The organism is Rodentibacter genomosp. 1 (assembly GCF_001999285.1).
GTDB lineage: Bacteria > Pseudomonadota > Gammaproteobacteria > Enterobacterales > Pasteurellaceae > Rodentibacter.
In genome coordinates this window covers 1-115,343 of sequence record NZ_MLHN01000007.1, presented here as the reverse complement: position 1 = coordinate 115,343, position 115,343 = coordinate 1, and the positions used below count along the sequence as shown (strand labels likewise).

Below are 115,343 nucleotides of genomic sequence, written 5' to 3'. Positions count from 1 at the left end.
CCGAAGGTACGCGTTTCTTTGCCGGTCGTTTTGATACCATGATGTTTGGTTTACCGGCTGCTTGTTTAGCAATGTATCATTGCGTGCCGAAAGCCCGAAGAGCCAAAGTTGGCGGATTATTTTTAGGTGCGGCGTTAACCTCATTTATCACCGGTATTACCGAACCTATCGAATTTATGTTCTTATTCGTTGCACCTTGGCTTTATGTCTTCCATGCATTTTTAGATGGTGTTTCTTTTTATATTGCCGATTTACTTAATATTTCTATTGGAAATACGTTCTCCGGTGGATTTATTGATTTCTTGCTCTTTGGTATTTTACAAGGCGATGGGAATACGCATTGGATTCGTGTGGTTTTAGTGGGAATTCCTTGGGCGTTACTCTATTATTTCTCGTTCCGTCTCTTGATTAGCCGATTCAATGTGATGACGCCGGGAAGAGCGGAAGACACGGAAGAAAGTGCGGAATTACAAACGACATCTCTCACCGAAAATGCCCACTATATTATTACGGGTCTTGGTGGGTCGGAAAATATTGAAAATGTGGACGCCTGCATTACCCGTTTACGGGTATCGGTTAAAGATGTGAAATTAGTGGATAAAGCACGATTAAAATCCCTTGGCGCGATTGATGTGTTGGAAGTCGGCGGCGGGATTCAAGCCGTTTTCGGGGCGAAAGCGGTATTATATAAAAGCGAGGTCAATCAGATTTTAGGAAAAGAAGATTAGATAATCGCTATCCTCCCCATATTTTTGGGGAGGCTGTTTTTCGTTAAAAATCGACTTTTGCACAAAAAGTCATGGGTTCACCGGTGATGGGGTGAGTGATGCTTAGACTTTCTGCATGAAGGCAGAGGCGTGACGACATACTCTTGGCTTGTGGATGGGCGTAGAATTTATCCCCTAAAATCGGGTGGCCTAATGCCAGCATATGCAGGCGTAATTGGTGGGATCGCCCGGTAATCGGCGTCAGTTTTACCCGAGTGCTGTTATTGGGTAAACGTGCCAAAACCTCAAATTTTGTGACCGCTCTTTTGCCAAGGACAAAATCTAAACGTTGGCGTGGACGATTTTCCCAATCACAAATCATTGGCAAATTAACCTCGCCATTGTCTTGTGCAAGATGCCCCCACACTAAGGCCTGATAATGTTTTTTCGGTTCTCGCTCGCGGAATTGGCGTTTGAGTTCTTTATCCGCCGCTTTGCTTAAAGCAAACAAAATAATGCCGCTGGTTGCCATATCAAGACGGTGTGCCGGTTCGCAGAAACCAAATTTTTCTTTCACCCGACTCATCGCACTATCGTAATATTGCGGTTGATTGCCCGGTACGGAAAGCAGCCCGCTCGGTTTATTCACCACGCAAATATAGTTATCTTGATAAACAATGTCTAAATAAGGCTCCATTGGGGGATGATATTCAATCAGTGCCATCATTATTCCTTATTGGTGACGATAACCCGAAGGCTATCCAATCGCCAGGTTGCTTTTGCCAATGTTTCTAAAGCTTCATCACGTTGTGCCACTAAAATCTCAATTTCACTTTGGCGGATATTTTTATTCACCTTTTGTAAGGCTTGTAATCGGTTGATTTCTTCACTCAACCTTTGATTTGCTAATTGTTGTGCTTGGGTAACATAAGATTGAGCAAGGGGCTGGATTTGCTTTTCGCCCTGAACAAGTAACTGTTCTAAAGTCGGGCGTGCCATTTTGATCATTTTGTTAGCCACTACTTTACCAAGAGGTTTCAATTTGGTGTGAAGGTTCTCAAATTCAACCTGTTCTGCAATATTATTGCCCTTGTTATCAATTAGCAAGCGGATCGGCGTAGGTGGTAGGAAACGATTGAGCTGCAATCCTTTCGGCGATTGTGATTCTACTACATAAATTAATTCTAATAATAATGTGCCGGCAGGTAATTGCTTGTTAATCAGCAATGCCATTGCCGCTTTCCCAATATCGCCGGAGGCGATGAGATCAATTCCTTGGCGAATCATTGGGTGATCCCAGGTTAAAAATTCCAATTCTTCACGGGCAAGGGCAAGATTGCGATCAAAGGTGACTGTCACGCCTTCTTCTTTTAAGCCCGGAAAATCCGGTACAAGCATTGTGCCGGTAGGGGTAAGTACAATGCTGTTTTCACCAAGATCCTCTTGTTCTACCCCAATAATATCAAACAAGTTTAGGGCAAAATTGACGAGTTCTACCTCATTATCTTGTGCAGCGATAGCATGGGCTAACTGTTTTGCCTGTTCGCCACCATTGGAGTTTAATTCTAATAGGCGATCACGTCCTTGTTCCAAGGCGATTTTGAGTTTTTCGCGTGCTTGTTTGGTATCTGCAATGAGGTTATCTAGCTCTGAAAGTGCGGTTGAATTTGACCGCACTTTTTGTAGCGATTCTGCAAACTGTTCAAATAATGCCATTCCCATCGGTGTGGTTTGTTCAAAGGCATTCAATCCTTCGTGATACCAGCGAGCCAATACATCATCGGCGGATTTTTCCACACAAGGCACATAAATTTGCACATCATTTTGCTGACCGATGCGATCTAGACGCCCGATACATTGTTCAAGTAAATCAGGATTTTGTGGCAAATCAAATAAGACTAACGTATCCGCAAACTGGAAATTGCGCCCCTCTGAGCCAATGCTGGAACTGAGTAACACCTGTGCGCCGTGTTCTACATCAGAAAAATAAGCAGCAGCACGGTCACGTTCAATAATTGACATGTTTTCGTGGAAAACCGTGGCTCGAATCCCTTCTTTCTCCCGTAAATGCTGTTCAAGGTGAATGGCTGTTTGCGCATATTGGCAAATCACAAAGATTTTTTTATCACGTTGTGTTTTTACAAAATCCAACAACCATTGTGTTTTCACCTCTTCCACTTGAGCGATATTTTCAACGGTTAACGTGATCGGGTGATAAATACGCCGAGGAAAACCTTTCACCCCTTGGCGTGTATTGCGGAATAACACTCGGCTTGTGCCATGGCGATCAATCAAATTTTGGATTAAGGTTTGGCGTGCTGATTGTGCTTCTTCATTAGAATTATTAATGTCTTGAAAAAGTTGAGCGGTATTTTGTTCTCCCAGCAATTGAGAAATCTGATTTTTTTCGACCGCACTTAGTGGTTTATCTTCCAGTAAAGATTGCACTGCTTGCGCCACCGGTTGGTAATTTTGTTGCTCTTTTTGAAAAGTCGCATAATCAAAAAAGCGTTCGGGATCGAGTAATCGTAATCGGGCAAAATGGCTTGCTTGCCCTAATTGTTCCGGTGTGGCGGTGAGTAATAATACAGAAGGAATGACCTTCGTAAGTTGTTCTACATATAAATATGCACGGCTAGGGGAATCCTCTGACCAAGCTAAATGATGGGCTTCATCCACAATAAGGCAATCAAAACCTGCATCAAGGGCTTGTTCGGCACGTTTTGGTGAATTCACTAACCAATCTAAGGCACAAATAATCAGCGATTCCGAGCTAAAAGGATTTTCACCACTGATAGTAAAATCCTCACAGCGTTCTTCATCAAACAGTGAAAAATGCAAATTAAATCGGCGCAACATCTCAACCAGCCATTGATGTTGTAACGTTTCCGGCACAAGCACTAATACACGTTGAACTTTTTCGGCAAACAGTTGATTTTGTAAAATCATACCGGCTTCAATAGTTTTACCTAATCCTACTTCATCGGCAAGCAATACTCGGGGATTCACTCGGTTGCCCACTTCAGCGGCAATATGCAATTGATGGGGAATTAAACCGGCACGAATACCGCGTAAACCACGTAATGGCGATTGAAATTGGGCTTGTTGGTGCTTGAGGGTACGATAACGCAACGCAAAATGATGGCTACGATCTAACTGTGCGGAAAAGAGGCGATCTTTCGCCGAACTAAAGGAAATAAGCGGTGAAATATCACTTTCTTGAACGATCACTTGTTCACCTTGCGGATTTTCTACCAAATAAAAATTCAAGCCGTTCATGCTTTGAATATCCACAATCTTGCCTTGCCAACCGTCTTTATGATTTAAGGTTTCACCTTTGTTAAATTGAATGCGGGTGAGAGGGGCTTGAGCGATAGAATAAATACGCGTTTCGTCAGAGGCAGGAAAATGCAACGTCACAGTACGCATATCAAAAGCAGTAACAGTGCCTAATCCAAGGTTATTTTCACTTCCGCTTAACCAACGCTGACCAAGGGCAAAAGGTGTCATACAATTCTCTATTTTTCATTCATTAAAATTCGGGCGGCTATTGTAGCCCGATTCAAAGGGAAAGCAATGAAAACTGTGATCTCTATCACAATCGTGGCGATTGTTCTGATTCTATGCTTTACTTTGCCAAAGTGCGGTGCAAAAATGGCGCGGTTTTTTTCATTATTATGGAGTAAAAAATGGATTGGTCTGAACGTCTTAAACGGGAGTTTTTATCCGGTTGGAAGCCTTTTGAAGTGGTCTGGCTGGTGGTATTTATCATGGCGCAAATTTGGGCGTATGTGCAAGCACCCGATTCATGGCTGGCAATGATTTCCGGTATTTCAGGCATTTTATGTGTGGTATTGGTGAGTAAAGGGAAAATCAGTAACTATTTCTTCGGCTTGATTTTTGCTTATACCTATTTCTATGTGGCATGGGGGCAAAATTTCTTAGGGGAAATGAACACCGTACTTTATGTCTATTTGCCGGCACAGTTTATCGGCTATTTCATGTGGAAAAATAATATGCAAAATGACAATGGCGGCGAAAGCGTGGTGGCAAAGGCACTCTCTCCACAAGGTTGGATTGCCCTCGCACTTTTTATTGGTATTGGTACGCTTTTATTTGTTCAAGCCTTGCAGACGGCGGGCGGAAGTTCAACTGGGTTAGACGGCTTAACGACCATTATCGTGGTGGCAGCCCAGTTGCTGATGATTTTGCGTTATCGTGAACAATGGCTGTTGTGGATTGTCCTTAATATTCTTTCTATTATTTTATGGGCGGAAACACCGGCGATGTATTTAATGTACAGTGCGTATTTACTGAACTCCCTTTACGGTTATTACAACTGGACGAAATTGTCAAAATAAGGAAAAAAAACAACCGCACTTTAGAGAGAATAAAGGCAACCTTGGGAATTTAAGGCTGCCTTTATTATTAAAATTTCAAATAAAAATCCTTCGTTAATTCGGTAAATTCCTTGGTATAACGGTTTTTTTCATCGTAAATCACGATTTGCTCATGCACTAATTTTTGTGATTGTTTGGAAAAGGTGATTAACATTCTTTGTGGCGATTTTCCGATTTTTGTGATGACTTCCGTTTGTTTGACACAACAAAGAGCGGTCAGTTTTTCGAGGGTTTTTGCTGCTTCATAGGGTAACACAAAACTGATTTTTCCCTTTTCAGATAAGCGTTTAGCCGCCCAGGTTAGCCAATCTAAATGACTTTGTGTAGTATAACGGGCTAACTCTCGTTCTTCGTTTTTACATTCCACGCCTTGTTCAAAATAGGGAGGATTGGCGACAATGAGATCAAAGGTTTCTTTTGTGTCGGATAAAAAATGTTGCACATCTCCCTGAACCAAATTTATACGTGATTTCCAAGGTGAAAGCGTAATATTTTCTTGTGCTTGTTGTGCGGCGGCAGGATCTAATTCAACGGCATGAATTTGGCAATCTGACGTACTGCGTTGTGCAAGCATTAATGCCAGCAAGCCTGTTCCGCTTCCCATATCCAGTATATTTTTACAATGATTTGTGTCAGCCCACGCCCCCAGTAAAATACCGTCCGTACCTACTTTCATTGCGCAATGTTGCTGATTAATGTGAAATTGTTTAAAGGTGAAACTACTCATAAATATTTCTTAAATTGACCGCACTTTCCTGTTTATTTTTAGTCATTTCGAGGCTTTTCAGGTATAATTTGCGCCAATTTTAACAAATAACCATACAATAATGAATTTTCCCCAATTTGAACAATTCGATCTTTCCCCTGAACTTCTTCAAGCGCTTGAAAAAAAAGGGTATTCACGTCCAACAGCGATTCAATTGAATGCGATTCCGGCAGCAATGGAAGCCCGTGATGTGTTAGGTTCTGCCCCAACGGGAACAGGAAAAACGGCAGCATTTCTCTTACCGGCATTGCAACATCTGCTTGATTATCCACGTCGTAAACCCGGCCCGCCACGTATTCTTGTATTAACCCCAACCCGTGAGCTGGCGATGCAGGTGGCACAACAGGCGGAAGAATTAGCACAATTTACCCATTTAAACATCGCTACCATCACCGGCGGTGTGGCCTATCAAAACCATGGTGAAGTTTTCAATACCAATCAAGATTTGGTGGTGGCGACCCCAGGGCGTTTATTGCAATATATTCAAGAAGAGAATTTTGATTGTCGTTCGGTGGAAATCTTAATTTTTGATGAAGCAGACAGAATGTTGCAAATGGGCTTTGGACAAGATGCGGAAAAAATTGCGGCGGAAACCCGTTGGCGTAAACAAACCTTATTATTTTCAGCAACCTTAGAGGGGGAATTATTGGTGGATTTTGCCGAACGTCTGCTTAATGATCCCGTGCAAGTAGATGCCGAACCAAGCCGCCGTGAACGGAAAAAAATCAATCAGTGGTATTACCACGCCGATAGTTATGAACACAAAGTGAAATTATTGGCTCGTTTTATTGAAACAGAAAAAGTAAGCCGAGGCATTATTTTTGTGCGTCGCCGTGAAAATGCCCGAGAACTTTCCGAAACCTTGCGTAAACGGGGTATTCGTTCCGCTTACTTGGAAGGTGAAATGGCTCAAACCCAACGTAATAATGCCATTGATAAATTAAAATTGGGTGTGGTGACAGTATTAGTGGCAACGGATGTAGCGGCTCGAGGTATTGATATTGATGATGTCAGCCATGTGATGAATTTTGATTTGCCATATAGTGCGGATACTTATCTACACCGTATTGGGCGCACCGCTCGAGCAGGCAAAAAAGGCACTGCGGTATCTTTTGTGGAAGCCCACGATTATAAATTACTCGGCAAAATTAAGCGTTATACGGAAGAAATATTAAAAGCCCGTGTTTTGGAAGGCTTGGAACCCCGCACCAAACCACCGAAAGACGGTGAAATTAAATCGGTGAGTAAAAAACAAAAGGCCCGTATCAAAACAAAACGGGAAGAAAAGAAAAAAGAGGCGGCGAAGAAAAAAGTGAAATTGCGGCACAAGGATACGAAAAATATTGGGAAGCGGAGAAAGGCGAGTAGTAGTGAAAATCCAACAAACTCAGAACTACCATAATCAACATGGCTGCAAAAATAGCGATTTGCTGCCATTTTTATTGGATATAAGATAAGGTAAAATTGTGTGGAAGATTAGCTGTAGAAGAAAAAACCAATCTGACGTTAATTGAACCTTAAGAGTAAACAACTAGATTAGGTTTTATCTTCTAGACTTTAGTCATCAGAATGTATTTCTTGTTACTCTTAAAATTTGAATTACTTCTCCAAGTTTTGTATATAAATTTGTATTGCTTTTATACTTTTTTTGGAAACCTATAAGATTCATTAATAAATAGTCTAATCTATGAACTTCAGAATCAAGTTTTAACTTTCTATAAAATTCCTCTATGTGTATATTTCCTAGAAATTTGGGGGATACTCTTATATAATACTTATCGTCTCTAGTAAATGTATCTTTTATGGAGCTCAAGTCTGGATGTAAATTAACACAATTATTACTTTCAACATCAAAATCAAGTTTATTATGGTTACAGTCATGACAAGCCAGTACAAGGTTATCTATATTTCCAGCGTTTGCCTTTGTCTTAAATTTAGGAGATTTTTTATATAAGAAGTGATCTATTTCAAAGTAACGTTTGGGTAATAGTTCAATTGACACTCCACAATATGAGCATTTGTGATTGTAGGCTTCTAAAAATACATTTTTATAGTTATAACTATTATTACTTATGTAAGTATGCATGTCTTTTGCCCTAGGATGATCATTTAAAATTAAACTCTTTACACTTTGCTTCGATACCAGAATATTATTTAAATTGGGACAATATTCTGTGTTTCTGTAATCAGTCATCTATACTACCTTTAATCTCTTTAAATAAACTTACAATATTATCAATATCCTCTTTTTTAAGTTCATCATATGAGACAATTCCGTTTAATGAATTAGTAAGCTTTTCAACAAAAAAGTAATTATCCCATGAGCGATTGTTCCTAATAATATCCATTATTTTTCGTGACTCATTAATGTTTTTTATCGCTTCTTTTATTTTATAAGGAATAATCGAACTATAATATTCATTAGCGTCTTTTTGATTTTTTGAGTTATATTTCGCAATAGTTTGGTATCCATCTTGGATAGTATTCTGAGTTATTACAATAACTTCTATAAAGGGAAATATTTTCTTAAATATTAGTTTAAATTCTTCTCCAGTAAATTTTCTTTGAGTTGGATCTCTATTCTCAAATAGTCTAGAGTCAATAAAAATTATATTTGCAGATAAGACGTCATTATTTTGTATAAGACTCTCATATCCATTTTTAGGATCAAATTCTATATCTATTGACTCAATCTGATAGCCTTCAATTTTATATTTGTCTAAATAACTTGATAATGCTGCATCTGGAACATCATCAATATAAACAATTTTTATTTTTTCCATTAGCTTTTATCCCCTAAAGTAAACTCAATTTTAAACCCATTACTTCCTTCTATTTTTTTTATTTCCCCTCCTGTCATAGTTATTGTGTTATTGACAATCCACATCCCAAGACCATGCCCATTATTGCGTGTTGTTTCATGTACCTCTAATATCTTAAAAGGATTAACTACATATTTGTGATCTAGTCCAATTCCATTATCTGAATAAATTATAAGAATAAATTCATTATGTTTAATTATTTTAATTGATAATTTTAATTCAAAATTAGTTTCATTTTGCTGTATACTGTTTAAAATTAAGTTATCTAATATAACTCTAACCAGATCCTCTGATATATTGTATATGGTATTTTCCTCGGAGTCTATATTTATTTTAATTGTTCCATAGTCTTTTTCCCAAACATTTTTTATATTTGTAACAACCTCTTTAATATTTAGTAAGGTTGTTTTAAATTGTTTCTTTTCTATTTCAATTAACATTGTATCCATGAAAGATATAATTTTTTTCCCTACGTCATCCATTCTTTTTAATAATGAAGGAATGTTTTTATGATGTTTATTTGTGTTTTCTGGATGGTTAAGTTTCTCCCAAAGTCCGTATTCTTTCAATGCATCAATAATATATGAACAATTGCTATACATCACGTTTCTATCGGTCTTCATTTCATGAGCAATAGATGATGCTTTTAGTCCAATCGTAGCAAGCACATTTAAGATCCTTACATCATATTTATATCTTGCTTCTACATCCGATTTCTCTCTTTCAAATTTCTTACTATCTTGTCTGAATGATTTAAGCTCATCAATGAGTTGTTTTTTATCACGATCGTCTAGCTTATCTAATTTTTTAGGATTATTTACAATTTTATCTGATATTTTATTAGTAGATATTTCTTCTTCTTTTTTATTTTTTATATTTATCGCTCTAACTATATCTTGTCTATATCTTTCAAACTCTTTCAATCCAATTAATATAATTTGGACAAATAACTTATAATATATATTTTCATCCAATCCTTGTCTGTTCATAAGATCTTGTAACATATAATTTATTTTTTTATCAATTAATACATACCCTGATATTTGATTTTCTCTGACTCTCCAGGAACCAGTGGGGTGAGATGCTGCTGCCGGTGATTTTCTCGATCTTTTTCCTAATCCTAACCAATCTTTTTCACCTTCAAATGAAGAGATACTAAAAGCATTTCTATATAAAATTACTCCACTTTCAATATTTTCAATTGTATTTAGATATTTATATAAAAACTTTTCTTTATCATAGTTTGTCGCATTTAGATTAAAAAATAAATTAGCAGAAAATCTGCCAAGTTCATTTAATTTATTAATTAAATCATAGCCTGATAAGTCAATAATATCATTTCCTTCAAGTTCATCAATAATGTTTACTTTAGAAATATGTTTATTTAAATCTATTTTAGGGCAATATTTTTCGGCTTCATTAGTAAATTCATCAGAAAATACTAATATAGATAAAATTCCTTTATCGTATTCTAACTTAATATTTGATCTACAGTTTTTACCAGGTTCTGGTTCTGGAAAATGCAAACCTATAAATTCATCGTATTCATTAGATTTAATTCTAATCTTCATGGCTGTATCATGATATGTTCTTTCAAGGTACTTGTTTAATTTTTTTATCCTATTAGTACTCCATTTTTCTCTAAGATTGTTTATTAAAATACAAGTACCTTTATTTTTTATATTATGGTCTAAATATAATGTTGATTTATTCCAATCTGTTTCCCAAATAACACCATCTTTTTCAATCTTCTTACTGTGTAATCGTACATTCTTACCTAACCTTGATAATGCAAATCTACCTACACCTTTTGAACCCGCTTGGACTCTCACATTTTTATTTATATCAACAAAACTATATCCTTTACTGCTCTTTCCTATATGCATCCAATGTTTCTTTATATCCTCTGAATCCATTCCATCTCCATCGTCAGTTATCTTTAACATTGTACCCATAAATTCCATAGTCAAATTTAAAGCATTCGCATCATATGCATTTTTCACTAATTCTAATATAGCAGCCTCATCGGTAGAAAAGTTTTGTACACCTAAAAGTTCTGCAATTGTACTATCTTCAATAATATATTTAAGGTTTTCCATATTTTCTCCACTAAAAGTTAAATCCTTCAATATCTTTTGATGTAATTCTTAACGAACTTCCACTAATATTTATTCCTATTTTATTTATATAATTCATAAAATTCTCACTTTCAAGAATTTTTTTTGCAAAATCTAAATCATATTTCTGATTTCCTTTCCTTATGGAAATATACATACCTGCATATGGAATATATTCTTCAGTGAGTTTATATACATGGACTTTATCTGTGATAATTGTTGATATAAGCAATTTTTCACATCTAATTTTTGAAAGTGCTTGAGTTCTTCCATATTCAAACCACTTGGAATTTTTATCGGATTTTCTCCTTATTAAATCTTCTTTAAATTGACTTAAATAAGCAAAAGCACCTGGATATAATTTTTTTAATTCATCTTCTTCAAACTTTATTAACTGATTATTAATATATTTATATGGAAAAATAATTTTTTCCATTTTATCGTATCGCCAAGTTCTAGGTGAGGATGTAGACATAACAATTTCTTTTTCAATTTTAATACCTCCTACTTTATAATAGCCTTCTATATCATCATAGATTTCTTTACTAATAACATATGCTTTGTTGAATAAAGTTGCTACTACGTGTGATACCTGAAAATAGTCGCCAAATCTTCTATTTCCACCTATGTTAAATTCATCAGAAAAAATCCACTTTTCTTTCATTCTTGTTTTTGGAATATAAATTTTATAATCGCTATTTATATCTAAATAACAAACTTGTCTAGTATTACAACTTTTATCAATAACTATGATTGCTGATTTCACTAATGCATTATCAAATATTTTTTCCTTTGTATAGTCTTTTATTTGAACAAGATACTGATTCATAAATATTCTAAGTTTTTTACCAAAAACTGTTTTAAATATACTACTAGGTATTAGATATGACATTTTTCCTTCATTTGATAAAAGATTTATACTGCGTTCAATAAATGCATAACAGTAATCAAATTTCCCATTTTTGCATGTTTCATACGTTTCTTTAATAAAAATTCTTTCTTCTGATGGTAAATCTCTATAATTTATATATGGTGGGTTCCCTACTATAAAATCAAATTTTATATTTATTTCACTTTTTAAATAGTCTTCGTTATAAATTTTCCATTCAATCTTTTCTATGTTATTTTTCTTGACAATATGATTTAAATTAAAAATGCATTTTTTAAATTGCTTTTCATCAATTTCAAATCCATAAATATTTTTTTCTAATCCAATTTTTATTTTCTCTTTAGAATATTTTAACTCACACGCTTCATGAATGTACCTTTTAACTATTTCAATAAGAATATTTCCATTTCCACAAGAGTTTTCTAAAATTGTTTTATTTGTTATATTCTTACGGTAACCAATAGAATCTAAAAGCTCTTTTACATAATTTTTAGGAGTAAATATTTGACATTTATTATCTATGCTTTTCTCACTTATTTTTTTCATTATCAAGATACTCTAATTTTTTATAACTTTATTAGTTTATTTATTCATCTGTAAATATTTTATCCGTTTTAAACGAAAATTTCTCTCGAATTTGATGATCATCCAAACCTGCATTACGAATTTCAGGCGTGATAAATTTTGAGCGAATATCCGATTCAGACATTTTTAATTTTTCTTCTTTACTAAATGACATTATCCAAACCTTCCGATAAGTTTTTATTATCGGAATTATGCCTGAAATGGGAGAATAAAGAAAGGCGAAGCATTGGGAGCTGGAGGCTCAAACAGCAAATAAAATGATTTAAGGATAAGGGGAAAGTTAAGAAAGTGTAAAAAATTTTCACCGCACTTTTTTTCTATTTTGAGCAATAAAAAACCGCACCTAAAAGTGCGGTCTTTTTTTATGCTGTTTTCATTACGCTAATTTTTTGATTTGCGCAGCTAATTTAGATTTGTGGTTCGCTGCTTTGTTAGCGTGGATTAAGCCTTTTGAAGCCATACGGTCAACAACTTTTTGCATTTCAACGAATGCTGCTTCAGCTGCTGCTTTCTCACCTGCTGCTACTTGAGCATAAACTTTTTTGATGTAAGTACGCATCATAGAGCGTTGGCTTGCGTTGTGTTGGCGGCGTTTTTCAGATTGTACCGCACGTTTTTTTGCTGACTTGATATTAGCCAAGGTCAAACTCCTAAAATTTCTGTTAATTAGTGTGACAAAATAAAGGGCGTCAATATGACGATTTTTTATACGTTTGTCAATGGAAAATTTGTGTTGATTTCGGTGAGACACAACCGAAAGTAAGCATCGTTATTTTTACAAGCGCTTTCAATAGGGGCTCACACAAACGATGTGGGGCGGATTTTATCAGTTTTTTTGCGTGGAATATAGCGTAAAAACAAAATTTCTATACAATTAGGCAAAATTTTTAGCCAAGAGAACAATGTTTTGAGTAAACGACTTTTAAAATCGGGCGTGATTGTCAGCTGTATGACGCTATTATCGCGCGTATTAGGTTTGGTGCGTGATGTTGTCATCGCCCATTTGATTGGGGCGGGAGCGGCGGCGGATGTTTTTTTATTTGCCAATCGTATTCCGAATTTTCTCCGTCGTTTATTTGCCGAAGGGGCATTTTCCCAAGCCTTCGTTCCTGTGTTGGCAGAATATCGTAAGACAGGCGATATAGATAAAACCCGTGAATTTATCGGTAAAGTATCCGGTACATTAGGCGGTTTGGTGAGTATTGTGACTTTGTTAGCGATGGTGGGTTCGCCTATTGTTGCCGCATTATTTGGTATGGGTTGGTTCACCGATTGGCTTAATGATGGCCCTGATGCGCATAAGTTTGAACAAGCCTCTTTGCTATTGAAAATTACCTTTCCTTATTTGTGGTTTGTCACTTTTGTTGCCCTTTCCGGAGCGGTATTGAATACGCTGGGCAAGTTTGGTGTGATGTCTTTTTCGCCGGTGTTACTAAATATTGCCATGATTGCGACCGCACTTTTCCTCGCGCCACAAATGAATAATCCCGATCTAGCATTAGCCATCGGTATTTTTCTCGGCGGGTTATTCCAATTTTTATTCCAAATTCCTTTTATGAAAAAAGCCGGACTTTTGGTAAAACCGAAGTGGGCATGGCATGATGAAGGCGTGGTAAAAATTCGTAAATTGATGATTCCGGCATTGTTTGGCGTATCCGTCAGTCAGATCAATTTATTACTGGATACCGTCATCGCCAGTTTTTTAATGACCGGCTCGATCAGCTGGCTTTATTATTCCGATCGTTTGTTGGAGTTTCCTCTCGGTTTGTTCGGCATTGCCATTTCTACGGTGATTTTACCTACCCTCGCTCGTCATCATGTTAATCGGGAAGATAATTCCGAACAAAGCGCGGTAGATTTTCGCAGCACTATGGATTGGGGCGTGCGGATGATTTTATTACTTGGCGTACCTGCTGCGGTGGGCATTGCTGTACTGGCGCAACCCATGCTACTCACTCTTTTTATGCGGGGAAGTTTTACCTTTAACGACGTGCATTCTGCCTCCTATTCTTTGTGGGCGTTTAATGCCGGCTTGTTGAGTTTTATGCTGATTAAAATTCTTGCCAATGGCTACTACGCTCGTCAAGACACCAAAACGCCGGTGAAAATCGGCATTATTGCGATGCTGAGTAATATGGGATTTAATGTATTGGCGATTCCCTTTAGTTATGTGGGATTAGCGATGGCTTCTGCCATGTCCGCGACACTGAATGCTTACTTACTTTATCGTGGTTTGGCGAAGTCCGATGTGTACCGTTTTTCACGCCAAAGTGCGGTCTTTTTCGTGAAAGTTTTATTGGCTGCCTGTGTGATGGGGGCATTGGTGTGGTATTACACGCCTGTGATTAATGAATGGGCTGTGATGAGTTTTATGCAACGGGTTCATTGGTTGGCTTGGCTCATTGCACTGGCTGCGATAGTTTATGGTGGAATGTTGGTTTTGTTAGGCATTCGTCCGCACCATTTGCTGACAAAAAACTAACTTACCGCTATAATGCCGAAATTCTGAAATTTTCTTGGGTAAGGTCATGCAATTAATTCGTGGGCTACATCATGCAAGCCGAGTTTTACAAGGTTGTGCGCTCACAATCGGCAACTTTGACGGCGTGCATTTAGGGCATCAGGCGGTATTACGCCACCTTCGCCAAAAAGCGGACGAATTAAATTTACCTATGGCGGTATTACTATTTGAACCGCAGCCCCGAGAATATTTTATGGGGGATAATGCACCGGCACGTTTAATGCGCTTGCGTGATAAGCTTTATTATTTACGGCAAGCCAAAGTAGATGTGGTGATTGTCGCGAAATTTGACCGCACTTTTGCCGAACAATCAGCGCAACAGTTTATCGAACAAACATTAGTGAATCAGCTCCACGTAAAATTTTTAAGCATTGGCGATGATTTCCAATTCGGTGCAAACCGTCAAGGCAATTTTGCGATGTTAAAACAAGCGGGTGAGCGTTTCGGTTTTACCGTGGAAGATAATCATAGTTTCTGTTTGGATGAACAACGCATTAGCAGTACTACCATTCGGGAAGCCTTAGCAAAAGATGAATTATCCCTTGCAGAAAGTTTGTTAGGCAAGCCTTATCGTATTTTTGGTCGTGTCATTCACGGCAATAAATTAGGCAGAACATTGGGATTTCCCACCGCCAATATCCGCTTGCACCGCCAAGTGAATCCGATTAAAGGGGTGTATGCGGTAAAAGTGCGGTTAAAATCCGGCGAGATTTTTAACGGTGTTGCCAATATGGGAAAACGTCCAACAATTAACGGTGTAATGCAATTATTAGAAGTGCATTTATTTGATTTTGCTAAGACAATTTATGGTGAACAGGTTGAAGTTGAGTTCTGCCATAAAATCAGAGAGGAAATGAAATTTCCTTCTTTTGATGTTTTAAAAGCACAGATTGAACGGGATGTTGAAACCGCAAAAGCGTTTTTTAGCAAGAATTTTAAAAAGTAAAAATTGGAAAATAAAATGACAGTCGATTACAAAAACACGCTTAATTTACCGGAAACAGGTTTTCCAATGCGTGGTGATTTAGCCAAGCGCGAGCCTGTGATGTTGAAAAATTGGTACGAGAAAAATCTTTACCAAAAAATTCGTGAAGCCTCAAAAGGTAAAAAGTCCTTTATTCTGCACGATGGCCCTCCTTACGCAAACGGTAACATTCATATCGGTCATGCGGTAAACAAAATTTTAAAAGATATCATTATTAAATCTAAAACCGCATTGGGTTTTGATTCCCCTTATATTCCGGGTTGGGACTGTCACGGTTTACCGATCGAATTAAAAGTAGAAGGTTTGGTGGGTAAACCAAACGAAAAAATCTCAGCGGCGGAATTTCGTGCAAAATGCCGTGAATACGCAGCAGAGCAGGTGGAAGGGCAGAAAAAAGATTTTATCCGTTTAGGTGTATTGGGCGATTGGGATAATCCGTACTTAACCATGAATTTTGAGACGGAAGCCAATATTATTCGTACCCTTGGAAAAGTGATTGCAAACGGGCATTTATACAAAGGTTCAAAACCGGTACATTGGTGTTTGGATTGCGCCTCTTCTTTAGCCGAAGCGGAAGTAGAATACGAAGATAAAGTTTCACCGTCTATCTATGTTCGTTTTCCGGCAGAAAGTGCGGTTGAAATTGAAGCCAAATTTAACGTGCAAGGTAAAGGCAGCGGCAAACTTTCCGCGGTAATTTGGACAACCACACCTTGGACAATTCCGTCTAACCGTGCGATTGCAATTAATCCCGAATTGGAATATCAGCTTGTTCAATTTGGTGACGAACGTGTCATTTTAGCGACAGAACTTGTGGAATCCGTAGCGAAAGCGGTTGGCATTGAAAACGTGGAAATTTTAGGGACGGCGAAAGGTGTGGAACTAGAGTTAAGTCGTTTCCATCATCCGTTCTATGATTTTACCGTGCCGATGATTTTAGGCGATCACGTTACCACCGATGGCGGTACAGGGTTGGTTCATACCGCTCCGGATCACGGTTTAGACGATTTTATGGTGGGGCAAAAATATAATTTGCCAATGGCATGTTTGGTGGCAAATGACGGCAAATTTATTTCTACCACGCCATTTTTTGCTGGCAAAGCTGTATTTGAAGCCAACCCGCTTGTGGTGGAAAAATTGCAAGAAACGGGTAATTTGTTGAAAGTAGAAAAAATTACGCATAGTTATCCGCACTGTTGGCGTCATAAAACTCCGATTATCTTCCGTGCCACACCACAATGGTTTATTGGTATGGAAACCCAAGGGCTGCGTGCTAAAGCTTTGGGCGAAATTAAAGGCGTACGCTGGATTCCTGATTGGGGTCAAGCCCGAATCGAAAAAATGGTGGAAAATCGTCCTGACTGGTGTATTTCCCGTCAGCGTACTTGGGGCGTGCCGATGACCATGTTCGTGCATAAAGAAACGGAAGAATTACACCCTCGTACCCTAGAATTATTGGAAGAAGTGGCAAAACGAGTCGAGAAATCAGGCATTCAAGCATGGTGGGATCTGGACGAAAAAGAAATCCTTGGTGTAGATGCCGAACATTATCGCAAAGTACCGGATACGTTAGACGTGTGGTTTGATTCCGGGTCAACCTATTCTTCCGTGGTGGCGAATCGTCCTGAATTTAGCGGTCAAGGGATTGATATGTATTTGGAAGGCTCTGATCAACACCGTGGCTGGTTTATGTCATCCTTAATGCTTTCCACTGCAACAGATAATAAAGCCCCTTATAAACAGGTACTCACCCACGGATTCACGGTGGATGGTCAAGGCAGAAAAATGTCAAAATCTATCGGCAACACGGTGACACCACAAGAAGTGATGGATAAATTCGGTGGTGATATTTTACGTTTATGGGTGGCATCAACGGATTACACCGGTGAAATAGCCGTATCCGATGAAATTTTAAAACGAGCGGCCGACAGTTATCGCCGTATTCGTAACACGGCACGTTTCTTGTTAGCGAACCTAAATGGTTTTGATCCAAAACGTGATTTAGTGAAAGCGGAAGAGATGATTAGCCTTGACCGCTGGGCGGTGGCTTGTGCGCTTGAAGCACAAAACGAAATTAAAGAGGCTTACGATAATTATCAATTCCATGCCGTGGTGCAACGCTTAATGCGTTTCTGTTCCGTGGAAATGGGATCGTTCTATTTGGATATCATCAAGGATCGCCAATATACCACCAAAGCGGATAGCCTCGCCCGTCGTAGCTGTCAAACTGCATTGTGGCATATTTCAGAAGCCTTGGTTCGTTGGATGGCGCCTATTTTATCTTTCACCGCAGACGAAATTTGGCAATATCTACCAAAAACCGAGGATGAACGTGCGGAATTTGTCTTCACAGAGGAATTTTACACAGGCTTATTCGGATTAGGTGAAAACGAAAAATTAGACGATGCCTATTGGCAAAAACTTATCGCAGTGCGTTCCGAAGTGAATCGTGTGTTGGAAATTGCCCGTAATGAAAAAGTGATTGGCGGTGGATTAGAAGCAGAAGTGACCCTTTATGTCAATGATGAATACCATACTTTACTTGAACAACTTGGCGATGAATTACGTTTTGTGTTAATTACCTCAAAAGCGACAGTCAAACCACTTGCTGATAAACCGGCTGAAGTGGTGGAAGGCGAACTTGAAGGCATTGTAGTGAGAGTGGTGCGTTCAAGTGGGGAAAAATGTCCGCGTTGCTGGCATTATTCCGATAAAATCGGCATAAATCCGGCACACCCTGCATTATGTCCACGCTGTGTGGAAAATGTGGCAGGTAGTGGTGAAATTCGCCATTTTGCATAGTGTAAATTTTCATATTCAAAGTGCGGTTGATTTTGACCGCACTTTGCATTTATTTCGGTATTATGTGGCAAACGCACAAAGCAGGAAATTTCAAATGTAGGGACACACTGAGTGTGTCCGTTATAAAATCAAATTATCTCAATAGATTATTAAGCGGACACAGGTAGTGTGCCCCTACAAATGCACCCCGGTTAGGTTTGTGTAACTGCGACATAATATTGATTTATTTAGGAATTTTTTATGGTTAAAACAAAATCCGGTCTCTCCTTTCTTTGGTTAAGTGCGGTGGCCTTTGTCTTTGATCTATTGACAAAATATTTTGTAGTTCAAAAATTTGCCCTCTACGAGAGCGTGAATATTTTGCCGATATTTAATCTCACTTATGTGCGTAACTACGGTGCAGCGTTTAGCTTTTTAGCGGATCACGGTGGTTGGCAAAAATACTTTTTCATTGTATTGGCTATCGGTATTTCCCTGATGCTGATGTATTTTCTAAAGAAAAATACGGCAACTCAAAAATTACAAAATGCGGCTTATGCGCTGATTATTGGCGGTGCGTTGGCAAATATGGTGGATCGTACCTATCACGGTTTTGTGGTCGATTTCCTCGATTTTTATTGGGATATTTATCATTATCCGGTGTTTAATATTGCGGATGTAGCCATTTGTATTGGTGCAGGCTTGCTTATGTTGGATGCATTTAAGAGCGAAAAGAAAAACCTACAAGATAAACAAACAGAAAAGAGCGGTCAAAAATGAAGATAATTTTAGCTAATCCACGTGGATTTTGTGCCGGTGTTGACCGAGCCATCAGCATTGTCGAACTCGCCCTTGAAATTCACGGTGCGCCGATTTATGTACGTCACGAAGTGGTGCATAACCGTTTTGTGGTGAATGGGTTACGAGAACGTGGCGCTATCTTTGTGGAGGAATTGAGTGAAGTGCCGGACGGTGCCATTGTCATTTTCTCAGCTCACGGTGTTTCTCAAGCCGTCCGTCAAGAAGCCAAAGATCGCCAATTAAAAGTGTTTGACGCCACTTGCCCGTTAGTGACGAAAGTGCATATGCAGGTTGCACGTGCTAGCCGTAAAGGAACAAAAGCCATTCTTATCGGGCATAAAGGGCATCCTGAAGTCGAAGGAACAATGGGGCAATATAGCAATGATAAAGGTGGGATTTATCTCATTGAAAGTGTGGAAGATATTGCCCGTTTACCTGTGCAGGAAAATGATGAATTGACATTTATGACCCAAACAACACTCTCTTTAGATGACACAGCGGAAACGATTTCAGCATTAAAAGAAAAATATCCGTCAATCCAAGGACCGCATAAAAATGATATTTGTTATGCGACCACAAACCGCCAAGAAGCCGTGCGTGAGTTGGCAAAGTTGTCGGATCTTGTTTTAGTGGTGGGGTCGAAAAATTCCTCGAATTCTAATCGCTTGGCAGAATTAGCTTCCCGTATGGGCGTGCAATCTCAGCTCCTTGATGATCCTGCCGATATTCAAGCAGACTGGTTTGATAAAGTAAAGACGATCGGGATTACCGCAGGCGCTTCAGCACCGGAAGAATTAGTGCAATCCATCATTGCCCGCTTAAAAGAATTAGGGGCTAATGAATTAGAAGAGCTCCAAGGGCTAGAAGAAAATATGTTCTTTGAAGTACCGAAAGAATTGCGGATAAAAGAAGTGAATTAAAGAAAAAACGGTATCTCAATTGGGATACCGTTTTTTTATGGCGTGATTCAATATTATGTCGCAGTTACAGAAAGTTATTTTTGGTTCTCTTCTAGGGATACACTGCTTGTGTCCGTTATAAAATCAAATCATTTCAATATGTTACGGACACACGCAGTGTGTCCCTACATTCTGTTAAAATTTCTGTTTTTGTGCATTTGCTACATAATGCTGGAGTGGTTCTAAAGTGCGGTCAAAATTATTCACAAACTCGCTTACTCGTTTGTGTACTCCTTTCGGGGTCGTTGGCAAAGCCAACGTTCAAAAAACGTTGTTTTTTGTGACCGCACTTTTGGTTTAGAACGAACCTTTTAAACCAACGTAGATATTACGACCGTCCTGACTGTATCCAAGAATATTTTCGTATTTTTTGTCGAATACATTGTTTAAGTGTGCATAAATATTTAAGTTCGGAATAACTTGATAATTCACACCTAAATTGACCAATGTGTATGAAGGCATCTTGAAGTCACCGGAATCAAGGCGTTTGCCTACATAAGAGATATTCGCATCAGAACCAAACTTTTTAGTGATTTGGTAGGATAAACCGAGGTTAGCTACATGTTTAGGACGGCGAACATAATTTAAACCATATTGATCGTTTTCTGATTTAATGTAGGTGTAAGTGTAATTTGCATAACTAGAAAGGTTATCAGTAAATTTACTATTGTAAGCAATTTCTATACCGTTAATTTTAGTTTTGCCATCACGGTTTATTGCACGGTTGGGATGGCTATAGTCACCTAAGACTGAATTTTCATCGCTTAAGAAATTATCTACGTTACGAGCAAAATATGTCGTATCCAGACTATGGTGTTTGTCTTCACTTTCTATTAATAAACCTAGTTCACCGCCTAGGCTTTTCTCTGCTTTCAAGTTTGGATTTGCTAGCCAAGTTCCCCCCCAACCATAGTACTCTGACATTGTTGGGTTATGAATTGCTTTACCAAAACTTGCATGTGCTTTAAAGTTTGGTGATAAACGGTATGCCCCAGCAATACGGGCGGTAAATGCGTTTTCAAATAAGCTGTTATCAGTATAACGACTACTTAGAGAAAGACTATGATCCGATTCAGTAAATAAACGATATTCGGTTGCAATACTTTTTTCTGTTAGTTTTTTTTCATTAAAATTGTATGTTGAGGCGATATATTTTGTATTTTGATAGTCAGCTAGTAAGCTAACCGCTTGTTTAATTTCACCATCAGGGTCAAAGTTAATATCTAATTGATAATTTGTATTTAATTTCTCGCTCTCATATTCTGTTTTACCCACAGAAGAACTCCACGAACTGTATTGAGTAGTGTCATTATCTGTTTTCACGTGGCTTATTAATGCTTTATGAACAAATAAGTCATCTGCATTACCTACATAACCACTTAACTTATAACGGGTTTCCCGAATGCGAGTGTTGTCATCAAATACTCTTTCATTTATAGCACTATTATCGAAATGGAGCGTTTGAGAAGAGTGTGATACAAGGAAATCTATCCCTTTCGTACCATTATCAAAACCTAAACGTAAAGAGGTGTTATCACGATGGAAACCATCTTTTTCACTTGTTGGTACATTGCTGGTCGTTTGCCCTGAAATGCTAGTATAATTAAATATATGTTCGCTACGAGCCGAAATACCTCGAGTACGATGGCTATCACCATGAAGGGCATAATAAAAACCATCTTTTTGACCAGAAATCGTCACAGAACCATCACGTGTACGGTGTGAACCTGTACCTACGTCAAAATCAATATTAAATAGTTTGTCTTTATACAGACCACTTTTCGTTGTGATATAAACCACTCCCCCCATTGCATCACTTCCCCAAAGAGCAGATTGCTCACCACGCAACACTTCAATTTGGTCAATATTACTAAGAGATAATCCTCCAAAGTCAAAGTTAGTATCAGCAGGATTTACACGAATACCATCAATAATCACAGCGGTATGTTTAGAATTAGCTCCTCGTAAGAATAAGCTGGTTGAAGCCCCACGCCCACCACTTATCCCCATAGCCACGCCCGGCACGGTTTTTAACACATCACTCACATAAGTGGCATTACGTGATGCAAAATCTTTTTCGGTTAAGACCGTGACGGATGAAGCGGTTTGATCTTGATTGATCGGTGTTGCATAGGCGGAATAAACATTTATGGTAGGAAGTTCTGTGCCGGATTCTGCATAAGAAAATGCAGAAGTGCCGAGCAAAAGCGAGACGGTTATGAGATTCTTTTTCATCAATAGGTTCCTTGGGTTAAATAAAGAGGTATTTTGGCATAACTCCTTTTTCTTTCCTAATCGAGATTTTTCATATCAAGTGTTAATTTCATTCATAAAAACTCATTGGTTTCTCACCGCACTTTTCGCCTTTATCCGCCCTTTGCTTTCAAGTATAATGGCGCCATTTTTTCATCACATTTAATATTCAAGATTATGAGCAGTCAATTCAATGTAAAAACATTCCAAGGTATGATCCTCGCCCTGCAAGATTATTGGGCAAAGCAAGGTTGTACTATTGTTCAGCCCTTTGATATGGAAGTGGGGGCAGGCACGTCCCACCCGATGACAGCATTGCGTGCGTTAGGTCCGGAGCCGATGGCATTTGCTTATGTTCAACCTTCTCGTCGCCCGACTGATGGTCGTTACGGAGAGAACCCAAATCGCTTACAACATTATTATCAATTCCAAGTGGTGATTAAACCTTCACCGGATAATATTCAAGAATTGTATTTAGGCTCGCTAGAAATGCTTGGTTTCGATCCCACCAAAAACGATATTCGCTTCGTGGAAGATAACTGGGAAAACCCGACTCTTGGGGCTTGGGGCTTGGGTTGGGAAGTGTGGTTGAACGGAATGGAAGTGACTCAATTCACTTATTTCCAACAAGTGGGCGGTTTGGAATGTAAACCGGTAACAGGTGAAGTCACCTATGGTTTAGAACGTTTAGCCATGTATATTCAAGGTGTGGATAGCGTGTACGATCTCGTGTGGTCAGACGGCCCGCTTGGCAAAACCACCTATGGCGATGTATTCCACCAAAATGAAGTGGAACAATCGACTTACAATTTTGAATATGCCAACACGGATTTCTTATTCTACTGTTTCGACCAATATGAAAAAGAAGCACAAGAATTATTAGCACTAGAAAAACCATTACCGTTGCCAGCTTATGAACGTATTTTAAAAGCGGCACACAGTTTTAACTTGCTTGATGCCCGCAAAGCGATTTCGGTGACTGAACGCCAACGTTATATTTTACGTATTCGAGCTTTAACCAAAGGGGTGGCGGAAGCCTATTATGCTAGCCGTGAGGCTTTAGGTTTCCCTGGTTGTAAAAAATAACCCGAAAAATGACCGCACTTTAAATATTTATGTAGTAGGAGATAAGAATGACCGATTACCAATATCCAAAAGACATTTACACGGAAGCCGAGCCGGATGTCAACACCTTAGCTAATCTTGGACCTTTAACCGGTATGGCGGGGATTTGGGAAGGCAAACGTGGATTGGATATCAATCCAAAAGCAGAAGGTGCGGAGAAAGATCCCTATATCGAACGTATTGAATTACAACCCATTGATGCCCAAACGAACGGCCCTCAACTTTTTTATGGTTTACGCTATCACACCCGCATTGTTCAGCCCAATGAAGTGGAAACCTTTCATGATCAAGTGGGGTATTGGTTATGGGAACCGGCAACAGGAAATATTCTCTTTACCTTAAGTATTCCACGTGGGCAAACGCTCATGGCAACGGGCAATGCACCGGCGGATGCAAAAGAATTTACCGTGAAAGCAGTGCGGGGTTCGCTCACCAACGGCATTATTTCCAATCCGTTTATCGAGCAAAATTTCACTACTGAAAGCTATACCATTAAGGTGAAAATCAACGATGATGGCACCTGGTCTTATGAGCAAGATACGGTGATGATTATTCCAAACTATGATGAACCTTTCCATCATACGGATCGTAACCGTTTAACCAAAATTGCAGAACCAACGCCAAATCCAACAGCACTGGCAGCACAATCTGAATAATGTTTTAAATAAGGTGTCATGTTGATGATGAAACAATTTCTTACAAAAATTTCTCGAAATTTAACCGCACTTTGTTGCCTTTTGATCTGTATTAATGAGGCGGGGGCGAGTGAACAGAATGATTTATCATTAAATGCTTATACGTTGGATAAAGTGTTGATTTTCAGCCGCCACGGATTACGTTCTCCGGTCGAAAAAGACCCAGAGGAAATGGCAAAATATTCACCTTATTCGTGGGCAAAATGGGATGTCCCTTCAGGTTATCTCACAGCGAAAGGGACGATTCTGGAAACTTATTTTGGTCAATATTTGGGACAATGGCTGAAACAAAATGGCTTGCTTACCGCAGAACGTTGCGCCAGTGGCGAAGGGATTTTTGCTTACGCCAATAGTGTTCAGCGAACAATTGCCACCGGGCAGGCTCTTATTGCAGGAGCTTTTGCCGGTTGCTATGTACCACTGCAACATCAGGGTGAGATTGGTCGGGGCAAAGATCCTGTTTTTCACGCACAGGCACGAAATCCTGATATCACATTGATTGAGTTCGCTAAAAAGAATATTGATTTAGTTGCCTTACAGCAAAAACTTGCACCAAACTATGCCTTATTAAGCGAATTAATTGACTATAAACATTCACCGAACTGTTTGCAAAAAGGCGATTGTGATTTAGGCGGGAAGCAAGGCGAATATAGTATTCAAGAGGGGAAATCTGTACGAATCACAGGTTCTATCAGCACGGCAAAAAAAATCGTGAGTAGTTTATTGCTTGCTCATTATGTAGGTAAGTCGCCAAACGAGATCGCAAATGGCAACATTGATAGTGCGCAAAAATGGCAGGCGATTAATGAAATCAAAAATGAATATTATCGAACCCTATTTAAAAATAATCGGGAACTGGCTCAGAATGTTGCTTACCCACTGTTGCAATTTATTCAGCAACAGTTAAATAGCGAAAATAAAATCAGTCTTTTAGTGGGGCATGATTCCAATATCGTCGCTTTACTTGCAGCTCTTGGTGTGGAGCCTTATGAATTGGAAAACTCTTTGGAAAATATCCCTATCGGCGGAAAATTGATGTTTGAAGTGTGGAGATATCACTCAAGTGGTAAACGTCAGTTCCGCTTAGAATATGTTTACCAAACCACAGAGCAGTTAATTAATCTTACGCCGTTAAGTTTATCTACACCGCCTAATCGTACACGACTTACCTTGGCAGATTGTTCACCTGATGATGAAGGCTTATGCGACTATGAGCGTTTCCAACAGGTCTTGCAGGATAGTTTAAAGGATAAAACAGAGAAATGATGAAGAAAACCCTAAGTGCGGTTGTTTTTGTCTGTGTTTTAAGTGCTTGTAGCCAAACACCTCAAACAACACAAATTGTTGAAAAGCGGGATATGTATGGTTGCTTAGTTTCTTCAGGAGAGTATTTTTCTTATGATAAACAGAAATGTGTATCACGTAGCGAAGAACATTATAAGAAAATGGGTTCACTAAGAAAAAAGAATATGGTACGCCACCAATAGTGTTGGAAGAGAAAATCGGTGATTATGAGCTTGATTATCAAGGAAAAGATACATTACGAGATGCCGAGTTTTACAGTGATGTGATTTTAGTAATGATATGACTAATGCATGAAATTGAGGCGGTAATTGAACAGATTCATTCGTTTTTGGAAATGAGGGCAAATCTCCCTCATTCTTCTTCACGAAAGAGGGAGAGGGGAGATTGGCAGAAGTGAAAACAAAAAATAGTAATTTTAACCCACGGAATTTTTAGATAAGAGATAAAACAATGACAACCCAAAACTTCCTAGTAGAAATCGGCACGGAAGAGCTGCCGCCAAAAGCTCTGAAAACATTAGCCACTGCCTTTGCGGATAACGTACAGGCAGAATTAAATCAAGCTGGCTTAGAATTTGATAAAATCGGATGGTTTGCGGCACCACGCCGCTTGGCGGTGAAAGTGTTGGCGCTTGCCACACAGCAGCCGAGCAAAGAAATTGAAAAACGTGGGCCTGCGGTATCCGCAGCATTTGATGCCGAAGGCAAACCGACCAAAGCAGCTGAAGGCTGGGCGCGTGGTTGTGGGATTACGGTGGATCAAGCGGAACGCCTTGCGACAGATAAAGGTGAATGGCTGGTTCATCGGGCAAAAATTGAGGGGCAGCCGACTAAAAATTTGCTTGGTGAGATTGTGGCGAACGCTTTAGCAAAATTGCCTATTCCAAAACCAATGCGTTGGGCAGATAAAACCGTACAATTTATTCGCCCGGTTCATACTGTTACCATGTTGCTTGGCGATGAACTCATCGAAGGTGAAATTTTAGGTGTGGCAAGCGGTCGTACTATTCGTGGTCATCGTTTTTTAGGAGAGCGTGAGTTTGAAATTCAACATGCCGATCAATATCCACAATTATTGCGTGAAAAAGGTTCGGTGATTGCCGATTTCAACGAGCGGAAAGCGGAAATTTTGGCAAAATCTCAAGAAAAAGCGACCGCACTTGGTGGCGTAGCTGATATTGAAGAAGATTTGCTTGATGAAGTGACGTCATTAGTTGAATACCCGAATGTATTAACGGCAAAATTTGAAGAGCGTTTCCTTGCGGTGCCGGCGGAAGCTTTGGTTTATACCATGAAAGGCGACCAAAAATATTTCCCAATTTATGATAAAGAGGGCAAATTATTACCGCACTTTATTTTTGTATCCAACATCAATCCTGAAGATCCAAGCGCAATCATTGAAGGAAACGAAAAAGTGGTTCGCCCACGTTTAACGGATGCGGAATTCTTCTTTAAAACCGATTTAAAACAAAGATTGGTGGATCGCTTACCACGTTTGGAAACCGTATTGTTTCAACAACAACTCGGTACATTGCGTGATAAAACTGCCCGTATTGAACAGCTTGCAGGCGAAATTGCCAAACAAATCGGGGCAGATGAAACCAAAGCGAAGCGAGCAGGTTTGCTGTCAAAATGTGATTTGATGACCAATATGGTGTTTGAGTTTACCGATACTCAAGGTGTGATGGGAATGCACTATGCCCGCCACGATGGGGAAGATGAAGAAGTGGCAGTAGCGTTAAACGAACAATATATGCCACGTTTTGCTGGCGATGAGTTGCCGAAATCCTTGGTAGCAAGTGCGGTCGCTTTAGCGGATAAATTCGACACCCTCACAGGGATTTTCGGTATCGGACAAGCACCAAAAGGCAGTGCGGACCCTTTTGCTTTACGTCGTGCTGCATTGGGGGCGCTACGTATTATCGTAGAGAGAAATCTCCCTCTTGATTTGGAAGATCTTGTGCAAAAAGCCACCGCACTTTTCGGCGATAAACTCATCAATAAAAATGTGGTTGCTGATGTCGTGGACTTTATGCTTGGGCGTTTCCGTGCATGGTATCAAGATGAGGGCATTGCAGTGGATGTGATTCAAGCTGTATTGGCTCGTCGCCCAACCCGCCCTGCAGATTTTGATGCTCGTGTGCGTGCAGTATCTCATTTCCGCACTTTAGATTCTGCAGAAGCCTTAGCTGCGGCAAATAAACGTGTGGCAAATATTCTTGCCAAAGCGGATATTACTATCGGTGAGATTAATTTAAATGCTTGTGTTGAGCCGGCGGAAAAAAACTTAGCTGAAGCCGTATTGGCATTGAAAACCGAAGTGCAGCCGTTAATCGCTCAAGGTAAATATACGAATGTGTTGGATAAACTTGCCAACTTGCGTACACCAGTGGACAATTTCTTTGACAATGTGATGGTGAACGCAGAAGATCCTGCATTACGCCACAACCGTTTGGCGATCCTGAACACCTTACAAAGCTTATTCTTACAAGTAGCGGATATTTCAGTGCTTCAATAATTGAGTATAAGGGTGGTTGTTTTTTCAGCGACCATCCCTTTCCTTATAGACTTCAACAGATTATTTCTCTATAATCACCGCACTTTCCCCCCTTAGCTCAGTCGGTTAGAGCAGGCGACTCATAATCGCTTGGTCACTGGTTCAAGTCCGGTAGGGGGGACCATTTAACCCCTCAAATAACGTCTTTTTTGTCAAAAAACATAGTAAAAACAGTATATTAAAAATTTTTCTTTTGTTGTTTTCGTCCGTTATTGTTTGTCATTGTTCGCTTTTCTTGTTCCCTTTTCTGTTCCCTCTTGATAAAGGAATGAAAGCGAGGGAACAAAAGCGGTTGTCTTTTGTTCATTAGGGCTTAAACGATGGCTAGAAATTTTCTAAAAAAATTTACGGATTCATACATTCAATCAATCAAACCGACAGATAAAGAACAATTATTTGCGGATAGGGATAACCTTTATTTATTCGCACCCCATAAACAGAAAATGCGTAAAAAAATCTTTTGGGGCTTATCCTTATTTCTCCTTAACTTTGGCACGTGAAAAAGCGCGTAAATGGTGTGATTTACTTGCACTAGGGATTGATCCGGCAGAGCAAGAAAATATTCAACGGTTGCAGTTGTAAATACTACATTCTAAGCCTTTTTGATAGGGTATGATGGTGCAGGATAAAAATAGTACCCTGCGATAATGTTGTGAATATCTATTTTGTTAGTTATCAATAGGATATATTGTTAATTCAAGTTCGGTAAGTGTTTCAATCACCCTAAAACACGAAACTTTTCTTTTCGCTGAGAAAATGATGTCATAAATTCGGCCATATTCGCGCATTTTCTTGATCTATCACAATAAAAGTTCACTTTTTTATTTATTTACCTCTTTTAGGTAGTTTCTATCTTCTTGTGGTAAACCACATAATTCACTACCTGAGTTTAGGCATAAATCATTCATATAAGGCGAGTAAAATGGTTGTTGAAAACTTACCACGCAGACAATTTTTACGAGGTAGATTTTTAACACAGTCTCAGAAAAATAAGGATTGCTCTGGAGTGATACGTCCGCCATGGTCGATAAATAATGCTGAATTTACTCAACAATGTACAGGTTGTGGGGACTGTTTTGCCGTTTGTGAAACGCATATTCTAGTAAAAGATGATGACGGTTTTCCTGAGGTTAGGTTTGAAAATGGCGAATGCACTTTTTGTCAAAAATGTGTTGAGGCTTGTGAGCAACCTATTTTTCGTTCATTGGAGGATAGGCCTTGGGGACACAAAATCATGATTAATGAGAATTGCTTAACACATAATCGTATTGAATGTCGCTCATGCCAAGATAATTGCTCAATGAATGCCATTCGGTTTCGTTTACAGATAGGTCGTGTTGCACAACCTTTGTTTGATGCAGAGATTTGTAATGGCTGTGGTGCTTGTTTGCAAAGCTGCCCTGTGCGTGCAATTAAAATTGTAAAAAATGAATAAAATGAATTTAACGTTGGAAAATGAGCAGGATTGGCACGTTGTTGGGCTGATTGTGCAAGGAAATCCTGAAAAATTAGCGGCGATTCAGACCGCACTTTCCATGATTGAACATACGGAAATCCCTGTTTTTGATGAAAAAATGGGAAAACTTGTCGTGGTGATGCAGTCGCACGATCCGCATCTTCTACTGGATAAAATAGAAAGTGTGAAGGATATTGATGGTGTGATTAATGTGTCGTTAGTTTATCACGAGCAAGATGAGCAAAATGAATAAATTGATAAATTCAATCTGTTACGAGGGGTGAATACAATGAGTTTAAGTCGTCGAGACTTTATGAAAGCCAATGCGGCGATAGCTGCGGCAACCGCAGCGGGATTAACTATTCCGGTCAAGAATGTGATTGCGGCTGAACCTGAAATTAAGTGGGATAAAGCCGTATGCCGTTTTTGTGGAACAGGCTGTGCTGTGTTAGTAGGAACTAAAGATGGGCGGGTTGTTGCTTCCCAAGGTGATCCGGATGCAGAAGTTAACCGTGGTTTAAACTGTATTAAAGGTTACTTCTTACCAAAAATTATGTATGGTAAAGATCGTTTAACACAACCGATGTTGCGGATGACCAACGGAAAATACGACAAGAATGGGGATTTTACCCCTGTTTCTTGGGATATTGCCTTTAAAACCATGGCTGAAAAATTCAAAGAAGCCTTTAAGAAAAATGGTCAAAATGCCGTGGGAATGTTCAGTTCCGGTCAATCGACCATTTGGGAAGGCTATGCCAAAAACAAACTTTGGAAAGCCGGCTTCCGTTCTAATAACGTCGATCCGAATGCCCGTCACTGTATGGCATCTGCGGCAGTTGCGTTTATGCGTACTTTCGGTATGGATGAACCAATGGGTTGCTATGATGATATTGAACGTGCCGATGCGTTTGTACTTTGGGGTTCCAATATGGCGGAAATGCACCCGATTTTGTGGTCTCGTATTACAGATCGCCGCATTTCGAATCCTGATGTGAAAGTTGCCGTACTCTCCACTTTTGAACATCGTAGTTTTGAGCTTGCCGATCACGGTTTGGTATTTACACCGCAAACCGATTTAGCCATTATGAACTACATCATTAACTATCTCATTCAAAATAATGCAATTAATTGGGATTTTGTTAATAAACACACTAAATTTAAACGTGGTGAAACCAATATCGGTTACGGTTTACGTCCTGAAAATCCGTTAGAGAAAGACACCAACCGTAAAACCGCAGGTAAAATGCACGATTCTTCATTTGAAGAATTAAAACAATTGGTATCGGAATATACCCTTGAAAAAGTGGCAGAAATGTCCGGTGTGGATAAAACCCAACTTGAGAATCTGGCAAAACTTTATGCCGATCCAAATAAAAAAGTGGTCTCTTTCTGGACCATGGGCTTTAACCAACACACCCGTGGTGTTTGGGCAAACCATCTAGTCTATAACATTCATTTGCTAACCGGTAAAATTTCTATTCCGGGCTGTGGTCCGTTCTCTTTAACCGGCCAACCTTCCGCCTGCGGTACGGCACGTGAAGTGGGTTCTTTCCCACACCGTTTGCCTGCCGATTTAGTCGTAACCAATCCTAAACATCGTGAAACGGCAGAACGTATTTGGAAACTACCAAAAGGGACAATTTCCGAAAAAGTCGGTTTGGATACTATCGCCCAAGATCGTGCAATGCACGATGGTAAAATGAACGTATTATGGCAAATGTGTAACAACAATATGCAAGCAGGGCCAAATATCAATACGGATCGTTTGCCCGGTTGGCGTAAAGAAGGCAACTTCGTCGTTGTATCCGATCCTTATCCAACGGTTTCCGCTTTATCCGCCGATTTAATCCTTCCAACAGCAATGTGGGTGGAAAAAGAGGGGGCATACGGTAATGCAGAGCGCCGCACCCAATTCTGGCGTCAACAAGTGAAAGCGCCGGGAGAAGCGAAATCCGACTTGTGGCAATTAATGGAATTTGCCAAATACTTCACAACAGATGAAATGTGGACAGAAGAATTGCTTGCACAAATGCCGGAATACCGCGGAAAAACATTATATGAAGTGCTATTCAAAAACGGGCAAGTGGATAAATTCCCGCTAAGTGAGCTCGCCGAAGGGCAATTAAACGACGAATCAGCGCATTTTGGTTACTACGTACACAAAGGATTATTTGAAGAATACGCCGAATTTGGTCGAGGTCACGGTCATGATTTAGCACCGTTTGAGATGTACCATAAAGCCCGTGGATTACGTTGGCCGGTAGTGGATGGCAAAGAAACCTTATGGCGTTATCGTGAAGGTTACGATCCTTATGTCAAAGAAGGGGAAGGCGTAGCGTTTTACGGCTATCCGGATAAAAAAGCGATTATCCTTGCCGTGCCTTATGAGCCGCCGGCAGAATCACCGGATCAAGAATACGATTTATGGTTATCAACCGGTCGTGTGCTTGAACATTGGCATACCGGCTCTATGACTCGTCGTGTACCGGAATTACATCGTGCATTTCCAAATAACTTAGTGTGGATGCATCCGCTTGATGCCGAAGCGAGAGGACTACGTCATGGTGATAAAATTAAGATTTCATCTCGTCGTGGTGAAATGATTTCACACTTAGATACTCGGGGACGTAATAAGCCGCCACGAGGGTTAGTTTTCACTACTTTCTTTGATGCAGGTCAGCTTGCCAATGTGCTTACGCTTGACGCTACTGATCCTATTTCAAAAGAAACCGACTTCAAAAAATGTGCGGTAAAAGTGGAAAAGGCAGCATAAAAATGATGTCAAAATCAACCGCACTTTATCTTGCCTTTCTCTCATTTATGGGAATGCAAAGCATTGCACAATATGAGTGAGAAAAGTGCGGTTAATAATTAAAAAGAAAATGAAGACACCCAAACTTAATCCTGAACGCAGACGATTCTTAAAGGAAACCGCCCGAACCACGGGAGGGCTTGTCGGCGTGGGGATTTTATTGGGGTTACAACAAAACCAAAGTTTGGCACGAGAAGGCGTACCACTGCGTCCTCCTTTTGCATTACAGGATGCGAAAGCCTTTTCAGCCGCCTGTATTCGCTGTGGTCAATGCGTGCAGGCTTGCCCTTACGATATGTTGCATTTGGCATCGCTATTGTCGCCGGTAGAAGCAGGGACACCCTATTTTATTGCTCGGGATAAACCGTGCGAAATGTGCCCTGATATTCCCTGTGCACATGTTTGCCCAAGTGGTGCGTTAGACCGCAATGCAACGGATATTAACGAATCCCGTATGGGATTATCCGTGCTATTAGACCACGAAACCTGCCTCAACTGGCAAGGGTTGCGTTGTGATGTGTGCTATCGGGTTTGCCCATTAATCGACAAAGCAATTACATTGGAAAAACAACATAATCCCCGTTCGGATAAACATGCTTTATTCATTCCGACAGTGCATTCCGATGCCTGCACCGGTTGTGGAAAATGTGAACAAGCCTGTGTGTTGGAAGAAGCGGCGATTAAGGTTTTACCAATGGAACTGGCAAAAGGCATGTTGGGGAAACACTACCGTTTAGGTTGGGAAGAAAAGGCGAAAGCCGGTCATTCTCTTTCGCCGGAAGCAATAATTTCTGTACCAACGAGAATGCCTGAAAATATGGCAACGTCCGAGCCGCTTGAGCCTGTGTTAGCTCCCATTTTGGGAGGGGTAAAATAATGGCGAATGTACCTAAACATGCCGGCAGAGAGACTCGCCAAAAATGGGGATGGTGGTATGTCAACCGCTTTTTATTTTGGCGACGTTTAAGCCAATTCAGCATTCTGGCGATGTTTTTAAGCGGCCCTTATTTCGGCGTGTGGATCTTAAAAGGTAATTACAGTGGTAGCCTGCTGTTTGATACGATTCCTTTAAGTGATCCCTTAATTACTGCCGAAAGCCTTGCAACAGGGCATTTACCCGATGTGCTGACGTTAATCGGTGCGGCAATTATTGTACTTTGCTACGCCGTTTTGGGGGGTAAAGTTTTCTGTGGTTGGGTTTGTCCGCTAAATGTCGTGACGGATACCGCAGCATGGTTACGCCGTAAACTCGGTATTCGCCAAACGGCAAAGCTTTCACGAGGGTTACGCTACGGTATTTTGGCGATGATTTTAGTCGGCAGTGCGACAAGCGGAATGCTATTGTGGGAATGGATTAATCCCGTTGCGGCATTAGGACGTGCTTTTGTCTTTGGATTTGGCGCGACAACTTGGTTAATTATAGTTATTTTTCTTTTTGATTTGTTGATTGTCGAACATGGTTGGTGTGGCCATTTATGCCCAATTGGGGCAATGTATGGTTTAATCGGTGCAAAAAGTCTCATCCGAGTTAAAGTGATTGAGCGCACGAAATGTGATCATTGCATGGACTGCTACAATGTCTGCCCCGAACCCCAAGTGTTACGTTCACCTTTACACGGAAAAAAAGACGAAAGCCTACTCGTGCTTTCCAAAGATTGTATCAGCTGTGGACGCTGTATTGATGTTTGCGCTGAAAAAGTATTTAAATTTTCGACTCGATTCGATCATTCAGGGGAGTGATTAATATGACCAAACAGGTATCTAAAATTTTAATCGGATTAATGACCGCACTTTTTGCCGGTTCATTGATGGCAACAGAGGTTCAACCGGTAGGGAAAGATTTAACTCAATCACCGGAAAATATTGCACCGGAATTTCACAATTCTCCACGCCATAGCGAACTGCCTGCGCTCAATTATGTAAACCAGCCACCTATGGTTCCTCATAGTGTTGCCAATTATCAAGTGACAAAAAATGTGAACCAGTGTTTAAACTGCCATAGTCCGGAAAACTCACGTTTAAGTGGGGCAACCCGAATCAGTCCAACACACTTTATGGATCGTGACGGAAACATTGGTTCCAGCTCATCGCCACGCCGTTATTTTTGCTTACAGTGCCACGTTTCTCAATCAAATGTCGATCCTATCGTACCAAATGATTTCAAACCGATGAAAGGCTACGGTAACTAAGAAGGAAGGATTATGTCAGAGAAAAAAACAAACTTCATTGTACGTTTTTGGCATTGGTTTCGTAAACCGAGCCGTCTTGCGGTGGGAACCATCATTAGCTTGGCTTTCATTGGCGGCATTTTATCTTGGGTAGGGTTCAATTATGGTTTAGAGAAAACGAATACCGAACAATTCTGCGCAAGTTGCCATATGAATGATGCCTACCCTGAATATCTCCACAGCGTGCATTATCAAACCCGCACCGGTGTAGGGGCAAGCTGTCCGGATTGCCATGTACCACACGAGTTTGGGCCAAAAATGAAACGAAAAATCATTGCGGCGAAAGAAGTGTATGCGCACTATACCGGAAAAGTCGATACGTTAGAGAAATTTAACGAGCATCGTTTGGAAATGGCGGAAAGAGAGTGGGCAAGAATGAAAGCCAATGATTCCCAAGAGTGTCGTAATTGCCATAATGTGGAGAGAATGAATTTTAGCGAACAACGTCCTGTTGCTGCCAAAATGCATGAAAAAATCAAAACAGAAGGGAAAACTTGTATTGATTGCCATAAAGGGATCGCACACCAATTGCCGGATATGCGCGAAGTGGAATCCGGTTTCAAAAAATAATTTCAGGCAAAATAAACAAAATTTTGACCGCACTTCATGAATTATCGGCACCTTGGTGCCGATTTTTTTCGTTAAACGTAACGTTTCAAATGGATATAGGTTTCAGAAGAACTAATCGCTTTAATTGAGCGAATTCGTTCTAATGCTTGTCCCAGTTCTTCCAATGACGGAGCGATAAGTTCAATAAGAATATCCCAACGTCCGTTAGTATCATAAATGGCATTGATACAAGGCTCACCTCGAAGGGTTTGAACAACCTCTGACGTTGCACCACCATCGACTATCACGGTTGTCCAAGCTTTAATGCCGTTAGATTCTACGGTGGAGTGAAGCTCAACCCTATAACCCAAAATAATACCTTCTTTTTCAAGTCGTGCGATACGGTTCACTACGGTTGCCCGAGAAACGTTTAATTTTTTTGCTAAAAAGGCAATGGAGTATCTCGCATTTTCCCGTAATAGACTCAATAATTTTTGATTGGTTTCGTCCAAAATTGACATAATGCAAGTTCTCCCTAACAAAATGATTAAATTTTGCTAAAACATTAGCATATTTCACTATTTTAATTAATAGAAAAATCTTGCACACTAGGGTTGTCATAACAATTCATTAATATTTTATTAACCAAAAGGAGAAAAGTTATGTCATACCCATCTACTATTTCAGGAAGTTTGCCAACCATTATCATTAGCCCACAAGACATTGCTAATATTATTAAGCGTCAAGGTATTAAGGAAACGCTGGAAGGAATGAGGGACTATATTTTAGAGGATTACCTCAACTGGGACGCTTTTGATAAAACGTCTCGAATTTCCCATCACGTTTCAGATGGGGTATTAGAATTAATGCCTATCGCGAATCAACAGCAGTACAGTTTTAAATATGTAAATTGTCACCCTAAAAACCCTAATGAAGGGCTTTCTACGATTTTAGCCTTTGGTGCTTTGATCAGTAATGATACGGGACAACCTGATGTGATTAGTGAATTTACCCTGACTACCGCTTTGCGTACTGCAGCAACGTCAGTGCTTGCGGCTCAATATCTTGCCCGTCCAAATAGTAAACGAATGGCTATTATTGGCAATGGCTGTCAAAGTGAGTTTCAGGCGCTCGCCTTTCATCATTTGCTTGGTATTGAAGAATTAGCCTTATTTGATATTGATCGAAAAGCCAGTGAAAAACTCGCCGGAAATTTAGCGAATACCTCATTAAAAATTGAGATTTTTGATACTGTGGCGGAGGCAGTCAAGAACGCAGATATTATTACGACTGTCACTGCTGAATATTCAAAAGCGAACATTATCACGCCGGAAATGATTGAAGCAGGCATGCATATTAATGCCGTAGGAGGGGACAATATCAATAAAACGGAATTACATGTGGATGTAGTGAAAAATGCTCGTGTGTTTGTTGAATTTGAACCTCAAACTCGAATTGAGGGAGAATTACAAAATATGCCGGCCGATTTTCCTGTGACGCCATTATTTGAAGTCTTCCAAAAAGGAGAATCAGCCCGACAGTTAGAGGGGGAGATCACTTTATTTGATTCTGTTGGATTTGCTATTGAAGATTTTTCAGCTATTCGATATATGAATGATACAGTGATAAAACTGGGTTTATCGCATCCATTGTCTCTTACTCCGGATTTGAAAGATCCAAAAGACTTATTTAGTTATCTTACAGATTATGTAAACCTTTAATCATTCTAAAATGTCAGTTAGATAATAAGGAAACCTGTAATGATGTATTAAACACAATTATGTTTTTATGAAAAAGTACAATTCTTCTACTTGAATTGTACTTCTCAGGAGGAGGTCTGTATGTCAAATACAAAATTTCAAGCATCAAACCAACAAATCAATATCCCTTTCCTGTATGCATTACTGCCGGTTATTGTGATGGTGGTTGCAATGGCAGTTTCTATTATTAAATTTGAGGCTTCGCCACATGTTCCTTTAATTATTGGTGCGATTACAGCTACATTAGTCGCCATGAAATTTGGTTATCGTTGGGATACTATTGAACAGGGGATTTACCGGGGGATTAAAATGGCTCTCCCCGCCATCGTGATCATCATAATGATCGGATTGACTATCGGTGCTTGGTTAGGTGGTGGCATTGTTGCAACCATGATTTATTATGGTTTAAAACTGATTTCGCCCTCATTATTTTTGTTCACGATTTGTATTATTTGTGGGATCGTTACACTTTCTATAGGAAGTTCTTGGTCAACAATGGGAACAATCGGTGTCGCTGCAATTGGTATTGGTTTAAGTATTGGGATTCCTACCCCAATGGTTGCGGGAGCAGTGATTTCAGGCGCTTATTTTGGTGATAAAATGTCGCCACTTTCCGATACTACTAATCTTGCCTCTGGGATTACAGGTACTGATTTATTTGAGCATATTAAACATATGCTAACTACAACATTGCCGGCTTATCTTATTGCGTTAAGTTTCTATTTGTATATAGGGATGCAATTTGATACTTCGCATACCAATCTTTCCCATATACAGAATGTTATGGAAAATATTACCCAAAATTTTGTTGTTAGTCCTTGGTTATTACTTGTACCGGTGATCGTTGTATTGTTAGTGATGAAAAAAATTCCTGCTATTCCGGCATTAACGATTGGCATACTGCTTGGTACACTCTGCCACGTTATTATACAAGGTAGTGATGTAGGAACGGCTGTTAAAACTTTGCACGATGGGTTTAAAATTCAAAGCGGGCATGAAATTATTGATACACTGTTTAATCGCGGTGGAATTGAGTCAATGATGTACACCATTTCACTCACGATTGTCGCAATGAGCTTTGGCGGAATTGCTGAACAAACAGGAATGCTGAGATCAGTCGTTTCAACGATTTTGCATTTTGCCCGCAATGCCAGTATGTTAATTATTGCGACGATTTTTTCTTCAGTGGTGACAAATTGTACAACTTCTGAGCAATATATTTCTATTCTACTACCCGGCAGAATGTATGTGACCGCCTATAAAGAGCGGAAATTACATTCTAAAAACCTCTCTCGTGCTTTAGAAGACGGCGGCACGGTGACATCTGTACTTGTACCTTGGAATACTTGTGGCGTCTATGCTTACTCTATGCTCCAAGTCAGCGCATTTGAATATGCACCTTATGCTGTTTTTAATTATACCGTTCCTCTGCTGGCAATGATGTTTGCCCTATTTAATATTAAAATTGAAAGAATAGAATAAAACGCACAAGCCCCAAGGAATACTCAATGTCTGTATTATGCAGCAGTTGCACAAATCTGGGGGAGCTTGTAGGGACATACTCAGTGTGTGTCCGCTTATAACATATTGAAATAACCTGATTTTATAACGGACACACGCAGTGTGTCCCTACATGTCGTTGAAATTTCCTGCTTTGTGCATTTCTACATAGTACTGAAAAATAGTCAAAAATTAACCGCTCTTTTCATTTATTTTTACGCTAAGCCTTCACATCTTGTTCATCACGTAATTGGCGATCAAATACCTGAGCACATTCATCCGTACCTGACCCATACCAAGTGGTATCACGTAATGCAACTTCGCCCTTACGGTATTTTTCCACTTCGCTTTTCTTCACTAAATAGCCTGTTACACGAATTAAATCCGTATTTTTTAAATAGGTTGTAATATAGCGATAGCCTAAAGAAAAAGCGCCATCAATAATATCCACCACCGCATCGCAATGATCTACGTAGGTTTGGTCGAAAGCAAATAAATCTCCTGTACCTGATGGGAAATACTTGTGGAATGGGGCGGATTGTTTTAGATGAGCAAGTAATGTTGGCTCTTCACCTACACGAATACGATGTGCCGGTGCGTTGCGTTTATCTTCCTCATGGTTACTTGCCCCTACTTGCGCATGTAATAAATAGCGGTTGCCGGTACGCTCGGCATACACACCTTCATGCTCCTCAGTGATTTCCTTCAGTTTATCCATAATGGCAGTGGCAATTTCATCTCCCCGTTTACTTTTCCCAAAGGTTTCATTTAAATCTTCACACTGCAACAAATGGTTAGCCGCATCCGCTAATCCGACAATCGCGAACATACCGGTAAAATTGGTACGTTTAATGAAACCCTCTTTTTCTAAAAACGAACTGTTAAAAAAGTGGCTTTCTTCTACCACAAATTTATGGCGTTTATCCATTGTAGAAAGAGCGCATTTCGCAACACGTGGTAATAATTCATTCACCATTTCATCCACACTTTTGCAAGCCCGGGCGATAGTGCCAAGGCGTAAACGCGTTAATGTATAAGCTCCGCCACATTCAGGCAGTGCATTGTAACAACTTGCCACGCCATATTCTTCGCCTAAATCAGCAATATAGTAAGCATCGTTGGCAAAAGAAGGTTTAGAAACTAACAGACAGGCTTTTGCCGCAAGCTCTGCAAATTCACGGTTTGTTTTTGTTTTATCATAGCGGATTGTCATATTTGGCGTAGGCGCTTCAAGCTCAATCACTGCCCGTAAAATCAGGCGACCAGCTTTGGTATCATAGGGACCAATATTGGCATGACAAAAAGAATCCGGCACAGTTTTATCAATATGATTCAAGAAGCGTTTGATTTTGATGTAGTCTTTTTCTTCATCCGTAATGAAGGGATCAAGCAATACATCTAGCCGACCCACATAAACCGGATAGGTCGTAATGGAAGGCACATGAGAGTAAAGAATAAGCAAGCCATCAAGCACTTCATCAAGATCTTTTGGTGGCGGTAATTCTAAAAACTCACAACCTTTTTGAATATACACATTGTAATCCGGCAAAATATAGCGTGGACGATAAATGGCGTAACCTTCGCATAAATCACAAATCATTTGATTCTGCAAAAAGCCCCATTCTTCATCGGTGTAACCAAGTAGTGCTCTTGGATCAAACAGACGCTCGGCAATATTGCCCAGCATCATTAATTTTTGGTGATAAGTAAGGTTATTGGCTTTAACAGTATCGAGGATATCTTGAAGTGAAGCAAGCATAATATTTACCTGAATAGAAAAGATGAGGTATTGTAGTTCAGCCCTTCTAGTAAGGCAATTTTAAGAATGTGACTTAGATCACATTATCAAGAATAAGGAAAATCAATTCTGTTATATAATATGGCATTAAAATATTTTCGTTTTAATCTATTTCCAGTAGCATAGTAATCTTTTCTCCCTCTAGGTAATTTATGAAAAAATCCCGAGTTCTTCCCTATCCTCGTTGGGCGGCAAGTTCCTTGTGGTCTGCAAATTTCTCAACCTTATCGGTTTTAATCTTATCCTTAGCTACTTTAGGGATAGGCGATGGATTAATTGTACTTTCAGGGTTAGGATCAACGCCTTGGACGGTACTTTCTCAAGGGGTAGCGTTACAAACTCAAATCAGCATAGGTTGGTCATCATTTTTTATCAGTTGCATTGTGATGTTTGCCTGGCTGCCGTTAAAGCTGCGTTTTGGGTTAGGCACGATTTTAAATATGATTGTAATCGCTTTCTTTCTAGGGCTGACCACAAAAATTTTACCACCACCGACCGCACTTTCAGGACGGCTCGCCTTTGGTCTTGCTGGGATCTTGTTATATGGATTAGGCACGGCGTTTTACCTCAGCTGTCATTTGGGGGCAGGACCTCGGGACGGCTTAATGGTGGGATTATGCCAACGTTTTCAGCTAAACGTGGGTATTGTTCGTACAACCCTTGAAGTATCTATTTGTCTATTAGGCTTTATCCTCGGTGGCACCGTAGGGATTGGCACACTCATATTCGCCACCGGAATTGGTTGGATTGTACAGGGCTATCTTCGTTTAATTTCCCACCTGCCACACTCGTTGAATGAAAGGAATGATCTTCGTTAATGCCAGTGGGATTGAAATTAAGCCTAAATTCATTTGTGTTTCTTTACCGGCAGGAGGACAAAATGCGAGGTGTTTATCCGAATCGTTAATCGGTTTCCAACGCCTTGGTTGAGAGGAACGGCTATTAGGATAAAACCCTACCGTTGGAAGATTAAAGGCACTGCTTAAATGCAACGGCCCTGTCGAACCGGCAATAAATAAATCGGCACAAGCTAAAGAATGGGCAAAATCAACCAACCCTTTATTTTTATCATAAATAACCACGCGTGAATCGCTCACTAATTGTGCCACTTCATGAGCTTTCTCACTTTCACCAGGGCCGGCGGTCAACACTATTTGACAATCAAGCACCGCGAGTAGTCCTTGAATGAGTTCGGCATATTGAGCAAGCGATAGATTCGTTGCCGAGCCTCCTGAACCGCTATGCACAAAAATCCATTTCTTCTTCGCTGAAAGCCCCAAGGTTTCTTGTAAAAAAATACGCTGATTTCCAACCGCACTTTTATCTAATACAAGATAGGGTGGTTTTGGCTCAATAATCGGCATATTATATTTTTTTAAAAATGCCCGTACTAAGTCCTGATTATATTCCGCCTCTGATTTTTCTGAACGGGAACGGCGTTGTGTGAGACGATGATTATAAAGAAATTGAATCACTTTTGTTGCTGGAGCGAGGCGATATTTAATCCCGCTTTTCCAAGCTAATTTAGCATTATGCGTATTGGAAAAAAAACTGATCATCGCATCAAAGTTTCTTATTTTAATCTCATGAATAAGGCGGTTAAAATCTGCTTTGTCGTCTTTTTTACTATCAATAATCACATCATCCAAATAAGGACAAATTTGTGCAAGCGGAGCGGTATAACTCGGCACAAGTGCGGTCAATTTTAGTGAAGGATTCGACGCTTTCAGCATAGCGAAAGCCGGCCATGCCTGCATAAAATCACCGAGTTTATCATTACGAATAAGCAACATTTTTTTCATCATTATTACTCCAAATTTTGTGTTTTTTCTGCTTGCCTTAACATCGCATAAAACACAACGGTTAATAAAAGATAGAAAATATTACCGGAATTATGTGTTAAAAAACCTTGGCTTAAACAGTAAATCATAATTGAAAGAATATGTACTGTGCCTAAAGTCGCCACTAATTTAACATCAAAAGAGGCACTATTTAAATTGCGTTTAAATTGATACAACGGCACCAGTAAAACCCCTAGCAAAGCAATAAATCCAATCACACCCCGTTTAGAAAAATCATCAAGATACTGATTATGAGCATGATCGAATTGCCCAATATTTCCGGTTACCACATTCCCTTGAACATCTTGCTTACGCTTTTCTATCGAGCCTTTCTCTCCCCATCCGAAAATTGATTTTTCCTTTATCATTAGAACCGCACTTTTCCACATGTCAAAACGTAGCCCAAGCGATGTATTGGCATTGTTTTTCTCATAGCTAGCAATATCAGTATGAATTAAAGAAAAACGCTCCATCATTCGGCTATTTGGCATTTGACTGATCCCAATAAGGGCGATAACAAACAAGCTAATCACCCCAAGGAAGAATTTTTTTGAAAGTGAATGACGGTAAATCCATAGCATCACAATCAGCATAATCGGCAATGCGACCCAGCCCCCACGGGCGGTCGAAAGAATACTACCTAAGATACCGAAAAATGAGGCAAGAATACAAAGTGCGGTGATTTTTTTCTGAGATTTTTGCCAGTAATAAAGCCCAATCACAAGACTAAACAAGCCTAACGACATGGCAATATCACCGCCTTGAATTTGCATTGTACGGGGGGAATACGCCATAGGACTATGCAAAATAAATTTATCATAAAGAGCGACAAGCCCGACAATCACCGAGCCTAACGGGATGGCATAAATCAATGCACATAACTTTAATGGTATTCTTAACAATAAAACTAAAGTCGGAATTAGTAAAATTGCACGGCTTGGATTATCTAGCACTCTTCCCTTTTCGTCATTCACCAAAAAGGAAAGGACAAAGACAGAAAAATAAAAAATATAACTATAAATCAGCCATTTATCCTCTTGAGATAAATTCCATTTAAACTTTTTAATTAGCCCATAAATACCGTAACCAATCCCTAAAGCCATTAAAAAGAATGGGGCAAAATTATGCCCACCTTTAAAAGTCAATACGGATAAAAAGAAAGCACTAATACCAAAGTTAGCTAAAAAGGGGAGAAAATTCTGTTTTGAAATTTGCATAAATCATCACTCAAATATAAAAAAACCGCACTAAAAAGTGCGGTTGTATTTTATGCTATTTTTGTGGATTATAAAACATCAACACAGTTTAAGTCTTCGAAAGACTGTTCTAGGCGTTTAGACATGGATTCTTCCATTTTGCGTAACCAAACACGTGGATCATAGTATTTTTTGTTTGGTACGTCCGGTCCTTCAGGGTTACCTAATTGACCTTGTAAATAAGCTTCATTTGCTTTGTAGAAGTTTAAGATACCATCCCAAGCTGCCCATTGCGTATCAGTATCAATGTTCATTTTGATTGCACCGTAACCAATTGCTTCACGGATTTCTTCACGAGAAGAACCTGATCCACCATGGAATACAAAGTTAATTGGTTTAGCCGGAAGATTACGTTCTTTTGCCACAAATTCTTGTGATGCCCCTAGAATAGACGGTTTTAATTTCACGTTACCCGGTTTATAAACACCATGTACATTACCGAATGCCGCTGCAACAGTAAAGTTCGGGCTGACCGGATTTAATTGGTCATAAACGTATAATACGTCTTCAGGTTGGGTATAGAGTTTAGACTCTTCCACATCTGAATTATCTACGCCGTCTTCTTCACCACCGGTGATACCGATTTCAATTTCAAGAGTCATCCCGATTTTATCCATACGAGCAAGATATTCACGGCAAATTGCCATATTTTCTTCCATTGGCTCTTCAGATAAATCAATCATATGAGAAGAAAATAATGGACGACCGGTTTCAGCAAAGTGTTTTTCACCTGCTTCTAACAAACCATCAATCCATGGAAGTAATTTCTTCGCAGCGTGGTCAGTGTGAAGAATAACCGGCACACCGTATTCTTTTGCGAGAGTATGAACATGTTTCGCACCGGCAATCGCACCTAATACATCGGCACGCGTACCTGATGCAGGTTTAATACCTTTACCCGCATAGAAAGACGCACCACCGTTAGAAAATTGAACAATCACAGGGGCTTTTACGCGTGCCGCCGTTTCTAATACCGCATTCACGGAATCCGAACCTACACAGTTTACTGCCGGAATAGCAAAATTATTCTCTTTTGCATAAGCAAACACTTTCTGCACATCTTCACCGGTCAATACACCCGGTTTTACAATATCTAATAAACCCATCTTGTTGTTTCCTTCTTTAAATGTTAAGAACTTTTATATGGTGTATGTCATTTAACACACACCATCATCATATTCGGTTAATTAACCGTTCGCACGTTTTTCAAGAATTTCCACCGCAGGCAATACTTTACCTTCGACAAATTCTAAGAATGCACCGCCACCGGTTGAAATGTAAGAAATTTTATCTGCAATGCCAAATAAATCGATCGCGGCAAGGGTATCACCACCACCGGCAATAGAGAATGCATCACTATTGGCAATAGCGTGAGAAATCACTTCAGTCCCTTTACGGAAATTAGGGAATTCAAACACGCCTACTGGCCCATTCCATAAAACGGTTTTCGCATTTTTGATGATTTCAGCCAATTGCTCTGCAGATTTATCACCAATATCAAAAATGGATTCATCGTCTTTTACTTCAGTCACGGCTTTTTCGGTTGCTGGTGCTGTTTCAGAAAATTCTGTTCCTACACGCACATCAACCGGAACGGGAATATCCGTACTGGCGGCTAATTCTTTTGCCACAGGAATTAAATCTTCTTCATACAAAGATTTACCTACATTGTGACCGGCCGCAGCGATGAACGTATTTGCAATACCGCCACCCACGATAATTTGATCAGCAATTTTTGAAAGAGAGTTTAACACTTCTAATTTTGTGGAAACTTTAGAACCGCCTACAATTGCCACCATTGGACGAGCAGGTTCTTTTAACGCTTTACCTAAGGCATCTAACTCAGCGGCAAGCAATGGACCGGCACAAGCAACCGGCGCAAATTCAGCAACACCATAAGTTGAAGCTTGTGCACGGTGTGCGGTACCGAATGCATCCATCACGAATACGTCACAAAGTGCAGCATATTTTTTCCCTAATTCAGGATCATTTTTCTTTTCACCTTTGTTTACACGAACGTTTTCTAAAACAACGATTTCGCCTTCTTTTACATCCACACCATCAAGGTAATCACGCACTAAACGCACAGGAACATCAAGATGTTCGTTCAAATAATCAACAACCGGTTGTAAAGAATCTTCAGGTTTAAATTCCCCTTCAGTCGGACGACCTAAGTGAGACGTCACCATCACTTTCGCCCCTTTTTCAAGGGCTAACTTCAAAGTTGGGATGGTTGCACGAATACGTGCATCGGAAGTCACTTTGCCGTCTTTTACCGGTACATTAAGATCTGCACGGATAAACACACGTTTGCCCGCTAAATCTAAGTCGGTCATTTTGATTACTGACATAATCTATCCTCTTTGTTGGTTAAAGTTAAAATTGAAACTTGCACATTATACCGAGTTCTCAGAATGTTGTAACGATTTAGATCAAAGAAATCCCAATTACTTCGGGCAATCGATCACCTGCCATTGTTTATCATAACAAATGAACAATTCATTCCTACTTGCGCCAAGATAGGCATTTTTAAGTGATGGATTATTTTGTTTCATCCAACGGAATAATTCCCTCTTTTCTAACTTTTCTTTCGGTAAACGTAACGCACTAAACAACGCCCATTCCTTGGCGAAATACTGCTCTGCTGAGCTGAATGCACAGCTACCATGTTTTTCCCACTCGCCCTGTAATAGTTTTGCACCCGGTGATAAACTTAAATAAGGTTCAAGGAGTGATTTCGATAATGGCGGTAAATCTCCTTGACAGAAACGGGGATGATCCGCCACAGAGCTTGCCTTGGCATTTTGTGGCCACAAACCATGTACCACCCAGCCAAAAGTGCGGTTATTTTCACATTGATATTTCACTGGCGAAGGTAATTCGTTGCCATATTTTTCACGCTGAGAAGCACAAAAAGCCGGTGACCAAGAAAGCACTAACATATAATAATCCACCGGTGCAGTAGCATTTTGTCCAATGGGATCATCACGCATCACCACATCATAATCAACAAAAATATCCTGCTTTTTGACCGCACTTTTACTCGTTTGAGGAGAAGATACCGGTGTTGAAGATTGAGACGGTTTGGGAGGCATTTTCCCTTCGTTAAAGTATTGCCAGAGACTGAATGCCGCAAGAGCGATAATGGAAATTGTGGAAATTTGCTTTTTCATAAAATACGTTTGCTTTTTCATAAAATACGTTTGCTTTTTCATAAAATACGTTTGCTTTTTGTCAATTTTGTGTTTGTCGGCTATAATCCGCCACTTTCTATTTCACTCATTGTAAGGATCATTATGGCATTACTCATCACTCAAAAATGCACGAATTGCGATATGTGCTTACCGGAATGTCCCAATGAAGCCATTTCTGTCGGTGATGAAATTTATGTGATCGATCCTGTACTTTGTACTGAATGTGTTGGGCATTATGACACACCGACCTGTCAAAAAGTTTGCCCGATTACGAATTGTATTAAACCTGACCCCGATCATCAAGAAACGGAAGAACAGCTTTGGGAGCGTTTTGTGATGATCCATCACGCCGATAAGCTTGAAGGTTAAGCTATGTTTTCTCAAATGAATAAAACAAAATTACTCAAAATCGTGGTAATTTTGATTTATCTGTTTAGCCCGATTGATATTCTACCGGAAGCCGTACTCGGCCCTTTGGGCCTAGTAGATGATGCTGCGGCAATTTGGTTATTAATCAAGATTTTTCTTTCTAAATAGAGATTGTGGGGAGGCTGGCACAGCGTCCTCAATTTACAATAGAATTTAAAAGGATTTCTCAAAAATCAAATTCAGGTTTTGACGGTTGTAGAATATATTGTCGGAATAACTGCGCCATAGCAGCGGTGTTTTGTTTATCCATAAACAGGACAATAGCAAGTTCAATCCGCACGGGGTTAAAATCTGCCCGTTCACGATAAACCTAAATGGCTTTGCTTAGTTCACCGATTAATGCTATGTGCTTTGCTCGGCAAATTGGATAAACCGAGAGAAACTTCGTATTCTATTGCGCTTGGAAAAGGTGGTTTAAGGTTCGTAGGGACACACTGCGTGTGTCCACTTGTAACATATTGAAATAATTTTATTTTATAACGGACACACGCAGTGTGTCCCTACTTCATAATGTTGCGTAAATTCAGAGAATTTCAATCGCACTTTTCGTTGCGTTATGCAGCCTTCATTTGGAAGATCACCAATTCCGCCTGACAACAAAAAGCAAATTTTGCCTTTAATAAATAGCCGTCATCGACTTTAGTAATTTCCGACTGAATTTCACAAGGTTCACTTTCAACCTCACGGGCTTTCTCAGTGAAGAAATCAAGTGCGGTTTGCGCCTGTTCTTGGGTGTCATAGATATAGTTGATCTCTTGGGTACAATCTCGATTATCAAATAATGATTTCATATCGAAAGTATTACAGCCCACACATTCAATGGGTTTTTCTGTTTGAATTGCCATCTTTCTTTCCTTTTTATCTCTATTTTGCCGCCACAAAGCCTACCGCTTCATAGACTTTTGTTAAGGTTTCTTGTGCTTTAACACGTGCTTTTTCCGCCCCTTGGCGAAGAACGTCATCAAGCAAGGCTTCATTATTGCGGTATTCTTGGAAAAGAGCTTGTAACCCTGCAAGTAAATTTGATACTTCATCAGCCACCGCCGTTTTTAAATGACCGTACATTTTTCCTTCAAATTCTTGTTCCAGTTCGGCAATGGATTTATCTGTTACGGCAGAAAGAATATCCAATAAATTCGATACGCCGGCCTTGTTTTTCACATCATAACGAACCATTGGCGGTTCATCAGAATCCGTCACCGCACGTTTAATTTTCTTCGCCACAGATTTTGGATCTTCTAAAAGTGTGACGACATTGTTTCGATTATCATCAGATTTTGACATTTTCTTTTCCGGATCCTGTAATGACATAATACGGGCACCTGCTTTGCCAATAAAAATTTCAGGAATGGTGAAAATATCACCATAAAGTGCATTAAAACGGTTTGCGATATCACGGGTAATTTCCAAATGCTGTTTTTGATCATCCCCCACCGGCACACTTTTGGCTTGATAAAGTAAAATATCCGCAGCCATCAACACCGGATAATCAAACAACCCCACATTAATATTTTCTGCATAACGTGCCGATTTATCTTTAAACTGAGTCATACGGCTCATTTCACCAAAATAAGTATAACAATTGAGCACCCAACTTAATTGGGTATGTTCCGGCACATGGGATTGAACAAAAATTGTCGCTTTATTAGGATCGATACCGCAAGCCAAATAAAGTGCCACCACATCAAGGGTCGCTTTACGCAATGCCGCCGGATCTTGACGAACCGTTATTGCGTGTAAATCCACCACGCAGAAAATACATTCATAATCCTCTTGCATTTTCACCCAATTACGCAATGCGCCTAAATAGTTTCCGATAGTCAGCTCACCGGAAGGCTGTACACCGCTAAATACGATTGGTTTTGTCATACTTTATCCTTTTTATCTTGCAAACAAATTGGCGGTATCATATCAAAAGATATAGCGTTTTTTAATGAGAGAGTTCAAAACCTATGGCAAAAATGCTATATTGCACGCAATTTCAGCCTGTTTATTGCGTCTATTACGTTTCTTTTATGAAAAATTATCATGACATTGTGTTGGCATTTGCCGGCGTATTTCAATCTGCTGCGTTGGTCAATCAATTGGCAACGAAAGGTAAAATTGAAGATCAAGATGCTTTTCAAACAACGATTCGCTCTCTCTTACAAACTCAGCCGGAAAATGCGCTCGATGTTTTTGGCGGGCAGCTGTACCATTTAGAACTGGGTTTAGAAACACTTATTGAACAATTTTCCACACTTGATGATCAAAATATTGTCAGTTGTTGGGGTGGCCTGTTGTACTTAGAAAAACGACTCAGTAAAAATCTTGAAGCCAAATCGCAACTTGCCCAACGCATTCAACGCTTACCGGAACAATTGACATACCACGGATTACTAAGCGAAAGAATGCTGTCAATTATGGCAAGCACTTATGTTGACATCATCAGCCCTTTGGGGAAAAAAATTCATATAAACGGAGAGGCTAACTATCTACAGCAACCATTTATTCAAGATAAAGTTCGTGCTTGTTTGCTTGCCGGGCTTCGTTCTGTCATATTGTGGCGACAAATGGGCGGCAATAAGTGGCAACTTTTCTTCTCCCGAGGAAAAGTTATCAAGACAGCAGAAGAAATTTATTTAACAATTTATTCTTAATAATCAACATTCCTTAATACACCGGAGTTATTTTATGCAACTTTCCGCACTGACTGCGATTTCCCCAATTGATGGACGTTACCAAGACAAAGCGACCGCACTTCGAGATATTTTTAGTGAATTCGGTTTACTGAAATTCCGTGTAACTGTCGAAGTTCGCTGGTTACAAAAATTAGCCGCAACCACCGCCATTCCGGAAGTATCTCATTTATCTCAAGAAGCAAACGATTACCTTGATAAAATTGTCAGCGAATTTAGTCTAAAAGATGCGGAACGCATCAAAGAAATTGAACGTACCACCAATCATGATGTAAAAGCGGTGGAATATTTCTTAAAAGAAAAAAGTGAAGCGCTACCGGAATTAGCAAAAGTGTCAGAATTTATTCACTTTGCCTGCACTTCTGAAGATATTAATAATCTCTCCCATGCATTAATGCTAAAAACAGCACGTGATACCGTGATTTTACCGGAATGGCAAAAACTGATTGATGAAATCACCCGTCTAGCAAACGAATATAAAACCATCCCCTTACTTTCACGCACACATGGACAGCCGGCCTCCCCAACAACTGTCGGAAAAGAAATGGCCAATGTAGTCTATCGTTTACGCCGCCAATTCAAACAACTGCAACAGAATGAGATTCTTGGCAAAATTAATGGTGCGGTGGGCAACTACAACGCCCACTTATCCGCTTATCCGGATCTTGATTGGCATAAATTCAGCGAAGAATTTGTTACCTCGCTCGGTTTGAACTGGAACCCCTATACAACACAAATTGAACCTCATGATTACATCGCCGAATATTTTGATACCATCGTGCGTTTCAACACCATCATCATTGATTTCGATCGAGACCTCTGGGGCTACATTGCATTAAATCATTTCAAACAACGCACCGTTGCTGGTGAAATCGGTTCTTCCACGATGCCGCATAAAGTGAACCCGATTGATTTTGAGAACTCAGAAGGCAATCTTGGTCTTGCTAATGCCGTAATGACCCATCTAGGACAAAAACTACCAGTTTCCCGTTGGCAACGGGATTTAACGGACTCCACCGTCTTACGTAATCTTGGCGTGGGCGTGGGTTACTGTTTGATCGCCTATGCGGCAACCCGTAAAGGTATTAGCAAATTAGAAGTTAATGAGCCGCATTTACGTGATGAACTCAACCAAAACTGGGAAGTGCTGGCTGAGCCGATTCAAACCGTTATGCGCCGTTACGGTATTGAAAAGCCTTATGAAAAACTCAAAGAGCTCACTCGTGGTAAACGTGTAGATGAACAAGCTATGCGGGAATTTGTAGAAAAACTTGAGATTCCGTCGGAAGAAAAAGCCCGTTTACAACAACTTACCCCTGCAACCTATATCGGTGCGGCTATTGAGTTAGTAGAAAAACTCTAACTTGATATAATAAAGTGCGGTCAGAATTCTATGAAAATTTTAACCGCACTTTCATTTTTCTCCCCCTCAAAAATTAGACAAAGATCAAAGCAAGTGCATTTTTTGCAAGACAAAAAAACAAAATAGCTTTATCATAACGCGCGATTTAGGTTCACCTAATACACATTTTTATTAACTTAAAGAGGAAAACAAAAATGGCAAAAATTGTTAAAGTGATTGGTCGTGAAATCATCGACTCACGCGGTAACCCTACTGTTGAAGCAGAAGTTCATTTAGAAGGCGGTTTTGTTGGTTTAGCAGCAGCGCCATCTGGTGCTTCAACCGGTTCCCGTGAAGCATTAGAATTACGCGATGGTGACAAATCACGTTTCCTAGGCAAAGGTGTATTAAAAGCGGTTGCGGCGGTAAATGGCCCTATCGCTGACGCATTAGTAGGTAAAGAAGCCTTAAACCAAGCTGAGATCGACCAAATCATGATCGACTTAGATGGTACAGAAAATAAATCTAACTTCGGTGCAAACGCCATCTTAGCGGTTTCATTAGCAAACGCTAAAGCAGCGGCGGCATCTAAAGGCTTACCATTATACGCTTACATTGCAGAACTCAATGGCACGCCGGGCGTCTATTCTATGCCATTACCAATGATGAACATTATCAACGGTGGTGAACATGCTGACAACAATGTTGATATTCAAGAATTTATGATTCAACCGGTTGGTGCAAAAACATTACGTGAAGCACTTCGCATCGGTGCAGAAGTGTTCCACAATCTTGCTAAAGTATTAAAAGCAAAAGGGATGAGCACTGCAGTTGGCGATGAAGGCGGTTTCGCCCCAAATCTTGCCTCGAACGCAGATGCATTGGCTTGTATCAAAGAAGCGGTAGAAAAAGCAGGTTATGTATTAGGTAAAGATGTGACCTTAGCGATGGACTGTGCTTCTTCTGAGTTCTATAACAAAGAAACCGGTAAATATGAAATGAAAGGCGAAGGTCGTTCATTCACTTCTGAAGAATTTACTCATTATCTTGAAGAACTTTGCAAACAATATCCAATTGTTTCTATTGAAGATGGTCAAGATGAATCTGACTGGAACGGTTTTGCGTACCAAACTAAAGTATTAGGTGACAAAGTGCAATTAGTCGGTGATGACTTATTCGTAACCAACACCAAAATCTTAAAAGAAGGTATCGAAAAAGGTATCGCAAACTCAATCTTAATCAAATTTAACCAAATTGGTTCTTTAACAGAAACTCTTGCCGCCATCAAAATGGCGAAAGATGCAGGCTATACAGCAGTGATCTCTCACCGTTCCGGTGAAACCGAAGATGCGACTATCGCAGATTTAGCGGTAGGTACGGCAGCAGGTCAAATCAAAACAGGTTCGATGAGCCGTTCTGATCGTATTGCCAAATACAACCAATTAATCCGTATCGAAGAAGCCTTAGAACGTGCAGGTACACCGGCTGCATTCCCGGGTTTAAAAGCGGTGAAAGGTCAAGCCTAATTTTTGGTTGATTTAAACTGAAATCGCACCGCACTTTTAGGAAAAAGTGCGGTGTTTTTTTAAGGTGTTTTTTATGACTATACCCACTCATTCACTGCTAACCGAGCCTTGGCTCACTTGGGCGATTGAAATCCAAAGCATTGCACAAAACGGACTTACTTATTGTAAAAATATCTACGATATTGAACGTTATGAACGCTTACGTGCTCTCTCTGCGGAAATGCTAAGCTATAAAACGGCACTCCCAACAGAAACCGTGAAACATCTTTTCTGCAGTGAAGAAGGCTATCAAACGCCCAAAGTGGATACTCGCGCGGTAATTTTCAAAAACGATAAAATTTTGCTGGTGCAAGAAAATGATGGACTTTGGTCGCTACCCGGCGGTTGGTGTGATGTGTTAGAAACCATTCATAGCAATACAATAAAAGAAGTAAAAGAAGAAGCTGGTCTTGAGGTAAAACCCACTTTCATTATTGCCATTCACGATCAACATAAACACAATTTTCCACCTTTTGCCTATCGTGTATTAAAAACCTTTGTGATGTGTGAGCAATTAAGTGGTGAATTTCAATCAAACACCGAAACCTTGCAATCCGATTATTTTGCGTTAGATGAACTGCCACCCTTAGACGAAGCCAAAAACACAGCTGCGCAGATTGCACTTTGTTTTCAAGCACGCCATAGTAAGTCGTGGACAACGCTATTTGATTAGGAAAAATTATGTTACATCTCACCCTTGAGGATCAACTCTTCCTCGGACAACCCAAACAAGTCGGCACTCATTCAACCCGGTATGATCACTTTGCCGTGATGTTTGAAGATGACGGCGAAACAGGCTATTTTTATGCGTTGGATATGCGTCAAAACGCTCAACCAATTGTAGATGTGTTGCACGTTTATAATGTGGATTCCACCTCAAATCATCATGAAGCCCGCAAATTGGAAATTTGTTGGGATGAAAGCGGTTATTTAGCCCTACTCTTAATTAATGGTTATCCACACGCAGTATTTGATTTTGCCCGCTTGGTCGGTTATAACAGCAACAAATATCCACAACCGAATTTAATGAGTATGTGGACACGAGAAGAACTCACTAACGATAAAGCCGAGCAATGGCTTGGCGTGAAAACCATCAAATAAATGAAATTTTATCGCAGCCTTCAGCCTTTCAAAGTCATTAGCTTTGATTTAGACGACACACTCTATGACAACCATGATGTGATTCGTACTGCTGTCTCACGTTTTGTGCAATTCACGCAAGACCTAACTCAATGTCCAACGTTTGAAACAGAGTGGTTGGATTGGAAAGAACGTATTGCACAAGAAAATCCACTCTTAAGCGAAGATGTCACAGCGTGGAGAAAAGAAGCATTACACCAATTTTTAAAGGCTCAGGGAAAAAGTGCGGTTGAAATTGACCGCACTTTAGTACGCTCAATGAATGAATTTTTACATTGGCGTCACCAAATTGATGTTCCCCAAGATTCGCTAAATGTATTAAATCAGTTAAAAACAGGCCACAAACTCTGCGCTATCACCAATGGCAATGTGGATCCTTTACGTATCGGATTATCACAATTTGACCTTATTTTACGTGGTGGCGAACATGGCAGGGCAAAACCTCACAAAGATTTGTTTCAACAAACAGCACGCTATTTTAATGTTTTGCCACAAGAAATTTTGCATGTGGGCGATAACTTAACGACTGATGTTCAAGGGGCGATTCAAGCAGGTTGCCAAGCGGTGTGGATTAATTTATCAGATAAACATCTTATGGATTTTCCACAAGCCTCTCTTTTACCAACGTTAGAAATCAACAACTTAACTGAACTATTATGGCTATGAAAAAGAAAAACCAAATTCTCGTTACCCTTTCTATTGTCGCATTACTTGGTGGCTGCTCGGAAGAAGAAGTACAAAGGGATGTGTACCATTCCCTTGAGGACTGCCTCGCTGATTGGAAAAAAATCGAGTTATGCGAAGCAGACAAAAATACAGAAAATGCACAAACAGCACCAACTAATGTGAGTGCTCAAGCACAACAAAACAACGCTTCTCTCTCCGGTTTAGGCTTACGTAATAACAGTGAAAATGCTAATGCCGTCAATGGTGAATGGCAAAACGCTAACCAAAACAATCCGGCAGCATCTGAATCCAACAATGCAAACGGGGAACCGACTGCCAATGCTGAAAGTAGCGATCCTTCCTTAGGTGCAGCAATTGCAGGAGGTGTGATGGGATATATGGCAGCCCGTGCGATTAGTAGCTTTTTAGGTCCCAGCTATCATCCAAGTAATCGTGCTGTCTCCACCCCAAACGGACAAGTCATCCAGCCTCAAACCAACCGTTCTGTGGGTAAACCAATGCTCGTAAAAGGCAATGCAGGAAGTATGAACAGCAAACCGATTTCACGAGGTGGTTTTAGCAGCCCAAGCAATTCAAACCGTAGTAGCGGAGGCTAAAATGAAACGCGTAACCGGCTTCCCAACCCGCCCCGATATGGTGCAACAACTGCTTGATGTCGGGTTTGATTATTACAATTTACCTTCCAGTGACGGTTCTCATTATTGGTCGGATAATGTTGCTTATGAGTTTACCTTAGCGGAAATTGATCGGATTGAAGATACAACAAATGAATTGCACGCAATGTGTTTAGATTTTGTCGCTAATGAAATCAGACAGGGTGATTACGCCCATTATCGTTTCACTGATTTGCAAAAACAGTTGATTGAAGACTCGTGGCGCAAACAAGCGCCCTATTTATACGGACGTTTTGATTTTGGCTATGATGGCAAAAATTTAAAAATGTTTGAATACAACGCCGATACACCAACGTCTTTATTAGAGGCCGCAGTCGTGCAATGGCAGTGGCTGGAGCAAATTGAAGGGTTACAACACCGTGACCAATTTAATTGGATCCACGAAGAATTACTTAAACATTTCAGCTTTCTCAAACAACAGAGTGGAAAAAGTGATTTCTATTTTAGCGCGATTCAAGAGGCGGGACGGGAAGATTGGGGCAATTTAGATTACCTCTCAGATGTCGCTTACAACGCTGGCTGGAATATCCATCAACTTGCGGTGGAAGACATTGGTTATAACAAGGAAAGTAAAGAGTTTGTTGATTTAAACGATACGCCCATTGATATGCTGTTCAAACTCTATCCTTTGGAATGGTTAAGCGGTGCCGAATTTGCCCAACATATCCCGACAGCCAATACCCATTTTATTGAACCTGCTTGGAAAATGTTATTAAGCAATAAAGCTCTGCTCGCAAAATTATGGCAACGTTATCCAAATCACCCGAATTTACTGCCAGCGTATTTCAACAAATTTGATATTACCGACCAAAACGCAATTTGGGTGAAAAAACCATTGCTTGGTCGGGAAGGTGCGAACCTATTCTATTATGAAAAAAGTAATGGTGTGGAATTTGCCGCCAAGGGGAGCGAACATTCAGCGTTCTACGACACTTCAGGCTATATTTACCAACAAAAATTTGAACTACCGAATTTTGACGGTATGTATCCTGTTATCGGTTCGTGGGTTATCGGTGATGTGGCTTGCGGTATGGGATTACGTGAGGATTTCACAGCGGTGACTGGCAACGATAGCCATTTTGTGCCACATTATTTTGTACCATAAGGAAAATATTTAGCCCTAAACAATGTATAAAAGTGCGGTCAAGAACCAGCATTATGTCGCAGTATTCAAGATTATTTTAGCTTTATTGGTGGGATATGTACCTACTATAAAATTATTTCAATCTATTGTGGAAGAAATAAGCATTGTTCTCTTAATTTATTGAGATTCCTGCTTTGTCCATTTACCAACATAATACCTAAAAAAACGATGTTTTTGACCGCACTGACGAGGGAAAAATTATTCTGCTAATTCTGTTCTCTCGTGAGCCATTAACTCCTGCCCTACATCATCAAGTAGGCTTAAATAGCGCTCATATTGTTTCAACATATCTGCGATCAACTCGTTTTGATCCATATATTGCACATCGTAACCGATACGCCCATCAAAAAAATAGGTATAAGGTTCGTAAGTCGTGCTGTGCTGAATATGCGGAAGATTTTCATCATTGATTAATTGTTCAGAGACTTCGCGTCCCACCGATTTAATGCCATACATAAAATCAAGCATTGATTCTTTTTGAATGACTAATTCCACAGCAGGCTCATCTTGGTCAAACAAGGTATTGACTTGCACCGTTAAATTATATTTTCCGATCAGTTCTTGGCGTAATTCACGCATAGCCGGTAAAGCCGTATATTTCAAGAAACGTAGAATATCTTTTTCCTGTGTTTGGCTCATCATTTGCTCCAAACGTTCTTTCCATTTTTCACCTGTCCAGAAAATACTCGTTGGGTTCACCTTAGTCGAAAAATATTTTTTATCTGCATTTAACCCTTTCCACAAGCTAAAACACATGACTAACATTAATACAGCAAAGGGTAATGCCACCATTAATGTCATCGTCTGCAAATTTGCTAACCCCCCTGATTGCATTAATACGATTGCGACCACAGACATCAATATTCCCCACATCACGGTTTGCCAGTTCGGCGATATAAGACTTTTATCACGAGAAGCAATATTGTTTAAAACATAAATCCCCGAATCTGCTGAGGTGATAAAAAATAACGAAATCACGAGCAAACTCACCAACCCGCTAATAGTCGGTAATGGTAAATAATCAAGAAACTTAAACAGTAAAGTTTCCGGTGATGAAATCATTTGCCCTAGTGCACCGGCTGCCTCACCATCATTTAACCAAATGGCAGTGTTACCAAATACGGTAAACCAGAGGATGCCGAATATACTTGGAATCACCAATACACCAAAAATAAATTCACGAATCGTTCGTCCCTTGGAAATTCGGGCGATAAATAACCCCACGAAAGGCGCCCATGAACACCACCACGCCCAGTAAAGCACCGTCCAGCCACTGAACCAAGCCGTATGTTCTTGCTCGTACACATAGGTTTTGAAACTAAGTTGTACCAAATTGCGGAGATAAGTACCAATGTTGTCGCTAAATGCCGACAGCAAATACAATGTTGGTCCTGTAACCAATACAAAAATGAGTAACAAAAATGCCAGTGATAAATTTAATTTACTCAGTATTTTTACCCCTTTCCCTACACCTGAAATAGCAGAAAAAACCGCAAGGCTCATTACCACGGCAATCACAATAATCTGTAACGTAAAAGAATTTTCGCTCACCCATCCCATTTGGTGTAATCCAGCGCCCAACTGAGATGCCCCAAAACCTAGGGTGGTGATAATACCGAATAAGGTGGCAAGTAATGCCATAATATCAATGACATCCCCCATTTTTCCGTTGATGCGATCTTTCAATAAGGGATAAAAACACGAGCGTAACGCTAATGGCAATTTATAACGGAAACCGAAATAAGCTAAGGCTAATGCAATCGTGCCATATACCGCCCAAGCATGAATGCCCCAGTGGAATAAGGTATGTAACAATGCCTCTTGCTGTCGATGTTCTGCCACTCCGCTTGTAATTTCCGAAAGATAATGGGTTAGCGGTTCGGCAACGCCAAAGAACATTAATCCCACCCCCATACCGGCTGCAAATAACATCGCAAGCCAAGAGAGAAAACTAAATTCAGGCTCTTCCTCATCACTTCCAAGTTTAATATTTCCTAAACTACTCACAGACAAAATCAGTAAAAAGCCTAAAAAAATTGAAAATGCTAATATATAGAACCAGCTAAAATTGGTAAAAATGCCGGCTTTCACTTGATTTAATAATGTTTGAGTCTGCTCCGGTGCAATTAAAATCATCACCACCAATAACAAAACAAAAAATAGCGTCAATCCAATCACAAAAGGATTAAATGACGTTCGCTTTTCCAAAAATTGAGATAAAGACAAACCTTTCCCCTTAAAATAAAGTTTATAAATTAAAAATTCGATTTATTTAAAACATGCCACTAGGCAAAAAGTGTGTAATGGAATCACTACAATGACAGCACATAGAAGTGCGATTTGGACAGAAACACTCAGTAGGAATTGAGAGATTGTTTCTAAAATTGGGGGAATTCTATCAAAAAATGATGATTGTTTCAAATTAGTAGATATTGACGATTAAAAGTGCGGTGAAAAACACCGATATTTTCCGACATTATGTAGCTGCTGAACAAATTTTATTTTGTAGGGACGTCCGCTTATAAAATATTGAAATAATTTGATTTTATAACGGACACACGCAGTGTGTCCCTACATTTCATTAAAATGACTGTTTTGTGCCTTTTCTAGATAATAGCAAGATTTTTCACTTCACTTAAAATAAAAAAACTATATTCTCTCCTCAATAATGCCACCGCCTAAACAAACCTCATCTAAATAAAATACCGCTGATTGCCCCGGTGTCACGGCCGCTTGTGGCTCATCAAAAATAACGCGGATAGTTTCATCATCAATAGGTTCTATCACACAAGGAATATCTGTTTGACGATAACGGGTTTTCACTGTGCAGCGTAACGATTCGCGAATCGGTTGGCGATCCACCCAATGCAACTGCTTTGCAATTAACCCGTTAGAAAATAAACGAGGATGATCATGCCCTTGAGCGACAATCAATTCATTATTTTCCACATCTTTATCCACCACATACCAAGCTTCTTCTCCGGCATTTTTCAAACCGCCAATGCCTAAGCCTTTACGCTGACCGAGAGTGTGGTACATCAAGCCATCGTGGCGACCAATCACCTCGCCATCCACCGTACGAATATCCCCAGGCTGTGCCGGTAAATAACGCGCCAAGAAATCTTTGAATTTACGCTCACCAATAAAACAAATGCCCGTTGAATCTTTCTTTTTAGCGGTAATTAAACCTAAATCTTCTGCAATGGCACGCACAATCGGTTTTTCAATTTCACCTACGGGGAAAAGGCTTTGTCCTACTTGTTGGTGGCTCAAGGTATATAAAAAGTAACTTTGATCTTTATTTGAATCCAAGCCACGTAATAATCTTGCCTGCTTATCATCATTGGTGCGGCGAACATAATGCCCTGTGGCGATATAATCCGCACCAAGATCTTCTGCGGCATATTCTAAAAAGGCTTTAAATTTAATTTCTTTATTGCACAAAATATCAGGATTTGGCGTTCGTCCTGCTTTGTATTCTGTTAAAAAATGCTCAAATACATTATCCCAATATTCTGCGGCAAAATTGATTTTATGCAGTTTAATGCCGAGCTTGTCGCACACGGCTTGCGCATCGGCCAAATCAGCTGCGGCAGTGCAATAATCCGTATCGTCATCTTCTTCCCAGTTTTTCATAAACAAGCCTTCCACTTGGTAGCCTTGTTGCTGAAGAATAAAAGCGGAAACGGATGAATCTACCCCACCGGACATACCGCAAATCACTTTTTTTGTAGCATTTTCGGCAAGTTGTTCTGATGTGAGTTGAGGGAAATATTGATTGTAAGTTTTTGAAATTAACATAAATTCTCCCGTAACTTCGGTTAAGGCGAAGCACATTGGTTATTGTTAAAAAGTGATGAAATAAAATTTTTATTTAAATTATCCTACATAAAGTGCGGTAGAAATTTATAAAAATTTATTTCACCTCATAAAATTGCGAATCATCGTTTTTCTTCGCGAATTTTTGTTCATACTCTGCCTTGGCTTGCTCATCGCCCTCATCAAGTTTTGATTGAAGTGTGTCGCAAGGTTTATCACAATCGCAGGCTTTAGCTATACCCAAGGTGGATAAACCGCCACAGCTGCCTTTTAAACTTTGTTTTTTGATAATAAAGCCAATGGACATCAGTAGAATAATCGCAACAAATGCGATGAGGGTAAAAAATAACGTTTGCATAGCTACTCCTTTGTTTCCATAAGTTTTTTAAATGCTGATGACATTTTCGTCTCAAAACCCTTTTCTGTTTTGATGATTAAATAGATCGCAAGATCATTTTTCTCCGCCACTTCTAATGCCTTGTCTTCACCTAGTACGAATAAGCCTGTTGATAACCCATCAGCAGTCATAGATGTTGGCGCCAACACCGTGATAGAAGCAAGATGATGTTGAATCGGGTAGCCGGTTTTCGGATCAATTTCATGCGCAAAGCGCTGACCGTTTTCTTCAAAATAAATACGATAATCGCCAGAGGTTGCCATTGCCATATTATTTAAACCAATCACATTTTCGACCGCTCTTTCTCCCGTCATATTAGGCTTTTCAATGGCGATTTGCCAAGGTTTCCCTTCTGCATTTTTCCCTTTCGCTCGAATTTCACCACCAATTTCCACCATATAGTTTTGCACGTTAACTTGTTCTAACTTCTCTGCAACTTGATCCACGCCAAAACCTTTCGCAATGGAAGAAAGGTCAATATAGACTTGCGGAACAGACTTACTTAATGTTGGGATATTGCCGCTCATATCAAGCGTAATTTTATCAATCCCGACCCAAGCTTGACGCTCTGCAAGTTGTTCCAGTGTCGGTTGGCGTTCCGGACGTTTTTCAGGACCAAATCCCCATAAATTCACGACAGGCCCAACCGTTACATCAAGTGCCCCCTCCGTAACTTGGTGTAATCGAACCGCTTCAGCCAACACTTTTGCAAAATCCGATGAAATTTCGACTGGCGTATTGACCTGTGTATTTTGGTTAAAACGGCTTAATTCCGAACCCTTAATATAAGTGGACATTTTCGCATTAACATCTTTTAGAATGTGCTCAATTTGCTCATGGGTCTTTTGTGAATTTTCACTTACAGAGCCATCATCAATATATTTAATATGATAGGTTGTCCCCATAGTTTTACCACTTAATGTAATCACTTCAGCGTCTTTCTTACAAGCTGCAAGCGAACAAGCGAAAGCAACAACAAGAAGTCCGCTCAATATTTTCTTCATTTATTTTTCCTAATGAGATGAGTATAGGAAAACTGACTTTTCAATCAGCTTGCCTGTAATCTAAATAACAACAGGGGCGTATGCCATACGCCCCTAAAAAACGCTTTAAATTTTGACCGCACTTCATTACAAAGTGCGGTCAATTTTCATGGAGTTTTAGCTAATTAAAATCAGCCACCGAAGTCATCTAATAAGATGTTTTCGTCTTCAACGCCTAAATCTTTTAACATTTTGATTACGGCAGCGTTCATTACCGGAGGTCCACACATATAGTATTCACAATCTTCCGGTGCTTCATGATTTTTCAGATAGTTCTCATAAAGCACGTTGTGAATAAAGCCGGTGTAACCCGTCCAGTTATCTTCAGGCAACGCATCTGAAAGTGCGACATGCCATACAAAGTTATCATTTTCGGCTTGTAATTGGTCAAAGTCTTCTTGATAGAAGATTTCACGCTTAGAACGCGCACCATACCAGAATGAGATTTTACGTTTAGAATGTAAACGTTTTAACTGGTCGAAAATATGCGAACGCATTGGCGCCATACCTGCACCACCACCGATGAAGACCATTTCCGCATCGGTTTCTTTGGCAAAGAATTCACCAAACGGCCCGGAAATTGTCACTTTATCACCTGCTTTTAATGACCAAATGTAGGAAGACATTTGACCCGGAGGTGCGTCAGGTTGACGCGGTGGAGGCGTTGCAATACGCACATTAAGCATAATAATGCCTTTTTCTTCCGGATAGGAAGCCATTGAGTATGCACGAATGATATGCTCGTCCACTTTAGACACATAACGCCATAAATCGTATTTATCCCAGTCTTCGTGGTATTCCTCAGGAATATCAAAATCTTTATAGTGAACTGTGTGAGGTTCCGCTTCAATTTGGATATAGCCTCCTGCACGGAAAGGTACTTCTTCACCTTCAGGAATCGCTAATTTAAGCTCTTTAATGAAAGTCGCTTTGTTATCGTTGGAAATAACGGTACATTCCCATTTTTTCACACCGAAGATTTCTTCCGGAAGTTCAACTTCCATATTGCCTTTCACATTCACTTGGCAAGCCAAACGATAACCCTCTTTAGCTTCACGTTTGTTAATGTGAGAAAGTTCGGTAGGAAGAATTTCACCACCACCGCTTTTCACTTTCACAATACACTGACCACAAGAGCCACCGCCACCGCAAGCAGAAGAGACAAAGATTCCTTTACTTGCTAATGCGCCTAATAATTTTCCACCGGCAGGTAATGTGATTGCCTTTTCAGGATCATCATTAATACCGATTGTAATGTCCCCGGAGTCCACGAGTTTTGATTTCGCAAATAAGATGATTGCCACTAATACCAATACGATAACCGTAAATGCAGCAATACCGAGTGCAAGAATTACTGAATCACTCATTGATTACACTCCTTATAATTGAATACCGGAGAAGGACATAAAGCCCAACGCCATTAAACCAACCGTGATGAAAGTAATACCTAAGCCTTTCAAACCACCCGGAATATCTGCATATTTCATTTTTTCCGTTAAGCCAGCAAGTGCAACAATAGCAAGCATCCAACCTAAACCGGAACCGAAACCATATACGATAGACTCAGGAAAATTGTAATCACGTTGAACCATAAAGGATACGCCACCGAAAATCGCACAGTTTACTGCGATAAGAGGCAAGAAAATCCCCAGTGCGTTATAGAGAGACGGCATAAATTTATCTAATACCATCTCAAGAATTTGCACTAGACCTGCAATCACGCCGATAAAGGTGATGAAGTTTAAGAATGAGAGATCCACACCTTCAATTAATGCATTTTCTTTTAATATGTTCGCGTAAATCAACTGGTTAACCGGTACAGCAACACCTAATACGAAAGTTACTGCAATCCCTAAACCAAAAGCTGTAGATACCTTTTTTGATACCGCCAAGAATGTACACATCCCTAAGAAGAAGGAAAGTGCCATATTTTCAATGAAGACGGCCTTCACAAATAGGCTAATATAATGTTCCATTGATTATTTCTCCTGTTGCTCCGGTTTCCAAGTTCTTAATCCCCAGATAACAAATCCAATGATAAAGAATGCACTTGGCGCTAGTAGGAATAAACCATTTGCTTGGTACCAACCACCATTTTGAACAGTTTCAAGAATCGTTATGCCGAATAATTTACCTGAGCCGATAAGTTCACGGAAGAAGGCAACAATGATTAACATTGCGCCATAACCTAAACCGTTACCGATACCATCGACAAAACTTTCAAGCGGTGGCGATTTCATTGCGTAGGCTTCTGCACGTCCCATCACGATACAGTTCGTAATAATCAAACCAACGAATACTGAAAGCTGCTTAGATAAGCCATAAGCATAAGCTTTTAATATTTGGTCAACAACAATTACTAATGAAGCAATAATCGCAAGTTGTACAATAATACGAATACTGTTAGGAATATAGTGACGGATTAAGGAAACAAAGAAGTTTGATAACCCCGTGACTAAAGTTACCGCAATAGCCATAACAAATGCGGTTTCTAATTTTGTTGTTACCGCTAACGCAGAACAGATCCCAAGGATTTGCAACGCAATCGGGTTGTTTTTAGCAATAGGAGCTAACAACAGATCTTTTAAATTTGTTTTTCCAGACATTAGTTCGCTCCTGCATGAAGTTTTTCAAGATATTTACTAAAGCCATTTTCACTGAACCAGTAGTCAAAGGTACCTTGAACGCCATTACCTGTTAAGGTTGCGCCAGACAAGCCATCAATACTATGCTCATCTTTTGGTGCTTGACCTTTCACGATGCGAACAGCCGGTTGGTGTTGTTCATTGAACAATTTTTTACCTTTAAACAAACCTGCCCAATTTGGGTTTTCAATCTCACCACCTAACCCCGGCGTTTCACCATGCTGATAATAAGTGATCCCATTAATTGTATTGCCATCCGGTTGAACAGAGACTAATCCATACATGACAGACCATAACCCTGTACCATAAACAGGTAAAATCACTTGCTGAGTTTGACCTTGTTCATCTTTCACAAGATAAATTTCTGCCGTTTTCCCACGAGTGCGGATTCTCGCCTTATCTTGTTCGGCAGGAATCGCTTCTTGAGAATCATCAGACTCTTGAACATAATCACCTGTTGCTAAATCAACAAAACGTGGTTCAATAAATTTTGCATAGGTTTCTTTTACATTTGTTTTTTCCTGTAAAAGGCCTGCAACATTTAGGATATTTTTTTGTTTATCAAGTAATTTCTGCTCTTCTTGTGCCGGTTTTAACATCACTGCGGAACCCGCAACAATAATGGAGCAAACTAAACTTAGTAGCAACACAACAAAAATCGTGCCGCCTACACTGTCTTTATTAAACTTAGCCATTTGTTCTTGCTCTCCGACGTTTGATATTTGCTTGAACAACGATGTAGTCAAAAATTGGCGCAAACAAGTTTGCAAACAGAATTGCTAACATCATTCCTTCCGGATAAGCCGGGTTTACCGTACGAATTAATACTGCCATGACACCGATCAACGCACCATACCACCATTTACCGGTATTGGTGAATGAAGCTGAAACAGGATCTGTTGCCATAAACACCATACCCAATGCAAAACCACCTAAAACAAGGTGCCAGTGCCAAGGCATTGAGAACATCTGATTCGTTTCAGAACCAATTAGGTTAAATAATGTTGAAGTTGCAATCATACCAATCATCACCCCTGCGATAATACGCCATGAGGCAATACGGGTGAAGACGATAATTGCACCGCCCACTAAGATCGCTAAGGTTGAAACTTCGCCCATTGAGCCCGGGATGTTACCAATAAATGCATCCATCCAAGAGATTGGCTGACCGGTTACAGTATGCTGTAACGCACCTTGACCTGCTTGTGACCATTGTGAAAGTGCAGTTGCACCTGAGAAACCATCTGCCGCAGTCCATACCGTATCACCGGAAATTTGTGCCGGATAGGCAAAGAATAAGAAGGCACGACCTGCAAGAGCCGGGTTCATAAAGTTACGCCCTACACCACCAAAGATTTCTTTTGCTACAACGATACCAAAACTGATACCCAGTGCGGCTTGCCATAATGGTAAAGTTGGCGGAACAATTAAGGCGAAAAGAATTGTAGATACAAACATCCCTTCATTGACTTCGTGGCCACGAACTACTGAGAATAATAATTCCCAAATAGTACAAACTGTGAATACCACTAAGTAAATTGGCAAAAAGAAAATTGCACCCAAGGCCATTTTACTGCCCCAACCTGCGTTTAATGTTAGATCTAACCCTAAACCGTTAGCCAGTGCATAGTGCCAATCATTTGCAATTAATTGTTCTAAATTGCCTAATTGATTTAATGCGGGAATCGCTTGGTTACCCACATTGTACATACCATAGAAAATCGCTGGAAATAATGCGAGGAACACGGTGATCATCATACGTTTTGAATCTAACGCATCACGCACGTGTGTGTTTTTGTGCGTCACGGTACCCGGTGTATAAAGCAAGGTATAAATCGATTCAAAGATCGGATAAAGCTTGCTGTATTTACCACCAGGTAAAAACGCGGGTTCCATTTTTTCTAAAAGATTTTTTAAACCCATTTCTAACCTTCCTTCTCAATCTTTTCTAAAGCTTGGCGCAAGATTGAGCCATATTCATATTTGCCCGGACAAACGAATGAACAAAGCGCTAAATCTTCCTCATCCAACTCTAAACAACCTAATGCTTGAGCACTATCGGTATCACCAGCAATTAAATCGCGTAGCAATAAGGTTGGTAAAATATCCAACGGCATCACACGCTCATAGTTACCGATTGGCACCATCGCACGCTCACCACCATTTTCAGCGGTAGTGAAATTGAATAGTTTCTTACCAAAATGACCCAACACGGTACGGGTAATCGAATATTTATTTGGTTGCGGAGTAATCCAACCAAAGAATTCTTTATTGTTCCCTTCAGCAATCACAGAAACTTGTAATGCATAACGACCTAGGTAGTCATGTACACCTTTCGCCGTATTACCACAAAGTACAGAACCGGAAATAACTCGGTTTTCACCCGCACTTAGCTCATTCTCAGTTAATTGAGAAAGATTTGCACCAATCACCGTACGAATTAAACGAGGGGCTTTTACTTGCGGACCGGCAAGAGAAATAACACGATCAATATAAAGTTCACCGGTTGTGAATAATTTACCAACGGCAATCACATCTTGATAATTGATGTGCCACACGGTTTTATGTATACCAACAGGATCGATAAAGTGAATGTGAGTGCCCACTAAACCCGCCGGATGAACGCCACCAAAATCATGAATCTGAAGATTTGATAAATCCACAGTCGGAATATTGGTATCGCCGGCTTTACATAGATGTAATGGTTTGCTTGGGAATAAACGGCTTAATACAGTTAAACCATGGATAAAATCTTGCCCATGCTCTTTTAACACGACTTCAGGGTTCGCCGCCAATGGATTAGTATCCATTGCATTCACAAAGATAGAAGAAGGTTCGCTTTCAAGTGTAGGAACTTTGCTAAAAGGACGCGTACGTAATGCCGTCCATAAACCTGACTCCACAAGGTTTTGTTTTACTTGTTCAGAAGAAAGGGTATTAAGCTCATCCGCATTGTACTTCGCAAAAGTGATTTGTTCATCACCTTCCACACGAATTACCACAGACTGTAATACACGTTTTTCGCCACGATTAATCGCAGTGATAGTACCGCTTGCTGGGGCTGTAAAAACCACACCGGGATTTTTTTTGTCTTCAAAGAGTACTTGACCTTTCTTGACAACATCACCTTCGCGTACCTTCATAGAAGGACGCATCCCCACATACTCCTCACCAAGAATCGCAACTTGATTCACAACATTACCGCTGTGGATTACTTGTGCCGGTTTTCCTGCAATAGGAAGAACCAAGCCTTTTTTAATTGTAATCATACTGTTTGCACTACTTTTCAAGGTTAAAAATACGATTGCAAATAACTAAAATTAAATGCAATCTCGTGTTTGAGCGTGACAGAAAATGCTAAAAAACCAAAGCATTCATAACTGACACATAATTAAAAAAACTCAAATTTGTTTAATTTTTAGGCAAGTAAATAAAATCACTACTCAGCCTAAATTTGAAAATATAAAATTTAAACACCCCATTCTAGCGAAAATCCGTTTTTCATTCCACCTTAAGGCCTACTTTTTGTGAAAAATTTGTGAACTTTTTCCAATATACATATAAATGGTTACAACATATAAAAAGAATAAACTTATAATCCACTGCCCCTACAATTTGGTGATGTTGGAAATACTTCGCCAAGACTCTTCCATTCCTCTTTCGTGTAAAGATGTAGAGCCAATGCGTGAATCCCATTTTGTAAATCATCGGCAAATAATTGATAGACTTTTTGATGACGCTGTACTTTGCGCATACTATCAAATACATCACTCACAATGACGAGTTTGAAATGAGAATCCGCACCACGACCGGAGCTATGCATATGACTTTCATTTTCTACCGTTGCAAAGTGCGGTTGAAATTCAGCGTGAATTTTTGCTAGCAATTCTTGTTGTTTTGACATCCCGAATACTCCAATAAAATTTTGTGGAAAAGCTATACATCAGTCATTAAGTTTGCAAGAATAACACAGTTCAATTCAATTAATTGAGGAAATTATGAAACTAACAAATAAAATCAAAACATTATCCGTTATTAGTCTTGCAGCAACGACACTTTTCCTTGCCGGCTGCCAAGCCCAATCCAATACACTCACCTTTACGCCGTCAGCCCCAAACGCATCTTTGAATATTAATCAATCCGCTGTTGTATATGTCACAACAAAGGATGCTCGTGCACAGCAAGATATTTCTCGTTACACAAAAAATGGAGAGTTAATAAAGCTCAACGCTTCACCCAGCGTGACGCAATTATTCCAACAAGTCATGCAACAAAACTTAGTCAGTAAGGGGTTTCGCATTGGGCAATCAAATAATGCTAATGCCGGTGTAACCGTTGAAATCAAAGAATTTTTCACTCATGTTGAACAAGGTAATTTACGCTATAACCTCACCGGAAAAATTCAAGTGACCGTTTATGTTCAAGGTGCGACTGGAAGCTATAATAAAGCCTTTAATGCGACACGTTCTCAATCCGGTGTCTTCAACGCAAATAATGATGAGATCCAAAAGGTGCTAGGTGAGACTTTCAATGATATTGTCAATAATATTTATCAAGATCAAGAAATTGCTTCAGCAATTAACCAATATACCCGCTAATTGTTAATTGGGGCATGATGCCCCATTTTGACCGATAAAAACTTGACGAATACCTCTTTCAAGCGTAACATTCGCCCGATTTTTTAACGAGAAGGACACACACTTTGGACAGTCATAGTCGATACCGAATATCACTTTAGTCTCCCGCCTCATGTCAATATGACTATCGGCGAGAGTTCGTCGGTAGGTCTACCACTTTCGGCATCTTTAAACCAAACGAAAATACCGAAATTTTTAACCGCACTTTATTCGTTTGACATTCTTGTATGTTCACGGTTAGCTGTTCATAATCCTAAAAGGAGTATGAAATGATCAACGCTTTTGCTATCAATGATTCCCGTTTAGTTCGCATTGATGAAGATCAAGCCAATCTCAGTAACGCAATTTGGCTTGATTTACTTGAACCAACGGGCGAAGAGCGTGAAATGCTTCAAGAAAGCCTAGGGCAGAGCCTTGCCTCTTTCCTTGAATTAGAAAACATCGAAGCATCCGCACGTTTTTTTGAAGATGAAGATGGCTTACATCTCCACTCATTCTTTTATTGTGAAGATGAAAACGACTATGCAGATTTAGCCAGCGTCGCATTTACAATCCGTGACGGGCGTTTATTTACCTTACGTGATAGGGAACTTCCCGCATTCCGTTTATATCGTATGCGTTCTCGCAACCAGCGTTTGTTAGAATGTAATTCGTATGAAGTACTACTTGATCTCTTTGAAACTAAAATCGAACAACTTGCGGATGTGATTGAAAATGTTTATGCCGATTTAGAAGCGCTAAGTCGTGTTATTTTAAACGGCAAACAGGACGAGGCTTTTGATGAAGCCCTAAACACCCTAACCGAACAAGAAGATACCAGCTCTAAAGTCCGTTTGTGTTTGATGGATACTCAACGTGCACTCGGTTTTTTGGTACGCAAAACCCGTTTGCCTTCAAACCAGCTGGAACAGGCCCGAGAAATCCTACGAGACATTGAATCTCTACAACCGCACAACGAATCACTGTTCCAAAAAGTGAATTTTCTCATGCAAGCAGCAATGGGTTATATCAATATTGAGCAGAACAAAATTATGAAATTTTTCTCGGTCGTATCCGTTATGTTCCTACCGGCAACGCTAGTTGCATCCACTTATGGAATGAACTTTGAATTTATGCCGGAGTTGCATTTCAAATATGGCTACCCAATGGCTATCGGCTTAATGATTGCCGCCGCACTCACCCCTTACATTTATTTCAGACGAAAAGGATGGCTATAATGGAATTATCCCAAACTGCATTATTTATTGGTTCAATTATCAATTTTTATGCCCTTGTATTAATTTTACGAACATGGTTGCAATTTGCTCGAGTGGATTACTATAACCCCCTTTCTCAATTTGCAGTCAAAGCAACAGAACCGGTACTTAAACCGGTCCGAAAACTTACCCCAACGATCAAAAATATTGATACCTCGGCTCTTTTCGTCATTTTTCTTCTTGGAGCACTAAAATCCGTGCTCTACTTTGGTTTAGCCGTGGATGTGATGTTAATTTTAGGTATATTAAGTATCTTCAAAGCAATAGGTGTAGCCATCTTCTATGTCCTCTTCATTAGTGCAATCTCAAGTTGGTTTAACCAAGGCAACAACCCTATTTTTTATGCACTTTATCAGTTGACAGAACCGTTACTCCGCCCCATAAGAAAAATTCTACCGACAATCGGCATGATTGATTTTTCACCGATGGTGATCGTATTTATCCTACTCTTTATCAATAATTTACTATTCGATCTTTTACAAGGAATTTGGGCTATAGCCGGATAGGCACAAATAAAAAACGGTAGAACTTAATCTACCGTTTTTTATATTACAATCTGATTAACAAATTGTTGTACCTTCCTCAGTTCCTAGCACGACATTACGTAATGCACCCGATTTACACATATTAAACACACGAATCGGCATACCGTGATCCCGTGCTAGTGTAAATGCCGCCAAATCCATTACCTGCAATTCTTTATCAATTACTTCCGCATAAGAAAGATTGTGATACAACTTCGCTTCCGGATTTTTCGCAGGATCACAATCATATACCCCATCCACTTTTGTTGCTTTTAACACGACATCAGCCTCAATTTCAATACCACGTAAACAAGCTGCTGAATCAGTCGTGAAAAATGGGCTACCTGTTCCTGCCGAGAAAATCACCACACGTTTTTCTCTCAACATCTTAATCGCCTCAGACCAATTATAAGTATCGCAAATACCGTTTAATTGGAAAGCCGACATCAACTTCGCATTCACATCTGCACGATGTAACGCATCACGCATCGCTAATCCATTCATCACGGTAGCAAGCATTCCCATATGATCGCCCACGACACGATTCATACCGGCTTTGGCTAGTTTCGCACCACGAAACAAGTTTCCACCGCCTAATACCACACCAACTTCTACGCCCATTTCGACTAATTCTTTGATCTCCAACGCCATACGATCAAGAATGGAAGGATCAATACCAAATCCTTCATCACCCTGTAATGCTTCACCGCTTAATTTCAATAAAATACGTTTGTAAATTGGTTGGCTCATTGTCTTTTCCTTTTTGGCTTAAAAAAATTGACTTATTTTATAGAATAACGAAACAAGAGTGAAGAAGTTAAAGATGGAAATTCTGATTGAAAGATGGATAATAAGCAGCATTACTATGCTTAATAAAGAAAATATGAACGTACAAAAAATACAACCAATTTTAACCGCACTTTTTGTTTTTTCCTGTGCCACTCTCGCAGGCTATTTGATGTTGATCGGTTCCGGAATGTTTCCCAAACCAAGTATTGGAATCATCTTTCTCACGAGTGTGACTATTTTATTATTAAGCTGCAGCAAAAAAGCATTTTACTTTATTATGTTACCTCTTGCTTTTATTCATGCACTTTACACGCCAACAGGACTAAATTTTGGTGCGCCGAGCTACCAATATATCGCTTCTGTTTTCTCCACGGATCTCTTGGAAACCAAAGAATTTCTATTACAAATTCCCCTTAGTAGCTACTTTATCGCCCTCAGCATTCCTATTTTAGTGTTGATACAATACAAAAGTGCGGTCAAATTTAACATCAAATTTTATCGAAATAAAACCTTTATCGTATTAACTACTTTACTCTTTACATATCATCTCCCGCTGTCAGAGCCAATAAAAGAAACCCTCAGCGCCACATTAAATGTTTATGACGAAATGAAGAAATTAAAACAAATGTCACTGTCAGCTAAATGGGGGGAATCAACACTAGAACATTCTCGCTATGATGATTATGTGATAGTGCTTGGAGAAAGTGCACGCAAAGACTATCACCATGCTTACGGATACCCTATTAACAATACGCCATTTATGTCTAGTGCCAAAGGCACTCTAATTGATGGCTTCCGGTCTGCCGGTACCAACACTGTTTCCTCTTTACGTTTAATGCTCACTCTACCAAACAAAGAAAAATGGGAACCAAACTATGAATTAAGTTTAGTTGATTTGGTCAAATCAGCCGGTATCAAAACTTATTGGCTATCAAATCAAGGGTTATTAGGGGAGTTCGATACCCCCGTTTCCTCTCTCGCCTCAAAAGCTGATGAAACATTTTTTCTCAAAAAAGGGGGGAGCTTTAATTCAACTAACTACAGTGATTTTGATTTATTGCCCAAATTATCTCAAGTATTAGCAGATCCAATACAAGGTAAACGTTTCATTGTATTACATATTTACGGATCTCACCCACTTGCCTGCGATCGTGTGGAAGACTATCCGAAAATATTTAAAGATGAAAATATTGAACCTAACCATACCTACTTAAACTGCTATATTTCTTCCATCAAAAAAACTGATGATTTTCTAAAACAAGTTTATGAACAGCTTCAAGAAAATGAACACCAAAATCACCGTACTTTCTCAATGATCTATCTCTCCGATCATGGACTATGCCACCAACAAGATGAAAAACACAATATATTGTTTAATCAAAACTGTTTTAGTCGTCAGCACCACGATGTTCCCCTCTTTAAAATTTCCTCTGATGACATTGAACGCAAAGAATACAAAGTGTTTAAATCGGGACTAAATTTTTTAGAAGGCATCGCAAATTGGATGGGAATTAAAAACTCAAAACTCACTGATGAAGAAAATTTATTTTCCAGTGAAGATGATAAAGATGACTCAGGCTTACAAAAACGTATTGATGAAAAGTACCGTAAAGATACAGATCCGGCGATTGATATTCGCCCTCGACAGTATAAATAACAAAAAAGCCGATAATAACTATCGGCTTTATATTCAAAAACAGAAAAATTAAGCGTTACCACCAGTGATTTTCGCTACTTCTGCTGCAAAATCTTCTTCTACTTTTTCAATACCTTCGCCTACTTCTAAACGAATGAAATTAGTCACTTTGGTATTGACAGATTTTAAGTAATCACCTACTGAAACTGAAGGATCCATAACAAATGCTTGACCCGTTAAAGAAACCTCTCCGGTGAATTTCTTCATACGACCTTCAACCATTTTTTCTGCGATTTCTTTTGGTTTACCTGAATTGATTGCGATATCAATTTGAATTTGACGCTCGTGCTCAACTACTTCGGCAGATACATCTTCCGGGTTTACAAATTCAGGTTTAGATGCGGCAACATGCATTGCTACTTTTTTCAATTCTTCAGCTGAACCTTCACCTGCCACTAATACACCAATTTTCGCACCATGTAAGTATTGTGCAATCACGTCACCCTCAAGGTAAGCAACACGACGAATTGTCATATTCTCACCAATTTTTGCCACTAATGCCGCACGTTTTTCTTCAAATTGTGCTTGTAGTTGCTCAATAGTGGTACCTTTATTCGCGGCTGCGTAGTCAGCTACTTCATTCGCTAAACCTAAGAAACCGGCATCTTTTGCCACGAAGTCTGTTTCGCAGTTCATTTCAACCAATACACCGAAACCGGCTTGAACACGTGCAATGATAACACCTTCAGCGGCGACACGACCTGCTTTTTTCGCTGCTTTTGCTTGACCGGATTTACGCATATTGTCAATTGCTAACTCAATATCACCGTTAGCTTCAACTAATGCTTTTTTACATTCCATCATACCTGCACCGGTACGTTCACGAAGTTCTTTAACTAATGCTGCTGTAATTTCAGCCATTTTTCCAATCCTCTGTCTGAAAGTGCGGTTATTTTTCACCACATTTTTTAGATAAAAATACAGGGGCAATTTTCGCCCCTGTGCCAATTAATCGTTTTGATTAATAAGGGCTACGCCTTATTTTAATACCCTGAATTATTCAGCATCCGCCGCCGCTAATTCTTCTGCTACTGCAGTCTCGTTACCACGACCTTCTTTTACCGCTGCTGCTGCTGCAGTAACATAAAGTTGAATTGCACGAGTCGCATCATCATTACCAGGAATAACAAAATCTACACCGGCCGGAGTAGAGTTTGTATCAACGATAGCAAATACAGGGATACCAAGATTATTCGCTTCTTTTACAGCAATATGTTCATGATCTGCGCCGATAACGAACAATGCATCCGGTAAACCAGCCATATCTTTAATACCGCCAAGGCTTAATTCAAGTTTCTCCATCTCACGGGTACGCATTAACGCTTCTTTTTTGGTTAATTTGTCGAAAGTACCGTCTTGAGATTGAGTTTCTAAATCTTTTAAACGTTTAATTGATTGACGAACGGTTTTCCAGTTAGTCAACATACCACCTAACCAACGGTGATTAACATAATATTGTTGACAGTCTAATGCTGCTGCTTGAACTGCTTCTGATGCCGCACGTTTTGTACCAACGAATAAAATTTTACCGTTATTGCTTGCAATACGCGTTAATTCAGCCAATGCTTCGTTAAATAAAGGTAAAGTTTTTTCAAGATTGATGATGTGAACACCGTTACGAGCACCAAAAATGAAAGGTTTCATTTGTGGATTCCAGTAACGAGTTTGGTGTCCGAAGTGTACGCCCGCGTTGATCATATCGCGCATTGAAACTTGTGCCATAATATTTTCCTTTTTATTGGGGTTGAGCCTCCACATATCAGCTCATCGACCGTTTGGCACCCCGATGAAGCCTTAGCGATATGTGTGTGTTATTTAAATTTACTCTTTTTTTAACAGCAAAAGAGCGGTGCGTTTTATATCATAAAGCGCACTGAAATTCCAGTTTATTTTTGACAATTTTCCGAAGATATTCGCTGTAATGTATGCAAGGTTTCCATAGCCAGTGCAGCCTGTTCATAGGGGACAAAAATATGATCATGGAAATTACCTGCCACCACATTACAACTGATTTCCGCCTCGCCTAAGGCTTTAGCAAAGGTGGCGGTCAGACCAACAGCCGCTAAATCGGAATGGACCGTCAGCGTAATCCAAGCGGCCTTAAATTGCACATCAAGGTGATAATCTTTCGCCGTTTTTTCCGTCACCACGACTGACAAACCTTCTTTCTCGCGAATAGTCGCAATCAGGGCGGAAGAGGGCAAATTTTGCTCCGGTTTTAATGTTGCAAAATAGTAAGCGCCCTCATTGAGTTCAGGTTTCATTGATGCTAATAACACATCAAGATGACGAATTGGGATTGTCATAGTTTTTCCTCTTTCTTTTTCGCTTTTACAAATAACAGCACGGGACGATGCTCTAAATCTCTAAATTCCGAATGCCATTCCGGTTGTTCGGCAAGCATAGGTTCAGCCATTTGTTCAATTTGGAAACCGGCTTCAATTAAATGATTGATAATGGTTGCCATGGTACGGTGATAGGTTTTAAAAGGTTGCTTAAACCAGTTTCGATCACGCTCTCCTTCATCACGGTAATAATTTAAGCGATAGGCTACCTGTTGTTTATTTTCATCTTTTTCCCAGCGTTCTCCCACTTTATGGCAAGTTGTGATGGGGTGCTCTTGTGAAAATACTAATGTACCTTTTGGTTTTAATTTTGCATGAATTGCCGCCAATAACGCCGGAAAATCCTGCACATAATGAAAAGCAAAAGAACTACTGATAACATCAAAATTTTCATCAGGTAAATCTGCGAGGTTTTCCATCGCTAACTGATGTAAGGAAAAACGCCCGTGAAATTGACCGCACTTTTCTAGCTCTATTTGCGCTTGTTTTAACATATTGGCGGATAAATCCACGCCCACAACAGCACGAGCCCCCTGTTCCAGATAAAGCTGTAAATGCCCACCTGTACCACAACCAAGATCAAGTAACTTTTTACCTTGAAGCTCAGGCAAAAGGGAAAGCATTGTCGGTTTTTCCACAATTTCATTCAGACTAATCGGGTTAGCACGAAGTTTTTGATAAAGCTTAAAGAAGTTCTCCGTATCGTAAACGCTGGTTTTATTTTTCATATGATTCCTGTCATAAAATTTAAAAGGGCGTATGACATACATACGCCCCTTGGAATGAGATGGGGATAGCATTATCCCATAAAACTCGCAAACCAACCTAAATTAGCTCCGACTTGTGCCACAATGTTCAATATGCCAAAGAGGATAACAAAACCAATCATAAAATTACCGCCATAAACTTTATAATCGGCATTCGGGAATTTTTGACGGCTCGCCTTCGCAAGCAATGCCGGCACGATGGCCGCCCAAATGGTTGCCGCTAAACCTGCATAACCAATAGCAACGACAAAACCATAAGGAAACTGAAGGCTTAAAAGTAGAGGCGGTAAAAATGTCACCAACGTCGTTTTTGTTCTGCCCATTAGGCTATCATCAAATTTAAATAAATCCGCAATATAGTCGAATAATCCCAACGTCACGCCAAGGAAAGAACTGGCAATTGCCATATAAGCAAAGAAATTCAAAATGACCGCAATATAATCTGTTTCAATATATTTACGTAGTGCTTCTAGCAATGCTGAAACATCCCCGCCTTTTTCAATCACCGGCGCAAATTCCGCACGGGGTAAATTGCCTTGAATCGCAAGCTGCCACAAGATATAGATAATGAGCGCCAAGCCGGTACCGGTAAAAATAGCTTTCATCACACGATTGCCATCACGGTGGTAATATTTGACCAAACTTGGGACATTGCCGTGGAAACCAAAGGAAACTAAACACACAGGAAGTGCGGTCAATAAATAAGGTAAATATTGTTGCTCACCTTGTGCAATAGTATTCAACAAAACTTCCATTTTTACTGACCCCAACAAACCTGCTGTGGAAAGAAAAAAGGCTATCACCATTCCACCAATTAATATCGTGGTAAAACGATCGACTGCTTTGGTTGAAAGCCATACAAATGCCCCTAAGACGATACAGAAGATTAATGAACCGAAAGTACGTCCAATTTCAACCGCACTTTCAGGGGAACTCAACAGTTGATTTAATAAATTTTGCGTAATGCCACCACCTGAGGTGATATAGGCGTAAGTTAAAATATAAAGTACAAATGCAACGGACAAACCATTAATCGCATTCCAACCTTTGCCAAGTAAGTCTTTGACGATAGTGTCGAAACTTGAGCCGGTGGGATAATGCAAATTGGCTTCTAAAATCATTAAGCCGGATGTCGTCATACAAAACCATGTATAAACCAGTGCAAGAATCGAACCGATAAACCATACGCCCGCAGTTGATGTAGGATTCGCCAACATACCGGCACCAATTGCGGTGCCGGCAATAATCATCGCACCGCCCAATAACGAAGGGGATTTTTGTTGTTTCATAAATGATTCCTTGAAGTGAGTTTTGCACTATTATAGTAGTACAATTTCAAAACTCAATTGTTTTTTATTAGACAATTTAAGTGAGCTTTCCTTATAATCCCACTATCTCTACCCCTTGTACTCTCAATAGGAATCTCAAATGAAAAAATACATCAAATCTTTTGCCTTTGCTTCTGTCACGGCTTTTGTGCTCAATGCCTGCGCAGATTCAGCCTCAATCAATCAGCAAGCGGCCTCCAGTTATGCACAAGAAATGGGGAAAATTCGCACTCAAGGTGCAGTGGATACCACTTCTCAAACAGCAAAACGGATTCACCAAATTTTCAACAAAATGGTACCTTACGCCAATAAAGAAAATCAAACCGGTCAACCCTTTAACTGGCAAATCACGGTTATTAAGTCTAAAGAATTAAATGCGTGGGCAATGCCGGGTGGAAAAATGGCGTTTTATACGGGATTAGTGGATTCATTAAAACTCAATGATGATGAAATTGCGACCGTCATGGGACATGAAATGGCGCATGCCCTGAAAGAACACGGTAAAGCGAAAGCGAACTTTGGAATGGCCACAGGCATTGCCGCTCAAATTGGGCATATTGCCCTTTCCACTGTTGTGGGATCAGATTTAAGTGGAATCGCGATTAGCCTAACGAAAGATTTTGCATTAGATAAACCTTATTCACGTAGTGCTGAAACCGAAGCAGATGAAGTGGGTTTATTGCTTATGGCAAAATCAGGCTTTAATCCGCAATTTGCCCCTGGGTTATGGGATAAAATGAAAAAAGCTTCCGGTGGTTCAAAAGGGGCATTAGATGCCTTGGCATCGACTCATCCAACAGATGAAGACCGTCAAGAAAACTTACGCCGTTTACTCCCTGAGGCGATGAAACTTTACGAAGCCTCAAAAAAATAAAAAACGTTCGGTATTATGTAGCAAACACACAAAAATAGAAATGTTAACAGAACCTAGGGACACACTGCGTGTGTCCGCATTTTAACCTATTGAAATAATTTAATTTTTATAACGGACACACAGTGTGTCCCTACAAGAGAACAAAAAAACAAAACCGCACTTTCGTTTCCAAAAGTGCGGTTGAATTTTAAGGTATTTTATTAATGCGCTGCTTTGCTTTCATTTTCTTCAAATACCGGTAATGGTTTATGTTCCGTTGCCACATAACTATAAACCACCGGAAGGACAAACAAGGTAAAGATTGTACCAATAGATAAACCGGCAACGATAACGATACCAATACTAAAGCGTGATACCGCACCAGCACCGGTGGCATAAAGCAATGGAATCAGACCCGCTACCATCGCACCGGTAGTCATCAAAATCGGGCGCAAACGTACTTTAGCGGCGGCGGTAATCGCCTCAATGCGATTTTTGCCGTGCAATAATTGCTCTTCTTTTGCCACTTCACACATCAAAATACCGTGTTTTGTAATCAAGCCCACCAAGGTAATTAAGCCTACTTGTGAGTAAATATTCAATGTTGTGCCTGCTGTACCAAAGAAAGATAAGAAATTCAACGTCAATAACGCCCCACTTACCGCCAAGGGTACAGAAATCATAATGACCATTGGATCTCGGATAGATTCAAACTGAATCGCCAACACTAAGAAGATGATCACCACAGCCAATGCAAAAGTGACCGCCAACGCATTACCCTCTTGGATTAACTGACGGGATTCCGAACGGAAATCGTAAGTATAGCCCTGTGGTAAAGTCGTATCGGCATGCTGTTGTAGCCATGCCACCGCATCACCCGTGGATGTCCCCGGCATTGGTACCGCTTGAATCGTAGCAGAATTTAACTGGCTAAAACGAGGTAAAGAAGTCGGCTGTGTCTCCAATTCCATACTAATCAAACTACTTAATGGTACGGATTCCCCATTACTTGCCGTGAGATAGTAATTTTTGAAACTTTCCGGTGATAAGCGATCATCACGTTTTACTTGTGAAATCACTTTATAAGCCCGTCCATCAATATCCACACGGGTAATAGTTGCAGCAGAAAGGAAACTTCCTAATGTGTTACTAATTTGCTGCATCGTAATGCCATAGGTTCCTGCTTTTTCTTTATCTACCGAAATCGTCATTTGTGCGGTATCGTATTTCAAATCAAGATTGGTATAAACAAACTTACCCGATGCCCGCATTGCGGCTAAAAATTTCTCAGCCGTATTTGCCAACGCATTATAATCTTGTGCCGTTTTTAACACGATAGCAACAGGAGGTCCTTGTTCCCCCGTGTCAATCTCAGGGAAATTAAAGGCAGATACCGACACTTCCGGAATAGCTTTTGCTTTTGCATTCAATTCGTTCATGACTTCCGGTTGTTTACGTGAGCGTTCTTTCCAATCCTTTAATGTCACAATATTGAGTGATTGGTTCGAACTTGGTGCACCCGCAATACTCATCCCAAACCATACCTCCGGTGTATCCATAACCGTCTTCATATAAGGTGTCATAGCATCTTGGATATAATCCACATTCACATTAGAAGGCGCAGAACCAATGGCAATAAATGCCCCTTTATCTTCATTTGGTGTTAATTCACTTGAAAGCGAGTTAAAGAGGAATGGTAATGTGGCAAAAATCGCCACAGCAAACGCCACCATGGATTTACGATTTTGCATCACAATATCCAACATATAGTTGTACACATTGTTCATTTTAGACAGTGTATGTTCAACTCTACGTTCCATCCAAGTCGGCTCAGCATTGGATTTCAGCAATTTGCTCGTCATCATTGGAGAAAGGGTTAATGCCACGATACCGGAAATAAATACCGAACCGGCAAGGGTGAGGGCAAACTCTTTAAATAATGTCCCGGTAATCCCCCCCATGAGCGCCATCGGCGAGTAAACCGCAATCAAGGAAATGGTCATTGAAATCACCGGTAACGCAATTTCACGAGTACCAATAATTGCTGCTCGGAACGGGGTTTCCCCTTCTTTAATATGGCGGTCAACGTTCTCCAATACCACAATCGCATCGTCCACCACCAAACCGATGGCGAGAATCAATGCCAATAATGTCATCAAGTTAATAGAGAAATCTAAACTTTGTAACATCATTAGCACCCCGATCAATGAAATCGGAATCGTTAATACCGGAATAATAATGGCACGCAGTGAGCCGATAAACATTAGGATCACCACTAATACGATCACCGTAGCCTCAACAATCGTTTTTATCACCTCATTAATAGAGCTATTAATGGCGATTGTGCGATCATAGAGAATATCCGATTCCATACTGTCCGGCAGCTGCTTCTTAATGCTTGCATAAAGCGGTCGGATTTTTTCAGCCACGGTCAATGGATTCGCAGAAGAAGTCGGATTAATACCTAATACAACGGATTCTCCACCATTTGCAGTTGCACGAGAATTATCGCTTTCTTTATTTAATTCAACCGTCGCAATATCACGCAAACGCACTAAATCATCACCGTTAGAGGCAACAATCAAATTACCTAACTGTTCCACGGATTTCGTGGTGGTTTCGACCTTATTGCGATAGCTGACGTAATAACCGTTATCACTTCCCGCTGCCGTTTGAATGTTATTAGCAGAAAGTGCGGACATCACTTGTGAAGCTGAAAGATTTTGAGCAGCCATTTTTTGCGGATCTAACCAAATACGCATCGCATATTCTGCCGCACCGAAGATTTGTACTTCCGCTACCCCTTCAATCGTAAAGAACTGAGGTTTTACTACACGGTTGATATAGTCCGTCACTTGACTGGAATCCAACTTGTTAGAACGGAAACTAATATACATAATCCCCGTTCCTCCGGATGAGGACGCCACCGTAGGATCCTCAATGCCACTTGGTAATTCTGAACGCACTGCATTCACTTTTGCCAAAACATCCGCCAACGCCCCTGCGGGATCCGTATTTAATTTCATCTTCACAGTAATTGTTGAAGAGCTTGGCGCACTAGATGAGGACATATAATCAATATTATCCGCCTGAGCAATGGATTCTTCCAATTTGGAAGTCACGAACGCCTGAATCAAGCTCGCATCTGCCCCCGGATAAGCCGTAGTCACGGTAATCACCGTGGTTGTCATTTTAGGATATTCACGCACTGCCAATTTCGAAATCGCCTGCAAACCTAAAATAATGATAAGCAAGCTAATCGAAACCGCTAAAACAGGGCGACGAATAAATATATCAGTAAATTTCATTCGTATTTCCTAGCCTATTAGAGATTGGTTTTCTTCGCAGGTTCGGTTCCACCAACGATATCTTTCTTAATCCACTCAACAAGGCTGCCATTACCAATACCTTGCTGACCACCGGTAATAATTTTATCACCCACTTTCACTTCATCACCTTGTAATTGGGAATAAATCCCTTGGCGATCTTTGGTAAATACCGTGATTTGTTTTGCGCGATAGAGTGAATCTAATTTTGGATTATCGGCAAATTTCGCTTTATCTTCTTCGGATAACGGCTCTAACAAATAAGAAATTTCACCGTACATGTTATAGCTCACCGCCACTTGTGGCACGACGATCTGATTTATCTCTGTCGGTAGCGCAATACGTAAACGTGAGAACATACCGGAAAGCAATTTACGCCCGTCTTCCGGATCGAAAGTCGCCTGAATATCCACTAAACCGGTTGATGAATTAATTGCCGGTTCAATCGCCGTAATACGCGCAGAAAAGGTTTCCCCTTGGCGAGCATCTGTTGTTGCGGTAACACGTTGTCCAAGATGCAATTTATCTAGCTCATTTTGTGAAATCGCAAAATCAATTTTCATAGAGCTAGTGTCTTCTACACGAACAATTTCGGTACCCACATTCACATATTGACCAACATTCACCTTTACAATACCAGCTTTACCATCAAAAGGAGCCACAATCTGACGACGTTCAATGGTTGCTTTTAAGGATTCGATATTCGCCACTTGCGCATCATACGCAGATTTTGCATTATCCACCTCTTGACGGGAAACCGAGCTGCTTGCCAATAAATTTGCATAGCGTTGATAAGTTTGGCGCAATGCCGGAAGTTGTGCCTGTGCCGCTTGAAGGCTCGCACGTTCAACAGAGCTATCAAGCTCAACCAACAAATCACCTTTCTTAACTATTTGCCCATTCTGAACAAATACTTTAGAGACAGCTCCCGCGTTTTGAGCGCTCAGCATCGCCCCTTGATTTGGACGCACAAGCCCTGTGGTATTAATCACCGGAGTCCACTCGCTTGCCTTTACTTCCAATGCAGTAACAGGACTTGAAGACTCCGGCATATTAGCAATTGCCTTACCAATCATAATGCCACGTAACACATTAAAACCGATAACACCGGCAAAAATTAAGACAAACACTACTAAAATAATTTTCATAAAGAAAACATGCGAGCGTTTTGGTCGAGTTATTTGAGTTTGACTCATGTTGTTTAAAGCTCCGTAATACAAAAAATTACTCTTATTTCTGAATTGCCCGCCAAGAGCGTTCAACCACAGATTCTAAAATTTCATGGGTAAGTCCCACATTTAAAAACTTAATATCCGATGCCATTGTCATTGCCGTTTTTAAACTGAGCTGGAAAAGAACCTCATCGGGTAAATCCGCTAATTCATTTGCAGCCTTGGCTTGCAAACAAAAATGATCCCAACGACTATTATCCATTTCCCGACAAAGTTCAGCAAAATTAGGTAAAGACTGATACTGATTTAAGTTTGATAAAACCGTCGGATTTTCTTGCAAAAACTGCCAAATATTCCACCACATCCGTCGATATTGTTGAAAAAAAGATTCCGATTCATCGAAATCCTTCTCCAGTGCTGCCATAAACATAGCAAACACACGCCTAGCAAATTGTTCTAACAACTCATCTTTATTTTTAAAGTAAAGATAAATCGTTCCTGCTGCGACCTTGGCTTCTTTTGCCAATTTATGCATCGAAAGTTGATTTAAACCCTCTTTTGCCATCAGGCAATCCACCGCCATAAAAATTTGCTCGGCAAGATCTGTTTTAGAGTGCCGCATAAAAAAGTCTTAGGTTTGAAAATAAAAAAGGGGAAACATTTACCCCAGGAATGAACGAGCGTTCATTTTAGAGATTTTTCATTTTTTAGCAAGTTAAAAATAAAAAAGTGCGGTCATTTTTCGCCACACTTTAATTCCCACAACTTCATTTCTAAAGGATATAAATCCTTTCTTTTTTACTACATATCCTATTACTCAAACTCAACCATTTCATCTTTTTTGTTTACATCAGCAGGAGGATTAGCCGCTAACCAATTCGCCAAGCGGGCATAATCGGCAATAGAGAGATTTTCCGCACGAGCATTTAAATCAATATCAAGTGCGGTCAAATTTTCAGGAGAAAATAGTGTAGAAAGTGCATTGCGTAATGTTTTACGACGCTGGTTAAAGGCTTGTGAACAAACACGATTGAGACAATACAAATCCTTCACTGGATATGGCAAGTTTACATGGGGAATAAGACGCACTACTGCAGAATCTACCTTTGGCGCAGGCTTGAAAGCACTTGGCGGAACATCTAAAACGGGCATAACTTGACAAAAATACTGTGCCATAATGGTTAATCGTCCATAAGCTTTGCTATTTGGTGCGGCACACAGACGTTTCACCACTTCTTTTTGTAGCATAAAGTGCATATCTTGAATGATGTTATGATACTGAAATAAGTGAAACATCAATGGCGTAGAAATGTTATAGGGTAGGTTTCCAAATACACGTAACTTTTGTCCTTTTTCCACCAAATTCTCTTGACGATAAAGCTCGCCAAAATCAAATTGCATCGCATCATTTTCAATGACGGTAATTTTGTGATGTAGAAATGGGTGATGGCGTAAACGTTCGGCCAGATCACGATCCAGTTCCACCACAGTTAAATGATCGACTTGTTCGGCAACCGGTTCGGTTAGTGCACCAAGTCCCGGTCCTATCTCCAGTAAAAATTGATCCTTTTGCGGATGAATCGCCGCCACAATATTCTGAATGACATTGTTATCGTGCAAAAAATTTTGTCCGAAACGTTTGCGGGCGGTATGCCCTAAGTGTTTTTTTGAGCTCATAATATTCTATCTTCTATTAAAGTGCGGTTATTATAGAACGTGATTTGGGTTTGTAAATCATTGAACTATTGAATCCTTCTCTACACAAAAAGGTTATTTTTTCAGCACAACTTGATTTTCACCTTTCACCTCAACGCAAAAACGGCTATAATCCGCCCGTTTTTCTTAAATTACCGCTGAAAGTGCGGTCAAAAAAATCAGTTATTTTTTAGAGGATACAATGGCAAAAGAAGATTGCATTGAAATGCAAGGTACAATTTTAGAAACATTACCGAATACCATGTTTCGTGTAGAGTTAGAAAACGGTCATGTCGTGACGGCTCACATTTCCGGCAAAATGCGTAAAAACTACATTCGTATTTTAACCGGTGATAAAGTGACGGTGGAAATGACGCCTTACGATTTAAGTAAAGGACGTATTATTTTCCGTAGTCGTTAGTTTTAATGGAATTAATGGAAAAAGAAAACCGATATAAATTATCGGTTTTTTCTTGCCTAAAAAACTGCAAATCGGTTGCAAAAAACAAAAATTTCGATATAATCCGCAACCCTTAGTCACATTCAATTTTTCGTTCCTTGCCTTTGCAGATTGGTGACTAATCTACGTCAAAGGCTGATTAACCCGTAAGGAGCAGTCATGCGTCACTACGAAATCGTGTTTATGGTTCATCCGGACCAAAGCGAGCAAGTACCAGGTATGATTGAACGTTACACAGGTTCTGTTAAAGAAGCCGGTGGTCAAGTTCATCGCCTAGAAGATTGGGGTCGTCGTCAATTAGCGTACCCAATTAATAAATTACACAAAGCACATTATGTGCTTATGAATGTAGAAGCGCCTCAACAAGTCATCGACGAGCTAGAAACGACTTTCCGTTATAACGATGCTGTATTACGCAGTCTTGTTATTCACACTAAGCACGCCGTAACAGAAGCGTCCCCAATGGTTAAAGCTAAAGATGATCGTAAAGTTTTAACTGAAGTTGAAAACAACGATTTTGAGGATGCTGAAGAGTAATTCAAAAATTGATAATCGCTTTTCATTAATCGGCACAGTTTGTCAATTACCAAAGCGATATAAAAGCCCTAATGGCATTGAACATTGCCGGTTTTGGTTGGAACATCGTTCCGAGCAGTTCGAAAGTGGTTTATCACGCCAAGCTTGGTTAAAAATGCCCATTCAAATTAGTGGTAATCAATTAGTAGAAAAAACTCAAAGCATTACGGTCGGCAGTCAACTATTGATTGTAGGTTTCATTACCTCACATAAAACTTCAAGAGGTTTTAGTCAATTAGTGTTACATGCCGAGCAAATCGAATTTATAGATTAGGAGACAGCCAAATGGCACGTTATTTCCGTCGTCGTAAGTTCTGCCGTTTTACAGCGGAAAATGTTGTAGAAATCGATTACAAAGATATCGCTACATTAAAGAACTACATTTCTGAAAGCGGCAAAATTGTACCAAGCCGTATTACAGGTACTCGTGCGAAGTACCAACGTCAATTAGCTCGTGCAATTAAACGCGCGCGTTATTTAGCGTTATTACCTTACTCTGATGCACATCATCACTAAGAAGGAGAAGGTCAAATGCAAGTTATTCTTTTAGATAAAATTGCTCACCTAGGTAATGTAGGTGACCAAGTAGATGTTAAATCAGGTTTTGCCCGTAACTTCTTAATTCCGCAAGGTAAAGCGGTTATGGCAACAAAAGCTAACATTGAACATTTTGAAGCACGTCGTGCCGAATTAGAAGAAAAAGCAGCTAAAGCATTAGCCGCAGCGGTTGAGCGTGCAGAACGTTTAGAAGCGCTTGGATCTGTGACTATCACCTCTAAAGCAGGTGATGAAGGTCGTTTATTCGGTGCAATTACTACACGTGATGTTGCTGAAGCTGTGGTTGCAGCTGGTGTTGAAATCAGTAAAAGTGAAGTTCGTTTACCAAACGGTCCAATTCGTACTCTTGGTGAACATGATGTTCGTTTCCAACTTCACGGTGAAGTATTCGCATCATTAAATGTAATTGTTGTAGCTGAATAGTTTCTTCATACGTTCAAACAAAAAACCCGACTTAAAGCCGGGTTTTTTTGTTTGAAGGATATATATCAGCAAGTAAACCTTTTGTCATTTAAAACTTGGGACTATCCTAGATAACTGACAAATTTTCTATTTAGGATGCAATATCCTAATGAGAAAAAGTCGTCTAAGTCAGAGCAAACAATATAAACTCATTGAGCTGTTTGTTGCCTGAGTGACGGTGGAACCAACAGCAGAGTTGGTAAATGTAAACAAAGCGACTGCAGCATACTACTTTCATTGTTGACGTCTCCTCATCTATCAAAACAGACTTTACTTAGAAACATTTGAAGGTGAAATTAAAGCAGATGAAAATAACTCCTGTGGTGATCGTAAAGGTAAACTTGATCGTGGAACTACGGGTAAAGCCACTGTATTTGGGTTTCTCAAACGAAATGATAAGGTTTATACCATTGCCCTAGAATGCACAGTCAGCAACATTATTGCCGATTATAGAACACACTAACAAAGTGAAACATCTACAAACTAACAATTTGTGAACTCTTTCATAAGACGATTTTGCAGGAATTTTACCAAGCTTCCTTTCACAAGAAAATCTATACGGATTTGAGTACATTGCAAGTGATTTAGATGAATAGTTAGTGTATTATAACCAACATCAAACCCATCAGGGAAAATGTGCTGCAGAAAAACATCGATGGAAACATTGTTTGATGGAAAACCGCATTTGGGTAGAAAAGGATTTAATCTCAAATTAATCTGACAGATACTGTAATTTTAAACGTGGCTGTCAGATTGGGGTTGAGCTTCTACAGATTATCTAGTCTTTCATCGCCCCAACATTGCATAATGGCCTGTCTTGATTTCCACTTTTTCGATTTATCATACGCCTTGCGAACTTTGCCCCTATTTTCATGCGAAAGGCATAATTCGATTGATTCAGACGAAAAGCGATCTAATTCATGTAAATAAGTGCTGGCAATGCTGCGCAAGCCGTGAGCGACTAACAAATCTTTAAATCCCATTCGTTTTAATGCCACATTAGCCGCACCGCTATTCATAGGGCGATTATAAGGCGCAACGCGACTACAAAATACATATTTACGGTTGCCCGTATAACGGCGCATTTGCTCTAACACATTCAAGGCTTGAGAGGAAAGCGGAACACTATGCGCACGTTTGCCGCCTTTCTTCGCTCTGCCGGAATATGTAAGGCTTTCGCCTCCCAGTCAATATCAGCCCATTCTATCGTCACCGCCTCGGAACTTCTCAAAATGCTCAATAACTGCCACTCGATTAAAAGTGCGGTCGGTTTTTTAACATCTGAATTCTGCAAAACCTTGAATAAGTGCGGAAATTCTTCAGGGGTTATGGTTGGATGATTCTTAGTCTCCACATAAGTAAATTCATCGTGAATCTTTCTAAAGGGATTTTTCACGATTAAATTTTCATCCTCTGCCATTCTAAAAATCTGATTAATCGCAATATTGATTTTATAAAGTGTATTGGAATTTTTCAGCGGTGAAAGCGCCAGCGCAAAAGTTTCATAATTTGCCTCATCAATCGGCAAATCTCCAATTTTAGGGAATAAATTCAACTCCACGCGGCGAAAAGCCTCATTAACGGTTTGAGCCTTGAGTTTCCCCAATTTCAAGCGCTTATCACGCCATTTAATCGCCATTTCTGCAAAGGTGATTTTCTTTTCTTCGGTTTCTAATTGCTGTTTTTTTCGATATTCCAAAGGATCTATATTTTGTAATAGCAACGTTCGGCATTCTTCAGCCAATTGACGGGCTAAAGTAAGGGAAAGCGTGGGATAAGCCCCCAAACTAATTTTTTTCTTATTTGCCCATTTGTACACAAAATAAAATATCTTTTCACCATTTGGAAAAATACGAATATTTAAATTTCGCCCATCAGATTTTGAATACTCTTTTGTGCTAGGTTTAAGCGCTTGAATGGTAGTATTTGTTAAAGGTTTTACAAGTTTTGCCATTGTGGTAACTCTCAATAAAATGAAAAACTACCGCATTTTAACCCCCAGTAAAAAGCCCTAAAATTTAGTGGGGGTTATTCTGGGGGTTAAAGCTGCGAACAATAACAAACAATAGCGAACGAAAACAACAAATAGAAAGTTGTTAAAGTGTTGTTTTTACGTTGTTTTTTGACAGAAAAGACGTTATTTGACAAGCTACATGGCGGTGAGAGGGGGATTCGAACCCCCGATGCAGTTTCCCACATACACGCTTTCCAGGCGTGCTCCTTCAACCACTCGGACATCTCACCGTGTTGAGGTGCGCAAACTATAAAGATTTGCAGAAATTTAGTCAAGTTTTTTGAGCCAGAATATAAAAATCTTCTTAAATTTTCGTTAAAATAGCGATATTTTATTCATCTCTTGTTGTTTTTTTATGCACCTCAAATCATTGTTTTCTAAAAATGTGTTTTTAGCCGTAAAACCTTTCAGTGCACTGAAAGATTCATTTCGACTCGGTTATACGAAAAAATCACTATTTCGAGATATCATTGCAGGATTAACGGTCGGAGTCATTGCCATTCCTCTTTCTATGGCATTAGCGATTGCGAGTGGTGTCGCACCACAACATGGGCTTTATACCGCAATTATTGCAGGTATTATCATCGCTCTAAGCGGTGGTTCACGTTTCAATGTTTCCGGCCCCACAGCCGCTTTTGTCGTTATTTTATATCCAGTGACCCAGCAGTTCGGCTTGAGTGGTTTGCTGATGGCAACCTTACTTTCCGGTGTAATTTTAATCTTAATGGCGCTATTCCGCCTCGGTCGACTAATTGAATACATTCCTCTACCCGTTACTCTGGGCTTTACCTGTGGGATAGGTATTACCATAGGGACGCTACAAATTAAAGATTTTCTAGGGTTAAAGATTGAACAAATGCCCGCTCATTATTTGGAGAAAACTCATGCTATTTTTACCGCACTTCCAACCATTAGTTGGTCAGATACAATTGTGGGTGCCACAACATTATTAGTATTAACACAATGGCATAAACTACGTGTTGCGATACCTGGTCATTTACCAGCCGTGATAATCGGAACTATACTGGCATTACTCTTACAGCATTTCGGTTTTTATATCGAGACCATTGGCTCTGCATTCCAATATACGCTACCGGACGGCTCTATAGGACAAGGAATTCCCAATGTATTACCCGATTTTTCCCTACCGTGGAATGTGCCAAATGCTCAAGGTGAATTGATCCAATGGAATTTTGATCGCCTACAGACCTTGCTGCCCGCGGCCTTCTCTATGGCTGTATTAGGGGCAATTGAATCATTACTCTGTGCTGTGGTTCTAGACAATATGACAGACACCAAACATCATTCAAACAATGAGTTATTAGCTCAGGGGTTAGGAAACCTCTTTTCGCCATTCTTTGGCGGCATTACAGCAACAGCAGCTATCGCTCGTTCCACCGCCAACGTTAAATCTGGTGCGGTCTCACCTATTGCCAGTGTTGTGCATGCCCTTTTAGTATTATTTGCGTTATTATTTTTTGCACCAGCTCTTTCTTATTTACCCCTATCCTCTATGGCGGCACTACTTTTAGTCGTGGCCTGGAATATGGCAAGCATACATGAAATAATTAGCCTTGCCCGTCGTTCGAGTAAAAACGAGCTTACCGTATTATTTACCTGTTTAATTTTGACTGTGCTATTTGATATGGTCATCGCCATCACCGTTGGTGTACTCTTAGCGAGCCTATTATTTATTCGCACGATTGCTGAAATGACCAAAGCCATTGAGCAAAATTCACCGGAGGATTTCAATGATGTTTTGGTTTATCGTATCAGTGGCCCTCTATTTTTTGCCGCAGCAGACAAATTGTTTGCGGAGTTACACGATAAAACTGTTCATACTGATCACGAAATCAAACATATTGTGCTACAGTGTGATGCGGTGACCGTATTGGATACAGGGGGGATTCATGCACTCACGCGTTTCGTACAACATATGCTCCCCCATCAGCAGCTTTACTTATGCAATATGCAATTCCAACCTTTGAGAATGTTAGTGAAGTCAAACAGCGCCCCGGAAATACAAAAAATCAATTTTGCTTCGGATTTAAAAGAAAGCTTTAATAAAATTCGTCATTTTGAGGGATCTAATCCATAAGGAAAAACAAAAGCGTGCTAGAATAGTGCGCTTTTTTATTAACAGATTAAAGGAATATTCAATGCGCCCGAATAATCGAGAGAATTATCAGCCTCGCCCAATTAAAATTACCCGCCATTATACTAAACATGCGGAAGGTTCCGTTTTAGTTGAGTTTGGGGATACAAAAGTGCTTTGTACTGCCACGGTGGAAGAGACCGTACCACGTTTTCTAAAAGGTCAAAACCAAGGTTGGGTAACCGCTGAATATGGTATGTTGCCACGCTCTACGCATAGCCGCATGCAACGTGAAGCCACAAAGGGTAAACAAGGTGGACGTACAATGGAAATCCAACGCTTAATCGCCCGTTCTTTACGTGCAATGGTGAATTTAAATGCACTGGGTGAGAGAGCCATTACCCTAGATTGCGATGTCATTCAAGCAGATGGTGGCACTCGTACTGCCGCAATTACCGGCGCGGCGGTTGCATTGTATGACGCAATTAATGGATTAATCAAAAACGGAACTTTAAAAACGAATCCAATTAAAGGGTTAGTTTCGGCGATTTCCGTTGGGATTGTCGAGGGAGAAGCCGTTTGTGATTTAGAATATGTAGAGGATTCAGCGGCAGAAACGGATATGAATGTCGTGATGATGGAAGACGGCCGTATGATTGAGGTACAAGGTACGGCAGAAGGCGAGCCGTTCAGCCATGAGGAATTACTCACTTTACTTGAATTAGCCAAACAAGGTTGCCATCAAATCTTTGCCGCACAACGTGAAGCCCTAGGCTTATAAGGATAGAAAATGGAACAATATAAACGTGATTTTATTGAATTTGCCCTCAGCCGTCAGGTACTGAAATTCGGCGAGTTTACGTTGAAATCAGGGCGTAAAAGTCCATATTTTTTTAATGCGGGTCTCTTCAATAGTGGGGCGGATTTAGCCCGATTGGGTGAGTTTTATGCCGCTGCAATTCAAGCAAGTGCGGTTGATTTTGATGTTATTTTTGGCCCGGCTTACAAAGGGATTCCCATTGGTACAACAGTTTCTGTCGCATTGTTTAATCGCTACGGTATTGATAAAGCCGTCTGTTTTAATCGTAAAGAAACTAAAGATCATGGAGAGGGCGGTAATTTAATCGGCAGTCCGCTACAAGGAAAAATTTTATTAGTGGATGACGTGATCACCGCGGGAACGGCTATTCGTGAATCCATGCAACTTATTCAGGCAAATAATGCCGAATTGGCAGCCGTATTAATCGCCCTAAATCGTAAAGAACGAGGCAAAGGAGAACTTTCAGCCATTCAAGAGGTAGAACGGGATTACCAATGTCGAGTATTATCAATCATTGATTTAGACGATTTAATGCAATTTATTGAACAAGATCCAAAATATCGTGATCACTTGCCAACAATGCGTGCTTATCGTGCAGAATTTGGCGTATAAAACTTGATAAATCGATCTTTGTCGCTATTTTAGGAAATACGCAAAAACAACCGCACTTTTTAGAGGACAGAATGAATTTTATTGGAAAAATTTTAGGGGTGTTCATCGGCTGGAAAATCGGCGGATTTTTTGGTGCCATAGCAGGACTTATTTTAGGCTCCATCGCTGATAAAAAGCTCTATGAACTGGGGGCTGTTAATTCAAGCTTTTTCAATCGAAAAACAACACGCCAAGCACTTTTTATGCAGACAACCTTTGCCGTACTGGGACATTTGAGTAAATCGAAAGGTCGTGTGACCGAAGAAGACATTCAACTTGCCAATCAATTAATGGCACAAATGAAATTGGATGATCAAGGTCGCCGTCTTGCTCAAGATGCATTTCGCCGAGGCAAAGAAACCGATTTCCCTATTCGCCAAGTTATTCGTGAATTTCGTATTGGTTGTGGACAACGTGCAGATTTATTGCGGATGTTCTTACATGTACAGGTGCAAGCCGCATTCTCTGACGCACAATTACATGAAGGCGAAAAAGAAGTGCTTTATGTCATTGCAGAAGAACTTGGACTTTCCCGTATGCAATTTGAACAAATGATTGCGATGGAAATGGCCGCTCGAGCTTTTACTCAAGGAGGGTTTTATCAACAAGGTGCATATCAACAACGTGGCAACTATGAATATCAACAAAATCGTAACGCCTATCAACAATCTTCCGGACCAACGTTGAATGATGCCTATAAAGTGCTGGGTGTGAACGAATCCGATGATCGAAATACGGTCAAACGGGCATATCGCCGTTTAATGAATGAACATCACCCAGATAAACTCGTGGCGAAGGGATTACCGCCTGAGATGATGGAAATGGCGAAAGAAAAAGCACAACAAATCCAGGCCGCTTATGATTTGATTTGTAAATCAAAGGGCTGGAAATAAAGCGTGCGTGTCATTCTCGCCCCAATGCAAGGCGTACTCGATCCTTTTGTACGCCAACTTCTGACTGGAATCAACGATTACGATTTATGTGTTACAGAATTTATCCGTGTTGTAGATCAGTGTCTTCCTGAAAAAGTCTTTTATCGCTTATGCCCTGAACTCAAAAATCAAGGTTTCACACCTTCAGGTACACCGGTACGGGTTCAGTTACTTGGACAACATCCTGATTACTTAGCCGAAAATGCTATTCGTGCCATTAATCTCGGTTCACACGGCATTGATTTTAATTGCGGTTGCCCTTCTAAAACCGTCAATGGAAGCCACGGCGGTGCCGCATTACTCAAACAGCCTGAATTAATTTATCGTGCAACACAGGCTCTACGAAAAGCGGTTCCGATATCCTATCCCGTGAGCGTAAAAGTGCGCTTAGGTTGGGACGATATTTCCCAAGCTATTGAAATTGCCGATGCAGTACAACAAGGCGGTGCGACAGAAATCACGGTTCATGGTCGAACAAAGACTGATGGCTATCAGGCTGATCGCATTAATTGGGAAAAAATTGGTGAAATTCGTCAATCTCTCTCTATCCCCGTCATTGCGAACGGTGAAATTTGGAATTGGCAAGATGGACAAAATTGTATTGCAAAAACAGGTTGTCATGACCTTATGGTAGGGCGTGGCGCATTAAACATACCAAATTTAAGTCATGTCTTAAAATCAAATCTGCCAAAAATGCCATGGACAGAAATTCAGACAATGTTACAAAAATATGCCGAAATGGAGAATTCTCACGATTCGGGCTTTTACCATGTTGCTCGCATTAAGCAATGGTTGCGTTATTTGAATAAGGAATATGAGGAGGCAAATGTGGTGTTTGAAAAGATTAGAACTTGCCAAACTGCGGCGGATTTTCGAGAAAGGTTCACACGCAATATGTCCCTACAAAATAACCAAAAAACAGATTTGAGCATTTTCGACATACTACCGTAATAGCTCAAAAGTGCGGTTAAAATTGACCGCACTTTTTGCTTTAAATTTGAATATATCCATCATAAATATGAGTAGCATCACCCGTCATATAAAGTGGCTGTCCTGCTCCTTGCCATTCAATCATCAAACTTCCCCCCGGTAAATCAACTTGTACTTTGTTATCAAGCAGACCTTGCATGATTCCCACAGCTGCAGCGGCACATGCTCCACTACCACAGGCTTGGGTTTCTCCGGCCCCACGTTCATACACACGTAATTTTATATGGTTACGGTTTATTATTTGCATAAACCCAACGTTAACACGTTCAGGAAAACGTTCGTGATTTTCAAGTAAAGGCCCGAGTTGTTCAACATTTGCACTGTAAATATCTTCTACTTGCACAACACAATGAGGATTTCCCATAGAGACCGCACCGCATAAAACGGTTTGAATGTCTGTACGCAAGATATAATTTTTTTCAAATTTATTCGCGATAAAAGGAATTTTTGCAGGCTCCCAAATGGGTACCCCCATGTTTACACGAACTTGCCCATCGTCTTGCACCGTTAAAATCATTTTTCCTTTTTGGGTGCTAACAGCAATATTTTTCTTATTGGTTAAACCTTTAAGTGTCACAAAACGTGCAAAACAACGAGCACCATTACCACATTGTGAAACTTCAGTGCCATCTGAATTAAAAATACGATAATGGAAATCTAAATCAGGATCGTAAGGCGGTTCAACAATCAAAAGTTGATCAAAGCCAATTCCGCGGTGGCGATCTGAAAGGCGTTTAACGGTTTCCGGAGCCAAATAAACATTTTGTGTAATCGCATCGACAACGACAAAATCATTGCCCAAACCGTGCATTTTGGAAAACTGCATTGCTATCCTTAAATTCTTTAAAGTGATGGCTTCGCATTATAGTAACCAACAAAGGGAATAGCAAATGAGCAAAAACGAGAAAGAAGCATAAAAAATGCGATCAATTTGACCGCACTTTTAGCTTTGATGAATACTTACATCCAAGCATTATTACGAATAATCCCCACAGCAATACCTTCAATTTCAAAGTAAGGCTGTTCTTCCAAGTTTACAACAATAGGCTGAAATTCTTCGTTTTCTGCGTGAAGATAAATTATGGAACCTTTACGCTCATAACGTTTCACTGTAACCTCATCTTCAATACGTGCAACAATTACCTGCCCATTTCTCACATCTTTTGTACTGTGGACAGCGAGCAAGTCACCATCCAGAATGCCGATATCTTTCATCGATTGCCCATAGACTTTAAGCAAAAAATCTGCTTGTGGTTTAAACATTGTGGCATCCACACGATAAGTACCTTCAATATGCTGTTCTGCAAGAATCGGCTCACCTGCCGCAACACGGCCAATCAACGGCAGTCCTTCCTGCTCATCACTTGTACCATCATCTAAAATACGGATACCTCGTGATGCGCCTGAGATAATCTCAATCGCCCCTTTCCGAGCTAATGCTTTCAGATGTTCTTCCGCCGCATTAGGGGATTTAAAACCCAATTCACGCGAAATTTCGGCTCGTGTTGGCGGCATCCCCGTTGTTTCTAAATGCCGTTTTAATAAATCCAATACTTCCTGTTGTCTATTGGTTAATGGTTTCATAGCCACTCCTGTTGTTATATACAGAGATTATGTCATTATATACAGAAGAAAGGCGGTTGCAACCGTTATTTATATTTCATACCAAAATTTTAAGGGATTATAACTGGTCTAATATGATATTATTGAGTCGATAATTGATAACAAAAGAGAACCTGATTATGTCGAGTATCGTGAATGCCTATCGTAAACTGTTAGAATTTCCCTTATCGTTCTTAGTAAAAAATAATCCTATCCCAGCCAATCCAGCTGAAGAACTTCAACTTAATCTTTCCCAACCTATCGTCTATGTTTTACCCTATACCTCTCAAACCGATTTTGTGATTTTCCGTCGAAATTGTTTGAATGTAGGTTTACCGGATCCCGCTCAGAAAAATGATGTGCATGGAGTCAGTTTGCCCCGCTATGTGTATTTAGATGAGGGACGTCGTTTTTTTAAATCAAAAGGTGCAAAAGACGAAACTACTCAGGTATTTAACAACTATTTAGAATTACACCGCACCTTTGAAGATTTAGATGTACAAATCGTACCGGTTTCCGTTCTTTGGGGGCGCTCACCGGGACATGAAGATAAAGCAGCTTTACCCAACTTACGATTATTGAATGGTGTACAAAAAACCTTTGCGGCGATTTGGTTTGGACGTGATACCTTTGTGCGTTTTTCTCAAGCAGTTTCATTACGCTATATGGTGAACGAATATGGTTCTGATGAGAAAATGGCACAAAAATTAGCACGTGTTGCCAAAATGCACTTTGCCCGTCAGCGTATTTCAGCTACGGGTCCACGTTTGCCGAATCGTAAAGCGATGTTTAATAAACTTCTACAATCCACTGCTATTCAAGCGGCAATTGAAGATGAGGCCAAAAGTAAAAATATTAGCCGTGAAAAAGCAGAAAAAGAAGCCTACAAAATTTTAGATGAGATCGCAGCAGATGTGAGCCATTCTAGTCTTAGAGCAGCAGATCGTTTTTTACGTTGGCTATGGAATAAGTTATATTCCGGCATTGATGTACAAAATGCTGATCGTGTTCGTAAGCTTGCCCTTGAAGGCCATGAGATTGTCTATGTCCCTTGCCACCGAAGCCACATTGACTATTTATTGCTTTCTTATGTACTTTATCATCAAGGCTTAGTCCCTCCCCACATTGCGGCGGGAATTAACCTTAATTTCTGGCCGGTAGGCCGTCTTTTCCGTAGTTGGGGGGCGTTCTTTATTCGCCGTACTTTCAAAGGTAATCGACTTTATTCCTCTATCTTCCGAGAATATTTAGCAGAATTATTCCATCGAGGCTATTCGGTAGAATATTTTATTGAAGGTGGGCGTTCCCGTACCGGTCGTTTACTCGCCCCTAAAACGGGAATGATGTCAATGACCTTGCAAGCCCTTCAACATAATCAAAGCCGTCCCATTTCAGTCGTTCCTGTTTATGTGGGCTATGAACACGTGTTGGAAGTGGACACTTATGCAAAAGAATTACGCGGTGCGGCAAAAGAAAAAGAAAATGCAGGCTTGGTGATTCGTGTGATTAAAAAATTACGTAATTTAGGACAAGGTTTCGTGAATTTTGGTGAGCCGATTACGCTATCCAATTATCTCAATCAACATTTTCCTAATTGGAAAGAAAATAACCACGAAGACAAACCTCATTGGTTTAATCAAGCTGTAGATATGGTTTCCCGACAAGTGATGATTAATATCAATAAAGCAGCGGCTGTCAATGCAATGAATTTAGTGGGAACAACGCTACTCTCCTCCCGTCAGCGCGCCCTTGCCCGTGAACAATTGCTTGAGCAATTGGATAGCTACCAACAAATGTTGCAAAATGCACCTTATTCCGAAGATATGGTCATTCCAACAGATTCACCTAAAGCGATGTTAGAACACGTATTAAGTCTTGATCGTGTCGGTGTATTAATTGAAAAAGATAACTTTGGTGAAATTGTTCGTCTTGAACGCACCTCAGCGGTATTAATGACTTACTATCGTAATAACATTCAACACGCCTTTGTTTTACCCTCTTTGGTTGCGAGTATTGTGCTCCATTATGAGGCAATTCAGAAAGATCTCTTATTAGATGCCGTCAGTAAAATCTACCCATTCTTAAAAGGCGAACTTTTCCTACATTTCAATCAGGAAGAATTAAAACAACAGGTAAGCAAAATTATTACGGAATTTACACGTCAAGGGGTAATCCATAACCGTGAAAATCTCCTTTCTATCGACCGTTCAAAAGTCCGAATTTTACAACTTTGGTCTGCCGGAGTGCGTGAAATTTTACAACGTTACTACATCACAACGACTCTCTTACAGAAAGACCCACAAATCTCCCGTGCAACCTTAGAAAAAGAAAGTCAGTTAGTCGCACAACGCCTGTCAGTCCTACATGGTATTAATGCACCGGAATTCTTTGATAAAGCGGTATTCTCTGCATTTATTGCGAATTTAAAAGAGGAGGGCTATTTTGATGAGCAAGGTCAGGGCAATCTTCCTTATTTGAATGCATTATCCTCCATCCTTGAGCATCTCATTTCCACAGAAATCAGCCTAACCATTAAAGGTACGGTTGAAAAAGCAGAAGAGATAGAATAGCAACCAAAGTGCGGTTAAAATTCAAAACGATTTTAACCGCACATTTTTTCTAATTGCTACCCTAATGCCACATCTAAAATCATCATCAACGAAAAACCCAACATTAAGCTGAGTGTCGCAATATCGGTATTACCGTTACTTTGCGATTCGGGAATAAGCTCTTCAACCACAACGAAGATCATCGCCCCTGCCGCAAAGGCGAGAGCATAAGGAAGAATTGATGTCATGGATATCACAAATAATGCACCAATCACGGCACCAACAGGCTCAACAATGGCGGAGAAAGCACCGTAAGTAAAGGCTTTCATTCTGCTATGTCCTTCAGCCCGAAGTGGCATAGACAACGCAGAGCCTTCCGGCACATTTTGTAACCCCATACCAATCGCAAGTCCAATAGCACTTAATGTCAAAGGAAGGGTATCTGCATTTTCACTAAGCGTTGCCACAGCACCAAATGCCACACCAATCGCAAGCCCCTCAGGAATGTTATGAATAGTAATTGCCAAGAAAAGTAACATGGATTTGGATAATCTACGGCGGGGCTGCATACCTTCCGCCTCTTCAATCGGTTTACTTAAATGCAAATGAGGAACAAGGTAATCCACTCCACGTAAAAATAATCCCCCTATCAAAAATCCAACGAGCGTCGGAAGCCAATACCATTCACTTTGGTTTTGTTTACTAAATTCAAAAGATGGCTCTAGTAACGACCAAAAAGAAGCAGCAATCATCACGCCGGCAGCAAATCCCATCATACTATCAAGCAGTTTCTGATTAACCTGTTTAAAAAAGAACACAAAGGCAGAGCCAAAAATCGTGCAAAACCACGTAAATAAGCCAGCGATCAATGCCTGTAATACCGGGTTAAGCGATAAAAAAGAATAAAAAAGTGTCGTCATAAAATCCCTCATAAAAACTATGCCTACTATACATTTGCAAGAATAAAAGCTCAATCTGTTAATCTGATAGGCAAATAAAAATACATTTTCTAACCGCTCTTTAAGGTTTTCCAAAATAAATTCCCTTTAAAGGTTGAAAATTAGGGTGATTTATTGCGATAATCCCAAAGATTTTTGGGTGATCTTTTCGCAACCTTTTGTGGTTTTGCTTTCTCTTTTTAAAAGATCAATTTTAAGTAAATTTATCGTTAGAAAAAAACAATGGCTGAAAAACGTAATATTTTTTTAGTGGGCCCAATGGGAGCAGGTAAAAGCACTATTGGACGCCAATTAGCACAGCAATTAAACATGGACTTTTTAGACTCCGATGCCGTTATTGAAGAACGTACCGGTGCAGATATTAGTTGGATTTTTGATTTAGAAGGAGAGGAAGGTTTCCGTAAGCGTGAGGAACGGGTCATTAATGAATTAACACAGATGCAAGGTATTGTACTCTCTACCGGAGGCGGGGCAGTGATGTCTAAAGATAACCGTAATTATCTATCTGCTCGTGGCATTGTGATTTATTTAGAGACGACTGTTGATAAACAATTCCAACGTACACAACGTGATAAAAAACGACCGCTCTTACAAGGTGTTGATGATCCTCGCCAAGTCTTGGAAGAGTTAGCAAAAATTCGCAATCCACTTTATGAGGAAATTGCCGACATCACACTTCCAACCGATGAGCAAAACACCAAAGTAATGGTGAATCAAATTGTTGATTTAATTGACAATATGAATGGATTAAATAGTTCGCTTTAATATAAAAAAGGGATAAATTATGTTGTGCGTCAATGTAGAGTTGCAAGAACGTCGTTACCCGATTTTGATTGGTAGTGGTTTACTCCAAAATGAACAAAATTACCCGGTAAAGCAAGGGGATAGGGTAATGATTGTGACGAATCCTACTGTCGCACAATTTTACTTGGAAAGCGTCATGACAGCACTTCAAAAGCGAGGGGCTGTTACCGAGTATGTTCTCATTCCCGATGGTGAAAAATATAAAACCCTTGAGTCATTAAACCTAATCTTTACTGCGCTTTTAAAAGCAAATCACGGGCGTGATACAACAATTATTGCCCTTGGCGGTGGAGTGATTGGTGATGTCGCCGGCTTTGCTGCGGCAAGCTATCAACGGGGAGTGCGTTTAATTCAGATTCCAACCACGCTACTTTCACAAGTGGATTCTTCTGTTGGCGGAAAAACTGCCGTCAATCATGAGCTCGGTAAAAATATGATTGGCGCTTTCTATCAACCTTCCATGGTACTGATCGATACCTTGACACTCAATACACTACCAAAGCGTGAAGTGAATGCAGGCCTTGCCGAAGTGATAAAATACGGTGCCATTCTTGATAATGAATTTTTTGTTTGGTTAGAAAAACATGTTGATGATCTCGTCGCACTGAAACAAGATATACTTCAACACTGTGTTGCTCGCTGTTGCCGGATCAAAGCGGATGTGGTTGCTCGCGATGAAACAGAAAAAGGCGATCGTGCTTTACTCAATCTCGGTCATACATTTGGTCATGCTATTGAAACCCATTTAGGTTATGGCAATTGGTTACATGGTGAAGCAGTTTCTACAGGAATGATGGTGGCAGCAGTACTCTCTGAAGAATTAGGTCATCTTTCTTTAGCAGATGTCTCTCGCCTAGAAAAACTCCTTGCCCGTGCCAATTTACCTACAGTATCACCCGATACGATGCAACCGGAAGATTACTTACCACATATGATGCGTGATAAAAAAGTGCTTGCCGGTAAACTTCGTCTTGTGTTGCTTAAATCGCTTGGTCAAGCCTATGTCGCAACAAACACTGATCATACCCTCGTGTTAAACGCTATTCGACGTTGCACACAAACGGACTAAAATGCCACGTCCGAAAAAACAAATTAAGCCAAATATCAAACACCGCCCATTTTTAAAATGGGCCGGTGGTAAATTTCGTTTAACGGATGAAATAAACAATGCTTTTCCAAAGAAAAAACAATGTTTAGTTGAACCCTTTGTTGGTGCCGGTGCAGTATTTTTGAATACAAATTTTGAACGCTATATTTTGGCGGATATCAACCCTGATTTGATTAACTTATTCAATATTATCAAAGCTGATGTTGAAGGCTATATCAAAGCCTGTAAACCCATTTTCTATGCACCAAATGCCAACACCCCAGAATATTACTATGCTAAACGTCGTCAATTTAATGAATCTAACGATCCTTTTGAACGTTCTATCATTTTCCTCTATCTTAACCGCTTTGGGTTTAACGGTTTATGTCGCTATAACAGCAAGAATGAATTTAATGTCCCTTTTGGCGCCTATAAAACCCACTATTTTCCAGAAAATGAGTTACGCTATTTCGCTCATAAGGCTCAAAGTGCGGTCTTTTTTTGTGGTGATTTTCAAGAAACCTTTGAACTGGCTGACAATACCTCAGTGATTTATTGTGATCCCCCTTATGCGCCACTGCATCAACATACCAATTTCACCGGTTATGCCGGAAATGACTTTGGTTTGGAGCACCAACGCACCTTAGCAGAGATTGCGAAAAAAATACAAAAAGAGAAGCAAATTCCCGTGTTGATTTCCAATCACGATACAAAATTCACGCGTGAACTCTATAAGGGTGCAAAATTTAAAGCAATGAAAGTTCAGCGTTCTATTAGCCAGAATTCGGAAAAACGAGTCAAAGTGAAAGAGTTGATTGCTATTTTTAAAGGGTGACTTTCTTAAATTCAGGGTTAATCTTTATCTCTAACCGTTTCACTTGCGGATAGTCAATTTGGATAAGTTTGAGGAGTTCTGTCTGACGAAATAAGATCCCTTGTCGCACAATCGCATTCGCCACCTCAATAAAAAGGCTATCGCCATTAATCCGGCCAATCCGGAATAAACCCTGAAATTCCTGTGGAAAAGTAAGTTTAAGTTTTTGATTTAATTCGTGAATTGCTAATCCTTTTCTCATCATTTGAGAAAAAGAAGATTGCTCAATAACATCCACAATATTGACCGCTTTTTGATAACGATCTGCCTTGTTTTCCATGAAATAACCCCAATAAATGACATAGATTTAGATTTCCGCTACAATACACGCAATTTTTATAAGAAACAATGAGATGATGATTTCAGGCAAAAGCCCCCCTTATTTTTGGTCGCGGTTACTTTTAAGTGTAATTGCGATTTTTGCTTTGCCCAATGCGCAAAGTTTAGAAAATAAAACCACAGAAAATTATTCTTCGAGTGTTTCTGTACAACAAGTATTGGAAACGACAAAGATCGCATGCCATGTACAGCGATCTTCCGTTCAGCCTTTCCCAATTTCCTATTCAGAAAAAAAATGGACTGAAATTCGACCGCACTTTGTGATGGCGGTATTCAACGTTCAAGCGCCCATTCGTGCCGGCCCTTTGCTCATTTAATTTTTTAACCACCTTTAAAGAAAGTGAAATGAGAAGATTCACATAAATATTACGATGAGTGATCAATATTTCACTCACTCATTAACTTTAACTAATGATTTTAAAAGAGAAATTATGAGCATTTTAACGAAAATTTTTGGTAGCCGTAACGACCGTATTTTACGCAAGCTAAAAAAACAAGTTGTCAAAATTAATCAATTAGAGCCCGAATTTGAAGCATTAAGTGATGATCAGCTCCGAGCCAAAACCGATGAGTTTCGCCAGCGTCTAAGCGCAGGAGAAACCTTACAAAATATTCTACCTGAAGCCTTTGCTACGGTACGTGAGGCAAGCAAACGTGTATTGGGTATGCGTCACTTTGATGTTCAGCTTATTGGGGGGATGGTGCTGACCAACCGCTGTATTGCAGAAATGCGTACCGGTGAAGGAAAAACCTTAACCGCAACCCTCCCTTGCTATTTAATTGCTCTTGAAGGAAAAGGGGTACATGTTGTGACTGTGAACGACTATCTCGCACGTCGTGATGCAGAGACCAACCGCCCATTATTTGAATTTTTAGGAATGAGCGTAGGTATCAATATCCCAGGTTTACCGCCTGAAGCAAAACGAGCGGCCTATGCAGCAGATATTACTTACGCTACCAACAGTGAACTCGGCTTTGACTATTTACGTGATAATTTAGCCCATTCAAAAGAAGAACGTTTTCAACGCTCATTGGGCTATGCATTAGTGGATGAAGTGGATTCCATTTTAATTGATGAAGCCCGTACGCCATTAATTATTTCCGGTCAAGCTGAAGATAGCTCCGAGCTTTATATCGCCGTAAACAAACTTATTCCAAATTTAATTAAACAAGAAAAAGAAGATACGGAAGAATATCAAGGTGAAGGTGATTTCACCTTAGATCTGAAATCAAAACAAGCTCACTTAACCGAACGTGGTCAGGAAAAAGTAGAAAATTGGCTCATTGATCAAGGCTTAATGCCGGAAGGTGATTCCCTTTATTCACCTGGCCGTATCGTATTATTGCATCATATTATGGCTGCCTTACGTGCACATACCTTATTTGAACGTGATGTAGATTATATCGTGAAAGATGGCGAAATTGTGATTGTCGATGAACACACAGGGAGGACTATGGCAGGTCGTCGTTGGTCTGACGGTTTACACCAAGCCATTGAAGCTAAAGAAGGAGTAGAAATTAAGAGTGAGAACCAAACGGTTGCCTCCATTTCTTACCAAAACTATTTCCGTTTGTATGAAAAACTTGCCGGTATGACTGGAACGGCTGATACCGAAGCCTTTGAATTCCAACAAATTTATGGTTTAGAAACCGTGGTGATCCCGACAAATCGCCCGATGATTCGTGATGATCGCACAGACTTGATGTTTGAAAATGAAGAATACAAATTTAATGCCATTATTGAAGACATTAAAGATTGTGTCGCACACCAACAACCGGTTTTAGTAGGAACAATTTCTGTTGAAAAATCGGAGGAATTATCGAAAGCATTGGATAAAGCAGGGATTAAACACAATGTATTAAATGCGAAATTCCACCAGCAAGAAGCAGAAATTGTAGCCGAGGCCGGTTATCCAGGGGCTGTTACCATTGCGACCAATATGGCAGGACGTGGTACGGATATTATTCTTGGTGGTAACTGGAAAGCACAGGCAGCCAAATTAGATAATCCGACCCAAGAACAACTTGACGTATTAAAAACAGAGTGGGAGAAAAATCACGATATCGTCATGAAAGCCGGTGGATTGCATATTATCGGTACGGAGCGTCATGAATCACGCCGTATCGACAACCAGTTACGTGGTCGTTCCGGTCGTCAAGGCGACCCGGGCTCTTCCCGTTTCTACCTTTCTTTGGAAGACGGTTTAATGCGAATTTACCTTAATGAAGGTAAACTCAACTTAATGCGTAAAGCTTTCACTGTGCCGGGTGAAGCGATGGAATCCAAAATGCTGGCAAAAGTGATAGCCTCTGCACAGGCGAAAGTGGAAGCCTTCCACTTTGATGGCCGTAAAAACCTCCTTGAGTATGACGATGTTGCCAATGATCAACGCCATGCCATTTATGAGCAACGCAATTATTTGTTGGATAATGATGATATTTCAGACACGATCAACGCAATTCGTCACGATGTGTTCAACAATGTCATCGACCAATATATCCCCCCACAATCGTTAGAAGAACAATGGGATGTTAAAGGGCTTGAAGAACGTTTAGCACAAGAATTTGGTATGGCATTACCTATTGAACATTGGTTAGAAGAAGATAGTAATCTTCACGAAGAAAACCTACGTGAACGAATTATAGAAATCGCCGAAAAAGAATATAAGGAAAAAGAAGCCTTAGTGGGCGAAGAAAGTCTTCGTCATTTTGAAAAAGGGGTGATGCTACAAACGTTAGACGAGCTTTGGAAAGAGCATTTAGCGGCGATGGATTATCTTCGTCAAGGCATTCACTTACGCGGCTATGCACAAAAAGATCCGAAACAGGAGTATAAAAAGGAGTCATTCCGTATGTTTACGGAAATGTTAGATTCCTTAAAACACCACGTCATCACTACCCTAACCCGTGTTCGGGTAAGAACTCAAGAAGAAATAGAAGAAGCAGAGCGTCTCCGTCAAGAAATAGCGGAACGTGAAAGCCAAACCCATCAACCACTGGACGAAAACGGGCAACCTATACAGACAGAAGAGGATTACTCTGATCGTCGTGTAGGTCGAAATGAGCCTTGCCCTTGTGGTTCGGGTAAAAAATACAAGCATTGTCACGGTAGCCGTGCTAAATACAATTAATGGTCTAAAAGTGCGGTTGTTTTTGACCGCACTTTTTTCATCTTGGATCAAACAAATGGAAAAATCTATCATACAAGTCTCAGCCGGTATCATTCGTAATGAATTTGGACAACTCTATTTGACTCAACGTTTAGAAGGGCAGGATTTTGCTCAATCTCTTGAGTTTCCTGGGGGAAAAGTCGATGCCAATGAAACACCGGAGCAAGCCTTAAAACGTGAATTGGAAGAAGAAATTGGTATTGTCGTGTTAAATGCCGAGCTTTATGAGCGCTTTCAATTTGAATATCCCACAAAGATCATTTCATTTTTCTTTTATCTCGTCGAAGAATGGATTGGCGAACCCTTTGGTCGTGAAGGACAAGAAGGTTTTTGGATTGAACAAAAAGCATTAGATGCGGGTTTATTCCCACCGGCAAATGCTAAATTAATCCAACGATTGATTGCAGAAACAGATTAATTAGAGGCAAACTTTCACCGATAAATCTGCTAATTTAGCCCATATATCAGCGCTAAATTCTTGTTTAGCCAACCGTTCAATATGGGCTAACTCTTGAATAATTTCATAAAGTTTTTGATAGGTAAATCGTTGTATCGCACTTAAAAAGAGCGGTCGGCGATTTTGCCAAACTTTGAGACGATCAAATTCTGATTTCACTTCTTGGAACGGTAACGCCTCAGTGATACGAATAGGGTGCTGAGGTCTTGTGAGTTCAAGTAAAACAAGTAATTCTCTCTGTAAAGTGCGCAATAAAATGATCGGTTGTATCTCTTCTGCCTGTAATCCAGCCAAAATGCGTTTAGCCCTATTCACTTTACCGGCAAGTAGTGCATCAATCCATTGAAAGGGCGTAAATACTGAAGATTGCTCCACAACGGCAATCACACGGTTATAAGTCAATTTATGATCAGGGTGAAGTAAATCTAAGAGCTGTAAGGCTTGTTTAAGAGCAAGCAGATTATTTTCATAGCTGTAACAAAGTTGTTGAATGGCTTCGTTATCAGCCATTAATCCCATCGCTTGAGTCCTATTTTTTACCCAACGAGGTAAATTATCAACCGTTGGTGTTTGGCAGTTTACCAGTATTGCTTTCGGCTCATATTGATTCAATGTCAAAAACCATTCTTGTTTTTCTAAAGTTTTGGCAAGCTTTGATATCGTCAGAACCAAGAGTACATCTTCATTTAATACACTTATTAATTCTTGCAGATTTTTTTGTAAAAGTGCGGTCAAATTTTCCGGTAAATTAAGAATGAGGAGTTGCTTAGTGAAAAATAACCCCATTGATTGGCAGGATTCAATCAATGTCGCCCAATCTGTTTGGCTGTCAATTTGTACCCCATTTTTTTCATCAAAACCTTGCTGAACAGCAGTTTGATAAATACTCTCCTCACTTTCAGTAAGCAGTAGCGGATCTTGCCCAACCAAGCAATAAACCTTGGCTAACCCTTGAGCAAGATGATGAGGCAATTGTTCAGGAAAAATACGATTCATTACTGATCTTTTAATTGGTTTTGTAATGCCACCATTTTAGTGATGAGTTGGCGAGCGGCTTGTTCACGCATATCATTCCAAATCACATCACGTTCCCCGGCCTTAGCCAAGGCTGCACGAGAGTTATCAAAGAAAGTGCGGTTGACTTTCGCACTGATTGGATAGGTTTTGCCATTGGCTAAACGGACACTAGCCTCCACCTCTAACATAAGGATTTTTTCCGCCTCACGTCCCCCTTTGAAAATCGAAGAAACTTCATCACTCATCGTTTGCTTATTGAGGCGTAATACCGATACGCCCTGTGTCGCATTGACAAGATGGATATCATTTGCCAAGAGTTGGCGACGCATGGCCATTGACATTTCACTATAAGGATCAGCACTCTCAAAAGTGAGAGTATGTAATTCTTGTGGAATTAATGCACCATTTTGTAAATGCAAGCCACAGGCAGTTAAAAAGAATACAAAAAGTACAACAGATTTCTTCAACATATTAAAATTTCCTGTTATGTAAAACGACAAAAATTGTTCACTACTCTAGCACAAACCCTTTACCATCAAAAGATATCTTTATCACATACACTGATAAAACACCTTTCCTACCCGATCAATATGTTCAACTAAATTCAGATTGGATAACTCGTGATAAATGAAGGGATCAAATAAATAAGGTGAATTTGAATCATCTAAATCCAACCAAATTTTCCTAAGTATTGAATGAGTTAAATTTTTCCCTTTAAGACAGAGAGCAATATCTGCTCTCTCACGATAAGCCCCTTTCGCTCTTGAACCATAAATAATGGCTTGTTCAACTTCAGGATATTTTTTTAGAATATTTTTATCATAAGTGTGAACAGTTAATTACGGCTTTCAACCATCTCTAACCATACTTCTCCATTTTGAATAAGTCCACGATTAAAAGCCAAACGTGTTGCTGCTTTTGATCCCCAAAGTTCTACTTTACCTTGATATTTCAACATATCTTGCATAATCTCCACTAATCTTAAAATAAAGGCTCGTCAAGCGAGCCTTTTATTTCATTTTACATAGGTTTTACCGCAAAACTCACCATTTTAAGTGGCACATAAATTTCTTTGACAATTTCCATACCATCAAGGAATTTAGCAACATTTTCATCTGCTTTAGCAATCGCCTTAATTTCCTGCTCAGTTGCATTGACTGATACCGTCACCTTGCCACGTACTTTACCATTTACTTGAACAACAATGAGCTTTTCATCTTCCACCATCGCTGCTTCATCAGCTTTCACCCATTCTGCGGTGTCGATACTCTTTTCATTGCCTAAGGCATGCCATAACTCAAAGCAAATGTGCGGTGTGATTGGATAAAGCATACGCACTACCGCACTCAATGCTTCCGCCATGACCGCACGATCTTGCTCGTTATCCAATGACGCTTTGGTGAGTTTGTTCATCAACTCCATAATTGCTGCAATCGCAGTATTGAAAGTTTGGCGGCGGCCAATATCGTCACTTACTTTGGCAATGGTTTTATGCACTTCACGACGAAGGGCTTTTTGATCCGCTGAAAGTGCGGTCACATTTAATGCCGTTTTTGCTGGGTTTTGTTGGTATTGATACACCAAGTTCCACACACGACCCAAGAAACGTTTCGCCCCTTCCACACCGGATTCTTGCCATTCAAGTGTCATCTCTGCCGGGGAAGCAAACATCATAAACAAGCGAACCGTATCCGCACCGTATTTTTCTACCATCTCTTGCGGGTCGATACCATTGTTTTTCGATTTCGACATTTTGGTCATACCTGAATGCACCAGTTCACGCCCCTCCGGATCTGTTGCTTTAATAATACGACCTTTCTCATCACGTTCAAGGGTAACTTGCGTTGGGCTGACCCAGATACGTTCGTTAGTCGGGCTGGTGTAATAGAAGGCATCGGCAAGCACCATACCTTGACATAATAATTTGGTTGCCGGTTCATCGCAGGTGACAAACCCGGCATCACGCAAAAGTTTGTGGAAGAAACGGAAGTATAACAAGTGCATGGTAGCGTGCTCGATACCGCCTATATATTGATCCACCGGTAACCAGTAATTCGCTTCCTCTTTATCTAACATGGCTTCTGCAAAGGTTGGCGAGGTGTAACGGGCATAATACCAAGAAGACTCCATAAAGGTATCAAAGGTATCCGTTTCTTTTAACGCCGGTGCACCATTAAAGGTGGTTTTTGCCCAGTTTGGATCGGCTTTAATCGGGCTTTTCACCCCATCCATCACGACATTTTCAGGTAGAATAATCGGTAAATCTTCCAACGGTGCAGGCACCACATCACCATTTTCAAGAGTCAGCATTGGGATTGGTGCGCCCCAATAACGTTGGCGGGATACCCCCCAATCACGCAAGCGGTAGTTCACTTGGCGTTTTGCCACGCCCATTGCTTCCAATTTATCGGCAATGCCGTTAAATGCAGCATCAAACGCTAAGCCATTAAATTCCTCAGAGTTAATCAATATACCGTGCTCAGCAAACACGGATTGGCTATAATCCCACTTGCTGCCATCAAAGGGTTCAATCACCGGTAAAATCGGTAAATCATACTTGCTGGCAAAGTCATAATCACGTGGGTCATGTGCAGGTACCGCCATGACGGCTCCCGTGCCATAATGCATTAATACAAAATTTGCTACCCAAATTGGTATTTCTTTTCCTGTGATGGGGTGAATAGCAAACAAGCCCGTTGCCATTCCTTTTTTCTCCATCGTTGCAAGCTCTGCTTCTGCAACTTTAACATTTCTGATTTCTTGGATAAATTTTGCTAATTCAGGATTATTTTCTGCCGCCTGTGTCGCCAGCGGATGAGCTGCCGCCACGGCCATGTAAGTTACGCCGTAAAAAGTATCAGGACGAGTGGTGTAAACAGCCACCTTCTCATCGCTATCTTTTACATTAAAGGTAATTTCTACCCCTTCGGAACGTCCGATCCAGTTGCGTTGCATGGTTTTCACCATATCCGGCCATTGCGGAAGATTATCCAGACCGCCTAATAATTGCTCGGCATAATCCGTGATTTTAATAAACCATTGAGGGATTTCTTTTTGTTCCACAGGCGTATCACAACGCCAACAGCAACCTTCATGGACTTGTTCGTTGGCAAGTACGGTTTCATCATTCGGACACCAGTTTACGGTTGAGGTTTTTTTATACACTAAACCTTTTTTATAAAGCTCAGTGAAAAACCATTGTTCCCATTTGTAATATTCCGATTTACAGGTTGCGATTTCACGATCCCAATCATAACCAAAGCCCAACATTTTGAGCTGGTTTTTCATATATTCAATATTTTCATATGTCCATTTTGCCGGCGCCGTCTTATTTTTAATTGCCGCCCCTTCCGCCGGCAAACCAAAAGCATCCCAACCAATCGGTTGCAATACATTTTTGCCGTTCATACGTTGATAACGTGAAATCACATCACCAATCGTATAGTTACGCACATGCCCCATATGCAAACGACCGGATGGATACGGGAACATAGAAAGACAATAATATTTTTCTTTATTTACATCTTTAATCGCTTTAAAGACTTTATTTTCTGCCCAGTATTGTTGAACTTTTGGCTCGATCATATCGGGACGATATTGTTCTTGCATAAAATCACCTTAAATTTTGACCGCACTTTTAGCGGCATTTTTACCCTATAAAATGCGACATAGAATACCGTAAAACAGCATAAATTGGTAGGGAGAGGATAACAAAGTACACTAGATCAACGAACAATTCAAAGATTCACCATAGTGCAAAAGCACGAGATGAAAACCAAAAGAAAGGACTGAATCCAACAACCTATCGGATTCAGTCCTTAAATAATAAGTTTAAACTTTGGAGAAAGACACTAAAGTGACTAAAACGCTTCCCCACAACGCTGTCAATAAAATGAGGCTAACAAAGCCTCATTTCTATTTACACTGAACTATACAATCTCAAATTGAGTTTGTTCAATGTTCAACCCTTTATTCAGCGTGGCAAAATGTACCGCATCTTTGATACCACTACCATCTTCATCATAGAAGAGTTTACCGCTCTCTGAATCATATTTGATATGATCGCTGATACTACCTGTTTTCAAAGCAGTGAAAATAACACTAGAAAGTGCAATTTTGTCACCTGCACCAAAATCAGTGATAGTATCCACATTGCCATTGAGTGCGGTTTGGAAAACGAAAGTATCACTTCCCTCACCACCAGTAAGGGTATCGGCACCTAAGCCACCGATTAAGCGATCATTACCTGCCCCACCATTGAGAGTGTTACCAATATTATTGGCGGTCATCACATTATCCAAGCTATTACCTGAGGCACTGGTTGCGGTTGTACCAAGTAAGGTGAGGTTTTCCACATTGTCCGGTAGGACGTAATCAATATGGCTGAATACCGTATCCGTTCCTTCATTTGCTAATTCAATGACCTGATCACCCGCTTGAGCGACAACATAAGTATCATCACCTGTGCCACCATACAGCGTGTCGTCACCCAAACCACCATCTAAGAAATCGTTACCGGCTCCTCCATGGATCCTATCATTGCCTTTACCACCTTGGATATTATTATCCGCATTGTTACCTGTTAGCACATCGTCATAATCGGATCCAACCAAGTTCTCAATTTGGGTACCAAATCCAATAAATGCTTGATCTTTGGTATATTGCATGAACTCTTTCTCAGTCAAAAATATTTGCTTTCTTATTGCATCAATCGTCTCTTTAGGCACGCCTTGTAATGATAATCCTGTTAGCCAAGTTTCAAGAAACTCTAATGATACCCCCTCTTTGAAAGGTAGATCATGAACAAATTGACCATTTATTGTTGTATTTTCGTCCAATCCAAAATACTGATGCTTACTAATACTTTCTTTTCCTTCAGCCACCAAAAATGCATTTAACTTATCACCACGATAAATCCATGAACCCGGTGTTAAATTCACATTAACCCCCATTTTCTCATTAGACGCATCAAAGGTATCCACTCCAGCCCCATCCCAAATATACAATGCCCCATCACTTTCTAACGCATTGTAATCTTTGAAACCATAAACATCATTACCTTTACGGGCTTCAGGATTTACGCCATAACGATAATGTAATGCCGCTAAATCAAATATGCGTGGGAAGCTATAACGAGAGACAATGGCGCCTTGTATGCCTTCAGCCACGGTTTTGTATGATTCCACGGTAAATTCTGCCGTATCTTCATAATTAAAACCATTTCGACCAGCAGAATGCTCTAATTGAAGATTATGACCAATTTCGTGAGTATTCGTATAATAGATATCAGCTTTAAGTCTAGGATTATTTTGATTTTCCTCTAATGGCGCACTATTTAGTGCAAGATGTCCACCGCTGTTAGCTATTCCACCTACCAAACCGCCATTTAAACTTTTCATAGCCGCTTTATAAATCCTTGAATCGGCTTTGTCGGCACTATCAACTTCAACAAATTTTATATTAGTATATTGCTCAATTTGTCGATAAGAGAAGCGGATAGTCTCTTTTTCTACATCTGTATAATCCGATTCATAACTTGAAATATAATTTTCTCCCTCAAGAGGCAGGCTTTTAGCTTCGTCAGCTGTCATAAAATAATAACGAATAGTAAGAGGCTCTTTCGTGCCACCTACAGGATAGGAACGATTAAATCCTAAATTATTAGTAGATGACAGAATACCATCAATAAAATAAGGGAAATTATATTCCTCTTTTGTATGATCGATTTTACGCGCTGATTTTGCGAGATCTTGGTGTTGAGAAACAAACTCAGAATTGACCGCACTTGGGGTAATATAGCTTTCGCTATCTGTTACCTCAATTTGTTTACCTGCAATATCCTGTGTTTTCAGTGTCGCAACAACTCGGTTATTGCCAAGGAGTTTTTCATTTTCAACATTTACTGAGAAAGTATTATCGGCTTGCACTGTCGCTTCAAGCACATCATTACCGATTTTAATATTTACAGTATCACCGGCTTTTGCACTGCCATCTACCTTACCACGAATTTCTGTTGTTTCAGCCTGCTTACCAACTGTTTTATCTTCAAGCACTTCCCTATCGAATACAACATTTTTTACCTTAATTTCAGGTCTGACTCCGCCATAGAATTCCCCCTTAGGCGTCATCGTATAGCTACCATCGTCATTTTTTGTTAAATCGTAAACCACTTCAAATAAATTAATAGGATCGTTATCTGAAATCATGGTATAAGGCAATTCTGCTTGTGTTTTTCGGTTCAAGAAATTAGTACTTACCGTTTGACCATTTAACGCCGCCAATTCTGAATTTGGGATATCGATATAGAATGACTTGTTCTTACCGTCAAATCCCGTCGTATAAGTCTTATCACCGATTACAATATTCACGGCCCGAATCATTCTTGCATTTTGCCCTAAAGCATAAAGACCATCGAATTCAACAGTTCCACTAATACGGCTGGTTTGAGCCAATTCTGTATTGAATGCATTACCAATATGCGTAATATCAATGCTTGCACTTAGATTTGGATCAACATCATAATTTCGGCTCACTGAACCTTCAGCCGAATTTCCTGCCTGATCGGTTACAGAAACGTTAGCAGAGACGGTACGATTTTCGATTAATGTTTGACTCTCTACCTCAGCACTGAAACGCCCATTTGTCACGACGGCTGTAGTTTGATATGAACCAATGACAATATTCACTACGGTACCATCTATCGCATCTGTCATACTTCCTTTTATAAGCACCTTCTCTTTGGCTTCTGTTACATTTAAGAAGTCATCATTGGCAATAGGATCAAGGACAATCACCGGCTGAGAAATATGCAAATCTACATCATAGGCTTTAGTTGTTGTGACACTAGCAGAATTTCCTGCTTCATCCTGAGTTGTTAGGGTTGCTTTAACTTCACGATCAGCAACGAGTTTACTTGCATCAACCTCAAGACTAAACTCACCTTGTGCAGATAGCTGAGTCGAACCAATCACCTGTTCGCCTACACTTAATGTCACAACATCATTGACATTAAACTCACCCTTTGCACTACCGGAAAGAGTAATCTTTTCTTTGCTTTCTTGAATATTGATAATATTATCATCAGTCAAATCATTTAGGCTGAGTGTCACTGTTGGTGGGGTAATATCAACCGAATAATCTTGAGATTTGCTAGCAGAAGCGGTATTACCAATCAAATTTCGAGCGAACGCCTCAACACTAACCTGTTTATCTTCCGAGTCAATAAGATCACCACCAAAGGCATTTAGGGTCCATTTATTCCCTGTTATCACAGCAGATTCGTTACGCTGACCAAAACGTACCTCAACCTTTTCAACGATGACATTCTCTTCAAAACTGATTGTTCCGCTTAACACTAAGCCACTTTCTGCATTGTCCAAGTTTAGAATCTTACCCTGATTGATCGGATCAATCGTAACATCTAATTTTGGTGGTTCCACATCCACAATATAATCTTTTTCCACCTGAGCAGAAACTACATTGCCTATTGTATCTCTCACCTCAACACTTGCGGTGATTTTGGTATTGTCAGCTAAGATAGAACCGTCAATATCCTTACTAAAAGCATTACTTGTCACCTTAGCGGTTACTGTTTCTGCGCCAATTTGAATACGAATCAACGTATCATCCGGTACATTTTCCGTTGTACCGGACAAATTAATCACCGATTCGCGCTCTGCCTGATTGATAACATTATCTTCCGTTACATTATTTAAGGTGATATTAGGCTGTTTCAGCTCTGGTTGAGCCGGCTCTTCCGGTTCTGGTTGAGCTGGTTCCTCTGGCTCTGGCTGAGCTGGTTCCTCTGGCTCTGGCTGAGCAGGTTCAGGTTCTGGTTGAACAGGCTCTTCCGGCTCTGGCTGAGCTGGTTCCTCTGGCTCTGGTTGAACAGGCTCTTCCGGCTCCGGTTGAACTGGTTCTTCCGGTTCTGGTTGAGCAGGTTCTTCCGGTTCTGGTTGAGCAAGTTCTTCCGGTTCTGGTTGAGCCGGCTCTTCTGGCTCTGGCTGAGCTGGCTCTTCCGGTTCTGGTTGAGCAGGTTTTTCAGGTTCTGGTCGAACAGGATTTTCAGGCTCTGGTTGAACAGGATTTTCAGGCTCTGGTTGAACAGGTTTTTCAGGTTCTGGTTGAACAGGTTCCTCTGGCTCTGATTGAACAGGATTTTCCGGCTCTGATTGAACAGGATTTTCCGGCTCTGGTTGAACCGGCTCTTCAGGTTCTGGTTGAACTGGCTCTTCCTGTTCTGGTTGAGTAGGCTCTTCCTGTTCTGGTTGAGTAGGCTCTTCAGGCTCTGGTTTAGCAGGCTCTTCCGGCTCCGG

108 protein-coding genes, 2 tRNA genes and 2 pseudogenes (1 of these 112 running past the window's edge) are annotated in these 115,343 nt (G+C 40.2%); 59 read left to right on the top strand and 53 right to left on the bottom strand.

Going from position 1 to position 115,343, the window contains the following annotated elements:
• On the top strand, positions 1 to 728 hold the final stretch of the coding sequence (locus tag BKK54_RS03905) for a PTS transporter subunit EIIC (RefSeq protein WP_077541681.1). 766 nt of this gene lie to the left of the window's left edge; the window shows 728 of its 1,494 coding nt (coding positions 767-1,494); its start codon lies beyond the left edge, outside the window; it ends in the stop codon at positions 726 to 728.
• Between the two features lie 43 nt (positions 729 to 771).
• On the opposite strand, the gene rluA is transcribed toward BKK54_RS03905, so the two are convergent.
• Positions 772 to 1,431, bottom strand: coding sequence for a bifunctional tRNA pseudouridine(32) synthase/23S rRNA pseudouridine(746) synthase RluA (gene rluA / locus BKK54_RS03900; protein WP_077541679.1), 660 nt, complete (start codon positions 1,429 to 1,431; stop codon positions 772 to 774).
• 2 nt (positions 1,432 to 1,433) lie between these two features.
• Positions 1,434 to 4,217 carry an RNA polymerase-associated protein RapA gene (rapA, locus tag BKK54_RS03895; protein WP_077541677.1) on the bottom strand — a complete coding sequence of 928 codons (2,784 nt, stop codon included), beginning with the start codon at positions 4,215 to 4,217 and terminating at the stop codon, positions 1,434 to 1,436.
• Positions 4,218 to 4,396: 179 nt separating this feature from the next.
• Between rapA and pnuC the strand changes: the two genes are divergently transcribed.
• A complete protein-coding gene (pnuC, locus tag BKK54_RS03890) occupies positions 4,397 to 5,068 on the top strand; it encodes a nicotinamide riboside transporter PnuC (RefSeq protein WP_077541675.1) in 672 nt (223 codons plus the stop codon).
• A 67-nt stretch (positions 5,069 to 5,135) separates the two neighbouring features.
• On the opposite strand, the gene BKK54_RS03885 is transcribed toward pnuC, so the two are convergent.
• Positions 5,136 to 5,834 (bottom strand): tRNA1(Val) (adenine(37)-N6)-methyltransferase, encoded by a 699-nt coding sequence (locus BKK54_RS03885; RefSeq protein WP_077541673.1) that lies wholly within the window; start codon positions 5,832 to 5,834, stop codon positions 5,136 to 5,138.
• Positions 5,835 to 5,934: 100 nt separating this feature from the next.
• Here BKK54_RS03885 and srmB point away from each other — a divergent pair, with 100 nt between their 5' ends.
• Positions 5,935 to 7,275, top strand: a complete 1,341-nt coding sequence (srmB, locus tag BKK54_RS03880) for an ATP-dependent RNA helicase SrmB (protein ID WP_077541670.1) — start codon at positions 5,935 to 5,937, stop codon at positions 7,273 to 7,275.
• 162 nt (positions 7,276 to 7,437) lie between these two features.
• Here the strand turns inward: srmB and BKK54_RS03875 are convergent, their stop codons facing one another.
• The 6 genes from BKK54_RS03875 to rpsT all read right to left on the bottom strand — a co-directional run bounded on the left by BKK54_RS03875 (position 7,438) and on the right by rpsT (position 12,926).
• Positions 7,438 to 8,067, bottom strand: coding sequence for an HNH endonuclease (locus tag BKK54_RS03875; protein ID WP_077541668.1), 630 nt, complete (start codon positions 8,065 to 8,067; stop codon positions 7,438 to 7,440).
• Positions 8,060 to 8,656 (bottom strand): hypothetical protein, encoded by a 597-nt coding sequence (locus BKK54_RS03870; RefSeq protein ID WP_077541666.1) that lies wholly within the window; start codon positions 8,654 to 8,656, stop codon positions 8,060 to 8,062. The genes BKK54_RS03875 and BKK54_RS03870 overlap by 8 nt, the downstream gene beginning before the upstream one ends.
• A complete protein-coding gene (locus BKK54_RS03865; protein WP_077541664.1) occupies positions 8,656 to 10,794 on the bottom strand; it encodes a sensor histidine kinase in 2,139 nt (712 codons plus the stop codon). The genes BKK54_RS03870 and BKK54_RS03865 overlap by 1 nt, the downstream gene beginning before the upstream one ends.
• 10 nt (positions 10,795 to 10,804) lie before the next feature.
• Positions 10,805 to 12,247 (bottom strand): Eco57I restriction-modification methylase domain-containing protein, encoded by a 1,443-nt coding sequence (locus tag BKK54_RS03860; RefSeq protein ID WP_077541662.1) that lies wholly within the window; start codon positions 12,245 to 12,247, stop codon positions 10,805 to 10,807.
• A gap of 40 nt (positions 12,248 to 12,287) precedes the next feature.
• Positions 12,288 to 12,440, bottom strand: coding sequence for a hypothetical protein (locus BKK54_RS11725; RefSeq protein WP_158074610.1), 153 nt, complete (start codon positions 12,438 to 12,440; stop codon positions 12,288 to 12,290).
• A gap of 222 nt (positions 12,441 to 12,662) precedes the next feature.
• The gene (gene rpsT / locus BKK54_RS03855) at positions 12,663 to 12,926 is read right to left on the bottom strand and encodes a 30S ribosomal protein S20 (RefSeq protein ID WP_005548279.1); all 264 of its coding nucleotides are present in this window, start codon (positions 12,924 to 12,926) and stop codon (positions 12,663 to 12,665) included.
• 267 nt (positions 12,927 to 13,193) lie between these two features.
• Here rpsT and murJ point away from each other — a divergent pair, with 267 nt between their 5' ends.
• From murJ to ispH, 5 genes are all read left to right on the top strand, one after another.
• Positions 13,194 to 14,768, top strand: coding sequence for a murein biosynthesis integral membrane protein MurJ (gene murJ, locus BKK54_RS03845; RefSeq protein ID WP_077541660.1), 1,575 nt, complete (start codon positions 13,194 to 13,196; stop codon positions 14,766 to 14,768).
• Positions 14,769 to 14,814: 46 nt separating this feature from the next.
• On the top strand, positions 14,815 to 15,753 hold the full coding sequence (ribF, locus tag BKK54_RS03840) for a bifunctional riboflavin kinase/FAD synthetase (RefSeq protein WP_077541658.1): 939 nt from the start codon (positions 14,815 to 14,817) through the stop codon (positions 15,751 to 15,753).
• 15 nt (positions 15,754 to 15,768) lie between these two features.
• A complete protein-coding gene (gene ileS, locus BKK54_RS03835; RefSeq protein WP_077541656.1) occupies positions 15,769 to 18,594 on the top strand; it encodes an isoleucine--tRNA ligase in 2,826 nt (941 codons plus the stop codon).
• Positions 18,595 to 18,834: 240 nt separating this feature from the next.
• Complete coding sequence (gene lspA / locus BKK54_RS03830; RefSeq protein WP_077541654.1) at positions 18,835 to 19,353, top strand: signal peptidase II; 519 nt, start codon at positions 18,835 to 18,837, stop codon at positions 19,351 to 19,353.
• Positions 19,350 to 20,294, top strand: coding sequence for a 4-hydroxy-3-methylbut-2-enyl diphosphate reductase (gene ispH / locus BKK54_RS03825; protein ID WP_077541652.1), 945 nt, complete (start codon positions 19,350 to 19,352; stop codon positions 20,292 to 20,294). Before lspA ends, ispH begins: the two co-directional genes overlap by 4 nt.
• Positions 20,295 to 20,630: 336 nt before the next feature.
• Here ispH and BKK54_RS03820 read toward each other — a convergent pair whose 3' ends face one another.
• On the bottom strand, positions 20,631 to 22,568 hold the full coding sequence (locus BKK54_RS03820; RefSeq protein WP_077541651.1) for a TonB-dependent receptor plug domain-containing protein: 1,938 nt from the start codon (positions 22,566 to 22,568) through the stop codon (positions 20,631 to 20,633).
• Positions 22,569 to 22,763: 195 nt separating this feature from the next.
• Here BKK54_RS03820 and glyQ point away from each other — a divergent pair, with 195 nt between their 5' ends.
• From glyQ to BKK54_RS03750, 14 genes are all read left to right on the top strand, one after another.
• Complete coding sequence (gene glyQ / locus BKK54_RS03815; RefSeq protein WP_018356390.1) at positions 22,764 to 23,672, top strand: glycine--tRNA ligase subunit alpha; 909 nt, start codon at positions 22,764 to 22,766, stop codon at positions 23,670 to 23,672.
• 47 nt (positions 23,673 to 23,719) lie between these two features.
• The gene (locus BKK54_RS03810; RefSeq protein ID WP_077541649.1) at positions 23,720 to 24,367 is read left to right on the top strand and encodes an FABP family protein; all 648 of its coding nucleotides are present in this window, start codon (positions 23,720 to 23,722) and stop codon (positions 24,365 to 24,367) included.
• Positions 24,368 to 24,394: 27 nt separating this feature from the next.
• Positions 24,395 to 25,672: a histidine-type phosphatase gene (locus BKK54_RS03805; RefSeq protein WP_143541416.1), complete on the top strand. Its 1,278-nt coding sequence runs from the start codon at positions 24,395 to 24,397 to the stop codon at positions 25,670 to 25,672.
• Positions 25,669 to 25,893, top strand: a complete 225-nt coding sequence (locus BKK54_RS03800) for a hypothetical protein (RefSeq protein WP_077541647.1) — start codon at positions 25,669 to 25,671, stop codon at positions 25,891 to 25,893. Before BKK54_RS03805 ends, BKK54_RS03800 begins: the two co-directional genes overlap by 4 nt.
• A 268-nt stretch (positions 25,894 to 26,161) precedes the next feature.
• Positions 26,162 to 28,228, top strand: a complete 2,067-nt coding sequence (glyS, locus tag BKK54_RS03795; RefSeq protein WP_077541645.1) for a glycine--tRNA ligase subunit beta — start codon at positions 26,162 to 26,164, stop codon at positions 28,226 to 28,228.
• 86 nt (positions 28,229 to 28,314) lie between these two features.
• A tRNA-Ile gene (locus tag BKK54_RS03790) sits at positions 28,315 to 28,391 on the top strand.
• Between the two features lie 272 nt (positions 28,392 to 28,663).
• Positions 28,664 to 28,849, top strand: a complete 186-nt coding sequence (locus BKK54_RS03785) for an Arm DNA-binding domain-containing protein (protein WP_244153098.1) — start codon at positions 28,664 to 28,666, stop codon at positions 28,847 to 28,849.
• Between the two features lie 340 nt (positions 28,850 to 29,189).
• Positions 29,190 to 29,702: a ferredoxin-type protein NapF gene (napF, locus tag BKK54_RS03780; protein ID WP_077541643.1), complete on the top strand. Its 513-nt coding sequence runs from the start codon at positions 29,190 to 29,192 to the stop codon at positions 29,700 to 29,702.
• A complete protein-coding gene (locus tag BKK54_RS03775; RefSeq protein WP_077541641.1) occupies positions 29,695 to 29,976 on the top strand; it encodes a chaperone NapD in 282 nt (93 codons plus the stop codon). Before napF ends, BKK54_RS03775 begins: the two co-directional genes overlap by 8 nt.
• A gap of 36 nt (positions 29,977 to 30,012) precedes the next feature.
• Entirely contained in the window at positions 30,013 to 32,496 is a 2,484-nt protein-coding gene (napA, locus tag BKK54_RS03770) for a nitrate reductase catalytic subunit NapA (RefSeq protein ID WP_077541639.1), read from the top strand.
• A 109-nt stretch (positions 32,497 to 32,605) separates the two neighbouring features.
• The gene (napG, locus tag BKK54_RS03765; protein WP_077541637.1) at positions 32,606 to 33,412 is read left to right on the top strand and encodes a ferredoxin-type protein NapG; all 807 of its coding nucleotides are present in this window, start codon (positions 32,606 to 32,608) and stop codon (positions 33,410 to 33,412) included.
• Positions 33,412 to 34,275 carry a quinol dehydrogenase ferredoxin subunit NapH gene (napH, locus tag BKK54_RS03760; protein WP_077541635.1) on the top strand — a complete coding sequence of 288 codons (864 nt, stop codon included), beginning with the start codon at positions 33,412 to 33,414 and terminating at the stop codon, positions 34,273 to 34,275. The genes napG and napH overlap by 1 nt, the downstream gene beginning before the upstream one ends.
• Positions 34,276 to 34,280: 5 nt before the next feature.
• Positions 34,281 to 34,724, top strand: coding sequence for a nitrate reductase cytochrome c-type subunit (locus BKK54_RS03755; protein WP_077541633.1), 444 nt, complete (start codon positions 34,281 to 34,283; stop codon positions 34,722 to 34,724).
• A gap of 12 nt (positions 34,725 to 34,736) precedes the next feature.
• Complete coding sequence (locus BKK54_RS03750; protein ID WP_077541631.1) at positions 34,737 to 35,333, top strand: cytochrome c3 family protein; 597 nt, start codon at positions 34,737 to 34,739, stop codon at positions 35,331 to 35,333.
• A 71-nt stretch (positions 35,334 to 35,404) separates the two neighbouring features.
• Here the strand turns inward: BKK54_RS03750 and BKK54_RS03745 are convergent, their stop codons facing one another.
• Positions 35,405 to 35,833 carry an Lrp/AsnC family transcriptional regulator gene (locus BKK54_RS03745; protein ID WP_208605813.1) on the bottom strand — a complete coding sequence of 143 codons (429 nt, stop codon included), beginning with the start codon at positions 35,831 to 35,833 and terminating at the stop codon, positions 35,405 to 35,407.
• A gap of 141 nt (positions 35,834 to 35,974) precedes the next feature.
• Between BKK54_RS03745 and BKK54_RS03740 the strand changes: the two genes are divergently transcribed.
• The gene (locus tag BKK54_RS03740) at positions 35,975 to 37,033 is read left to right on the top strand and encodes an ornithine cyclodeaminase (RefSeq protein ID WP_077541629.1); all 1,059 of its coding nucleotides are present in this window, start codon (positions 35,975 to 35,977) and stop codon (positions 37,031 to 37,033) included.
• A 120-nt stretch (positions 37,034 to 37,153) separates the two neighbouring features.
• Positions 37,154 to 38,554 (top strand): Na+/H+ antiporter NhaC, encoded by a 1,401-nt coding sequence (gene nhaC, locus BKK54_RS03735; protein WP_077541627.1) that lies wholly within the window; start codon positions 37,154 to 37,156, stop codon positions 38,552 to 38,554.
• A gap of 238 nt (positions 38,555 to 38,792) precedes the next feature.
• Here the strand turns inward: nhaC and BKK54_RS03730 are convergent, their stop codons facing one another.
• Positions 38,793 to 40,331 (bottom strand): YjjI family glycine radical enzyme, encoded by a 1,539-nt coding sequence (locus tag BKK54_RS03730; protein WP_077541625.1) that lies wholly within the window; start codon positions 40,329 to 40,331, stop codon positions 38,793 to 38,795.
• Between the two features lie 191 nt (positions 40,332 to 40,522).
• Here BKK54_RS03730 and BKK54_RS03725 point away from each other — a divergent pair, with 191 nt between their 5' ends.
• Complete coding sequence (locus tag BKK54_RS03725) at positions 40,523 to 41,188, top strand: YczE/YyaS/YitT family protein (RefSeq protein ID WP_077541623.1); 666 nt, start codon at positions 40,523 to 40,525, stop codon at positions 41,186 to 41,188.
• On the opposite strand, the gene BKK54_RS03720 is transcribed toward BKK54_RS03725, so the two are convergent.
• The 5 genes from BKK54_RS03720 to BKK54_RS03700 all read right to left on the bottom strand — a co-directional run bounded on the left by BKK54_RS03720 (position 41,138) and on the right by BKK54_RS03700 (position 46,640).
• A complete protein-coding gene (locus BKK54_RS03720; protein WP_077541765.1) occupies positions 41,138 to 42,172 on the bottom strand; it encodes a glycosyltransferase family 9 protein in 1,035 nt (344 codons plus the stop codon). The genes BKK54_RS03725 and BKK54_RS03720 overlap by 51 nt on opposite strands.
• A 5-nt stretch (positions 42,173 to 42,177) precedes the next feature.
• The gene (locus BKK54_RS03715) at positions 42,178 to 43,428 is read right to left on the bottom strand and encodes an O-antigen ligase family protein (RefSeq protein ID WP_077541621.1); all 1,251 of its coding nucleotides are present in this window, start codon (positions 43,426 to 43,428) and stop codon (positions 42,178 to 42,180) included.
• Between the two features lie 68 nt (positions 43,429 to 43,496).
• Positions 43,497 to 44,573: a class II fructose-bisphosphate aldolase gene (fbaA, locus tag BKK54_RS03710; RefSeq protein WP_077541619.1), complete on the bottom strand. Its 1,077-nt coding sequence runs from the start codon at positions 44,571 to 44,573 to the stop codon at positions 43,497 to 43,499.
• A gap of 81 nt (positions 44,574 to 44,654) precedes the next feature.
• On the bottom strand, positions 44,655 to 45,818 hold the full coding sequence (gene pgk / locus BKK54_RS03705) for a phosphoglycerate kinase (RefSeq protein ID WP_059368358.1): 1,164 nt from the start codon (positions 45,816 to 45,818) through the stop codon (positions 44,655 to 44,657).
• Between the two features lie 96 nt (positions 45,819 to 45,914).
• Positions 45,915 to 46,640 (bottom strand): ribonuclease T2 family protein, encoded by a 726-nt coding sequence (locus BKK54_RS03700; protein ID WP_077541763.1) that lies wholly within the window; start codon positions 46,638 to 46,640, stop codon positions 45,915 to 45,917.
• Positions 46,641 to 46,763: 123 nt separating this feature from the next.
• Between BKK54_RS03700 and BKK54_RS03695 the strand changes: the two genes are divergently transcribed.
• Both BKK54_RS03695 and BKK54_RS03690 read left to right on the top strand, forming a co-directional pair.
• Positions 46,764 to 47,030: a YfhL family 4Fe-4S dicluster ferredoxin gene (locus BKK54_RS03695; protein ID WP_077541617.1), complete on the top strand. Its 267-nt coding sequence runs from the start codon at positions 46,764 to 46,766 to the stop codon at positions 47,028 to 47,030.
• Positions 47,031 to 47,045: 15 nt separating this feature from the next.
• Positions 47,046 to 47,198 (top strand): DUF1232 domain-containing protein, encoded by a 153-nt coding sequence (locus BKK54_RS03690; protein ID WP_077541761.1) that lies wholly within the window; start codon positions 47,046 to 47,048, stop codon positions 47,196 to 47,198.
• 446 nt (positions 47,199 to 47,644) lie between these two features.
• On the opposite strand, the gene BKK54_RS03685 is transcribed toward BKK54_RS03690, so the two are convergent.
• On the bottom strand, positions 47,645 to 47,935 hold the full coding sequence (locus tag BKK54_RS03685; protein WP_077541615.1) for a YfcZ/YiiS family protein: 291 nt from the start codon (positions 47,933 to 47,935) through the stop codon (positions 47,645 to 47,647).
• A 19-nt stretch (positions 47,936 to 47,954) separates the two neighbouring features.
• The gene (gene trpS, locus BKK54_RS03680; protein ID WP_077541613.1) at positions 47,955 to 48,959 is read right to left on the bottom strand and encodes a tryptophan--tRNA ligase; all 1,005 of its coding nucleotides are present in this window, start codon (positions 48,957 to 48,959) and stop codon (positions 47,955 to 47,957) included.
• Between the two features lie 146 nt (positions 48,960 to 49,105).
• Here trpS and hflD point away from each other — a divergent pair, with 146 nt between their 5' ends.
• The 8 genes from hflD to BKK54_RS03640 all read left to right on the top strand — a co-directional run bounded on the left by hflD (position 49,106) and on the right by BKK54_RS03640 (position 56,281).
• On the top strand, positions 49,106 to 49,729 hold the full coding sequence (hflD, locus tag BKK54_RS03675) for a high frequency lysogenization protein HflD (RefSeq protein WP_077541759.1): 624 nt from the start codon (positions 49,106 to 49,108) through the stop codon (positions 49,727 to 49,729).
• Positions 49,730 to 49,763: 34 nt separating this feature from the next.
• Positions 49,764 to 51,131, top strand: a complete 1,368-nt coding sequence (gene purB, locus BKK54_RS03670) for an adenylosuccinate lyase (protein WP_077541611.1) — start codon at positions 49,764 to 49,766, stop codon at positions 51,129 to 51,131.
• Positions 51,132 to 51,325: 194 nt separating this feature from the next.
• Positions 51,326 to 52,636 carry a phosphopyruvate hydratase gene (gene eno, locus BKK54_RS03665; protein WP_077541609.1) on the top strand — a complete coding sequence of 437 codons (1,311 nt, stop codon included), beginning with the start codon at positions 51,326 to 51,328 and terminating at the stop codon, positions 52,634 to 52,636.
• A gap of 73 nt (positions 52,637 to 52,709) precedes the next feature.
• Positions 52,710 to 53,348 (top strand): NUDIX hydrolase N-terminal domain-containing protein, encoded by a 639-nt coding sequence (locus BKK54_RS03660; protein ID WP_077541607.1) that lies wholly within the window; start codon positions 52,710 to 52,712, stop codon positions 53,346 to 53,348.
• Positions 53,349 to 53,356: 8 nt separating this feature from the next.
• Positions 53,357 to 53,776, top strand: a complete 420-nt coding sequence (locus BKK54_RS03655) for a DUF2251 domain-containing protein (RefSeq protein WP_077541605.1) — start codon at positions 53,357 to 53,359, stop codon at positions 53,774 to 53,776.
• On the top strand, positions 53,777 to 54,481 hold the full coding sequence (locus BKK54_RS03650) for an HAD-IA family hydrolase (protein ID WP_077541603.1): 705 nt from the start codon (positions 53,777 to 53,779) through the stop codon (positions 54,479 to 54,481).
• Positions 54,478 to 55,098 (top strand): hypothetical protein, encoded by a 621-nt coding sequence (locus BKK54_RS03645; protein ID WP_077541757.1) that lies wholly within the window; start codon positions 54,478 to 54,480, stop codon positions 55,096 to 55,098. Before BKK54_RS03650 ends, BKK54_RS03645 begins: the two co-directional genes overlap by 4 nt.
• 1 nt (position 55,099) lies before the next feature.
• Entirely contained in the window at positions 55,100 to 56,281 is a 1,182-nt protein-coding gene (locus BKK54_RS03640) for a glutathionylspermidine synthase family protein (protein WP_077541601.1), read from the top strand.
• A gap of 237 nt (positions 56,282 to 56,518) precedes the next feature.
• Here the strand turns inward: BKK54_RS03640 and BKK54_RS03635 are convergent, their stop codons facing one another.
• From BKK54_RS03635 to BKK54_RS03585, 11 genes are all read right to left on the bottom strand, one after another.
• Positions 56,519 to 58,546 (bottom strand): BCCT family transporter, encoded by a 2,028-nt coding sequence (locus BKK54_RS03635; protein ID WP_077541599.1) that lies wholly within the window; start codon positions 58,544 to 58,546, stop codon positions 56,519 to 56,521.
• Between the two features lie 423 nt (positions 58,547 to 58,969).
• The gene (gene mnmA, locus BKK54_RS03630) at positions 58,970 to 60,121 is read right to left on the bottom strand and encodes a tRNA 2-thiouridine(34) synthase MnmA (RefSeq protein WP_077541597.1); all 1,152 of its coding nucleotides are present in this window, start codon (positions 60,119 to 60,121) and stop codon (positions 58,970 to 58,972) included.
• A 115-nt stretch (positions 60,122 to 60,236) separates the two neighbouring features.
• The gene (nqrM, locus tag BKK54_RS03625; protein ID WP_077541595.1) at positions 60,237 to 60,497 is read right to left on the bottom strand and encodes a (Na+)-NQR maturation NqrM; all 261 of its coding nucleotides are present in this window, start codon (positions 60,495 to 60,497) and stop codon (positions 60,237 to 60,239) included.
• A 2-nt stretch (positions 60,498 to 60,499) separates the two neighbouring features.
• Positions 60,500 to 61,540, bottom strand: a complete 1,041-nt coding sequence (locus BKK54_RS03620) for an FAD:protein FMN transferase (protein ID WP_077541593.1) — start codon at positions 61,538 to 61,540, stop codon at positions 60,500 to 60,502.
• Between the two features lie 170 nt (positions 61,541 to 61,710).
• Positions 61,711 to 62,946 (bottom strand): NADH:ubiquinone reductase (Na(+)-transporting) subunit F, encoded by a 1,236-nt coding sequence (nqrF, locus tag BKK54_RS03615; protein ID WP_077541591.1) that lies wholly within the window; start codon positions 62,944 to 62,946, stop codon positions 61,711 to 61,713.
• Between the two features lie 12 nt (positions 62,947 to 62,958).
• Positions 62,959 to 63,555 (bottom strand): NADH:ubiquinone reductase (Na(+)-transporting) subunit E, encoded by a 597-nt coding sequence (gene nqrE / locus BKK54_RS03610; protein ID WP_018356313.1) that lies wholly within the window; start codon positions 63,553 to 63,555, stop codon positions 62,959 to 62,961.
• A gap of 3 nt (positions 63,556 to 63,558) precedes the next feature.
• Positions 63,559 to 64,185, bottom strand: a complete 627-nt coding sequence (locus BKK54_RS03605; RefSeq protein ID WP_077541589.1) for an NADH:ubiquinone reductase (Na(+)-transporting) subunit D — start codon at positions 64,183 to 64,185, stop codon at positions 63,559 to 63,561.
• Positions 64,185 to 64,919, bottom strand: a complete 735-nt coding sequence (locus tag BKK54_RS03600) for a Na(+)-translocating NADH-quinone reductase subunit C (protein ID WP_077541587.1) — start codon at positions 64,917 to 64,919, stop codon at positions 64,185 to 64,187. Before BKK54_RS03600 ends, BKK54_RS03605 begins: the two co-directional genes overlap by 1 nt.
• Positions 64,912 to 66,147, bottom strand: a complete 1,236-nt coding sequence (locus tag BKK54_RS03595) for an NADH:ubiquinone reductase (Na(+)-transporting) subunit B (protein WP_077541585.1) — start codon at positions 66,145 to 66,147, stop codon at positions 64,912 to 64,914. Before BKK54_RS03595 ends, BKK54_RS03600 begins: the two co-directional genes overlap by 8 nt.
• Positions 66,148 to 66,149: 2 nt before the next feature.
• Positions 66,150 to 67,493, bottom strand: coding sequence for a Na(+)-translocating NADH-quinone reductase subunit A (locus BKK54_RS03590; RefSeq protein WP_077541582.1), 1,344 nt, complete (start codon positions 67,491 to 67,493; stop codon positions 66,150 to 66,152).
• A 323-nt stretch (positions 67,494 to 67,816) separates the two neighbouring features.
• Entirely contained in the window at positions 67,817 to 68,128 is a 312-nt protein-coding gene (locus BKK54_RS03585; protein ID WP_077541580.1) for a BolA family protein, read from the bottom strand.
• Positions 68,129 to 68,222: 94 nt separating this feature from the next.
• Here BKK54_RS03585 and BKK54_RS03580 point away from each other — a divergent pair, with 94 nt between their 5' ends.
• The 3 genes from BKK54_RS03580 to BKK54_RS03570 all read left to right on the top strand — a co-directional run bounded on the left by BKK54_RS03580 (position 68,223) and on the right by BKK54_RS03570 (position 70,623).
• Positions 68,223 to 68,822 carry a YajG family lipoprotein gene (locus BKK54_RS03580; RefSeq protein WP_077541578.1) on the top strand — a complete coding sequence of 200 codons (600 nt, stop codon included), beginning with the start codon at positions 68,223 to 68,225 and terminating at the stop codon, positions 68,820 to 68,822.
• A gap of 308 nt (positions 68,823 to 69,130) precedes the next feature.
• Complete coding sequence (gene corA, locus BKK54_RS03575; protein WP_077541576.1) at positions 69,131 to 70,078, top strand: magnesium/cobalt transporter CorA; 948 nt, start codon at positions 69,131 to 69,133, stop codon at positions 70,076 to 70,078.
• Positions 70,078 to 70,623: a YggT family protein gene (locus BKK54_RS03570; protein WP_077541574.1), complete on the top strand. Its 546-nt coding sequence runs from the start codon at positions 70,078 to 70,080 to the stop codon at positions 70,621 to 70,623. Before corA ends, BKK54_RS03570 begins: the two co-directional genes overlap by 1 nt.
• 54 nt (positions 70,624 to 70,677) lie before the next feature.
• Here the strand turns inward: BKK54_RS03570 and pyrH are convergent, their stop codons facing one another.
• Entirely contained in the window at positions 70,678 to 71,391 is a 714-nt protein-coding gene (gene pyrH / locus BKK54_RS03565) for a UMP kinase (protein WP_077541572.1), read from the bottom strand.
• 133 nt (positions 71,392 to 71,524) lie between these two features.
• Here pyrH and BKK54_RS03560 point away from each other — a divergent pair, with 133 nt between their 5' ends.
• Positions 71,525 to 73,087, top strand: coding sequence for a phosphoethanolamine transferase (locus tag BKK54_RS03560; RefSeq protein WP_077541755.1), 1,563 nt, complete (start codon positions 71,525 to 71,527; stop codon positions 73,085 to 73,087).
• Positions 73,088 to 73,135: 48 nt separating this feature from the next.
• On the opposite strand, the gene tsf is transcribed toward BKK54_RS03560, so the two are convergent.
• The 5 genes from tsf to mtr form a co-directional block, all read right to left on the bottom strand.
• Complete coding sequence (tsf, locus tag BKK54_RS03555; RefSeq protein ID WP_077541570.1) at positions 73,136 to 73,987, bottom strand: translation elongation factor Ts; 852 nt, start codon at positions 73,985 to 73,987, stop codon at positions 73,136 to 73,138.
• 135 nt (positions 73,988 to 74,122) lie between these two features.
• Complete coding sequence (gene rpsB / locus BKK54_RS03550; protein ID WP_077541568.1) at positions 74,123 to 74,848, bottom strand: 30S ribosomal protein S2; 726 nt, start codon at positions 74,846 to 74,848, stop codon at positions 74,123 to 74,125.
• 164 nt (positions 74,849 to 75,012) lie between these two features.
• Positions 75,013 to 75,432, bottom strand: a complete 420-nt coding sequence (locus BKK54_RS03545; RefSeq protein ID WP_077541566.1) for an ACT domain-containing protein — start codon at positions 75,430 to 75,432, stop codon at positions 75,013 to 75,015.
• Positions 75,429 to 76,199: a class I SAM-dependent methyltransferase gene (locus tag BKK54_RS03540; RefSeq protein ID WP_077541564.1), complete on the bottom strand. Its 771-nt coding sequence runs from the start codon at positions 76,197 to 76,199 to the stop codon at positions 75,429 to 75,431. Before BKK54_RS03540 ends, BKK54_RS03545 begins: the two co-directional genes overlap by 4 nt.
• A 71-nt stretch (positions 76,200 to 76,270) precedes the next feature.
• Complete coding sequence (gene mtr, locus BKK54_RS03535; RefSeq protein ID WP_077541562.1) at positions 76,271 to 77,527, bottom strand: tryptophan permease; 1,257 nt, start codon at positions 77,525 to 77,527, stop codon at positions 76,271 to 76,273.
• Positions 77,528 to 77,666: 139 nt separating this feature from the next.
• Between mtr and BKK54_RS03530 the strand changes: the two genes are divergently transcribed.
• Entirely contained in the window at positions 77,667 to 78,440 is a 774-nt protein-coding gene (locus tag BKK54_RS03530; RefSeq protein WP_077541560.1) for a M48 family metallopeptidase, read from the top strand.
• A gap of 200 nt (positions 78,441 to 78,640) precedes the next feature.
• Here BKK54_RS03530 and acrB read toward each other — a convergent pair whose 3' ends face one another.
• The 4 genes from acrB to rsmA all read right to left on the bottom strand — a co-directional run bounded on the left by acrB (position 78,641) and on the right by rsmA (position 84,594).
• The gene (acrB, locus tag BKK54_RS03525) at positions 78,641 to 81,727 is read right to left on the bottom strand and encodes a multidrug efflux RND transporter permease subunit AcrB (RefSeq protein WP_077541558.1); all 3,087 of its coding nucleotides are present in this window, start codon (positions 81,725 to 81,727) and stop codon (positions 78,641 to 78,643) included.
• Positions 81,728 to 81,744: 17 nt separating this feature from the next.
• Complete coding sequence (gene acrA, locus BKK54_RS03520; protein WP_077541556.1) at positions 81,745 to 82,941, bottom strand: multidrug efflux RND transporter periplasmic adaptor subunit AcrA; 1,197 nt, start codon at positions 82,939 to 82,941, stop codon at positions 81,745 to 81,747.
• 34 nt (positions 82,942 to 82,975) lie between these two features.
• Positions 82,976 to 83,539 carry an efflux transporter AcrAB transcriptional repressor AcrR gene (acrR, locus tag BKK54_RS03515; RefSeq protein ID WP_077541554.1) on the bottom strand — a complete coding sequence of 188 codons (564 nt, stop codon included), beginning with the start codon at positions 83,537 to 83,539 and terminating at the stop codon, positions 82,976 to 82,978.
• 191 nt (positions 83,540 to 83,730) lie between these two features.
• Positions 83,731 to 84,594, bottom strand: coding sequence for a 16S rRNA (adenine(1518)-N(6)/adenine(1519)-N(6))-dimethyltransferase RsmA (gene rsmA / locus BKK54_RS03510; protein WP_077541552.1), 864 nt, complete (start codon positions 84,592 to 84,594; stop codon positions 83,731 to 83,733).
• Between the two features lie 220 nt (positions 84,595 to 84,814).
• Between rsmA and infA the strand changes: the two genes are divergently transcribed.
• The 7 genes and pseudogenes from infA to BKK54_RS11910 form a co-directional block, all read left to right on the top strand.
• Positions 84,815 to 85,033: a translation initiation factor IF-1 gene (gene infA / locus BKK54_RS03505; RefSeq protein WP_005627617.1), complete on the top strand. Its 219-nt coding sequence runs from the start codon at positions 84,815 to 84,817 to the stop codon at positions 85,031 to 85,033.
• Between the two features lie 198 nt (positions 85,034 to 85,231).
• Positions 85,232 to 85,609, top strand: a complete 378-nt coding sequence (rpsF, locus tag BKK54_RS03500; RefSeq protein ID WP_077541550.1) for a 30S ribosomal protein S6 — start codon at positions 85,232 to 85,234, stop codon at positions 85,607 to 85,609.
• Entirely contained in the window at positions 85,596 to 85,922 is a 327-nt protein-coding gene (gene priB / locus BKK54_RS03495) for a primosomal replication protein N (RefSeq protein ID WP_077541548.1), read from the top strand. The genes rpsF and priB overlap by 14 nt, the downstream gene beginning before the upstream one ends.
• 11 nt (positions 85,923 to 85,933) lie before the next feature.
• A complete protein-coding gene (gene rpsR, locus BKK54_RS03490) occupies positions 85,934 to 86,164 on the top strand; it encodes a 30S ribosomal protein S18 (RefSeq protein ID WP_018355466.1) in 231 nt (76 codons plus the stop codon).
• Positions 86,165 to 86,179: 15 nt separating this feature from the next.
• A complete protein-coding gene (gene rplI, locus BKK54_RS03485; RefSeq protein ID WP_077541546.1) occupies positions 86,180 to 86,629 on the top strand; it encodes a 50S ribosomal protein L9 in 450 nt (149 codons plus the stop codon).
• 148 nt (positions 86,630 to 86,777) lie between these two features.
• Positions 86,778 to 87,135 (top strand): annotated as a pseudogene (locus BKK54_RS03480) (IS1595 family transposase); the annotation flags it as partial.
• Positions 87,136 to 87,157: 22 nt separating this feature from the next.
• A pseudogene (locus BKK54_RS11910) lies at positions 87,158 to 87,384 on the top strand (IS481 family transposase); the annotation flags it as partial.
• Between the two features lie 51 nt (positions 87,385 to 87,435).
• Here BKK54_RS11910 and BKK54_RS11990 read toward each other — a convergent pair.
• The 3 genes from BKK54_RS11990 to BKK54_RS03470 form a co-directional block, all read right to left on the bottom strand.
• Positions 87,436 to 87,753 (bottom strand): tyrosine-type recombinase/integrase, encoded by a 318-nt coding sequence (locus BKK54_RS11990; protein WP_347876293.1) that lies wholly within the window; start codon positions 87,751 to 87,753, stop codon positions 87,436 to 87,438.
• A gap of 14 nt (positions 87,754 to 87,767) precedes the next feature.
• Positions 87,768 to 88,622: a tyrosine-type recombinase/integrase gene (locus tag BKK54_RS03475; RefSeq protein WP_244153095.1), complete on the bottom strand. Its 855-nt coding sequence runs from the start codon at positions 88,620 to 88,622 to the stop codon at positions 87,768 to 87,770.
• Between the two features lie 200 nt (positions 88,623 to 88,822).
• Positions 88,823 to 88,912: transfer RNA gene (locus BKK54_RS03470), tRNA-Ser, on the bottom strand.
• Between the two features lie 125 nt (positions 88,913 to 89,037).
• Between BKK54_RS03470 and dauA the strand changes: the two genes are divergently transcribed.
• The 5 genes from dauA to dusC all read left to right on the top strand — a co-directional run bounded on the left by dauA (position 89,038) and on the right by dusC (position 94,131).
• Complete coding sequence (gene dauA, locus BKK54_RS03465; protein ID WP_077541544.1) at positions 89,038 to 90,780, top strand: C4-dicarboxylic acid transporter DauA; 1,743 nt, start codon at positions 89,038 to 89,040, stop codon at positions 90,778 to 90,780.
• A gap of 61 nt (positions 90,781 to 90,841) precedes the next feature.
• The gene (rph, locus tag BKK54_RS03460) at positions 90,842 to 91,558 is read left to right on the top strand and encodes a ribonuclease PH (protein ID WP_077541542.1); all 717 of its coding nucleotides are present in this window, start codon (positions 90,842 to 90,844) and stop codon (positions 91,556 to 91,558) included.
• 9 nt (positions 91,559 to 91,567) lie between these two features.
• Positions 91,568 to 92,209: an orotate phosphoribosyltransferase gene (gene pyrE, locus BKK54_RS03455; RefSeq protein ID WP_077541540.1), complete on the top strand. Its 642-nt coding sequence runs from the start codon at positions 91,568 to 91,570 to the stop codon at positions 92,207 to 92,209.
• Positions 92,210 to 92,280: 71 nt separating this feature from the next.
• Entirely contained in the window at positions 92,281 to 93,141 is an 861-nt protein-coding gene (gene djlA, locus BKK54_RS03450; protein WP_077541538.1) for a co-chaperone DjlA, read from the top strand.
• A gap of 3 nt (positions 93,142 to 93,144) precedes the next feature.
• Positions 93,145 to 94,131, top strand: a complete 987-nt coding sequence (dusC, locus tag BKK54_RS03445; protein WP_077541536.1) for a tRNA dihydrouridine(16) synthase DusC — start codon at positions 93,145 to 93,147, stop codon at positions 94,129 to 94,131.
• A 40-nt stretch (positions 94,132 to 94,171) separates the two neighbouring features.
• Here the strand turns inward: dusC and dapF are convergent, their stop codons facing one another.
• Together dapF and lexA are read right to left on the bottom strand one after the other, a co-directional pair.
• Positions 94,172 to 94,996, bottom strand: coding sequence for a diaminopimelate epimerase (gene dapF / locus BKK54_RS03440; protein WP_077541534.1), 825 nt, complete (start codon positions 94,994 to 94,996; stop codon positions 94,172 to 94,174).
• 134 nt (positions 94,997 to 95,130) lie between these two features.
• Positions 95,131 to 95,754, bottom strand: coding sequence for a transcriptional repressor LexA (gene lexA, locus BKK54_RS03435; RefSeq protein WP_077541532.1), 624 nt, complete (start codon positions 95,752 to 95,754; stop codon positions 95,131 to 95,133).
• Positions 95,755 to 95,912: 158 nt separating this feature from the next.
• Here lexA and plsB point away from each other — a divergent pair, with 158 nt between their 5' ends.
• Positions 95,913 to 98,342, top strand: coding sequence for a glycerol-3-phosphate 1-O-acyltransferase PlsB (plsB, locus tag BKK54_RS03430; RefSeq protein ID WP_077541530.1), 2,430 nt, complete (start codon positions 95,913 to 95,915; stop codon positions 98,340 to 98,342).
• A 56-nt stretch (positions 98,343 to 98,398) separates the two neighbouring features.
• Here the strand turns inward: plsB and BKK54_RS03425 are convergent, their stop codons facing one another.
• Complete coding sequence (locus tag BKK54_RS03425) at positions 98,399 to 99,241, bottom strand: ZIP family metal transporter (protein WP_077541528.1); 843 nt, start codon at positions 99,239 to 99,241, stop codon at positions 98,399 to 98,401.
• A 261-nt stretch (positions 99,242 to 99,502) separates the two neighbouring features.
• Between BKK54_RS03425 and aroK the strand changes: the two genes are divergently transcribed.
• Genes aroK through BKK54_RS03410 form a run of 3 tightly spaced genes read left to right on the top strand, consistent with a single transcriptional unit; the run spans position 99,503 to position 102,006 of the window.
• Entirely contained in the window at positions 99,503 to 100,045 is a 543-nt protein-coding gene (gene aroK / locus BKK54_RS03420; protein WP_077541526.1) for a shikimate kinase AroK, read from the top strand.
• Between the two features lie 19 nt (positions 100,046 to 100,064).
• Complete coding sequence (gene aroB, locus BKK54_RS03415; protein ID WP_077541524.1) at positions 100,065 to 101,153, top strand: 3-dehydroquinate synthase; 1,089 nt, start codon at positions 100,065 to 100,067, stop codon at positions 101,151 to 101,153.
• 1 nt (position 101,154) lies between these two features.
• The gene (locus BKK54_RS03410) at positions 101,155 to 102,006 is read left to right on the top strand and encodes a Dam family site-specific DNA-(adenine-N6)-methyltransferase (protein WP_077541522.1); all 852 of its coding nucleotides are present in this window, start codon (positions 101,155 to 101,157) and stop codon (positions 102,004 to 102,006) included.
• Here BKK54_RS03410 and BKK54_RS03405 read toward each other — a convergent pair.
• Positions 101,996 to 102,325: a DciA family protein gene (locus BKK54_RS03405; protein WP_077541520.1), complete on the bottom strand. Its 330-nt coding sequence runs from the start codon at positions 102,323 to 102,325 to the stop codon at positions 101,996 to 101,998. The genes BKK54_RS03410 and BKK54_RS03405 overlap by 11 nt on opposite strands.
• Positions 102,326 to 102,401: 76 nt before the next feature.
• Between BKK54_RS03405 and secM the strand changes: the two genes are divergently transcribed.
• The 3 genes from secM to mutT all read left to right on the top strand — a co-directional run bounded on the left by secM (position 102,402) and on the right by mutT (position 105,972).
• Entirely contained in the window at positions 102,402 to 102,701 is a 300-nt protein-coding gene (secM, locus tag BKK54_RS03400) for a secA translation cis-regulator SecM (RefSeq protein ID WP_077541753.1), read from the top strand.
• A 114-nt stretch (positions 102,702 to 102,815) separates the two neighbouring features.
• Positions 102,816 to 105,515 carry a preprotein translocase subunit SecA gene (secA, locus tag BKK54_RS03395; protein WP_077541518.1) on the top strand — a complete coding sequence of 900 codons (2,700 nt, stop codon included), beginning with the start codon at positions 102,816 to 102,818 and terminating at the stop codon, positions 105,513 to 105,515.
• Between the two features lie 55 nt (positions 105,516 to 105,570).
• Entirely contained in the window at positions 105,571 to 105,972 is a 402-nt protein-coding gene (gene mutT / locus BKK54_RS03390; RefSeq protein WP_077541751.1) for an 8-oxo-dGTP diphosphatase MutT, read from the top strand.
• On the opposite strand, the gene holA is transcribed toward mutT, so the two are convergent.
• The 6 genes from holA to BKK54_RS11600 form a co-directional block, all read right to left on the bottom strand.
• On the bottom strand, positions 105,973 to 107,007 hold the full coding sequence (gene holA / locus BKK54_RS03385; RefSeq protein WP_077541515.1) for a DNA polymerase III subunit delta: 1,035 nt from the start codon (positions 107,005 to 107,007) through the stop codon (positions 105,973 to 105,975).
• Positions 107,007 to 107,498 (bottom strand): LPS assembly lipoprotein LptE, encoded by a 492-nt coding sequence (gene lptE, locus BKK54_RS03380; RefSeq protein WP_077541513.1) that lies wholly within the window; start codon positions 107,496 to 107,498, stop codon positions 107,007 to 107,009. Before lptE ends, holA begins: the two co-directional genes overlap by 1 nt.
• 81 nt (positions 107,499 to 107,579) lie before the next feature.
• Positions 107,580 to 107,804, bottom strand: a complete 225-nt coding sequence (locus tag BKK54_RS03375) for a hypothetical protein (protein ID WP_244153101.1) — start codon at positions 107,802 to 107,804, stop codon at positions 107,580 to 107,582.
• A gap of 59 nt (positions 107,805 to 107,863) precedes the next feature.
• Positions 107,864 to 107,995, bottom strand: coding sequence for a nucleotidyltransferase substrate binding protein (locus BKK54_RS11905; protein WP_143541411.1), 132 nt, complete (start codon positions 107,993 to 107,995; stop codon positions 107,864 to 107,866).
• A gap of 53 nt (positions 107,996 to 108,048) precedes the next feature.
• Positions 108,049 to 110,637, bottom strand: coding sequence for a leucine--tRNA ligase (gene leuS / locus BKK54_RS03370; RefSeq protein ID WP_077541511.1), 2,589 nt, complete (start codon positions 110,635 to 110,637; stop codon positions 108,049 to 108,051).
• A 320-nt stretch (positions 110,638 to 110,957) separates the two neighbouring features.
• Positions 110,958 to 115,343 (bottom strand): Ig-like domain-containing protein (locus tag BKK54_RS11600; protein ID WP_143541410.1); only part of this gene is annotated, 4,386 nt, incomplete at its 5' end.

Excerpts from the sequence above, each read along its gene's own strand:
- rluA (WP_077541679.1), bottom strand. The coding sequence starts at position 1,431 with ATGGCACTGATTGAATATCATCCCCCAATGGAGCCTTATTTAGACATT.
- rapA (WP_077541677.1), bottom strand. The coding sequence starts at position 4,217 with ATGACACCTTTTGCCCTTGGTCAGCGTTGGTTAAGCGGAAGTGAAAAT.
- pnuC (WP_077541675.1), top strand. The coding sequence starts at position 4,397 with ATGGATTGGTCTGAACGTCTTAAACGGGAGTTTTTATCCGGTTGGAAG.
- BKK54_RS03885 (WP_077541673.1), bottom strand. The coding sequence starts at position 5,834 with ATGAGTAGTTTCACCTTTAAACAATTTCACATTAATCAGCAACATTGC.
- srmB (WP_077541670.1), top strand. The coding sequence starts at position 5,935 with ATGAATTTTCCCCAATTTGAACAATTCGATCTTTCCCCTGAACTTCTT.
- BKK54_RS03875 (WP_077541668.1), bottom strand. The coding sequence starts at position 8,067 with ATGACTGATTACAGAAACACAGAATATTGTCCCAATTTAAATAATATT.
- BKK54_RS03870 (WP_077541666.1), bottom strand. The coding sequence starts at position 8,656 with ATGGAAAAAATAAAAATTGTTTATATTGATGATGTTCCAGATGCAGCA.
- BKK54_RS03865 (WP_077541664.1), bottom strand. The coding sequence starts at position 10,794 with ATGGAAAACCTTAAATATATTATTGAAGATAGTACAATTGCAGAACTT.
- BKK54_RS03860 (WP_077541662.1), bottom strand. The coding sequence starts at position 12,247 with ATGAAAAAAATAAGTGAGAAAAGCATAGATAATAAATGTCAAATATTT.
- BKK54_RS11725 (WP_158074610.1), bottom strand. The coding sequence starts at position 12,440 with ATGTCATTTAGTAAAGAAGAAAAATTAAAAATGTCTGAATCGGATATT.
- ribF (WP_077541658.1), top strand. The coding sequence starts at position 14,815 with ATGCAATTAATTCGTGGGCTACATCATGCAAGCCGAGTTTTACAAGGT.
- ileS (WP_077541656.1), top strand. The coding sequence starts at position 15,769 with ATGACAGTCGATTACAAAAACACGCTTAATTTACCGGAAACAGGTTTT.
- lspA (WP_077541654.1), top strand. The coding sequence starts at position 18,835 with ATGGTTAAAACAAAATCCGGTCTCTCCTTTCTTTGGTTAAGTGCGGTG.
- ispH (WP_077541652.1), top strand. The coding sequence starts at position 19,350 with ATGAAGATAATTTTAGCTAATCCACGTGGATTTTGTGCCGGTGTTGAC.
- BKK54_RS03820 (WP_077541651.1), bottom strand. The coding sequence starts at position 22,568 with ATGAAAAAGAATCTCATAACCGTCTCGCTTTTGCTCGGCACTTCTGCA.
- glyQ (WP_018356390.1), top strand. The coding sequence starts at position 22,764 with ATGAGCAGTCAATTCAATGTAAAAACATTCCAAGGTATGATCCTCGCC.
- BKK54_RS03810 (WP_077541649.1), top strand. The coding sequence starts at position 23,720 with ATGACCGATTACCAATATCCAAAAGACATTTACACGGAAGCCGAGCCG.
- BKK54_RS03805 (WP_143541416.1), top strand. The coding sequence starts at position 24,395 with ATGAAACAATTTCTTACAAAAATTTCTCGAAATTTAACCGCACTTTGT.
- BKK54_RS03800 (WP_077541647.1), top strand. The coding sequence starts at position 25,669 with ATGATGAAGAAAACCCTAAGTGCGGTTGTTTTTGTCTGTGTTTTAAGT.
- glyS (WP_077541645.1), top strand. The coding sequence starts at position 26,162 with ATGACAACCCAAAACTTCCTAGTAGAAATCGGCACGGAAGAGCTGCCG.
- napF (WP_077541643.1), top strand. The coding sequence starts at position 29,190 with ATGGTTGTTGAAAACTTACCACGCAGACAATTTTTACGAGGTAGATTT.
- BKK54_RS03775 (WP_077541641.1), top strand. The coding sequence starts at position 29,695 with ATGAATAAAATGAATTTAACGTTGGAAAATGAGCAGGATTGGCACGTT.
- napA (WP_077541639.1), top strand. The coding sequence starts at position 30,013 with ATGAGTTTAAGTCGTCGAGACTTTATGAAAGCCAATGCGGCGATAGCT.
- napG (WP_077541637.1), top strand. The coding sequence starts at position 32,606 with ATGAAGACACCCAAACTTAATCCTGAACGCAGACGATTCTTAAAGGAA.
- napH (WP_077541635.1), top strand. The coding sequence starts at position 33,412 with ATGGCGAATGTACCTAAACATGCCGGCAGAGAGACTCGCCAAAAATGG.
- BKK54_RS03755 (WP_077541633.1), top strand. The coding sequence starts at position 34,281 with ATGACCAAACAGGTATCTAAAATTTTAATCGGATTAATGACCGCACTT.
- BKK54_RS03750 (WP_077541631.1), top strand. The coding sequence starts at position 34,737 with ATGTCAGAGAAAAAAACAAACTTCATTGTACGTTTTTGGCATTGGTTT.
- BKK54_RS03745 (WP_208605813.1), bottom strand. The coding sequence starts at position 35,833 with ATGTCAATTTTGGACGAAACCAATCAAAAATTATTGAGTCTATTACGG.
- BKK54_RS03740 (WP_077541629.1), top strand. The coding sequence starts at position 35,975 with ATGTCATACCCATCTACTATTTCAGGAAGTTTGCCAACCATTATCATT.
- nhaC (WP_077541627.1), top strand. The coding sequence starts at position 37,154 with ATGTCAAATACAAAATTTCAAGCATCAAACCAACAAATCAATATCCCT.
- BKK54_RS03730 (WP_077541625.1), bottom strand. The coding sequence starts at position 40,331 with ATGCTTGCTTCACTTCAAGATATCCTCGATACTGTTAAAGCCAATAAC.
- BKK54_RS03725 (WP_077541623.1), top strand. The coding sequence starts at position 40,523 with ATGAAAAAATCCCGAGTTCTTCCCTATCCTCGTTGGGCGGCAAGTTCC.
- BKK54_RS03720 (WP_077541765.1), bottom strand. The coding sequence starts at position 42,172 with ATGAAAAAAATGTTGCTTATTCGTAATGATAAACTCGGTGATTTTATG.
- BKK54_RS03715 (WP_077541621.1), bottom strand. The coding sequence starts at position 43,428 with ATGCAAATTTCAAAACAGAATTTTCTCCCCTTTTTAGCTAACTTTGGT.
- fbaA (WP_077541619.1), bottom strand. The coding sequence starts at position 44,573 with ATGGGTTTATTAGATATTGTAAAACCGGGTGTATTGACCGGTGAAGAT.
- pgk (WP_059368358.1), bottom strand. The coding sequence starts at position 45,818 with ATGTCAGTAATCAAAATGACCGACTTAGATTTAGCGGGCAAACGTGTG.
- BKK54_RS03700 (WP_077541763.1), bottom strand. The coding sequence starts at position 46,640 with ATGAAAAAGCAAATTTCCACAATTTCCATTATCGCTCTTGCGGCATTC.
- BKK54_RS03695 (WP_077541617.1), top strand. The coding sequence starts at position 46,764 with ATGGCATTACTCATCACTCAAAAATGCACGAATTGCGATATGTGCTTA.
- BKK54_RS03690 (WP_077541761.1), top strand. The coding sequence starts at position 47,046 with ATGAATAAAACAAAATTACTCAAAATCGTGGTAATTTTGATTTATCTG.
- BKK54_RS03685 (WP_077541615.1), bottom strand. The coding sequence starts at position 47,935 with ATGGCAATTCAAACAGAAAAACCCATTGAATGTGTGGGCTGTAATACT.
- trpS (WP_077541613.1), bottom strand. The coding sequence starts at position 48,959 with ATGACAAAACCAATCGTATTTAGCGGTGTACAGCCTTCCGGTGAGCTG.
- hflD (WP_077541759.1), top strand. The coding sequence starts at position 49,106 with ATGAAAAATTATCATGACATTGTGTTGGCATTTGCCGGCGTATTTCAA.
- purB (WP_077541611.1), top strand. The coding sequence starts at position 49,764 with ATGCAACTTTCCGCACTGACTGCGATTTCCCCAATTGATGGACGTTAC.
- eno (WP_077541609.1), top strand. The coding sequence starts at position 51,326 with ATGGCAAAAATTGTTAAAGTGATTGGTCGTGAAATCATCGACTCACGC.
- BKK54_RS03660 (WP_077541607.1), top strand. The coding sequence starts at position 52,710 with ATGACTATACCCACTCATTCACTGCTAACCGAGCCTTGGCTCACTTGG.
- BKK54_RS03655 (WP_077541605.1), top strand. The coding sequence starts at position 53,357 with ATGTTACATCTCACCCTTGAGGATCAACTCTTCCTCGGACAACCCAAA.
- BKK54_RS03650 (WP_077541603.1), top strand. The coding sequence starts at position 53,777 with ATGAAATTTTATCGCAGCCTTCAGCCTTTCAAAGTCATTAGCTTTGAT.
- BKK54_RS03645 (WP_077541757.1), top strand. The coding sequence starts at position 54,478 with ATGAAAAAGAAAAACCAAATTCTCGTTACCCTTTCTATTGTCGCATTA.
- BKK54_RS03640 (WP_077541601.1), top strand. The coding sequence starts at position 55,100 with ATGAAACGCGTAACCGGCTTCCCAACCCGCCCCGATATGGTGCAACAA.
- mnmA (WP_077541597.1), bottom strand. The coding sequence starts at position 60,121 with ATGTTAATTTCAAAAACTTACAATCAATATTTCCCTCAACTCACATCA.
- nqrM (WP_077541595.1), bottom strand. The coding sequence starts at position 60,497 with ATGCAAACGTTATTTTTTACCCTCATCGCATTTGTTGCGATTATTCTA.
- BKK54_RS03620 (WP_077541593.1), bottom strand. The coding sequence starts at position 61,540 with ATGAAGAAAATATTGAGCGGACTTCTTGTTGTTGCTTTCGCTTGTTCG.
- nqrF (WP_077541591.1), bottom strand. The coding sequence starts at position 62,946 with ATGAGTGATTCAGTAATTCTTGCACTCGGTATTGCTGCATTTACGGTT.
- nqrE (WP_018356313.1), bottom strand. The coding sequence starts at position 63,555 with ATGGAACATTATATTAGCCTATTTGTGAAGGCCGTCTTCATTGAAAAT.
- BKK54_RS03605 (WP_077541589.1), bottom strand. The coding sequence starts at position 64,185 with ATGTCTGGAAAAACAAATTTAAAAGATCTGTTGTTAGCTCCTATTGCT.
- BKK54_RS03600 (WP_077541587.1), bottom strand. The coding sequence starts at position 64,919 with ATGGCTAAGTTTAATAAAGACAGTGTAGGCGGCACGATTTTTGTTGTG.
- BKK54_RS03595 (WP_077541585.1), bottom strand. The coding sequence starts at position 66,147 with ATGGGTTTAAAAAATCTTTTAGAAAAAATGGAACCCGCGTTTTTACCT.
- BKK54_RS03590 (WP_077541582.1), bottom strand. The coding sequence starts at position 67,493 with ATGATTACAATTAAAAAAGGCTTGGTTCTTCCTATTGCAGGAAAACCG.
- BKK54_RS03585 (WP_077541580.1), bottom strand. The coding sequence starts at position 68,128 with ATGTCAAAACAACAAGAATTGCTAGCAAAAATTCACGCTGAATTTCAA.
- BKK54_RS03580 (WP_077541578.1), top strand. The coding sequence starts at position 68,223 with ATGAAACTAACAAATAAAATCAAAACATTATCCGTTATTAGTCTTGCA.
- corA (WP_077541576.1), top strand. The coding sequence starts at position 69,131 with ATGATCAACGCTTTTGCTATCAATGATTCCCGTTTAGTTCGCATTGAT.
- BKK54_RS03570 (WP_077541574.1), top strand. The coding sequence starts at position 70,078 with ATGGAATTATCCCAAACTGCATTATTTATTGGTTCAATTATCAATTTT.
- pyrH (WP_077541572.1), bottom strand. The coding sequence starts at position 71,391 with ATGAGCCAACCAATTTACAAACGTATTTTATTGAAATTAAGCGGTGAA.
- BKK54_RS03560 (WP_077541755.1), top strand. The coding sequence starts at position 71,525 with ATGAACGTACAAAAAATACAACCAATTTTAACCGCACTTTTTGTTTTT.
- tsf (WP_077541570.1), bottom strand. The coding sequence starts at position 73,987 with ATGGCTGAAATTACAGCAGCATTAGTTAAAGAACTTCGTGAACGTACC.
- rpsB (WP_077541568.1), bottom strand. The coding sequence starts at position 74,848 with ATGGCACAAGTTTCAATGCGCGATATGATCAACGCGGGCGTACACTTC.
- BKK54_RS03545 (WP_077541566.1), bottom strand. The coding sequence starts at position 75,432 with ATGACAATCCCAATTCGTCATCTTGATGTGTTATTAGCATCAATGAAA.
- BKK54_RS03540 (WP_077541564.1), bottom strand. The coding sequence starts at position 76,199 with ATGAAAAATAAAACCAGCGTTTACGATACGGAGAACTTCTTTAAGCTT.
- mtr (WP_077541562.1), bottom strand. The coding sequence starts at position 77,527 with ATGAAACAACAAAAATCCCCTTCGTTATTGGGCGGTGCGATGATTATT.
- BKK54_RS03530 (WP_077541560.1), top strand. The coding sequence starts at position 77,667 with ATGAAAAAATACATCAAATCTTTTGCCTTTGCTTCTGTCACGGCTTTT.
- acrB (WP_077541558.1), bottom strand. The coding sequence starts at position 81,727 with ATGAAATTTACTGATATATTTATTCGTCGCCCTGTTTTAGCGGTTTCG.
- acrA (WP_077541556.1), bottom strand. The coding sequence starts at position 82,941 with ATGAGTCAAACTCAAATAACTCGACCAAAACGCTCGCATGTTTTCTTT.
- acrR (WP_077541554.1), bottom strand. The coding sequence starts at position 83,539 with ATGCGGCACTCTAAAACAGATCTTGCCGAGCAAATTTTTATGGCGGTG.
- rsmA (WP_077541552.1), bottom strand. The coding sequence starts at position 84,594 with ATGAGCTCAAAAAAACACTTAGGGCATACCGCCCGCAAACGTTTCGGA.
- infA (WP_005627617.1), top strand. The coding sequence starts at position 84,815 with ATGGCAAAAGAAGATTGCATTGAAATGCAAGGTACAATTTTAGAAACA.
- rpsF (WP_077541550.1), top strand. The coding sequence starts at position 85,232 with ATGCGTCACTACGAAATCGTGTTTATGGTTCATCCGGACCAAAGCGAG.
- priB (WP_077541548.1), top strand. The coding sequence starts at position 85,596 with ATGCTGAAGAGTAATTCAAAAATTGATAATCGCTTTTCATTAATCGGC.
- rpsR (WP_018355466.1), top strand. The coding sequence starts at position 85,934 with ATGGCACGTTATTTCCGTCGTCGTAAGTTCTGCCGTTTTACAGCGGAA.
- rplI (WP_077541546.1), top strand. The coding sequence starts at position 86,180 with ATGCAAGTTATTCTTTTAGATAAAATTGCTCACCTAGGTAATGTAGGT.
- BKK54_RS11990 (WP_347876293.1), bottom strand. The coding sequence starts at position 87,753 with ATGCGCCGTTATACGGGCAACCGTAAATATGTATTTTGTAGTCGCGTT.
- BKK54_RS03475 (WP_244153095.1), bottom strand. The coding sequence starts at position 88,622 with ATGGCAAAACTTGTAAAACCTTTAACAAATACTACCATTCAAGCGCTT.
- dauA (WP_077541544.1), top strand. The coding sequence starts at position 89,038 with ATGCACCTCAAATCATTGTTTTCTAAAAATGTGTTTTTAGCCGTAAAA.
- rph (WP_077541542.1), top strand. The coding sequence starts at position 90,842 with ATGCGCCCGAATAATCGAGAGAATTATCAGCCTCGCCCAATTAAAATT.
- pyrE (WP_077541540.1), top strand. The coding sequence starts at position 91,568 with ATGGAACAATATAAACGTGATTTTATTGAATTTGCCCTCAGCCGTCAG.
- djlA (WP_077541538.1), top strand. The coding sequence starts at position 92,281 with ATGAATTTTATTGGAAAAATTTTAGGGGTGTTCATCGGCTGGAAAATC.
- dapF (WP_077541534.1), bottom strand. The coding sequence starts at position 94,996 with ATGCAGTTTTCCAAAATGCACGGTTTGGGCAATGATTTTGTCGTTGTC.
- lexA (WP_077541532.1), bottom strand. The coding sequence starts at position 95,754 with ATGAAACCATTAACCAATAGACAACAGGAAGTATTGGATTTATTAAAA.
- plsB (WP_077541530.1), top strand. The coding sequence starts at position 95,913 with ATGTCGAGTATCGTGAATGCCTATCGTAAACTGTTAGAATTTCCCTTA.
- BKK54_RS03425 (WP_077541528.1), bottom strand. The coding sequence starts at position 99,241 with ATGACGACACTTTTTTATTCTTTTTTATCGCTTAACCCGGTATTACAG.
- aroK (WP_077541526.1), top strand. The coding sequence starts at position 99,503 with ATGGCTGAAAAACGTAATATTTTTTTAGTGGGCCCAATGGGAGCAGGT.
- aroB (WP_077541524.1), top strand. The coding sequence starts at position 100,065 with ATGTTGTGCGTCAATGTAGAGTTGCAAGAACGTCGTTACCCGATTTTG.
- BKK54_RS03410 (WP_077541522.1), top strand. The coding sequence starts at position 101,155 with ATGCCACGTCCGAAAAAACAAATTAAGCCAAATATCAAACACCGCCCA.
- BKK54_RS03405 (WP_077541520.1), bottom strand. The coding sequence starts at position 102,325 with ATGGAAAACAAGGCAGATCGTTATCAAAAAGCGGTCAATATTGTGGAT.
- secM (WP_077541753.1), top strand. The coding sequence starts at position 102,402 with ATGATTTCAGGCAAAAGCCCCCCTTATTTTTGGTCGCGGTTACTTTTA.
- secA (WP_077541518.1), top strand. The coding sequence starts at position 102,816 with ATGAGCATTTTAACGAAAATTTTTGGTAGCCGTAACGACCGTATTTTA.
- mutT (WP_077541751.1), top strand. The coding sequence starts at position 105,571 with ATGGAAAAATCTATCATACAAGTCTCAGCCGGTATCATTCGTAATGAA.
- holA (WP_077541515.1), bottom strand. The coding sequence starts at position 107,007 with ATGAATCGTATTTTTCCTGAACAATTGCCTCATCATCTTGCTCAAGGG.
- lptE (WP_077541513.1), bottom strand. The coding sequence starts at position 107,498 with ATGTTGAAGAAATCTGTTGTACTTTTTGTATTCTTTTTAACTGCCTGT.
- BKK54_RS11905 (WP_143541411.1), bottom strand. The coding sequence starts at position 107,995 with ATGCAAGATATGTTGAAATATCAAGGTAAAGTAGAACTTTGGGGATCA.
- leuS (WP_077541511.1), bottom strand. The coding sequence starts at position 110,637 with ATGCAAGAACAATATCGTCCCGATATGATCGAGCCAAAAGTTCAACAA.